The sequence below is a fragment of the Rhizobium acidisoli genome (assembly GCF_002531755.2).
GTDB lineage: Bacteria > Pseudomonadota > Alphaproteobacteria > Rhizobiales > Rhizobiaceae > Rhizobium > Rhizobium acidisoli.
In genome coordinates this window covers 3712501-3825097 of record NZ_CP034998.1, presented here as the reverse complement: position 1 = coordinate 3825097, position 112597 = coordinate 3712501, and the positions used below count along the sequence as shown (strand labels likewise).

Genomic DNA, 112597 nt, shown 5'->3' with positions numbered 1-112597 from the left:
AAGCGAAGGGGCTGGCGAGGTATGCCGGTGCAGGGGACAACCGGTCTCCGGTTATCACTGCCTCTGTACCGGAGACTTATCATCCGTATGCTTCACCCCCATACTGAAGGAACGTGGTTAATTTAACGTATAAAAGCTATTGCTAATAATATGATGTGATACCGATGAAGGCGGCGATTTACCTCAGACGCGCAACAAAAAACCGCCCTGGGCGGGCGGTTTTCAACTCTACGAATTGCTTGATGGCGATCAGGCCGCCAGTTCATCCGTCTCGTTTTCCTTGAACATCTTGGCGAGGTTCAGGAAGCAGATCATGCCATTTTCCGAGGCGATGATGCCTTCGCAATAGGCGCGGTCGAAGGAGGCTGTCACCTCGGGCACCGGCTGGACCTGGCTGGACGAAATGGTGAGAATATCCGAGACGCGGTCGACCAGCATGCCGATGACCATGCTGTGAACTTCGGCGACGACGATGGCGCTGCGTTCGTTGGCGACGGTGCTCTTCATGCCGAGCTTATAGGCAAGATCGATAATCGGGATGACCGAGCCGCGCAGGTTCATGACGCCGATGACATCGGCCGGCGCGTGCGGGATCGGCGTCGACGGCGCCCAGCCGCGGATTTCGCGGATGGTCGTGGTCTTGACGCAGAATTCCTGATCATGCAGGCGGAAGGCAATGATCTCGAGCGTATCGCCGCTGAAGCTAGTGGAATTGATCGTGGTCATAGAATTCTTCCCAACTGTCGTAAGCCAGGGCAGAAGCGGGCGCACCACCATTGGCGCGGACGAGCTTTGCCTTCACACCACGCGATGGCTTTGCGCTCGGCCCAGCATCGTTACGGTTATCGACGACATTAGCGGAAGAGTATTGCCCAAATCTAAATCGGGAACCGGATTTGCGAAGGTTTCGTCCTCGATTGACCTCAGCTTATGGTCTTTTCGATCTGCGAGACCGCCCAATCGACCTGCTCCCTGGTGATGACCAGCGGCGGAGCGAGGCGAATCGTATGGTCATGCGTATCCTTGGCGAGCAGGCCGCGTTCCTTCAGCGCATGACAATATTGCCGCGCGCCGCCGGCTTCGGGTTCCAGTTCGACAGCCATCATCAGGCCGCGGCCGCGCACGTCCCTGACGATGTTCGAGCGGATCGACCTGAGGCCTTCGAGGAAATAGTCGCCCATATCAGCGGCGTTCTCGATCATGCCCTCTTCCGTCAGCACCTTCAGCGCGGCGCGCGCCACTGCGCAGGCGAGCGGATTGCCGCCGAAAGTGGAGCCATGCTGGCCGGGCTTCAGTACCCCCAGTACCGCGGAATTGGAAAGCACCGCCGAGACGGGATAGAAGCCGCCGGACAGCGCCTTGCCGATCAGCGTCACATCGGCCTCGATGCCTTCATGTTCCTCCGCCAAGAGCTTGCCGGTGCGGCCGAGGCCGGTCTGGATCTCGTCGAGGATGAGAGTGACGTTGTTATCGGTGCAGAGCTCGCGGATGCGGGTGAAGTATCCGGCCGGCGGGATGATGACGCCGGCTTCCCCCTGGATCGGCTCGATCAGGGCGGCGACCGTATTGCCGTTGATGGCGGCCTCGAAGGCTTCGGCATCGCCGAAGGGAATGGTGCGGAAGCCCGAGGTGTAGGGGCCGAAGCCGGTGCGGGCGTCGGGATCGGTGGAGAAACTGATGATGCTCAGCGTCCGGCCATGGAAATTATCGGCGCAGACGATGATCTCGGCCTGGCCTTCCGGTACACCTTTGACCTCGTATCCCCATTTGCGCACCGCCTTGATGGCGGTCTCCACCGCTTCGGCGCCTGAGTTCATCGGCAGGATCTTGTGCGATCCGGTCAACGCCGCGAGCTCTTCATAGAGATAAGCGAGCTGATCGTTGCGGAAGGCGCGGGAGGTCAGCGTCAATCTTCCCGCCTGCTCGACCATGGCGGCGAGGATTTTCGGGTGACAATGGCCCTGGTTGACGGCGGAATAGGCCGAGAGGCAATCGAGGTAACGATTGCCGTCGGTATCCCAGACATGAACACCTTCGCCGCGGGTCAGCACCACGTCGAGCGGCTTGTAATTGTGGGCGCCGAGACGCTGTTCGGTGGCGATCAGTTTTTCCGAAGTGTTCATGGTTCTTCCCCCTCTAGATCATGATGCCGATAGGCGGGCGGGCCTACTATGCGGCACGGGTTGGGCGATCGAAGATACGGCGGCCGAAGAGGCTTGCCGTCAGTTCCACCAGGACGCGGGCGCTCTTGCCGCGATCGTCGAGAAACGGATTGAGTTCGACGAGATCGAGCGACGAGACGAGGCCGCTGTCGGACAGCATTTCCATCACCAGATGCGCCTCGCGGAAGGTCGCGCCGCCAGGCACCGTCGTGCCGACGCCGGGGGCAATTTCGGGATCGAGGAAATCGAGGTCGAGGCTGACATGCAGCAGGCCGTTCGCCTTGGCGACTACATCGAGGATCTCACGCATGATGGCGCCGATGCCCTGCTCGTCGATCGCGCGCATATCGAAGACGTTGACGCCGTGTTCGTGGATTTCCTCGCGCTCACGCGCATCGACCGAACGGATGCCGACCTGGAAGACATTCTTCGGGTCGACGAAGGCACGATCGCTCGGCAGGATCTCGGCGAACTCCGCCTCGCCGCAGAAGAAGGCGACGGGCATGCCGTGAATATTGCCGGAAGGCGAAGTGGCCGGAGAGTTGAAATCGGCATGGGCATCGAGCCAGAGCACGAAAAGCGGGCGGCCTTTGCCGGCGGCGTAGCGCGCCATGCCGGATACGCTGCCCATCGAAAGGCTGTGGTCGCCGCCGAGAATGAGCGGGAAGCGGCCGGAGGCGGCGACGTCATGGACGCTGCTTTCGAGCGCCCGCGTGAAGGCGCCGACGATTCTCAGATTATGGGCCTTCGGATGATTCGGTAGATCCATCGCCGGTACGATCCTGAGATCGCCGAGATCGGCGACGTCGTGGCCGAGCTCGATCAACGTCTGATCGATGCCGGCGATGCGCAGGGCCGCCGGGCCCATGGCCGCGCCCCTGCGGCCGGAGCCTTCTTCCAGCGGCGCGCCGATAAGGGTGACAGATTGCGATTGGGCATTCATTCGAGGGCTCCGTGGTGAGGCCGGTTTGGCTGATAGTGGGATAAAGGGCTGACGGCAAAAAGATGGAAAAGTGTCAGAAATGGATTATGATTGCGCAAATTGATAAACCTATTTTGACAAAGTGATCAGCGTGGACGATCTCGATACCGAGCTTCTAAGTGCACTTCGCCACAATGCCCGGATTTCCGTCTCCTCGCTTGCGGCGATGACCGGCGCCTCGCGGGCAACGGTTGCCGCCCGGATCGACCGGCTGGTCGCCGGCGGCACCATCGTCGGCTTCACCATCCGCACCGGTCACGAGACGCGGTCCGCCGGCGTGCGCGCCATCGTCATGATCGAGGTGCTCGGCAAGCTCGCCGACAGGGTGGCCGATCAGCTGCGCGGCCTGCCGCAGGTCCGCGCCCTGCACAGCACCAACGGCAAATGGGATTTCGTCGCCGAGCTCGAGGATCGAGACCTTGCCTCTTTCGACGAGACGCTGCGCCGTATCCGGCTGATCAACGGCATCAATTCGACCGAGAGCAATATTCTGCTGAAGACCAGCAAGACGGGTTTTTAGCGTATTTCACGCGACGCCCTGGCCGGTGAAATCGGCGAGCCCGCCCCTCATCCGCCTGCCGGCACCTTCTCCCCGTAAACGGGGCGAAGGGGAATAGCCGCGACCTCTCCGCCCCTCGCAGGGCACGTCCCCTCTCCCCGTTCTTACGGGGCGAGGGTTAGGGTGAGGGGCAGCCGTCGGTCCGAATCAGACAGCCATCCGCCGTGTACTTGTGAATTAAGCCGGCTCAATATTCCCGTTCGTAGACGACACCGGCTTCGCCGGCACCGTTGCCGCCGGCGGCACCGCGCAACTTGACGCCGCGGCCGACGTCGAGGTTGATGATTGCCTTGGCGCCGGCTGCGCCGCCCTGCTGCAATTCGAAATAGGTGCGGTCGTTGAGATAACGGCCGACGCTGACGCTCGTCTGGCCCTTGGAATCGGTGCTGATGTCGAGATCGTCGACACCGAGCTGATTGCGCAGGCCTTCGAAAAGCGAGGTCGAGCGGTTGCCGGCCAGCTGGCTGACGGCGTCGGCGAGCTGGGCGATCTGCACCGGCGAGAGTTTTGACATCGACTGGCCGAAGATCAGCTGCGCCAGCACCTCATCCTGCGGCAGCTGCGGCGAGGAGGAAAAGGTGATTGCCGGGTCGGTGGCGAGGCCCGCGACGTCGACGGTCAGCGTCGTCGAGCCGGAGGCCGAGGTCGCTTCCATATCAAGGGCCGGCGTCAGGTCGCCGGCAAAGGTGATCCGGCTCTTGTCGGTGAAATCCAGACGGCGGTTGAGAATGGTCAGCCGGCCGCGGCGCATGGTGAATCCGCCGGTCACGATCGGCGCTGCCGCCGTGCCGCGGATCGTCACCTTGCCGCCGAGCTCGGCATCGATGCCGCGGCCGCGCGCGAAGATATGCGAAGGCGCGTCGATTTCGAGATCAAGGGTGATGGTGGAGGATTTCTCGGTCGGTTTCCGTTCGCCATCGTCGCGCAGCTGCGCAAGCACTGCCCGCGGCGCATTCTTGTGGCGGATGTCGATTTCCCTGAGCGAGGTCGGCAATTTTTCCGGGACGGTGATCGAGGTCTTGTCCAGCCGAAGCTTGCCGCTCAGCGTCGAATTCATGATCGGGCCGCGCAGACCGAGTGTGCCGTTGACAGTGGAGACGACGAGCGTTCCATCGACGTAGACCGCTTTGTCGAGTTTGATCGAAATATCGGCGGGAAAGCCGCCGGCCGGCTGGATGCCGATGGTGCCGCTTGCCGAAATCGTGCCGCCGCCCCCGAGGTTGCCGCTGAGGCGCGATATCACCGCCTGGCTGCCGTTGAAGGTGACCGTCGCCGCGAGATTGTTGACGGCGAGATTGCGCCGGACGTCGACGAGCTTGGCGCCATTGGTCGAGACGGTGCCGTTGATGACGGGTGCCGCGGCCGTTCCGCCAACCTGCAGGTTGAGAGTGGCGACGCCGTCGGCAACGAGGCCCTGCTGCGCAAGCGGCGCGCCGAGCACGGCGAAAGGGAGATTGCCGTTGAAGTGCATGTCGAGGGCGCGATTGCCTGTGATCACGACGCTGCCGCCGCCCTTCAGCGACATGCCGGCATCACCGGCAAGGCTGGTGTCGACCGTCAGCCTGTTGCCGGCAAGTTTGCCTGATGCGCCGATGGTGAACGGCGAAAGGCCGGCGCCTTTTGTCTGGCTGGTTGCGGCGTTCTTCCAGTCGACCTTGAAATCGACTGACGGCGCCGATAGCGCGCCGGTGGCTTTTGCGGTTGCCGAGACCGCGCCTTCGGCTGCAAGGCCCGGAACAAAGCCGTTGGCGATCGCAGCCGGAACATTGGCGGCATTCACGGTGGCATCGACCGCGCGGATCGAGGTGCCGGCGAGCGAAAGATTGCCGGCGGCTTTCAGCGCAATGCCGCCGCTGCCGCTGAGATCGGCATCGAAATCGAGCCGGTCACCGGCGTATTTTCCCGTCGCCGCCAGTGCCAGGCGGGAGAGGCCGGCAGCCTTGGTGTGGCTGGTTGCGGCATCCTTCCAGTCCAGCTTGAAATCGACGATCGGTTTTTCAGGCGTTCCCGAGGTGACGGCGTTGGCCGAAACTGTGCCTTCGGCACCGAGGCCGGGAACGAAGGCATTGGCGATATTGGCCGGAAGGGCGGGAATATCGGCATTGATCGAAAGATCGCGGATGGCCGTTCCGGCGATGGTAACGCCGCCGGTCGCCTTGGCCAGCACCCCGTCCTTGCCGGCAAGGTTGGCATCGAAGTCGACCCTGTCATTGGCGTATTTTCCGGATGCCGCCGCGCTCAGGCCGGAAAGGCCGCTGCTCTTGGTCTGAGCGGTTGCGGCGTTCTTCCAGTGGAGCTTGAAATCGACGGCGGGTTTGGGCAGGGCGCCGGAGGCAGATGCCGTTCCAGACACCGTGCCCTCGGCGGCCAGACCGGGGACGAAGCCGTTGGCAAGGGCTGCCGGCAGGTTGGCGAGATCGGCCTTGACGTCAAGGTTGCGAACCGAGGTGCCTGCCGTTGCGACATTGCCCTTGGCTTTCAGCGAGAGGCCGTCCTTGCCGCCGAGATCGGCATCGAAATCGAGCCGGTTGTCGGCGAAATGGCCGGAGGCGGCAAGCGCCAGTCCCGAAAGATGAGCGCTTCTGGTGTGGCTGGTCGCGGCATCGGTCCAGGCGAGCTTGAAGTCGGCATTCGGTGCGGCGGGGGTCCCGGCGGCGGACAGGGTGCCCGATATGGTGCCGCCGGCCGCCAGATCCGGAACGAAGGCATTTGCGAGGCTGGCCGGAATCTTGGCGATCTCGGCGTCGACCTTGATGTTTTCGACCGTCGTGCCGGCGAGGGCGACATTGCCGGTGCTCTTCAGCGAGAGGCCTTCGGCGCCGCTGGCCGCGGCGTTGAAATCAAGCTTGTTGTCGGCGAATTTTCCCGAGGCGGTCAGGCCGAGAGCGGCAAGGCCGGCACGCCTCGTGTGGCTGGTCGCAGCATCCTTCCAATCAAGGTCGAAATTGGCGGTCGGGGCGGCAAGCGAGCCTGCGGCCGAAACCGTTCCGGAGATCGCGCCTTCGGCGGCGAGATCGGCGACGAAGCTGTTTGCGATGCCGGCCGGGATATTTTTAAGCGTTGCATCGAGTTTGACGTTGTCGATCGTCGTGCCGGTTATGGCGACATTGCCGTTTGCCTTCAGCGAGACGCTGTCGGCGCCCGCTATCGCCGTGTCGAAATCAAGCTTGTTGTCGGCGAATTTACCGGATGCCTTCACCGCGAGGTCTGCAAGGCCGGCACGCTTGGTGTGGCTGGTCGCAGCATCCTTCCAATCAAGGTCGAAATTGGCTGTGGGAGCGGCAAGCGAGCCTGCCGCCGAAACCGTTCCGGAGATCGCGCCTTTGGCAGCAAGATCGGCGACGAAGCTGTTTGCGATGCCGGCCGGGATATTTTTGAGCGTTGCATCAACCTTGACGTTGCCGATCGTCGTGCCGGTGACGGCGACATTGCCGGTTGCCTTCAGCGAGAGGCTGTCGGCGCCTGCTATCGCCGTGTCGAAATCGAGCTTGCTGTCGGCGAATTTACCGGATGCCTTCACCGCGAGGTCGCCAAGGCCGGCGCGCTTGGTATGGCTCGTCGCGGCATCTTTCCAATCGAGATCGAAATTGGCGGTCGGCGCGGACAGCGGTCCGGTCGCCGAGATCTTCCCGGTGATCACGCCTGCTGCAGCGAGATCGGGAACGAAACCATTGGCGATGCGGGCCGGCAGGTTGAGAATGTCGGCGTCGATATCAAGCGCCGGCGCCTTCGGGTCGGCGAGTGCGACATTGCCGGCGGCCCTGAGGGACAGGCCGTCACCGCCGCCAATCGTCGTGTCGAAATCAAGCTTGTTGTCGGCGAATTTGCCGCCGGCGGTGATGCCGAGCGGCGCCAACCCGGCTCCCTTGGTCTGGCCGGTCGTCGCATCCTTCCAGTCGAGCTTGAAGTCGGCGACGGGTGCGGCCGGCGTTCCGGTCACGGCAATCTTTCCGGAGATCGTACCCCCGGCCGAAAGGTTCGGCACGAAACCGTTGGCGAGAGCCGCCGGCAGGTCGCGAATGTCGGCATCAAGCTTCAGCGTCTCGCCGGCCGAACCGGTGACGCTCACCGAGCCGGTGCCTGTTTTCAGCGTCAGCCCGGTCAGGCTGGCGGTGCCGCCGACAATTGCGACCTGCGTCGGTGCCGCAAGTTCGACCGGGATATTGCGGGGGCTTGCCGAAAAGCGGTCAAGGTTAAGGTCGATCGCCCCATCCGCCATCTCGATATTGCCGGCGGCCAGCACCGGGTTGCCGTCATAGGCGGCATTAAGATCGAAATCGGTCTGGTTCTGCTGCCTGGTGAAACCGAGCGAAAGGCCGGCGATCTTGTTTGCCCCGGCATTCAGTTCCTCGGCCTTGATCGTGCCGTTTGCCGCAAGGGCGCTGAGATCGCTGACCGTGACATCGATATCCGGCTTGACGATCGCAAGCGTATCACGACGGATCGATGCGCCTGATGCACGCAGCTTGAGCGCGATCTTGCCATTGTCGCTGGCGACGCCAAGCGATCCCTTGAGATCGCCTTCGGCCTTCTGCCCGCCGAGTGCCGCGAGCAGGCTGATATTGGGGAAGTCGAAGGTCAGCGCGCCTGTCGGCTCCAGGGCGGGCGAGAATTCCAGATTACCGGTCAGCCGGTTGCCGCCGATATCGGCGGTCAGCGCCGGAATACGCATCCGGCCGTCCGCGGAGCTGATGTCGCCGTTGATGGCGATCGGCTGGCCGTCGATCGTGCCGGTTGCAGCGATCTTGCCCTGCGGCGCCTTGGGATCGGCAAGACCCGACAGGTCGATATTGAGGTTGCCGAGCGTCCGCTCAGCCATTTTAAGGCTGGGGGACTTGAGATTGGCCGTCACCGAGATGGCTGGCAGCTCGCCGCCCACTCTCAACGCATACCCGGCCCCGCCGCTGGCGCCGGTCATGAGTTTGCCGATGTCGGGCAGCCGGCCGGAAAGATCGGCATTCACCTTCGAGCCGTCGAGCGCGACATTGCCGGCGGCCTCAAGCGTGCCGGAGGTCAGGACGAGGTTGGACAGCGCGAATTTCGACGGGATGGTGCCGGTCAGCTGGCTTTCGAGTGTGATCGGTCCGTCGAACCTGCCCGAGACCGCAACCGGCAGGGCGGCCGGCGCGACGCTGAGCTTGACGTTGCCGGTCAGCGCCTGGTCTGCCAGCCGGTAGGAGCCGTTCAGGCCGCCGTTGATATTGGCGCTTTCGAGGGTGGTGCCGTTAAAGCCGATGCTGCCGGGCGTTATCTGCAGGGGAGAGGCGATCGTCACCGGGCCCTGGACGGCGCGATTGAGGTTCGGCTCCGCAAAGGTCATGTCGCCGGCAACGAGACGCAGCTGGACGCTGCCGGATCGGGCGGCGAGATTGAAGGCGTCGCTCTTTGCCGTCAGTTTGACATTGCCGATAACGGCTTGCGGTAGGGTTGCGGTATCGAGCGAGCCGCTGACATTCAGTCGGGCCGCCTGGGCATCGCCCGTCAGGGCCAGGTTGAGGCCTGAAATCAGGAAGCGCGCTTCGCCTTCGGCGAGCGGCCAGCGGAAATCGACAGGCCCCGATGTGCCGAGCAGGTTGGCGTTCAGGCTGTTGTTGCCGGCCGGATCGAGCGTGCCCGAGGCGGCGATGACGACGCTGCCGGTGGCGATATTGCCGGTCTGGATATCGATCTTGCCGTGGTCGTCGAAGGTTGTGGCCAGATCGATATTGGTCTGGCCTGAAAAAAGCGGCCGGAATGCCGATGGAAGCAGCGAGCTCAGGTCACCGCCGCCCTTGAGGTCGAGGTGATGCAGGCCGTCCGCGCTGATCTGATGCCGGGCCTCGATCGCGGCGCGCTGCTGGCCGTCGAGAGCGGCCTGCACTTTGCCCCTCCAGTCGGATATCGGTCCCTGGCCGTCGAGATCGATGTTGACGGCGGGATTGTCGGGCAGGCCGAGAAAGCCTGCCAGCAGCCCACCCTTCGGTTCGGCAAGCTGCGCTTTCAGCCGCAGCCGGTTTTCCGCCGGCGCATAGGCGATATCGGCGACAAGGTGGGCATCCGGGACGGCATGACGGCGGACATTGACGATTGCCTCGCCGCCATCGCGGTTTGCCGACAGGCTGCCTTCGGCGGCGAGCGCGAAGGCGCGCCCGGCAAAGGGTTCGGCCAGTTTGATGTCGGGCAGCGCGACGCGGTCGATATCGACCTTGATCGGAAGACTGAAACCGCCGGCATTTTCCGCTGCATGCCGCGAGGGCAGGGTGCGCGCCGGCTTGCGCAGCACGTCGATCGCTTCGATCTCGAAGCGTTTGGCATGGAAGGTTCCGGTCAGCAGCGCCAGCGGGTTCCAGTCGATGGCGATGCCGTGAATTTCCGCAAAGACGCCCCTGGTGTCGGAAACGGTGATCTCGGCGGCGCGAAGCCCGCCGGTCAAAAGACCTTGCGGTTCACGCACGGTAATCGTCATATCGCGGTTGGACAGCGTCGAGGCGATCTTTTCGGTAACGATGCGGGCGCCAAAGGCGGTGAAGCCGAAGATCGCCAGTGCCAGGACGGCAAGAATCAAGATGGCGCCCACACCATAAGCGGTGAGCCGCAGGAACCAGTTGACGATTTTTGCCAGCATTTGCATCGGCGCGGACACTACCCCGTTTTCACGATGGTTCACAAATCGATATCGGCCCTTCTAGAAGGATTGGCCGATGCCGGCGTAGATTCCATAATCTGTGCCACCTTCGTACTTGTTCAGCGGCATGGCAAAATCAAGCCGCAGCGGGCCGAAAGGTGTGGCATATCGTATTCCGGCGCCGGCGCCGGCGCGGATATCCGAAAAACCGGGAAAGGTGCTGTCCGATACGGTGCCGACATCGATGAAGGGCACAATGCCGATCGTGTCGGTGATCTTGATGCGGGCTTCCAGCGAACCGGTGACATAGGAGCGGCCGCCTGTCGGATCGCCATTATCGTTATAGGGCGAGATTTCCTGAAAGCTGTATCCGCGCACGGAGCCGCCGCCGCCGGCAAAGAAGCGCTGCGTGGCCGGAATATTCTCGATGCCGCCGCCGCCGATCAGGACGCCGGCGGCGACCTTGCCGGCCAGCACCATGCCATCCTCGGCGCCGAAGGGCAGATAGCCGGAGATCGAGCCCTGGAATGCCGCATAGGGCGTGGCATTGAAGATCTCGTAACCGGGCTTGGCCGAAAATGTTGCGCGATAGCCTTCCGTCGGGTTGAACTTGTCGTCGCGGGCGTCGCGGTCATATTGAAGCGGCAGGGTGAAGGTCAGGTAGTCGTTGGTGCCGAAGGCGTCGTCATCGCGCTCCCAGCTGACCTCGCCGCTTGCCGAGACGGTGTCCCGGTCGGTCAGCTCGTAGGAGAGGCCGAGCGAGGCGGTGACGAGCGTCGCATTATAGGCATCCGGATTCTCGGTCTTGGCGACGATGCCGGCCTTCAGCGTGGCGGCGGGGAAGAAGGCGCCGGGCTTGGTGAAGAGGATGCCGGCGGAATAGTCGAGGCTGCCGACATCGGTGGTTTCGCCGAGCCGCGACACCGATCCCTCGATCCGCAGCGTTTCGGCTTCGCCGAACAGGTTGCGATGGCCCCAATAGCCCTGGACGCCGAAGCCGTCGGTGGTGGAATATTGGGCGCCGACGCCGAAATAGCGCTGCTTGCCTTCGGAAACCTCGATCGTCATCGGCAGCGTACCATCCGGCGCCAGCGCATCGCCTTCGTGGATGGTGACGCTTGAGAAGACGCCAAGGGCGCGAAGCCGCTCGCCGGCTTTTTTCAGCGCTTCCGGGGAATAGGCTTCGCCCTTGTCGAGCCGGGAATAACGCTGGATGAACCCCGGCTTGACGGTTTTTTCGCCGGTGACGCCGACATCGCCGATCGGGGCGACCGGGCCGCCTTCGGCCGCAAGGACGATATCGACGGTGTCACTCCTGTGGTCGGCGACGACCTTGCGTTCGGTGAGCTTGGCGAAGGGCCGGCCTTCGCTCTTTAGCTGCTCGACGATCTTGTCGCCGGCCTTGATGATGGCAAGCGAGCCGGCCTGGGCGCCCGGGGCCAGATCGTAATCGGCGGGATTGTGGTTTGCTGCATCGCCGCCGAACTGCACTTCCCTGACCTTGAAGATCGGGCCCGGCTTTATGTCGACGGTGACCGGGACCGGCCCGGACCGGTCGAATGTCGGATTGGGCGGCAGCTCGTCGATATTCTTGCCGTCGATGGTGATCGTTACCACGCCGCCGTAACGGGCCTTTTCATAAAGAGCTGCGATCAGCCGCTCGCGGTCGTCGCGCGCTTTGACGACGACGCCGAGGTCGCCGGAAACCGGCAGCTTCTGGTCACTGAGGAGGCGGGAGCTGTTTTGCAGCGCTTCTTTCAGGTCGGGATCGGCGGTGTCGGCTTTGAGATCGACGTTATAGCGCACCGGATCGGGCACCTGCTGCGCTTCGTCCTCGTCCTTGCCGAAAATGGTGATGCCGAAAAGCTTGAAGGCGTAAGCGTCGCCGATCAGGACCGGTGAGAACGCAGCTGCTGCTGCGACCACCATCATGGTGCCTGTTCGCCGATACGCAGTACCTGTTTTCGGGCCTGTCCCTCTAATCCGCATACGCTGCTTTTGGTTAGGTCTTCAATGAAGCTTCGTTGCCCAGCCGTGAACAGCTTAGCGGCAAAATCGCGCGGGGTGTACCATTTTAAATTGCCAGCGCACTAATTTAGCACAAAAAATCCCGGAGGTGTGTCCGGGATTTCCTGTGTTTACCGGTTTGCCAGCGGTATCAGCGCGGGCAGGTATCGATATAGCGGCGGCCGTAGCGGTCGCGATAGTAGCACTGGCCGGGCTGTTCGGCGACGCTGCCGATAAGGGCGCCGGACACACCGCCGATCGCGGCGCCAACGGCTGCACCGCGGACGTTGCCAGTGACTGCGCCGCCGATGACCGCACCTGATGCAGCGCCGATGCCGGCGCCCTGTTGAGTCGGCGTGCAGCTTGCGATCGACAGGCCGATCAATGCGAGTATGACAGCTTTTTTCATCTTTTCTCTCCGAGGTTGTTGCCCAGCGGGCAGAGGCCGTCCCTTTTTATTTTTCGTCAGACTAGAGCGAAAACTATGTCGGAAGAAAGGGTTGTCCACTGTTGCGCCGATTTTTTTGCGATGTGGCTATCGTCGTCCTATGCAGGGATCGCAAACCAGGCGGCGTTCCGCGGCATCAATTTCATTGATCACAACTCGCAGATTTTTTATCTGGAATCATTCAAAAAACTGGGCCTTTTGCCGCAGTTGATGTTAAAGCAAAGGGTAAGCATTGACGCGCGGACGTCCGGTCGGCAAGAACGGCCGCGCGATACTGGAGCACCTGCATGGATTTCGAAGCGTTTTTCAAAAACGAACTGGACGGGCTTCATGCCGAGGGCCGTTACCGCGTTTTTGCCGATCTCGAGCGTCACCGCGGCAATTTTCCGCGCGCGACGCGCCATACCGCCGATGGCGAAAAGGAAGTCACGGTCTGGTGCTCCAACGACTATCTCGGCATGGGCCAGAACCCGAAGGTGATCGAGGCGATGAAAAACGCCATCGACCACTGTGGCGCGGGTGCGGGAGGCACCCGGAATATTTCTGGCACCAACCACTATCACGTCATGCTTGAGCTTGAGCTTGCCGATCTGCACGCCAAGGAATCAGCCCTGATCTTCACCTCGGGCTATGTGTCCAACTGGGCAGCGCTCGGCACGCTTGGCGCCAAGATCCCCGGCCTGATCATCTTCTCCGACGCGCTGAACCATGCCTCGATGATCGAGGGCATCCGTCATGCCAAGTGCGACAAGGTGATCTGGAAGCACAATGACGTCGCCGATCTCGAAGCCAAGCTTAAGGCCGCCGATCCGAAGGCGCCGAAGCTGATCGCTTTCGAAAGCGTCTATTCGATGGACGGCGATATCGCCCCGATCAAGGAAATCTGCGACCTCGCCGACAAATACGGCGCGATGACCTATCTCGATGAAGTGCATGCGGTTGGCATGTACGGCCCGCGCGGCGGCGGCATTGCCGAGCGCGAGGGGCTGATGGACCGGCTGACCGTCATCGAGGGCACGCTTGGCAAGGCCTTCGGGGTGATGGGCGGTTATATTGCCGCGTCTTCAGCGCTTTGCGATTTCATCCGTTCCTTTGCCTCCGGCTTCATCTTCACCACAGCGCTGCCGCCGGCGCTTGCCGCCGGTGCGGTCGCCTCGATCCAGCACCTGAAGGTCAGCCAGTTCGAGCGCGCCCGCCATCAGGACCGGGTGCGCAAGCTCCGGATGCTGCTCGACCAGAGCGGCATTCCGCATGTGCCCAATCCGAGCCATATCGTGCCGGTGCTGGTCGGTGATGCCGCCAAGTGCAAGTGGATTTCCGACCTGCTGCTCGACAATTGCGGCGTCTATGTCCAGCCGATCAACTATCCCACCGTGCCGAAGAAGACCGAGCGCCTGCGCATCACCCCGACGCCGCTGCATTCGGATGCCGATATCGCCCATCTGGTCGAGGCGCTGCATTCGCTCTGGTCGCGCTGCGCGCTGGCAAGACACGTCGCCTGATTTTTCGATGACCGCGCCATTCAGGACCTCCCTTGGAGGTCCTGACGGTGATCGGCTGTGCGCCTCTCCGGCCGGCCAACCTTCCCTATCCTGACCCAGATCATCCGTTCGGCGCCGGCTCGATGCCGATGATGCGCCGCAACCGGTCCGCCGATGCGCGTGGCTCCTTCTCTGCGTTTTCCCCTTGCCGCCGACCGCCCCTCCGCCGACTACGCATGCGCAAAATGAGAAAACCTTTTCTCACTTGACATAACGGTTGGTAAAAGCTTTTCTCAAGCCACTTCAGAAGGAGGACGGTCTGAACATATCGGGAGGAAAAAGAGGCAGGATCACCATCCATGAGGTGGCGGCGGCGGCCGCGGTCAGCATCTCGACCGCGTCGAAGGCGCTCAACGACACCGGCCGGATGGGCGCGGAAACCCGCGAGCGGGTGAAGCGCATTGCCGGCGAAATCGGTTATCGGCCGAATGCGCTGGCAAGAGGTCTTCTCAGCAAGCGTAGCTTCACGATCGGGCTGCTGACCAACGACACCTACGGCCGTTTCACGCTGCCCGTGATGGCGGGTATTTCGGACGCGCTCGTCGATCACGGCGTTTCGGTTTTCCTGTGCGCCATCGAAGACGATCCGGCGCTCGCCCAGATCCATGTCGATGCGATGCTGGACAAGCAGGTCGACGGCATCATCGCCACGGGAAAGCGGCTGGACCGGCGCCTGCCGGTCGACCTGTCGAATTTGCATGTGCCTGTCGTCTACGCCTTCACCGAGGGGACGCAGAACAGCGTTACCTTTCGTTCGGACGACGAACAGGGCGCAAGACTGGCGGTGGAATGGCTCGCCAAGATCGGGCGGCGGCGGATTGCCCATATCACCGGGCCGGAGGATTTCTTCTCGGTGCGGGAACGCGCCGGCGCCTATCACGAGGTGGCAGGCCACCGCGAGCCGGTGCTTTACGGCGTCTGGTCGGAAAGCTGGGGCCATGAGGCGGTCGAGAAGCTTTGGAAGAGGCCGGGGGAAAAGCCCGATGCGCTGTTCTGCGGCAACGACCAGATCGCCCGCGGTGCCGCCGATGCGCTGCGCGAGCGCGGCGTCAAGGTGCCGCAGGACGTCTCGCTGATCGGCTTCGACAATTGGGAGATTGTCGCGGCCCAGACGCGGCCGCCGCTGACGACGGTGGATATGGAGTTGAAGGAGCTCGGGCGGCAGGCCGGATTGACGGTGCTGGCGCTTGCGGAAGGACGGCCTGTCGAGCCGGGCGTGAGGAAATTGCCGTGCCGGCTGATCGTCCGGCAGTCATGCGGGGGCAAGACCCCGAATGATTAAGGGAATGAAATCTAGGGAATGAGCAAAAGGCGCAGGGAGATGCGCCATATCGGGAGGAGTGTCATGATCAAGCGTCTTTTGGCGGCGACCAGCATCGCTAGCTTATGCCTGTTTTCGGCTGCGTCGGCGGCTGAAAATGTCGAAATGTGGGTTCGTTCGGGCATCGGCGACGCCTTCAAGAAGGTCGTCGAAGCCTATAATTCCGGCCATGAGAACAAGGTCGTGATGACCGAAGTGCCGTTCTCCGAACTGGTGCAGAAATATGCGACGGCGATCGCCGGCGGACAGGCGCCCGATGCCCTGTCGATGGACCTGATCTATAATCCCGCCTTTGCCGCGGCCGGCCAGCTCGAGGATCTGACAGACTGGGCGAAATCGCTGCCCTATTTCAACTCGCTGTCGCCCTCGCATGTCCGCCTCGGCACCTATCAGGACAAGATCTACGGCCTGCCGCTCTCGGTGGAGACGTCGGTCTTTGCCTGGAACAAGGATCTCTACAAGAAGGCCGGTCTCGACCCGGAAAAGGCGCCTGCCAACTGGGATGAAATCACCGCCAATGCCGAGAAGATCCGGGCCTTGGGTGACGATACCTACGGCTTTTATTTCTCCGGCGGCGGCTGCGGCGGCTGCATGATCTTCACCTTCACGCCGCTCACCTGGGGTGCCGGCGCCGATATCCTGTCGGCCGACAGCAAGACGGCGACGCTTGATACCCCGCAGATGCGCAAGGCCGTCGATATCTACCGCAACATGGTCAAGAAGGACCTGGTGCCGGCGGGTGCGGCCAGCGATACCGGCGCCAACTTCCTGACCTTCACCAACGGCAAGATCGGCCAGCAGAGCCTTGGCGCCTTTGCCATCGGCACGCTGGTGACCGAGCACCCCGACATCAATTTCGGCGTGACGCTTATCCCCGGCGTCGACGGCAAGCCTTCGTCCTTTGCCGGTGGCGACAATTTCGTCATCACCAAGGGCACGAAGAAGATCGATGCGGTGAAGGGCTTCCTCGAATATGTCTATTCGGAAGACGGCCAGAAGATCATGGCGAAATACGGCAGCCTGCCGACACGCGGCGATATTGCCGACAAGGTGCTCGAAGGTCTCGATCCGCGCATGCAGGTCGGTCTCAAGGCGATCAGTGTCGCCAAGACGCCCTATACGCTGCAGTTCAACGACCTGATCAACAGCGCCAACGGCCCGTGGGCAAGCTTCACCAACGCCGCGATCTTCGGCGACGATGTCGACGGCGCGTTTTCCAGCGCCCAGTCGGAAATGCAATCGATCATCGATAGCGGCCAGTAACTCTCCCCCGGCCGCGGCCGGGGAGCGGTGGCAGCTTCCCGGCCAATCCCAACCGACAGATGCGGAGCGTTTCGATGACCGGTTCCGGTTCAGAGATTCTATTGCCTCGGCGCAGGCGACGGCGCCAATCGAACTGGCGCGGCCTTGCCTATATCGCGCCGGCCATGGCGCTGGTCATCGTCTTCTTCATCATGCCGGTTCTGTTCACCGGGTGGATGAGCCTGCACAACTGGCCGCTGATGGGGGCGTCGCGCTGGATCGGCCTCAACAATTATTACCGCATGGTCAACGACACCCGCTTCGTGACGGCGCTGAATTTCACCGCCTATTATACCGTGATCGTCACCATCGCCATCTTCGCCGTCGCCTTTCCGCTCGCCATCTTCGTCGAGAAGGAACGGCAGTTCGTCAGCGCCTATCGCACCATCATCTTCCTGCCCGTCGTCGTCGGGCTTGCCACCGCCTCGCTGCTCTGGGTCTGGCTTGCCAATGTCGATAGCGGCTTCATCGGCCCGGCCCTGAAAGCGCTCGGTCTTTTGGAAAAGAGCCCCAATCTGCTGGCGACCTTCGACACCGCCTTCCTGACCATTGTCGTGATGGTGGTCTGGAAGATCGCCGGCTTCACCATGATCATTCTTCTTACCGGCCTGCAGGCCATTCCGTCCGAACTGACGGAGGCGGCCCGCATCGACGGCGCCGGCCGCTGGCAGCGTTTCCGGCATCTGACGCTGCCGCTGATGCGCAAGACGATCGCGCTGGCGCTGATCGTCTCGGTCACCGGCTCGATCCTCGCCTTCGACCAGTTCTACATCATGACCTCGGGCGGGCCGCAGAACAAGATGATCTCGGTGGTCTACTACATCTTCAACCAGTCCTTCGTGTCGTTCAATCTCGGTTACGGCGCAGCCCTGTCGATCGTGCTTCTCGCCATCCTGGTGGCGATCAGCATCGTGCAGCTCTGGCTGCTGCGCGTCGGGGAGGAGCGTCCATGAGCACCTCGAGGGAACGCCGCGCCCGTAAGGCCATCCGCGTAAAATCCGCCTATCATCTGACCGGCATCGCCATCTCGATCTTCTTCCTGGCGCCGTTTGCGATCACGCTGCTCGCCTCCTTCCGCCAGGGGACCGAAGCCAGCCTGCCGCCGCTGCCGCCATGGCCGACATCGGGCGTCAGCTTCGACGCCTATGCGCTGCTCGATACGTTCGGCGCCGGCATCTGGCGGCACATGATCAATTCGCTGTTCGTCTCGGTCGCCACCGTGGTGCTGACCGTCGCCGTCAGCCTGCTCGCCGGCTACGGCTTCTCGCGGTATCGCTTCCCGATGAAGAATGCACTGTTCGTGCTGATCATCGCCACGCTGATGATCCCGTTCCAGTCGATCCTGACGCCGCTCTTCATCATCCTGGCCAAGCTCGGCCTCAACAATTCGCTCATCGGGCTGACGCTCGTCTATGTGACGCTGCAGCTGCCTTTCTCGGTCTTCATGATGCGCAACGCCTTCGATGCGGTACCGAAGGAGATCGAAGAGGCGGCACGCATCGACGGCGCCCGCGACCTCCGGCTTCTGGCCCGCGTTCTGCTGCCGCTGGTGCTGCCTGGTGTGGCGACGGTGGCGATCTTTGCCTTCCTCAATGCCTGGAACGAGTTTCTCGCCGCGCTGGTGCTGCTCTCCAGCAATGAGAAATACACCTTGCCGGTGCTGATGACGGCGGTTCGCGCCGGGCGGCTCGGCGCCATCAACTGGGGAGCGGTGCAGGCCGGCGTCGTCGTCATGACGATCCCTTGCCTGATCGTCTTCCTGCTCCTGCAACGCTACTACATGCGCGGGCTGATGGCCGGCGCCGTGAAATGATCATAGGGAAAGTCCAGCCATGACCAAATCAAGCAACGACCGCCAGTTTCGTCCCGTCGCCGTTCCCGATGTGGAACTCGGCGGCTTCTGGGGCAAATGGCAGGACGCCGTCTGCAATTCCACCGCCGAAACCCTGCTCGACCGCTGCGTCGAGGCCGGCATGCTGAAGGCGATCGATGTCAACCAGCCGAGCCCCGGCGTCGTCATTCCCATTCAGCCCTGGGGCGGGACCACGCAGATGTTCTGGGATTCCGATCTTGGCAAGTCGATCGAGACCATCGCCTATTCGCTCTATCGCCGGCCGAACCCGAAGCTGGAAGCGCGCGCCGATGAGATCATCGACATGTATGAGAGGCTGCAGGACAAGGACGGTTATCTCAATGCCTGGTTCCAGCGCGTCGAGCCGGCCCGCCGCTGGACCAACCTGCGCGACCATCACGAGCTCTATTGCGCCGGCCATCTGATGGAAGCCGCCGTCGCCTATTATCAGGCGACCGGCAAGCGCAAGCTGCTCGATATCATGTGCCGTTTTGCCGATTACATGATCACCATGTTCGGCCATGGCGAGGGCCAGCTGCCGGGCTATTGCGGCCATGAGGAGGTCGAGCTCGCGCTGGTCAAGCTCGCCCGCGTCACCGGCGAGAAGAAATATCTCGAGCTGTCGAAATTCTTCATCGACGAGCGCGGCACCGAGCCGCATTTCTTCACGGCGGAAGCCGCTCGCGACGGCCGGAGCGCTGCCGACTTCCATCAGAAGACCTATGAGTACGGCCAGGCGCACCAGCCGGTGCGCGAGCAGAAGAAGGTCGTCGGCCATGCGGTGCGCGCCATGTATCTCTATTCCGGCATGGCCGATATCGCCACCGAATATAAGGACGACAGCCTGACGGCGGCGCTGGAAACGCTCTGGGACGACCTCACAACCAAGCAGATGTACATCACCGGCGGCATCGGCCCGGCCGCCTCGAATGAAGGTTTCACCGACTATTACGACCTGCCGAACGCCACGGCCTACGCCGAGACCTGCGCCTCTGTCGGCCTAGTATTCTGGGCCAGCCGCATGCTCGGGCGCGGTCCGGACCGGCGTTACGCCGACATCATGGAGCAGGCGCTTTATAACGGCGCGCTGCCCGGCCTTTCCACCGACGGCAAGACCTTCTTCTACGACAATCCGCTCGAAAGTGCCGGCAAGCATCATCGGTGGAAATGGCACCATTGCCCCTGCTGCCCGCCGAATATCGCCCGGCTGGTGACCTCGATCGGTTCCTACATGTATGCCGTTGCCGACGATGAGATCGCCGTGCATCTCTACGGCGAAAGCACCGCCCGGTTGAAGCTTGCCAACGGCGCCGACGTGGAACTCGCGCAGACCACCAACTATCCGTGGGATGGCGCAGTCGCCTTCACCACCAGGCTCAAGACGCCGGCCAAATTCGCGCTGTCGCTGCGCATTCCCGATTGGGCCGAGGGCGCCACCCTCAGCGTCAATGGGGAGATGCTCGATCTTGCCGCCAATATCCGCGACGGATATGCCAGGATCGATCGTGAGTGGGTCGATGGCGATCGTGTCGCCCTTTCCCTGCCGCTTTCGCTGCGCCCGCAATATGCCAATCCGAAGGTGCGCCAGGATGCCGGCCGTGTCGCATTGATGCGCGGGCCCCTGGTCTATTGCGTCGAGACGACCGACAATGGCGAGGATCTCAACGCCATCGTTCTGCCGCGCGAACTTCCGGCCGCCGAAACCGTCGTGCTGAAGGATCTCAACGATGCCGTCGCCCTCGATCTCAAGGTCGAGCGCGAGGAGACGTCGAACTGGGGAACACCGCTCTACCGCAATGCGCCGGCTCAAAGGCAGGTCGCCACCGCGCGTTTCGTGCCCTATCATCTCTGGGACAACCGCGCGCCCGGAGAGATGCTCGTCTGGGTCCAGTCGGACAAGTAGGTCGTTTGGGGATGACGAACGGTATGGCTAACAAGAGCGTCGTGCTCCAGGACGTGCGCAAAAGCTATGGCAATCTGCAGGTGGTCCACGGGATCGACCTGACGATCGAAGAGGGCGAATTCGTCGTCTTCGTCGGCCCGTCCGGCTGCGGAAAATCGACGCTGCTTCGCATGATCGCCGGCCTCGAGGATGTGACCGACGGCGAGGTCGAGATCAAGGGACGCGTTGTCACCGATCTCGATCCGTCCGAGCGCGGCATCGCCATGGTCTTCCAGTCCTATGCGCTCTATCCGCATATGAGCGTGCGCGACAATCTGGCCTTCGGGCTGAAGATGGCGCGCACCCAAGCTGCCGAGATCGAGACGCGGGTGAAGGCTGCCTCCGCCATCCTGAAGATCGACCATCTTCTCGACCGGCGGCCGGGACAGCTTTCCGGCGGCCAGCGGCAGCGCGTGGCGATCGGCCGGGCGATCGTGCGCAAACCCGATGTCTTCCTGTTCGACGAGCCGCTGTCCAATCTCGATGCGGAGCTGCGCGTCTCGATGCGCATCGAGATCGCCCGCCTCCACCGCGAACTCGGCAATACGATGATCTATGTCACCCACGACCAGACCGAGGCGATGACGCTCGCCGACAAGATCGTCGTGCTGCGCGACGGCCGCGTCGAGCAGGCCGGAACGCCAAGGCAGATCTACGAAGATCCCGCCAATACCTTCGTGGCGGGCTTCATCGGCTCGCCGAGGATGAACCTCTTGAATGCCCGCTGCGGCGAGGGGGGACTGGTCGAAGTTGCCGGCTCCCACATCGAAACCGCCTTGATCAACTCGGGCCGGCCGGCCGGAGGCGCGGTGACGCTCGGTCTGCGGCCGGAGCATCTGAAGGTGGCGGCCGATCGGTCGGGCAAGCTGACGGCCACGGTCGATTTCTCGGAATATCTCGGGGGAACGCAATATCTCTACTGCCAGCTCGCCGACGGCCAGTCGCTGACCGTCGAGCACCGCTCACCGATCAGCATCGCGGCGGGCGAGCAGGTCGGCCTGCTGTTCGAACCGGCGGATTGCCGCTTGTTCGACGAGGCTGGCAACCGGCTGCGGTAAGCTTCAGCCGGCGATCTCCAATTTCATCAGATCCGCCGCCCTTTGCCGGGCCTGCCGGTCGGCGGCGAAGACATCGTCCATGTCTTCAGCCGGCGGCAGGCCGGCCAGATCATCCATGACCCTTTCGGTGATCTCGGCCATGGCGAGGAAGGGCAGCCGCCCTTCGATGAAGGCTTCGAGCGCCACTTCCTTGGCGCCGTTCAGCACAGCACCTTGAACGCCGCCGCGCGTCATCGCCAGGCGCGCCAGCCGCAAGGCCGGAAAGCGCAGCTCGTCCGGCGCCTCGAAATCGAGTCTTGCGAGCTTGGCGAAATCCAGCCGCTCGATCGGCAGGTTCGGCCGGCGCGGAAAGGACAGGGCATAACCGATTGCGGTGCGCATATCGGGGGCGCCGAGTTGGGCCAGCACCGAACCGTCGGTATAGCCGACCATCGAATGGATGATCGATTGCGGATGGATGATGACCTCGATCTGTTCGGGCGTCAGGCCGAACAGATGCCGGGCTTCGATCATCTCAAGCGCCTTGTTGAACATCGAGGCGCTGTCGATCGAGATCTTCAGGCCCATCGACCAGTTCGGGTGGGCGCGCGCGGTCTCCGCCGTCACACCCGCCATCTCCTTCAGCGAGGCGGTGCGGAAGGGGCCGCCCGAAGCCGTCAGCACGACCCGTTCGATGGCATGGCGCTGATTTTCCTCAAGCACCTGGAAAATCGCATTGTGTTCGCTGTCGACGGGAAGCAGCCTGCCGCCGCCCTTGCGGATCGCGCCAATGAACAGATCGCCGGCCGAGACCAGGCATTCCTTGTTGGCAAGGGCGATATCGGCGCCGCGCTTTGCTGCTGCCAGCGTCGGCGCCAGGCCGGCGGTGCCGACGATTGCCGCCATCACCCAGTCGGCTTGCCGGTCGGCCGCTTCCATCAGGCCGGATTTTCCGGATGCGACGGCGATGCCGCTGCCGGAAAGCGCGCTCTTCAGCGCCTCGTAATGCCGGTCGTTTGCCGTCACCGCCATCCGCGCGCCGAAGGTTTTCGCCTGCCGGGCCAGCAATTCGACATTGCCGTTGCCTGTTAGTACGGAGATTTCGAAATTCTCCCGCCCGCCCAGGTGATCGACGACATTGAGGGTGTTCTGGCCGATCGAGCCGGTCGAGCCGAAGATGCTGAGGCGCCGCGGCGCGGTTTTGCCGGTCATTATCTGCAATTTCGCGAAAATTTCTCTCGTAGGCTCAGGCTCTACTAGGCTTTGCAGGGGGCGGCAAGTGTGCGGTGCAGCAGATTTCATCCCTCAAGGGGTTTACAGAGCTGCGGCTGGATGTGATCCTTGTGACGTTGCCGGCGGATTCGAATTCGTCGCGCCGTTCGCGGTCGCAGAGGCAATTCGGGACGCTGCGGCGTCCATCGAGAAAAGGCACTAAGGTGCCGCGGGCCTTTCCGGCCAAACATTAAAACCGAGGATGAAACCGGGATGGGCGGCTTGGCCGCAATCCCCCATCACGTTCGTTGTGCGCGCATCTTTGTGCGCTGCGGCCCCCGTGTCCGTGAAAATGTTGGATTTCATGACGATAGCCAAAGCAGCCTGCATTCTCTTCGCCATCCTCCTCTCGCTCGCCCCTGCGGCGAGGGCGGATGACCTGCTGATCTGGTCGCCGGCCAAACTCTCCGACCGATCCTACAAGGCGACGATGGGCTTTCGCCTCCCGGCCGAATGGGAAACCAGCGCCGGCGCCGATATTGCGCTCGCCTCGACCAAAGGCGGGGCGCCGCTGCCCGATTCCGAACAGGCAATGCTCTGGGGCAGGATCGTCAGGACAAACGTCACGCCATCAGGCCAATCGCAGCGGGGCGCAAGGATCAGCGTCGATACGCTGCGCGGCAGCGGCGCGCTGACGCTTAGCCGCTCGCGCAGCTGGATCCTGTCGGATTCGCTCGATATGCAATCGAGCCGGTCGATCAGCGTGCAATATGATGCGGTCGATATCAAACAGGCCTCGGTGACGGCGTCGCAGGCCCTGAAGCTGATCCATCCCTGGACGGGAACCTCGCTGTCGGCAGGCGCCGGCATCAGCAATGCCAGCGGCGATTTTTCGAGTTCGGTTGCCGTCAACCAGGCGATCCTGCCGAACCTCAATCTCGATGCCTCGGTGAGCAATCCGTTTTCGGAAGATGAGGCCGGCAGCGTCAATCTGCGCTATCGCCTCAACTGGTAGCAACCCTGCAACCAAAACCGGCCGAGGGGCGTTTCCTCAGCAGACTTTAAGGAGGAACGGATCATGGTGTTCAAGGAACAGACATTTCATGGGCTGGAGCCCGAGATGGAAGCGGAAATTGCCAATCGTGCATCGGTGGAAGCGGCCGTCGCCAACGCGCTGGCGATTGCCGGCGGCATCGATGCATCAGATGTCGAAGTGACGATGGAAAACGATCAGATCGTGTTGACCGGTCAGGTCGGTACCGTCGGCGAGATCGAACGGGCAACCGCGGTTGCGAGGGCCGTCGAAGGCGTACATTCGGTGCAAAACCGGATCCTGCTCGGCGGGCCTCCGCTCAATGAGCGGCACTGACGCACCGTTATCTCTCAATCAGCGCTCAGCCGGTCAACCGGCGAAGCGCTCGACCAGGAAGGACGAACCTGCCAGGCGATCCGTCTTCTGCAGGGACACCGGCCCATGCGGCTGATAGGCAATGGCAAGCAGGACGGCGCTGACGGCGACATAGGCGATTGCCAGAAGAGTCATCTTGATACGCATGACGCTTACTCCTTTTGCCGAATAACGCGGCCGATATAGCGAAGTTCCGCATCAACAGATCAAATGAAAAGCCCGGCGGTTCAGCCGGGCTTCGTGCGTGGATCGCCTATCGGCAGACCCTGGTTTCCTTGATGACCGTATGGCCGTGGCGGCGGATTTTTTCCGTCTTGGTAAAGCAGTCGCGGGAAACGTAACGCCGCATATCGTGGCGGTAATAGGGGCTGTGATGGCGGTAATAGGGACGTTCCGAATCACGGTAGTACGGGCGCTCATCACCCGTGGTGATCGTCACACTGGCCGCCTGGGACGGCATTGCGGAAAAGATCGATGCGGCAGCAAGCGTGCAGGCAAGAATAATCTGTTTCATGACAAGCCTCTCTTTCTCAGTTGCTCATTGGAGCAACTCATTGGTCAGGGGAGCAACTCGCTGGAAGCGCTGTCGGTTCAATCACATAGCGTTACCGATTGTGTCGAAGAGAAACCTTTGCGGCCGCGGATCGTTACCGCAGAGAAGCGCCGGAGGCATCGAGAATGGGACCGATTGCAAGGATCATCGCCATCGTCGCCGGGCTTGCCGGCGGCACGGTCTTTTCGCAGGCGCCGGAATTTGCCCAGCAATACCGCCAGCGGATCGGCGGCGCGATCGACGAATTGCGCGTCATCGTCGAGGATTTCAACAGGCAGGCAGCCGACCACCACCTCGATCGCCAACAGGCGCTGAACACCTACGCGCAATCCTCCGACGATTTCCTGCGCGACCGCGGCGTCTCGATGCAGAGCACGATCACGCGCTACGAGACGCTGCTGGCGCAGCAACTGAAACTCGGCACCGCCGCCCCGGTCGCCAAGCCCTTCGTGCTGCTAGGCGAGCCGGACGATGTGGTGTTCGCCAATACTTGGCGCGACTTTGTGCCGGGTGTGCCGGTTAGCTTTTCGGGTCTGGTTTGGGGCGCGATTGGGTTTGTCGGTGGCTGGGTCGTGGCTGCGTTGCTGGGATTGGGAACGCGGCGCGCGGTGAGGACACGGCGCGCCAGTGGTTCCGCAAAGTGATGATAAGGCTAGCCAAGCTTTTGAAGATTTAAGCGCCGACGGCCGCCAGTTTTGGAGAAGATCTGCGGAGGGCGCTATAAGCCGGCCGCCTTTCGCAATGCATCGTTCATCCTTGACTGCCAGCCTTTGCCAGTGGCCTTGTAGAACTGGATGATATCGGCATCGAGACGGATGTTCAGAGGTTGCTTCGGGTTATCAAGCTTGGGTCGACCGCGGGCTGCAATGGCCCTCTCCATCTTTTCAGCGACCTCAGGAAATGCCTCCTTGAAGGGCTTGGCGCTTGCCATTTCTTCCTTGGACAGAGGGGGATTGTCGGAGACGGCATCCCAATCCTCCTTGGAGTAGCCGCGGCCAGGCTGAAACTGGGTTGTTTTCCGGGCTTTGATAATCATCGGATCATACTCCTTTCGTCCTTGCGGGCGGGCCGCATCGAAATGATCGAAAGCGCCTCAGAGCCCTTGGATCGCCCATCTTTGGCGGGAACGACAACGGAAGACAGGAAGAACTCGAAAGTCAGATCGGCGAAATCGAGGCCATGTTTCTCGATATTGGCAATCCGCTTCGGTTCGTCCCACACGATCTCCATTAAATGTATCTACAATAATTCGATGCCGTGGACAACAATTAATGTGGATACAAAAAGGCTTTCGCAGACGTCAAGCGGAGAAGTGCAGCGAGCTCAATTGCTCCGACCTCGCGGTCGCGGCGATGACCTAGTGGTAACGGCATTATGGTGATCCCGACGCGATTCGAACGCGTGACCCCCAGATTAGGAATCTGGTGCTCTATCCTGCTGAGCTACGGGACCACTGAAGCCATGCATACAAAAGGCTTGGCGCGAAGCCAAGCCTTAATTGTTGTCAGAGGCCGAGGCGTTGCTCGGCTAGGCGGACCCAGTAGGAGATGCCGTGGGCGATGGCTTCGTCGTTGAAGTCGTAGGCCGGGTTGTGCAGGCCGGCGCTGTCGCCGTTGCCGATGAAGATGAAGGCGCCGGGGCGGGCGTTCAGCATGTAGGAGAAATCCTCGCCGCCCATCATCGGGTCGATCTCGGCGTTGACGTTACCCTCGCCGGCAATGGCGCTGGCGGTGGCCACCGCATGTTCGGTCTCGTCGGGATGATTGACGGTGACAGGGTAGTTGCGGTGGAAGCTGATCTCGGCCTCGGCGCCGTGGGCGGTGGCGACGCCCTCGACGATCTGCCGGAACCGGGTTTCGGCCAGCGTGCGCACCTCGGGGTCGAGGGTGCGCACCGTGCCGGCGAAGGTCGCATCGTTCGGAATGACGTTATGGGCGAAGCCGGCATTGAACTTGGTCACCGAGACGACGACCGAGCTGATCGGATCGGCGGTGCGAGAGGCGATCATCTGCAGGTTGGCGACGATCTGGGCGCCGATGGCGATCGGGTCGATCGTCCGGTGCGGCTGGGCGGCGTGGCCGCCGCGGCCCTTGATGGTGACGGTGAATTCGTCGGTCGCCGCCATGATCGCCCCCTTGCGGGTGGCGAACTGTCCCACCGGCAGGCCCGGCAGATTGTGCATGCCGTAGACCTCTTCGATGCCGAAGCGCTCCATCATGCCGTCCTTGACCATCAGGTTGCCGCCGCCGCCGCCCTCTTCGGCGGGCTGGAAGATGACGGCGATATTGCCGTTGAAGTTGCGGGTTTCGGCCAGGTATTTCGCAGCGCCGAGCAGCATGGCGGTGTGGCCGTCATGGCCGCAGGCATGCATCTTGCCCGGCGTCTTCGAGGCCCAGGGTTTGCCTGATATTTCGGTCAGCGGCAGGGCGTCCATATCGGCGCGCAGGCCGACGGTGCGGCGGCCTTCGCCCTTGCCCTTGATCAGGCCGACGACACCGGTGCGGCCGATGCCGGTGACGATCTCGTCGACGCCGAATTCCTTGAGCTTTTCAGCAACGAAGGCGGCCGTATTCTCAACCGCGAAGAGGAGCTCGGGCCGGGCGTGGATATGACGGCGCCATTCGGCGACTTCGTCCTGCAATTCGGCGGCTCTGTTCAAAATCGGCATGTTGGCGTTCCTGTTATGAAATCCCGGCAATCGTTCATTGCATCACAAGGGCGTGAGGCGGGGGGTGTGAGGCGGCTGGGGCGTGAGCCTGTGGAAATTACTTAGTCAATGACCTTTGCCATGTCATAGCCATATAGGCTAAATAGGGGAAGGTTTCGAGATTTTCCTGATATCCGAAGGACAAAGCGTGTCGACGAGCCACTTCCGTTTGTTTGCCGCCTTGCGGCCGCTGAGTTTCGCGGTTGCCGCGACGGCTGGTTTTCTTGCCTCGGTTCCGCTCGCCGCGGCCAATCCGCATATTCTCGTCGATGTGCAGACCGGCCGCGTGCTCGAGCATGAAGAAGCTTTCCGCAAATGGTATCCGGCCTCGCTCACAAAGCTGATGACCGTCTATACCGTGTTCGATGCGATCCGGGCCGGGCAGATCAGCCTCGATACACCCGTCGTCATGAGCAAGCGCGCCGCCGCGCAGCCGGCCGCCAAGATGTATTTCAAGCCGGGCCAGAAGCTGACGCTCGACAGTGCGCTGAAGATCCTGATGGTGAAATCGGCCAACGACATTGCCGTTGCGGTCGCCGAAGCCATCGGCGGCACGCAGGAAGGCTTCGTGACGCGGATGAATGGCGAGGCGCTGAAGCTCGGCATGACGGATTCGCATTTCGTCAATCCGAACGGCCTGCCGGGCAAGGGGCAATATACGACGGCGCGCGATCTTGCGGTGCTGACCGTGGCCCTGCGCCGCGATTTTCCGCAATATGCCTCTTATTTCGCGCTTGAGGGTTTCACCAACGGCCAGCAGAACGTGCCGAGCCTCAACATGCTGATTGGCCGCTTCGCCGGCGCCGACGGCATGAAGACCGGCTTCATTTGCGCCTCGGGCTTCAACCAGATCGGTTCGGCGACCCGCAACGGCCGCACCATCGTCTCGGTCGTGCTCGGCACCGACAGTCTCGCGGCGCGCGCCGATGCGACGGCGAACCTGCTGCAGAAGGGTTTCACCACCCAGTTTCCCGGCAATGAAACGCTCGGTTCGCTGCGGCCCTACGGGCAGGGGCAGGACCAGGTGACCGATATCTCCGCCGACATCTGCAGCGCCAAGGGCGCCAAGATACGCAGCGAAACGCGCGACGAAGTCGGCCGCATGCGGGTGCAGTCGCCCTATATCCTGGAAATGGACCACGATCCGCGCTTCGTCTTTGCCGGCCTGATTCCCGGTCAGGACCCGCAGCCGGCGGCACAGCCGGAAAAGGTGGCGACCGGCGATACGGCGGGAGGCATCGCCAACGTGCCGGTGCCGATGCCGCGCCCGACATCCTTCTAAGATCAGCTTTTAAGGTCAAACGACATGAGCGCGCTCAACGACAGGATTCCGGTCACCATCCTGACCGGCTTTCTCGGTGCCGGCAAATCGACGCTGCTCAACCGCATCCTCAAAGATCCGGTGATGAAGGATGCGGCCGTCATCATCAATGAATTCGGCGATGTCGGCATCGATCATCTCCTGGTCGAAAGCTCCGGCGATTCGATCATCGAACTCTCCGACGGCTGCCTCTGCTGCACCGTGCGCGGCGAGCTTGTCGATACGCTGGCAAACCTGATGGACGCCGTGCAGACGGGCCGGGTCAAGCCGGTGAAGCGTGTCGTCATCGAAACGACCGGCCTTGCCGATCCCGCTCCGGTCATGCAGGCGATCATGGGCAATCCCATCATCGCCACGAATTTCGAGCTCGACGGCGTCGTGACCGTCGTCGATGCGGTGAACGGGCTGCAGACGCTCGACAATCACGAGGAAGCACGCAAGCAGGCGGCGGTCGCCGACCGGCTGATCGTCTCGAAAAAAGCGATGGCCGCGGCAACGGACGCGCTGGAACAGCGGCTGCGGGCGCTCAATCCACGCGCCGCGATGATGGATGCCGACAGTGCTGAGGCCGGCAGCGCCGCGGTGCTGGTCAACGGGCTCTATGATCCGGCGACGAAGATCGCCGATGTCGGCCGTTGGCTGCGGGACGAGGATGCGCACGAGGCGCATCACCATCATGCTCACGGCCACGATCATCATCATGATGGGGATCACCACGGCCACCACCATCACGGTCATCACAACCATGATCATGATGGCGATCACGCGCACCAGGACCCGCATGACGTCAACCGTCACGATGCCTCGATCCGCTCCTTCTCGATCATCGAGGAGAAGCCGATCGATCCGATGGCGCTCGACATGTTCATCGATCTGCTGCGCTCCGCCCATGGCGAGAAGCTGCTCAGAATGAAGGCGATCGTTTCCGTCTCCGACCGGCCGGACCGGCCGCTGGTGCTGCATGGAGTGCAAAGCATCTTCCATCCGCCGGTGCGGCTTGCCGCCTGGCCGGATCCCAACGACCGGCGCACGCGCATGGTGCTGATCACCAAGGACCTGCCGGAAGCCTTCGTCAAGGATCTGTTCGACGCCTTTCTCGGCAAGCCGCGCATCGACATGCCGGATCGCGCGGCGCTGTCCGACAATCCGCTCGCCATTCCTGGCTTGAGAATTTAGCCCTTTCTGATCAGGAAGCGGTGGCCGGTTTCGGTCTTTTCGGTTTCGACGAGCTCGTGGCCGTCCTCATTGCAGAAATGCGGCATGTCGATCACCGCCAGCGGATCGGTGGTGTCGACGCGGATGAGCGTGCCGCTTGCCATGGCGGCAAGCTTCTTGCGTGTCTTGATCACGGGGAAGGGGCATTTCAGGCCGCGAAGATCGTAGAGAACGGGGTTCAAGCCGTTCAGTTCCGCGCCCAGAATTTCCAGAACGGCTTCTTTGCCGCGGCTTCTGCGGTTTCCTGCGGTTCGGGCGCCGCAAAGGCCAACGGGTTCTGCGTCGGGATCGGCACGACCGCCGGTGTCGCGGCAGCGACTGCGGTTGCCTGCGGCTGGGCGGAAATTGCCTGCGGTGCGGCAGGCATTGCCGGCGTGGCGCCCGGCGCGGTCTTGGCGGCGAGGCCCTGCGCGGTGCGCTTGGCCATCAGGTCTTCGAGTTCGGCGACCTTGACCATGCGGCCTGCTTCCAGCGAGGTGCCGGTCGGGGCATAAGCGAGTTCGCGGCCCTTGCGGGTCTTGGCGACCACGGCCTTGCGCTCGGCTTCGGACGGATCGTACCAGGCCATGCCGTCGAATTTGCTCATCGCCTTGGCATAGTCGGCATCATAGGTCTTGCCGTAGGAGGCAAGGGCTGCCGTCAGCGCCGGCGGCGTCGACATGGCAGGGCATTTGCCGGCGGCATTGAAGGCGCCGCCATCGGTTGCCTGCTGGTTGAAGACGTATTTCTTCTCGCAGACGGCCACCTCGGGCGGGCGTTTCGTCACTTCGAAATTGTCGTAGCCGACCTTCAGCATCTTCCAGAAGTCGTAGCTCGAGTCGAGCCGATGCTTGACCATGTTTTCCGCCGTCATGCGGAAGGGGAAGGCCTGCAGCTGCACCGTCGCCTGGCCGCCCTTGAAGGCGTCGCGGGCAAAGGCGTAAATTTCAAGCACCTGCTGGTCGGTCATCGAATAGCAGCCGGAGGACGAGCAGGCGCCATGGATCATCAGATCGGAGCCGGTGCGGCCGTTGGCCGCGTCGTAGCGGTTCGGGAAGCCGGTGTTGATCGCCAGATAATATTTGGAATTGGGGTTCAGGTTGGCGCGCGTCAGGTCGTAGAAACCTTCCGGCGCCTGCCGGTCGCCGGTCTTGACCTTCGGGCCGAGACGGCCGGACCAGGCGCAGATCTTGTAGTCGGCGATCTTGTCGAAACGGTTATCGGTCTTCGCCTTCCAGATCTCCATGGCACCTTCTTCCTTGAAGATGCGGATCATGATCGGCGAATTGCGGTCCATGCCCTTGGCGGACATGGCCGTGAGGATATGGGGAGGAAGCGGCTGCTCGACCTTGTTCTTGACCTTGGAGAGATCGACCTGCGCGGTTTCCAACGCGTCATTGCAGCCGGTCAGAGCCAGCGCCATGAGGGAAACATAGGCAAAATAACGTATGCGCATCCAAACTAGCCCATAAAGATAATGCGACCCGGTCCGCCTATGGAGTTCGGGCATTAGACGGAATCATAGGCGGCTTATACTTTATAAATCCTTACCAGCCTATGACGTGCCCTGAACATCCCCGCAAGCGCGAATGCTACAGATAATATCAATGTGGCCAAGATTTGGCCCCAATCACTCAAAGCCGAACTTGTCTCGGACATGATGCCGAAATGTGTCAGTGATTTTCAGCTGTTCCAGAGCATGATGCCGAAAACTGTGCGCGGTTTTCGGACGACATCCTGTTCTAGAGATTGCGGCCCATATTGAGGAATTTCTGGCGGCGCTCGTTGCGCAGCTGTTCGCCGGAACGGGAGGCCATTTCGCCGAGCGCATTGGCGATCACATCGCCGGTTGCGGCGATGACGCTGTCGGGATCGCGATGCGCGCCGCCGAGCGGCTCGGAAATGATGCCGTCGATGACGCCGAGCGATTTCAGGTCTTCCGCGGTGATCTTCATATTGGTCGCCGCTTCGCGGGCGCGGGTGGAGTCGCGCCAGAGAATGGAGGCGGCGCCCTCAGGCGAGATGACGCTGTAGATCGAATGCTCGAGCATATAGACCTTGTTGCCGGTGGCGATGGCAATCGCGCCGCCCGAGCCGCCTTCACCGATCACGACGGAAACGAGCGGAACCTTGACGCCGAGACACATTTCCGTCGAGCGGGCGATCGCCTCGGCCTGGCCGCGCTCTTCGGCGCCGACGCCGGGATAGGCGCCAGCCGTATCCACCAGCGAAATCACCGGCAGGCCGAAACGATCGGCCATTTCCAGGATGCGGATCGCCTTGCGGTAGCCTTCCGGGCGGGGGCTGCCGAAATTGTGCTTCAGGCGGGTCTTGGTGTCGTTGCCCTTTTCCTGGCCGACGACGGCGACGGGCTGGCCGCGGAAACGGGCGAGGCCCGCCTGGATCGCGGCATCCTCGGAAAATTTGCGGTCGCCGGCGAGCGGCGTGAATTCCTGGAACAGCGTCTTCGCGTAGTCGACGAAATGCGGGCGCTGCGGATGGCGGGCGACCTGGGTCTTCTGCCAGGGATTGAGCTTGGAATAGATTTCGACGATCGCCTCGCGGACGCGAACCTCCAGCCTGCCGATCTCATCGGTGGTGTCGATGCTCTCGTCTTCCGTTGCGAGCTTCTTCAGCTCGATGATCTTGCCTTCGAGGTCGGAGATCGGCTTTTCGAAGTCGAGATAATTGTGCATGAGGTGCGTTTCCGTTCCTTGTGCCCGGGGCGTTTTCCTGGCTCCGCCCCTTGTCGCCGGTCCTATTCGTGCTTTTTCGCCTGTTTGGCAAGGGGGTGATGCGTCTGGACGAGCTGCTGCAGCCTCTCTTCGAGGACATGCGTGTAAATCTGTGTGGTCGAAATGTCCGAATGGCCGAGGAGTTCCTGCACGACGCGCAGGTCGGCGCCATTGGCAAGCAGGTGGCTGGCAAAGGCGTGGCGCATCACATGCGGCGAGATCATCGACGGCGTCAGGCCGGCGCGGATCGCCAGGTTCTTCAGGTCGCGGGCAAAAACCTGGCGCGGCAGATAACCCTCCTTCGAGGCGGCGGGAAACAGCCAAGGGCTTTCCTGCGGATCCTTGGCCGCGGCATTTTCCGCCGCCAGCAGGCGCCCGTAGGATTTCAACGCCGCTATCGCCGATTGCGACAGGGGCACCAGCCGCTCCTTGTTGCCCTTGCCGCGGATCATCAGGAAACGCCCTTCCTGATCGAGCACGCGGGCGGGAAGCGAAACCAGTTCGCTGACACGCATGCCGGTGGCATAGAGCAGCTCCAGCAGCGCCAGCATGCGCAGGCGCTGCAGCTGGCCAGGCGCTGCATCGCCTGCCTCGGCCTCGGCCTGTGAAAGCAACTTGCCGACCTCCTCGACGCCCATCGTCTTCGGCAGCGGGCGGCCTTTCTTCGGCGCGTCGAGAATGCCGGTGGGGTCGTCGGTCCTCAGCCCCTCGGCGTAGAGGAATTTGTAGAACTGCCGCATGGCGGCAAGCCGGCGCGCCTGCGAAGAGGCTTTGAAGCCCTTTCGGGCGAGCGAGGCGAGATAGGCGGCCAGATCGGCGGAAGCGGCTTCGGTCAGCCGCACGCTGCGGCCGGTCAGGAACGAATGGACGTCGTCGAGGTCGCGCTCATAGGATTGCAGCGTGTTGACGGCCGCACCGCGCTCGGCGCTCATCATTTCCAGGAAGGATTCCACATGGACGCGGCTCAGATCCACCATGCCGGTCACTTCCTGGTCGTGTTGATCGTGCCCGTCGCCGGCGGATTGACCCGCTCGGACGGAATACGGATGGTCACGTCGCGCGGCTCGGGCTCGACGAAGGTCACAAGCGCCCACATCGCTCCGTAGACCGTCCCGGCGAGGATCGCGCAGACGAACAGAAAACGGAACAGGGTCGGCATCCGGCAACTCCTTCATGCTCTGCTTCTGTTATAAGAAGCGTATCTGCAAGTGCAAGAAGCGGTATTCAAGCCATGATTCCCTTGTCCGCGACTTGACGCTCCAGCTGCATTTGTCGATACGGTTTGCAAACAAAGTGTGAATGGACCGATGAGTGAACCACTGCTGACCGTTGCTGACAGCTTGAAAGACAGAGCTCGCGCCGCGCTCGGTTCACGCAATCTGATCCTCGTTGGCTTGATGGGTGCGGGAAAATCCGCCGTCGGCCGCATCGTCGCCAGCCAGCTCGGCATTCCCTTCATCGACAGCGACCACGAAATAGAGCGCGTGTCGCGCATGACGATCCCCGAACTTTTCGCGGCCTATGGCGAGGACGAATTCCGGGCGCTGGAAACACGGGTGATGAAGCGGCTGTTAAAGGGCGGGCCGCGGGTCGTCTCCACCGGCGGCGGCGCCTTCATCAACGAGCGAACGCGCAGGCATATCATCAAGGGCGGCGTCTCCGTCTGGCTGAAGGCAGATCTCGACGTGCTCTGGGAGCGGGTCAACAAACGCGACAACCGGCCCCTGCTCAAGACCGAAAACCCCAAGCAGACGCTCGAAGGCCTGATGAATGCGCGCTACCCGATCTATGCGCAGGCCGACCTCACCGTGCTCTCGCGCGACGTGCGCAAGGAAATCATGGCCGACGAGGTGCTGAAGGCGGTGATCGAAGCTCAGAAGGAAAAAGCAGCGTCATGAATGCGATACCCTCCGCCTCATCAGTCCAGACGGTGCACGTGCCGCTCGGCGAGCGCGCCTACGATATCCTGATCGGGCCGGGGCTGATCGCGCGGGCCGGCGCCGAAATCGCTTCCCGCCTCAAGGGCCGCAAGGCGGCTGTCATCACCGACGAAAACGTCGCGCCGCTCTATCTCGAGGCGCTTGTCGCAAGTCTTGAAGAAGCAGGCATCGCCTCGGCTGCGGTCGTGCTGCCGGCGGGCGAGAAGACCAAAAGCTTCGAGCATCTGATAACCGCCTGTGACAAGGTGCTCGAAGCCCGCGTCGAGCGTAACGATTATGTCATCGCGCTCGGCGGCGGCGTCATCGGCGATCTCTCCGGCTTTGCGGCCGGCATTGTGCGCCGCGGCGTGCGCTTCGTGCAGGTGCCGACTTCGCTGCTGTCACAGGTCGATTCCTCCGTCGGCGGCAAGACCGGCATCAATTCCCGCCACGGCAAGAACCTCATCGGCGTCTTCCATCAGCCGGATCTGGTTCTGGCCGATACCGATGTGCTGAATACGCTGAGCGAGCGCGAATTCCGCGCCGGTTACGCCGAGGTCGCCAAATACGGGCTGATCGACAAGCCGGATTTCTTCGCCTGGCTGGAAGCCAACTGGAAGGCGGTTTTCGCAGGCGGTTCCGCCCGCATCGAAGCGATTGCCGCCAGCTGCCAGGCGAAGGCCGATGTCGTCGTTGCCGACGAGCGCGAGAACGGCCAGCGGGCGCTGCTCAATCTCGGCCATACGTTCGGCCATGCGCTTGAGGCGGCGACCGCCTATGACAGCTCCCGCCTCGTGCATGGCGAGGGCGTTTCGATCGGCATGGTGCTGGCGCACGAATTTTCCGCGCGGATGAACCTTGCAAGCCCCGATGATGCGCGGCGCGTCGAGCGGCATCTGCAGGAGGTCGGCCTTCCGACCCGGATGTCCGACATTCCGGGCGCGCTGCCGCCGGCCGAAACGCTGATGGATGCGATCGCCCAGGACAAGAAGGTCAAGAGCGGCAAGCTCACCTTCATCCTGACGCGCGGCATCGGTCAGTCCTTCGTCGCCGACGACGTTCCTGCCTCCGAGGTGATCAGCTTTCTCAGGGAAAAACACCCCTAATGACCGTCGAAGGCGCTCTGGCATTTCTTGCGACATATTGGCCGGAGATCCTTTCGATCACGGCGCTCGTGCTGATGTCTGCCTTCTTTTCCGGCTCGGAAACCGCGCTGACCGCCGTGTCGCGCAGCCGCATCCATACGCTTGAGGTCAACGGCGACGAACGCGCCGGCCTCGTCCGGCAGCTGATCGAGCGGCGCGACCGGTTGATCGGCGCGCTGCTGATCGGCAACAATCTCGCCAACATCCTGTCCTCCTCGATCGCCACCAGCCTGTTCCTCGGGCTGTTCGGCAATTCCGGCGTGGCGCTGGCGACGCTGGCGATGACCGTCATCCTGGTCATCTTCGCCGAAGTGCTGCCGAAGAGCTGGGCGATTTCGACGCCCGACCGTTTCGCGCTTGCGATCGCGGTTCCCGCCAGGCTCTTCGTTCTCGTCGTCGGCCCGATTTCCTCCTTCGTCAATGCGATCGTCCGACAGATCCTGGCGCTGTTCGGCATCAATCTCTCGCGCGAGGTATCGATGCTGACGGCGCATGAGGAGCTGCGCGGCGCCGTCGACCTGCTGCACCGCGAGGGATCGGTGGTGAAAGCCGATCGCGACCGGCTCGGCGGCGTGCTCGATCTCGGCGAGCTCGAACTCTCCGACATCATGGTCCACCGCACGGCGATGCGGGCGATCAATGCCGACGATCCGCCTGAGGCGGTGGTGCGCGCCATTCTCGAAAGTCCCTATACACGCATGCCCTTGTGGCGCGGCACGATCGACAACATCATCGGCGTCGTTCACGCCAAGGATCTGCTGCGGGCGCTGGCCGAACCGAACATGGAGCCGCAGAACCTCGATATCGTGAAGATCGCGCAGAAGCCGTGGTTCGTGCCCGACAGCACCAACCTAGAAGACCAGCTCAACGCCTTCCTGCGCCGCAAGCAGCATTTCGCCGTTGTGGTCGACGAATATGGCGAGGTGCAGGGCATTGTCACGCTGGAGGATATTCTCGAGGAAATCGTCGGCGATATTTCCGACGAGCACGATATCGAGATCCAGGGCGTGCGCCAGGAGGCCGACGGTTCGGTCGTGGTCGACGGCGGCGTGCCGATCCGCGACTTGAACCGCGCGCTCGACTGGAACCTGCCCGACGAGGAAGCGACGACCATTGCCGGCCTGGTCATCCATGAATCGATGACCATTCCGGAAGAGCGCCAGGCCTTCACCTTTTATGGCAAGCGCTTCATCGTCATGAAGCGAGAGAAGAACCGCATCACCAAGCTGCGCATTCGCCCCGCCGGGGAAGACGGCGCAAAACCGGCCTGACCCGGCTTGGATTGCGGGCGGGTAGTCTCCATATAGGCTTTGCTACCAGCGGGTCGGCTCATCCGGTGCTGCCGGTTCGACGGCCAGCGCATGCAGGCCGGCATCGAGTTCCGGTTTCAACAGGTCGGTGATCGCCCGGTGGCGCGCCAGCCGCGACATGCCGGAAAATTTGGCCGAGACGATCCTCACCCGCATATGGGTTTCGCCGGTGCCTGTGATATCGGGCTGATGGCCGGCATGCAGATGGCTTTCGTCGACGACGCTCAGGCGCTCCGGCGCGAAGGCTTCGACTAGTTTTTCTTCGATGCGGGTTCGCAGGGTCATCGTCCGGTCTTGCTTCGCGAAAAAGGTTCCCACCAAGCCAGCAACAAACCCGTTTGTCAATTCTTGTTGTCGCCTCGCGACGGCCTCATAATTAGCACCGCCATGAGACTTGATTCCAAATATTTCGATCGCATCCGAACACGCCGCAAACGCGAGCAGGAGACAGAGCAGGCGCCGCCTACCTGTCAATGGGACGGCTGCGACAAGAAGGGCTCGCATCGCGCTCCTGTCGGACGCAATGCGGAAGGCCAGTTCTTTTTGTTCTGCTTCGAGCACGTCAAGGACTACAACAAGGGCTACAATTATTTCTCCGGTCTGTCGGACGGCGAGATCGCCCGCTACCAGAAAGAGGCGATCACCGGCCACCGGCCGACCTGGACCGTGGGCGTCAACAAGTCGGCGAAGGACAGCCCGCTGCATTCGGAGGTCCGCTCCGGCGCCTATAGCCGCGTTCGCGATCCCTTCGGCTTCGTCAAGGAAGGCGGCAAGGGCAGCGGGCCGCGTTTTCCCCAGGCGCGCAAGCTGAAATCGCTGGAAAGCAAGGCCTTCGATACGATGGGCCTCGACGCCAATGCGACCTCGGCGGAGATCAAGAGCCGCTACAAGGAACTGGTCAAGAAGCACCACCCGGATGCCAATGGCGGCGACCGCGGCTCGGAGGAGCGTTTCCGCGCCGTCATCCAGGCCTATCAATTGTTGAAGCAGAACGGTTTTTGTTAGTTCCCGTCCTTGCTCTTGGGCTTCAATCGGGTATGGTCCAAATCGGCTGAGGCCGCAGGCAAACGCGGCTCATATTTGTGCGTTTTCCCGACATCGCCTCCGCCGACCTTCCGGACGCGGCGTTTCTTGTCCGGGACTCTTTCAAGAATGCTCGCACGCGGTCATTATCCCGCCGAGGTTTCGTTTCAGTCCCGGAGAAGCATCGCCGACGTTCCGACCTGGACGGGCGCGGAATAAAATCGCGGCGTCACGGTTGCGACATGGCCTGAGACAGTATGGCCGGGTGGCATCACCCGCCTTGGAGACATGATGAGCAAGATCGACCTCGATATTTCTGAACTGCCCGATACCACCGTTTCGGTCCGCGAGGCCTTCGGCATCGATTCCGACATCCGCGTTCCCGCCTACAGCAAGGGCGACGCCTATGTGCCGGACCTCGACACCGATTACCTTTTCGACCGCGACACGACGCTCGCCATTCTTGCAGGCTTCGCCCATAACCGCCGCGTGATGATCTCCGGCTATCACGGCACCGGCAAGTCCTCGCATATCGAGCAGGTCGCGGCGCGCCTCAACTGGCCCTGCGTGCGCATCAACCTCGACAGCCATGTCAGCCGTATCGATCTCGTCGGCAAGGATGCGATCGTCGTCAAGGACGGGCTGCAGGTCACCGAATTCAAGGACGGCATCCTGCCCTGGGCCTATCAGCACAATGTCGCGCTGGTCTTCGACGAATATGATGCCGGCCGCCCCGATGTGATGTTCGTCATCCAGCGCGTGCTGGAATCCTCCGGCCGCCTGACGCTGCTCGATCAGAGCCGCGTCATCCGGCCGCACCCGGCCTTCCGCCTGTTTGCGACCGCCAATACGATCGGTCTCGGCGACACCACCGGCCTCTATCACGGCACGCAGCAGATCAACCAGGCGCAGATGGACCGCTGGTCGATCGTCACGACGCTGAACTATCTGCCGCATGATCACGAAGTGAATATCGTCGCCGCCAAGGTGAAGAGCTTCGGCAAGGACAGGGAAGGGCGCGACACCGTTTCGAAGATGGTTCGTGTCGCCGATCTGACGCGCGCCGCCTTCATGAATGGTGATCTCTCCACCGTCATGAGCCCGCGTACCGTCATCACCTGGGCCGAGAATGCCGAGATCTTCGGCGATCTCGCCTTCGCCTTCCGCGTCACCTTCCTCAACAAGTGCGACGAGCTGGAGCGTCCTCTGGTCGCCGAGCACTATCAGCGCGCCTTCGGCGTCGAGCTGAAGGAAAGTGCCGCCAATATCGTTCTCGGAGCCTGAGACCGACCGATCATGGCAGCTCGCGGTGACAATTCGAAAGCAAAGCCCGGCGCGCCCGTCGACGTCGAGCCATTGCGCCGGGCGATATCCGGCTGCGTGCGCTCGGTCGCCGGCGACGGCGATGTCGAGGTGACCTTCGCCAATGAACGGCCTGGCATGACCGGCGAGCGCATCCGCCTGCCGGAGCTTTCCAAGCGGCCGACGGCGCATGAGCTGGCGGTCACCCGCGGGCTCGGCGATTCCATGGCGCTGCGCCTTGCCTGCCATGACGAGAAGATGCATGCGACGATGGCGCCGCAGGGTTCGGATGCCCGGGCGATCTTCGATGTCGTCGAGCAGGCGCGCGTCGAATCGATTGGCGCGCTGCGCATGGAGGGCATGGCGACCAACCTGCGCTCCATGACCGAAGAGAAATATTCCAAGGCGAATTTCACCGGCATCGAGCGTCAGGAAGACGCACCGGTCGGCGAAGCCGTCGCGATGATGGTGCGCGAGAAGCTGACCGGCCAGCGCCCGCCTGAAACCGCCGGCAAGGTGCTCGACCTCTGGCGCGGCTTCATCGAGGAAAAGGCGGGGGCCGAACTCGACAATCTGTCGGGCGCGATCAACGACCAGCAGGCCTTCGCCAAGGTCATCCGCAACATGCTGTCGGCCATGGAAATGGCCGAGGAATACGGCGACGACGACAGCGACGCCGACAATGACGATCAGTCGGATCAGGAAGACCAGCCGAGCGGCGACGAGCAGGATCAGGACGAGGTCGACGAGGATGCCGGCACCGATGCCGCCCCGGTCGAGGACAGTGAAGTCGCCGACGAGCAGATGGAGGACGGCGAGACCGAAGGCGCCGAAATCTCCGACGACGACATGATGGAAGAGGGCGAGGACGATTCGGAAACGCCGGGCGAGACCCGCCGTCCGAACACGCCTTTCTCAGATTTCAACGAGAAGGTCGATTATCACGTCTTTACCGAAGAGTTCGACGAGATCATCACCGCTGAGGAACTCTGCGACGCTGCCGAGCTGGAGCGCCTGCGCGCCTTCCTCGACAAGCAGCTGGCGCATCTGCAGGGCGCGGTCGGCCGTCTCGCCAACCGGCTGCAGCGCCGCCTGATGGCGCAGCAGAACCGCTCCTGGGATTTCGACCTGGAAGAGGGTTATCTCGATCCGGCCCGGCTGCAGCGCATCATCATCGATCCGATGCAGGCGCTGTCCTTCAAGATGGAGCGCGACACGCAGTTCCGCGACACGGTCGTCACCTTGCTGATCGACAATTCCGGCTCGATGCGCGGCCGGCCGATCACGGTTGCCGCCACCTGCGCCGATATTCTCGCCCGCACGCTGGAGCGCTGCGGCGTCAAGGTCGAGATCCTCGGCTTCACCACCAAGGCCTGGAAGGGCGGGCAGGCACGCGAAAGCTGGCTTGCCGGCGGCAAACCGCAGACGCCCGGACGCCTCAACGACCTGCGCCATATCATCTACAAATCGGCCGACGCGCCGTGGCGTCGGGCACGCGCCAATCTCGGGCTGATGATGCGCGAGGGCCTGCTCAAGGAAAATATCGACGGCGAGGCGCTGATCTGGGCGCATAACCGCCTGCTCGCACGCCGCGAGCAGCGCCGCATCCTGATGATGATCTCGGACGGCGCGCCAGTCGACGATTCGACGCTGTCGGTCAATCCGGGCAATTATCTCGAGCGGCACCTGCGCGCCGTCATCGAACAGATCGAGACACGCTCGCCGGTGGAATTGCTGGCAATCGGCATCGGTCACGACGTGACGCGCTACTATCGCCGCGCCGTGACGATCGTCGATGCCGACGAACTTGCCGGCGCGATGACCGAGCAGCTCGCCTCGCTGTTCGAAGACCAATCCACCCAGCCGCGTGGCGGCCGGCTCCGCCGTGCCGGCTGACGCCGCTGGAAGGAATCGCCCGGAATGACCGTCAGGCGCCTCTGCCGCCTGGCGGCGATCGTCCTCAGCATCGCCGCCGCAGGCGCTTCCCCGTCACGGGCCGGCGGCGAAGTTCCGGTCATTAGCCGGCAAATCTCCGACTTCAGGATCGGCTCTTCCGAGACGCGCTTCGGTTCGCTGGAATTTCTCGGCGGGCTGGAGATGGTGTCCAGCAGGGCGCTGTTCGGCTCGCTTTCCTCCATCCGCTTCCGGCCGGACCAGAAACATTTCGTCGTGGTCCTCGATACCGGCCAATGGCTGACCGGCAGCATCGAGCGCGACATCAAGGGCAGGCTTTCCGGCCTTTCCGATGTCGAGATCACCGCGATGAAAAACAGCGCCGGGCGCAGCTTCGAGGGCAAGGGGCATATGGATGCCGAGGGCCTGGCGTTTGATGGCGACAGGGTCCTGGTCTCCTTCGAGCAGGATCACCGCGTCGATGTCTATCCCGATCCGGGCTTTGCCGAATCTCGCGCCATCGCCACTTTGCCGATCCTCATCCCACGCAAGATGCTGAGCGACAACCGCGGCATCGAGACCATCACGGTGGCGCCGGCATCGAGCCCGCTCAAGGGCGGCGTGGTCATCGTCTCCGAACGCGGTCTCGACAGCGACGGCAACCGGCTGGCGGCCATTCTGAGCGGGCCGCTGAAGGGGCGGTTTGCGGTTGCGCGCGACGGCAGCTTCGACGTCACCGATGGCGCCTTTCTGCCGAACGGCGACCTGCTGCTGCTGGAACGCCGCTTCAATATGGCCGAAGGCATCGGCATGCGCCTTCGGCGCGTCAAGGGCGCCGATATCAGGCCCGGGGCCATCGTCGACGGCGAACTTTTGCTCGAAGGCAATTTCAACTCGCAGATCGACAATATGGAAGGGCTCGACGCCTTCCAGGCCGCCGACGGCACGACCCATATCATCCTGGTGTCGGACGACAATCATTCGATCCTGCAGCGCAATCTGATGCTGGAGTTCCGGCTTTCCGAACCGGCCGAACATAAAGCGTCAAACTGATGTCATAGGTTCGGCTATCTCGCCCGCGGCATCGGTGGCTAGAACAGGATGATTTTAGGATCGGCCTAAAATCTGAATCCTGTTCTAAATTAAAGAGTTAGAGCATGATGTCGTCCGAAAACCGCTGACACTTTTCGGCATCATGCTCTGCCTTGCGGAGGAAATCATGGTGCATATTCACGTCTTGGGCGCGTCCGGTTCCGGCACGACATCGCTCGGCCTTATGCTCGCCGAGAAGCTCGATATCACCCATCTCGACACCGACGATTTCTTCTGGCTGCCGACCGACCCGCCGTTCACGACGCCGCGGGATGCGGATGAGCGCATCCGGCTGCTACTCGAGGAGACGACCCGGCCGGGTGGCTGGGTGCTTTCCGGATCGGCGCTGAAATGGGGCATGCCGCTCGAGCCGCTCTACGATCTGATCGTCTTCCTCAGGATCGAGCCGGAGCTTCGGATGGCGCGGATTCGCGCCCGTGAGGTCGCCCGATACGGAGACAGGATCGGGCCGGGCGGCGACATGGAGGTGAAAAGCGGGCAGTTCCTCGAATGGGCGGCGAGTTACGACACGGCCGGGCCCGAACGCCGCAGCCTTTCTGCGCATGAGCAATGGCTGGAAACGCAGACGGCGCCGGTTCTGCGGCTCGATTCATCGCATGAGATCGACGACCTGGCGGCGCAGGTGCTTCTGCATCCTGCCATCGCCGCCGGAGCGGTCCGGCGGCGTCGGTGAGTTGAATCAGCTGGCGCGGGCAGCCTGCATCGGCCGCAGCACGTTCATCAGCGCGCCATAGGGCAGGAGCATGACGAGGCCGACGATCATCTTGACGGCGAAATCGCCGATCGCCCAGGAGATCCAGCGCGGCGCCTCGGTGGCGAAGACGCCGAGGATGGGGGCTGCCTCAAGCGCGAAGGGTTCGTTCGGGCCGAGGAAGACGAAAAACGCGGCGAAGGACAGCGAGAAGAACATCACCGTATCGAGCGCCGAGCCGATCAGCGATCCCACGAGCGGCGCGCGCCACCAGGCCTGGCGGCGGAGGCGGTTGAAGACGGCGATATCGAGCAGCTGGCCGGCGAGATAGGCCGAGCCGGAGGCAATGGCGATGCGCGGCACCGAGGTGAAGAAAGACAGCGTCACGCCGACGACGAATCCGGCAAAGACGACCTTGCGGGCTGCCTGCGGGCCGAACTGGCGGTTGGTCAGATCGGTGATCAGGAAGGCGACCGGATAGGAAAAGGCGCCCCAGGTCAGGATGTCGGCAAGGTTGATGCCGGCGACTTCGGCGTTCAGCGGAAACTGGACGAGGAAGTTGGAGGCGACGACGACAAGCGTCATCAGCGCGACATAGGCGATGGTATAGCGGGTCTTCAGCATTTTTTTATCCTGGGTGATGCCACCAGTTGGAGTGCTCAGGCAAAACAAAAGGCTTGACCGGAGGTTATCCGTGCAAGCCTTTCGAAGCCGTATGAAAGAAGGCGGAAGCTTAGGCAGCAACAGCCGCTTCGGCGGTCTTCTTGACGATCTGGCGGCGCAGCAGGCGTGCGCGCATCGACAGTTCGGTTTCGCTGGCCTTCAGCAGGAAGGCATCAAGGCCGCCGCGATGCTCGACCGAGCGAAGGGCAGCAGCCGAAACGCGAAGACGGTAACGCTGGTTGAGAGCGTCGGAAATCAGCGTGACCTGGCACAGGTTCGGCAGGAACCGGCGCTTGGTCTTGTTGTTGGCATGGCTGACATTGTTACCAGTCAGGACGGCCTTGCCGGTCAATTCGCACACGCGGGACATGGAACACCTATTCTTGTTTTTCTCGGGCCATCGAATTGCCATTCCCGGCAAAACCGGGCGCGCAATCCAACGGGCATGATTGGAAAGTTGCGGTTCTATAGTCAGACAGGCTGGCCGCGTCAAGCCAAACCTTGGGCTTTCCCGCAATTCTGTCAAAAAGCTGCTGTTTTCTTCCCATCACGGCAGGAGTATAGAGCGCTCTAGCAAAGGCTGCCGGCGCGCGGCAAGACAAGGCTTGATTCATGGCTCATTCGGGCAGACGGATTTTCATTTCGGCCATCGCAGCGCTGCTTGCCATACCGGCATCGGCGGCCGAAATCCAGCATCGGACGGAATACCGGGTGACGCTTGCCGGCCTGCCGATCGCGCGCGCCGCGTTTCTGACGAAGATCGAGGACGATCACAGCTATAACATCGCCGGCAGCATCAGCTCGGCCGGTCTTGCCGACCTGGTGACGACGATTTCGGCCAAAACCAGCGTCACCGGCGTCGTGCGCGATGACCGGCTGCAGGCGCAGAATTATTCGCTCTACTACAAGAGTGGCAAGAAGGCCCGCGTCTACGAGGTCAGCTACCGCAACGGCAACATCGTCTCGGCGACGACGACACCGCCGCCGAAGCGCCCGAAAAACTGGATCGACGTGACGCCGCGCGACATGCGCTCGGTGCTCGATCCGATCTCCGGCCTGGTCTTCACCGGCGACACCAAGGTCTGCTCGCAGACGCTGCCGATCTTCGACGGCGAGACGCGCATGGATCTGGTGCTGTCGCCGAAGGGCGACGAGGATTTTTCGACCAACGGCTTCAAGGGCAAGGCCACCGTCTGCGGCGTGCGCTTCGTGCCGCGCTCGGGCTACAAGAAGGGCCGCAAGGACATCGTCTATCTCAGCAAGAGCGACCGGATGGAAATCTGGTTTGCCAAGTCGGACGCGGCAAATGTATACGCTCCGGTCTATGTGCGCATTCCCACCGAATATGGGATGGTGACGATCACTGCCGTCAAATACGGCAGCAGCTGACGGAGTTCATGCCTCCGTCAAAGGGGGACGGGTGAAACTTCGCGCGACATTGATCGGTTTTACCGCGATCCTGATGTGGTCGTTCCTGGCGCTGTTCACGGCCGCCTCCGGCAAGATGCCGCCGTTCCAGCTTTCGGCGGTCTGCTTTGCGATCGGCAGCCTGCCCGGCCTCGCCGTACTTGCCCTCAACCCGTCGCGGCTGGCGCTGCTGAAGCAGCCGGCCAAGGTCTGGATCACCGGCATCTCAGGGTTGTTCGGCTATCATTTCCTCTATTTCACCGCGCTCAGGAACGCGCCGGCCGTCGAGGCAGGGCTGATCGCCTATCTCTGGCCGCTGCTGATCGTCGTCGGCTCGGCGCTGCTGCCGGGCGAGCGGCTGCGCTGGTATCATTTGGCCGGCGCCCTTGCCGGGCTTTGCGGCACCTTCCTGATCGTCGGCCGCAACGGCATTGATTTCAACGGCGCCTATGCCGTCGGCTACGGCGCCGCTTTCCTCTGCGCCTTCACCTGGTCCGGTTATTCGCTGCTGACCCGGCGCTTCGACGCCGTCTCCACCGATGTCGTCACCGGCTTCTGCCTGGCGACGTCGATCCTGTCGCTCTTCTGCCATCTCGGCCTGGAGACGACCGTCTGGCCGGCGACGGGCTTCGAATGGCTCGCCGTCGCCGCGCTCGGGCTTCTGCCGGTGGGCGCTGCCTTCTACGCCTGGGACCACGGCGTCAAGAACGGCGACATCCAGATCCTCGGCGCGGCCAGTTATGCCGCACCGCTGCTGTCGACGCTGATTCTGACGCTGTTCGGCTTTGCCGAGCCGAGCTGGCGCATCGCGCTTGCCTGCCTGCTCGTCACCGGCGGGGCGGTACTCGCCGCCCGCGACATGTTCCGTCGCAAGATCCAGCCGGCCGTTGCGGCGGAATGATCTCAGCCGCCGGGCGTCCAGCCTGCAGGCGCCATCTCGAAGCTCGAAAATTCGAAGCCGGGTGAGACGGTGCATCCGACAAGGGTGAACTCGCCGAGGCTTTCGGCCGCTTGCCACCAGTTGGCGGGAACGATCGCCTGCGGCCGTTCGCCGGCCGACAGGTTGGTTCCGAGCGTCAGCGTTTCGCTTGTCGTTCCGTCTTCAGAGCGGTGCAGCGAGAGTGGCGCGCCGGCGTAATGATGCCAGACCTCCACCGCATCGTGGACGCGATGCCAGTGCGAGCGCTGCCCTTTGGTCAGGAGGTAATAGATCGCCGTCGAATGGCCGCGTTCTCCGCCTGCCGTGTCGCGGAATGTCTCGGCGTACCAGCCGCCTTCCGGATGCGGCTGCATGGCGAGTTCGCGGATGATGTCCCCAGGCGACATCAGAAATTATCCTTGCGCTTGCGGATCTCGGCAAAGACTTCCTCATTGGTCTTGCCTTCCATCAGCAGATTTCGGCGGATCGCCGGATCGGCGGCGCGCAGGAACGGGTTGGTTTCCTTTTCCAGCCCCAGCGTCGTCGGAATGGTGAACTTGCCGTCGGCGCGCATGGCCTCGATCTCGGCGGCACGGCCCTTCAGCCGTTCATTGCCGGGATCGACCGTCAGTGCGAAACGGGCGTTGGAGAGCGTATATTCGTGACCGAAATAGATGGCGGTCTCATCGGGCAGCACGGCAAGTTTCTGCAACGAATGCCACATGTCGGCGGCGGGACGTTCGAACAGGCGGCCGCAGCCGAGGGCAAACAGCGTGTCGGCGGCAAAGAGCAGCTTGTCGTCGACGAAGTGATAGCAGATGTGGCCGGCAGTGTGGCCCGGCGTTTCGATGACGTTGATCGTGTGATCGCCGAACAGGAAGCTGTCGCCATCGGCCATCGTTCGGTCGAGGCCGGGAATGGCGATGGCCTCGTTGATCGGGCCGATGATCTCGCAGCCGAACTGCTCCTTCAGCGCCAGATTGGCGGCGACATGGTCGGTGTGGTGATGGGTGGTAAAGATATGGGTGATCTTCCAGCCGCGGCGGGTCGCCGCTTCCAGGATCGGCGCCTCCTCCGGCGCGTCGATCGCCGCGGTAAATCCTGTTTCCGGGTCGTGGACGAGAACGCCGAAATTGTCGGTGCGGCAGAGAAAAACGTCCAATTCCAAAGGTTTCATCGTGCAATAGTCCCTTGTCATGCGAGTCTCGCGGAAATGTAGAGGGTCCGGCCTTGAAGTCCAACCGCCCGCTGATAACATTTGTCGCAATGCACGCCGATATCGTCGACCTACGCCAGTTCTACCACTCCGAGCTCGGGCGTCTTGCCGAGCAGTCGATCGCCATGGCGTTGTCGTCGCTCTGGGTGCGGCTGCCGCAGGAGCGGCTGGTCGGCCTCGGTTATGCCGTGCCCTTCCTCGACCGCTTCCAGGCCGACACCGAGCGCACCTTCGCCTTCATGCCGGCCGGGCAGGGCGCGGTGAACTGGCCGATGGGCTCGCTGTCGTCGACGACACTGGTCTTCGACGAGGAATTGCCGCTGCCGGATTCCTCGATCGACCGGGTGCTGATGGTCCATTCGCTGGAATTTGCCGAAAGCCCGCGCGAAACGCTGAAGGAGCTCTGGCGGGTGCTGGCGCCGGGCGGACGGCTTGTCATCGTCGTGCCGAACCGGCGCGGCGTCTGGGCGCGGATGGAACATACACCCTTCGGCTCGGGCCGGCCCTATTCCCGCGGGCAGCTGACGGCCCTGCTGCGCGAGACGAATTTCACGCCGGGCGCGACGGCCGAAGCGCTGTTCTTCCCACCCTCGAAGCTCAGGACCATTCTGCGGCTTCGCCGCGCCTTCGAACGGATCGGGCGGACGCTGTGGCCGGCCTTTTCGGGCGTCATCATCGTCGAGGCGCAGAAGCGGCTCTATCAGGGGCTGCCGGTCGCGGCCCGCGCCTCCCGCCGCGTCTTCGTGCCGGTTCTGGCACCCCACGGCGTGCCGACCACACGCAACCGCTGACGCCCTCCCGGCTCTCGACAAGAACGGCATTCCGCTTTAATGCCACGTGGTCATTTCCGGCAATTCCAAGGTCGACCCATGAGCGTTGAGATGAGCAAGCCCGTTCCGCGTCCCGGTATTCTCGATATCGCATCCTATGTGCCGGGCAAGGAACATGCGCCGGGGGTTGCCCGCGTCTACAAGCTTTCGTCCAACGAAACGCCGCTTGGCGCCAGCCCGAAGGCGATCGAAGCCTGCAAGGCGGCTGCCGACCATCTGGGACGTTATCCCGACGGGCAGGCGGTGGAATTGCGCGAGGCGATCGCCGCGGTGCACGGCCTCAACCCGGCAAACATCCTCTGCGGCAACGGTTCCGACGAGTTGCTCGGCCTGCTCTGCCATGTCTATCTCGGCGCCGGCGACGAGGGCATCATCACCGAGCACGGTTTCCTGGTCTACAAGATCCAGATCCAGGGTGCCGGCGCCACGCCCGTCGTCGTCAGGGAAAAGGATCATACCGTCGACGTCGATGCGATCCTTGCGGCGGTGACGGAGAAGACGAAGATCGTCTTCATCGCCAATCCCGGCAATCCGACAGGGACCTATGTTCCGGTCAGCGAGATCCGCCGCCTGCAGACCGGGCTGCCGAAACATGTCGTCCTGGTGCTCGATGCCGCCTATGCCGAATATGTGCGCCGCAACGATTATGAAGCCGGCATCGAGGTCGTGTCCTCCAATGCCAATGTGGTGATGACCCGCACCTTCTCGAAGGCCTACGGACTGGCGGCGCTGCGCGTCGGCTGGATGTATGCGCCCGCCGAGATCGTCGACGCGGTGAACCGCGTGCGCGGGCCCTTCAATCTGAACGCGCCGGCAATCGCCGCCGGGGCCGCGGCCATCCGCGACCAGGCCTTCGTCCAGCAGGCCGTCTCGTTCAATCAGATGTGGGTGGAGACGCTCACCCAGGCACTCGAAGCGATCGGCCTGAAGGTGACGCCGTCGGTCGCCAATTTCGTCCTCATCCATTTCCCCGAGATCGACGGCAAGCGCGCCGCCGATGCCGACGATCTGCTGACGAGCCGGGGCTTCATCCTGCGCGCGGTGCGCAGCTACGGCTTTTCCAATGCGCTGCGCATGAGCATCGGCCCTGAAGAGGCCAATCGCGGCGTCATCGCCGCCCTCACTGAATTCATGGGACATAAGGCATGAACGTGCAGTTCGATCGTATCGCGCTGATCGGCATCGGTCTGATCGGCTCTTCGCTTGCCCACGACATCCGGCGGCTCGGCCTTGCAAGAGAGATCGTCGTTGCCACACGCAGCGCCGATACGCTGAAGCGTGCCGAAGAGCTCGGCCTCGGTGACCGCTACACGACCTCTTCGGCGAATGCGGTCGAGGGTGCCGATCTGGTGATCGTCTCGGTACCGGTCGGCGCTTCGGAAAGTGTGGCGAAAGAGATCGCGGCAAGCCTGAAGCCCGGGGCCATCGTCACCGATGTCGGCTCCACCAAGGCTTCGGTGATCGCGCAGATGCAGCCGCATATTCCAGCCGGTGTGCATTTCATCCCCGGCCATCCACTGGCCGGCACCGAAAAATCCGGCCCGGATGCCGGCTTTCCCGGTCTTTTCGAAAGCCGCTGGTGTATCTTCACGCCGGTCGCAGGCACCGACGAGACGGCGCTGAAACGGCTGCGCAGCTTCTGGGAAGCGCTCGGCTCGAAGGTCGATGAAATGGATGCGCAGCATCACGACAAGGTGCTGGCGATCGTCTCTCATCTGCCGCATCTCATCGCCTACAATATTGTCGGCACCGCCGACGATCTGGAGACCGTGACGGAATCGGAAGTCATCAAGTATTCCGCCTCCGGATTTCGCGATTTCACCCGCCTTGCGGCATCGGACCCGACCATGTGGCGCGATGTCTGCCTGCACAATCGCGATGCGATCCTGGAAATGCTGGCGCGTTTCTCGGAAGATCTCGCCTATTTGCAGCGCGCGATCCGCTGGGGCGAAGGCGACAAGATTTTCGAGCTTTTCACCCGCACCCGCGCCATCCGCCGCTCGATCGTTCAGGCAGGCCAGGATGTGGATGCACCCGATTTCGGCCGGCCGCATCCACTGGAAAAGAAATAGCGATGGTGGAAATCGCGAAGCCCGGCCTGACGGACAAGGACTGGCTGTTTCGCGAGGACGATCATGTGGGCAAACAGTGGGTCTTGCGCTGTATCGATCTCGGCGAATACTTCATCGCCCGCGAACAAGGTGAGATTGTCGGCTTCCTGCGGTTTTCCCGCTTCTGGGGCAGGATTCCTTATCTGGAAATGATCCGTGTGCAGGAAGGCCATCGCCGGTCCGGTGTCGGTACGGCGCTTTATCGTGCCTGGGAAGGTGAGATGCGTGAGAGCGGTGCGCGTCTGCTGATGACATCGAGCGAATGCGACGAAAGCCGTCCACAGGACTGGCATCGCCGCAACGGTTTTTCCGAAACCGGATCGATCGAGCTGCCCGGCATCCAGACGGTGCCGGAGATCTTCTTCCTTAAGAAACTTGACTAAAGCGCGTCGCATCAAATTTGATTCATGCGACGCGCTTTAGCCTTTTGTTTTGCATGTCGTTGTCCCGGAACCGCTGCACACTTCCGGGCGACATGCATTAGATCGGTGGGATCCTGCCGAGCGGGATGAAGCCGCTGACGGTGGCGTTGCCGCGATCGACGACGAGATCGACCGAGACCTTGTCCTTGCCGCCGGCCAGCGACTGCAGCAGCTTCGTTGCCGTCTTGACGGTCGGGGCGATATCCGGGAAAGCCTGTTTCAGGCTGTCGCCCCAGGGGCCGAGCTGTTCGATCTCCAGCTTGAAGTTTCCCGAGAGGAGACCGTGCTCGTCGAAGGAGAAGGGACCGGTGAGGGTCATCACCTTGCCGTCGCCGATGTCGGCGACGATGCGGCGCAGTTCGCCGGCGGCACCATTGAGGCCGCTCGGGTCGCTGCCGTCGATCAGTCCGGCCTTGCCGGCCAAGGTCAGATCGATGCTGGCAGAGAATTTCGGGAAGATCTGCGGCCAATCCTTGATCGCCGTATTCGCATCCTGCACGGAGATAGCGCCGTCCAGATCGGCGCCGTTCTGGCGCAGATGGATCTCGGTGCGGGCCGCATCGAAGCTGATGGTCTGGCCGGTATAGGAGGAAACCGCCGTCGCCTTCAGGCCCTCGATGACGGTCGAGCTGCGATTGATGCCCTGCAGTTTGGTCGCCAGACTTGCCTGCAGGTTTGCCCATTGGGCCGAGATCGAAAGGCCGTTGCTGGTGCGGATTTCAGCCGGCGAATCGAGTTCCCAGACGATATTGCCGGGCGCATAGACCTGGGCTGCCGAACGCAAGGCGCCGAAGGTGGCCGAGACGCCGTTGGCAGTGTCGTCGACATCGATCTTCGAGCAGAACAGGCCGATACGGAAAGGATAGCCGCGGAATTCGATATCGGAGCATTCGCCGCTGACGCCTGCCTGATCGCGCGGCGCGATCGCTTTCAGCACTGTGGTCTTCAACGCCGAGGCGGCATAGAACCAGCCGCCGGTATAAAGCGCGATCACCAGGAGGATGCCGCCGCCCAGCAGCCAGAATTTCTTACCGCTGCCGGATTGGCTGCTACCGGATTGGCTTGACGCTGCCATGATGTTCTCCAATGGTGAATCGCAAATGTGATTCCGGTCTGGCGTGCGATATGGACGAATTTTGGGTATTTGGCTACGGCTCGCTGATGTGGAATCCGGGCTTCGAGTTCATGGAGCGGGCAGAGGCTCTGATCTACGGCTACAGGCGCTCGCTCTGCGTCCGTTCCTTCGTCCATCGCGGCACGCGCGACAATCCCGGCCTGGTTCTCGGACTCGACAGGGGCGGGGCCTGCCGCGGCATGGCTTTCCGCATTTCCCCGGAAAAATGGGATGAGGTGATCGATTATCTCCGCGCCCGCGAGCTGGTGACCAATGTCTATCTGGAGCGCCGGGTGCGGCTCCAATTTGCGGGAGGCCGTAGGGTGGAGGCGGTTACCTACATTGCCGATCGCGACCATGAGCAATATGCCGGTACGCTTGATGCACTAGAGGCGGCGCGCGTGGTGAACGAGGCCCAGGGCCAGTCGGGCCCGAATGATGCCTATGTCTTCAACACGGCAATGCATCTGAAGCAGATGGGCATTCGCGACCATTGGCTTGAGCAGGTCGTCGACGAAGTGGAGCGGCTGCGCGCCGCGTGACGTCAGGCGGTCGCCGCCTTCAGCTTACGAAGCTCCGCCAGTCTTTCGACCGCCGTCGGCGGCAGTGGCACATGCGGATTGCGTTCCACGGTTTCGAGCAGAAGCTCGTCGCTTGCCCGCTCCGATACTTCGATCAGATGGGCGAAAAACGCGTCCGGGTCCATTCCCGGCATGATCGGCGGCAGGATTCTCACCTTGAAATGGCCGGGATAACGACGAATGCTCCGGCGCGGCCAGAACAGGCCGGGATGCATGACGATCGGCACCACGGGAATGGCGAGATCGCGGTACATGCGGGCGATGCCGTATTTATAGACCGGCTCGGCGCCCGGTGGACGGCGGGTGCCCTCGGGATAGATGATCAGCTGGCGGCCGGTCGAAAGCTCTTCCTTCGTGCGCTTCAACACCTCCACCATCACCTTGCCGCGGGCGCCGCGATCGACGGGGATCACCCGCTGCTTCTTGGCATACCAGCCGAACAGCGGAATCCACATCAGCTCGCGCTTCAGAATGTAGACCGGGTCTTTCAGCCAGGGCAGCAGGGCATAGGTATCCCAGAAGGACTGGTGCTTCGGCGCCAGGATGTAGCTGCCGTCAGGCAGGTTCTCCAGACCCTCGATCTCGAAGGTGGTGCCGACGATCACCCGCATCAGCCAGTGGTTGGAGCGCGCCCAGTTCTTCGGGATCGCATAGGCGGTCAGGCGCGGCGCCAGGAAATAATATGGCGAGAGCACGATCATCCGGATGATGAGGTTGGCGTAGAAGATCGTGTTGAAGAGGACGGAACGCAGGGCGATCATGAAACTTTCCCGAGGCATGCTCACGCGAACGGCCTACACGATATTGCCCGCCATAAAAAGCGTTTGATGATGGGTTAATGCAAAAGCTCAGTCTGCGGCGGACACGCTTGCCGAGCGCAGCCCGGTGTGGCGACCGAAGCCGGTGATGTTGCGGGCGCCGGCCAGCAGCACTTTCACATATTCGGCGAGCATGACACGCATCGCGTTCGGATCGGTGAACCAGTTGCGGGTCTTCAGATCCGAGTTGACGACGGGATAGGGAATGAACTCGATATCCGGATCGACATAGGAGAGCTCGGCGAGGCTTCGCGGCATGTGGTAGTTGTTGGTGACGACGATGACGCTCCTGTAGCCGTTGGCATGGATCCAGTTGGAGGCTTCCTCGGCATTGCCGATGGTGTCTATGGCGTCGTGACCGATATCGACGCAGCAGGAGAAGAGATCGGCCGAACCCTGGGTCATCCTGCGGATTTGCCTCGGCGTCGTGGTCGGATGGACGCCGGAGATCAGCAGCCGTTTGCCAGCACCCTTCTGCAGCAGCTCGACGGCCTGGTCGATGCGCTGGTAGCCCCCCGTCAGCACGACGATCGCATCGGCCTTCGGCTCGGCCGGGGGCTTCAGCGTCGTGACGGAATCGGCAAAACGCAGGAAACCGCCGAACACCAGCGCGATCGCCAACACGCAGGCAAAACCGCCCCAGCGCAACAGGCGGCGGATCAGCCCGCGCCGCGGCGGCAAAACCACCGGGCGGTCAAGCCCCGGGTCCTGATGAATCGGGTTGGGTGTCGTATCTCCCATCGTCATGAATCGTGACTATACGCTGATTGCGGCGCGGAACAGACGCTTTCATCACAAAACGGCATGGTCACGATCAACTCGCAATGCCGTCGGTGCGTGTCGGGTCCGAGCGCAATGTATCGATTTCATAGATCGTCCGCATGACGGTCAGGCGCGCCGTGAAGGTGGTCAGAAGCGCGATGACGATCATCGTTGCGAAGATGCCGGCATAACCAAGCACGCCGACGGAGAAGGTGCCGAACAGCGCGGTCGCCTGATCCGTTTCGGGGGTGGCCAGCGTGCGGCTCTGCCAGAAGCCGGCGGTGGCGAAGAACAGAGCGGCAAGGGCGCTGCCGATCGCCGAGCCCTTGAGGCTGATCTTCAGGAAATGCTTCTGGAATTCGGTGGCGACGAAGGAGCTTTCGGCGCCGACGAAGTGCAGCACTTCGACGATGTGGCGGTTGCCCGACAGCGCGCCGCGCGTGGCGAAGACAACGGTCAGCACCATCGCCGAGAAGACCAGGAGCAGGATGCCGGTGCCGATCATGACGGTCGTATGCGCCATGGACACCAGCCGATCGACCCAGGTCCGGTGATCGTCGAGGGTGGCCTGCGGGATACTGTCTTTCAGCAGCGCCCGCATGGAATCGAAATCCGGCGGATTGCTCTCGTCGATGGTGATGATGACGAGGCGGGGAACGGGCAGATCCTTGAGATCGAGACCGGGGCCGAGCCAGGGTTCTAGCAGGCGGGCGGTCGCCGCCTCGTCGACGATCTGGCCGCTCTTGGTGCCGACGAAGGTCAGCGCCAGGTCGCGCGCCTGGGTCAGCGCCTTTTCCATGTCGAGATTGTCGTCCGGCTTGATCTGGATGGTGATCTCGCGGGAGATCTGGCTCTCCCAGCTTGCCGCCGTCGAGCGCACCATGCTGACGCCGCCAAGCGTCAGGCAGGCAAGAAAGGCCATGATCGAAATCACCACCATCAAGGCGCTGCCCTGGATGTTGGACGGCGGCAGGATCGGCGCGGTCGGACGCACGCGCATTTCCGGCCGCTTCTGCTCATTCTTGGCCGGCGCCTTGTCCGGGTTTCTGGATGGGGGCTCAGTCATAGATATCGAGATGCCCCCCCGAGAGGATCATGCGGCGGGCTTCCACCTGTTCCATCAGCGCCAGGTCATGCGTGGCGATCACAACGGCGGTGCCGAGGCGGTTCAGTTCGAGGAAAAGATTGAGCAGGCGCTTGGCCATCGGCGGGTCGACATTGCCGGTGGGTTCGTCGGCAAGCAGCACTTCCGGCCGGTCCATCAGCGCCCGGGCGATCGCGGCGCGCTGCTTCTCACCGCCGGAGAGCACCGGCGGCAGCACATTGATGCGTTCGCCGAGGCCGACCCATTTCAACAATTCCAGGACGTCGGTCTTGTAGGAGCTCTCATCCTTGCCGCGCACACGTAAGGGCAAGGCGACATTCTCATAGGTGGTCAGGTGATCGAGCAGACGGAAATCCTGGAAGACGATGCCGACGCGGCGGCGCAGCAGCGGCAGTTCGGGGCGGGGGATTTCGGAAATGTCGCGCCCGAACATGCGGATCAGGCCGCGCGTCGGCTGCAGCGACATGAAGAGCAGCCGCAGCAACGACGTCTTGCCGGCGCCCGATGGGCCCGTCAGGAACTGAAAGGATTTCTTCGGAATGTCGAAGGTCAGGTCCCGGAGGATTTCCGGGCCCATGCCATAGCGCAAACCGACATTCTCGAAGTGGATCAACGGGCAGCTCAGTCTGTTGTGGGTTTCACCGCGTGACTTGTTAACCAACACCGTTAACAGCCGGTAAATTTTGCCGGAAAGACGCCCGTTTGATGGCGATCTTTGCGAAGCATTAACCATTAAAATTTACGACTGAGCAGGATTCGTTTCAATGCCAAGATTGCCCCTGGCAGCGAAACCATGTGGACATCTGCGAGGCAGCCACCATGGAAGCATCCTTCTTCAGCCGCTGGACGCCGGGCCAGGCCTATGATTTCCTGCCGCCGGAACCTGCAGCCCGCCAGTACCGGGCCGCGCGTCCCGCCGATATTTCCGACGCCGAATTCGTTACGCTCGGCAAAGTCCGACCGAAGGAATTTACCGCAAGGACCTACAACGACAACCGCAAGCGCGCGGCGCAAGCACGGGCAGCGCAGCCGCCGCAGAAACCGGCGATGGCAACTGTTCTGCGCGAGGTGGAAACTTTCCTGCAGCGGGCGTCGATGCGGAGCTTCGCAGGCCTGGTGCTGGCCCTCGCCGTGCTCGTCTTCGGGCTTGCGGGCGGCTTTTCCGGCTTTTTCGCCGAGCCGGCCTATTCCGGAGCGCCGCTGCATTTCACCCATGTGACGGTAGCGCCGCGCGACGCGAACGGCATGCGGGTGCTCGTCATCAACGGCATCATCGAAAACGACAGCGGCACGACGCAGACGGTGCATCCGATCCGCGCCGATCTGGTGACCGACGAGCGACTGACTGCAAGCATCGTCATCAATCCGCCCTCCGATGTCATCTATGGCGGCCAGAGCCGCGGCTTCTCGGCACGAGTCCAGCATGCCGGTGGAAAACTGCCGGAAGTCAGGCTGTCCTTCCTGCCGTAGAGCGCACTGGAAGCTGGACGAAATTGAAATTCGAACCAGATCAACGGCTTCGATCCTGATGACGTTGGCCAACTGCCCCGTGTATGGCCTAAGCCGGCCTCCCCTGTCCGCTGATCTGCGGACCTACGGAATCGTGCCGGCACCTGATCGAGCGCGATGACGCTCTACGGACAGAAAAATTTCTTAACCATCTTGACAGCGGTGACCGACCAATTATTGTCCGCCCTATTGAAGCAGAGTCACACTTTGACTCGTCACGACACTGACGAACACCCGATGGATCAAAACATCGGCCGTCGGCCTTATCCTAACGATCTGGTCGGGGTCAGGATAGGAGTGGCTTCATGGTCTACTATCTTCGGTGTTGCTCCGCTTAGTACAACTGGTAGCATGGACGTACTCACAATCTAGTTCACCCGGCCACCGTCCGTGCCACTTTAAGCGAGATCGATACCTTCAACAGTCACCGAGCCATAGGCTCGAGCAGGAGTTTCCAATGGAACTTGGTTCCGCCGGAGGCTCGTGGACGTTGTTGGAGGTGTTCGGTTTTGTGATCGCACCTCTCCTCATCATCTGCGGGACTTTGCTCTTACTGACTTGGCGCGTCAGGATCTCTGAGCTTCGATTCAGGGGAAGTATTAATCGTGTGGGGAGCGTGGATCTTGTTCTCAAGACAGAAAAAGCCCCGAAGCGGGGCCTAATTCCTATCAAACGATTGAAGGGTTTCTTTCGTCTCCTTCACGATCCGACGCAGATCTGATCCGGGATAGCGTTCCCGATAGGCTTCCGCTTCCGAAACCGCAGCGTCGTCGGATTTCGCAGTCATCTTCGACCGACCATGCTCCGTGATGAGGTAATAGCTGACGTCCATCACGTCCCCTTACGAGTACCGGCCGACGGCCTCGTAAGCCATCCGCCAATTCTCGATGCTTCGGCCGGGTCTTTCCGGTTGCGATCGAGTTGCTCATTCCATAGTTAAAACTCATTTGCCGGTCGCCGTGTGCCACTCCTACTGTTCGGTTTCTCCAACGTATCCAGCGATAATGTCGGACAAGATGTCGCCGTTCAGAACGTTTTCATCTCCGAAGAAACGGGAAATTTCCACGTGATCGTCCTCGAAAACTGATATCTCAATTCGCTCGCCGACCAGTGTTGCGTGAATATCGATTGTCTCGGCGCGATACCTGCTGATGAGGTATTTTATCCCAGCCTCATCAAGTAGCTTTAAAATGTTGAAGACCGGTGAGGTCATTTGATTCCTCCTTTGTGCAGCATTTTATCCAGAATGACTTCACGTAGTCTCACCAGAGTTTGTTTGTCCGTATCCGGGAGGAGAGTTGGCACCGCGGCCATTTGTTGGTCAATCTGTTGACCGGTCGGGAGCGCCAGCTTCTCAACGGTCTGGCTGACTGAAACCGGTCTCGAAAGTCTTCAGAATGAGGTCAACCGATGTGGTTGGTTCGGATCGCTCGTAAGCCGGCGTGCGTTCGTCGATGGGATGGCTCTCGTAATGGCCGGGAAGGAATAGCAACGTGTCCTTCTCTGCCTGCGTCAGCTTCGTGTTGTCGGTGCTCCTGCTCGCCAAACGGTATCGACGATCCAGCCCTATCAGGGTCGCGTGATTGTCGGCCGGAAGTGGTTCTATAGAAGTAATGGCACCTCGATATCCCGCATCGCTCCCCGAGATCTCTCCTGTCCTGCGGTCAAAAGTCAGGTTTTCCTGCGTCGTTAATCTGCGTGCGAAAATCGTATCGTCATCCAGCCCGACCACGATACAGGTCAATGGAATGCACCGTTCGTCGTCGTCGGCATGAAATATGTCACCGGGAAGCAGGACGGAAAGTCGCTGCTCCCGGCTGCGGTCTTCAGTAAATTCCGGATGCGTGCAATTCGCCACAACTGGTTCCTGTCCCGAGCTGATTCAACTTCCGCGTTTGACGATAGTGCCTTCTCAGCAGGTTGCAATTGCTTCCAAGGATCTAGAGCTGGCAAAGTGATGCTTGTCGGATCACACGGAGCCTACGATGTTGGCGCAATCGCGTCGTTCGCGTTTAATAGGGCCTTACCGGTGCAAGAAGCCGGATCGATCATCTCCGCGATTGGTCGAAAGCGGGATTGGCGGCATTTGACGCCAATTCCACGTTAATTTCATAACGTGCGAGGCTGTTTCAAGCGCGCATATGTGCTAACGGCTTACCCTTCTTTTCATGGAGCAAGCCCTTATGCCTGTCGTGCGCGGAAAAAATATCGAGCCGCTCTTCACTGCCGAGCAGATCGCCGAGCGCAATCATTCGATGGCGCGGGAGATCGCCAACGGGCCGACCAAGGACCTGCTCGTCATCGCCGTGCTCAAGGGCTCGTTCATCTTCGCCGCCGACCTGATCCGCGCCCTGCATGATAGCGGGCTTGCCCCGGAGGTCGAGTTCATCACGCTGTCGAGCTATGGCATCGGCACGGTCTCGCAGGGCGTGCGCATCGTCAAGGATATCGACAGCGACGTCCATGGCCGCGACGTGCTGCTGATCGACGATATCCTCGAATCCGGCCGCACCCTGCTCTTTGCCAAGGAACTGCTGTTCGAGCGCGGCGCGCGCAACGTCACCATCGCTGTGCTGCTCGACAAGCGCGTCAAGCGCAAGGAAAAGCTGGAGGCCGATTATGTCGGCTTCGAATGCCCCGACTATTTCGTCGTCGGCTACGGCATGGATGTGGCTTACGCCTTTCGCGAACTGCCCTTCGTCGGTGTGGTCACCGGCGACGCCTGAGCTGCTGCACAATTCCTTAAATGGAAAAATTGTGCAGCAATTCAAAGTGTTACAGCGTCCTTTGTGCGTCTTGTCAGACGCACGGCGCTGTAATGCTGTCGAGACGGGTTGTTAACCATTCCGTCCATCGCTTCGGCATCTTTACCGATCGAAAAGGAAAGTCTGGTGATTTCCGTCGTGGGCTGAAGACGGAGCAATGCACATATGGCAAGAATTCTGATTACGGAAGACGAGGACTCCCTACGGTCTTTCGTAGCCCGGGCGCTCAGGCTCGACGGTCACGAGACCGATGAAGCGGCTGATGGCGCCGAGGGGCTGGAGAAGCTGAAGGACGGGGCCTACGATCTGCTGCTTTCGGATATCCGCATGCCCGTAATGGACGGCATCGAACTCGCTCACCAGGCAAAAGACGCCTTTCCCGGCCTGAAGATCCTGCTGATGACCGGCTATGCCGAACAGCGCGAACGGGCCGACGATCTTGCCGAAAAGATCATCGACGTTGTCGCCAAACCTTTCGCACTTCCCGATATTCGCAAGGCGGTCGCCAGAGCGCTCGTCGCTTGAAGCATGACGAGGAAACGCCTGAGCCTGTCTCGGGCGACGTCATGCACAGTTTTGCGTGACACTGGCTTAGCGCGCCGCCGCTCGATTAGAACAGGATTCAGATTTTAGGCCCGGTTGGCCTAAAATCTGAATCCTGTTCTAAATTAAAGAGTTGGAGCATGATGTCGCCCGAAAACCGCTCACACTTTTCGGCATCATGCTCTAGACGGCGGCGTAAGACCTACTGAATATCCAGCAACCGTTCGAGATAGCGCCGTTCCATTTCCTGCGGCGGATTGTTGCCGAGCTTTTCGCGGATCGCGTCGAGGATTTCCCGGGCGCGCTGAACGTCGATCTCGTCGGGCACCTTCACATCGTCGCCGAAATCCGGCCCCTGGACGCGGCGCGGCCGGCCGAGCGGGTCGCGGCCGTTCTGATCCCCCTGACCGACCTGGCCGTTCGGACCCTGGCCTTGCTGGCCCTGCTGGGCCTGCATCATCTGGTTCATCATGTCGCGGGCGCCCTGGCGAAGCGCTTCGAGCGCGCGGCCCTGGCCCTCGATGGCCGGCTGGCCGCGGCCCTGGCCGAGCTCGCGGCCCGCACCTTCCATCTCGCGTTGCGCCTGGCCGAAGCCGGGGCCGGGCTTCATGCCCAACTCGCCGAGGCTCTTTTGCAATTCGCCGAGCTGCTTGCCGAGCGCATCCTGCTGGGCGCGCAGCTGTTTCAACGCCTCGCGCAGCTGCTCGGCGGTCATCTGGTCGGAGGGCTGCTGGCCATCCTTGCCTTGCTGGCCCTGCTGCTGATCCTGCGGCTCGCCGTTCTCGCCAGGGTTCATCTCGTCGAGCAGCGGATCGTTTTCGCCCATGTCGGGTTCGCCGCGCTGCATGCGGTCCCGGAGCTGCTGATCGAGACGGAAGGTCTGTTCCATCAGCTTCTGCTGGTCGCGCAGGATCTCGCCGAGCTTGTCGATCTGTTTGCGGGCTTCGCTGTTTTCCTGGCTCTGCTGGCCGCGCTGCGGCCTGCCGGCCTGCAGGTTGTTCATCATGCGCTGCAATTCCGACAGCATCTGCTGGGCTGCGTCGCGATTGCCGGAGCGGGCGAGATTTTCGATCTGGTCCATCATCCGTTCCAGATCCTGCTGGCGCAGGATGTTCTGGGCGTTCTGATTCGGCTGCATCGGCGCGTTCTGCATGCGTTGGGCAAGCTCGGTCATATAGTCCTGCATTGCCTTGCGCAGCTCATCCATCAGCTTCTTGATCTCCTCGTCCGGCGCGTTGCGGTCCAATGCGTCGGCAAGTTTCTGCTGGGCCTCGCGCAGCTTGCGCTCGGCAAGCGAAAGATCGCCGTCCTCCATGCCGAGTGCGATCTCCCAGAGATACTGGGCCGTGTCCTTCAGTGCCTCGTCACCCTTTGCAAGCTTCATGCGCGTCAAGGCGGATTCGAGCAGCAGATAATTGGTGAGCTTGGGAATGGTCTCCTCAGGCCGGATGGTCAGCGCCTCGTTCAGCGCGATCGCCTGCGGCATCTTGCGGGTGTCGAGCGCGAAAACCTGCCGCTCCTCGGCGACGGCCGCAGCAAGCGGCTCGTTGAAGGGCCGCGACGGCAGGATCATTTCATGCGGCGGGCTGCGGCCGGTCTGGCCGGCGCCATCCTTGGCGACGAGTGTCACGCGCACGCGCTTGCCGGCAAGCGGATGTTCGGTCAGGTTGCGGCTGGTCACGCCCTTGGCGTCGCGGGCGTTGCGGCGGGGAATATCCAGCCGGTATTCCGGCAGCGGATAGAGCGGCGTCGCCGTCGGATCGTTTTCCAGAGGAACGATCTCCGCATGGGCTTCCTGGACGCCGTAATCGTCCTTGACGGTAAAGCCGATTTCAAGCGCGCCGTTGACGCTGGGCTTCGGCAAACCGTCGAAGGCGATCTCCGGCGCCTTGTCGGGGAGGACATCGAAGCTCCAGCGGCGGCCGTTGACTTCGAGGGCGCCATTTTCTTCGAGCTTCATCACATGCGTCTGCGCCACAAGTGCCTGGTTGGTGGCGGCCTGGTCAGCGGGAGCTTGGCCGGTGGATGCCTGGCTGGTCGGGGCCGTCTTCGGCTGTTCGCTGCCTGACGCCGCCTGCTGCGGCTTGGTATCCGCCTGCACGGCGATATCCTGCGCCTGGCCGTTCGCCTTGCGGAACACGACCTTTTCGGCGGTCTTTCCGCCGCTGACACGAACGGTGAGGCCCGAAAACTGCGGAATGCCGATCGGCGCCTGCTCGCTGCCGTCAGCGGTCAAGTAGACCGGGGCGCGGCCGGTATAGGAGGGCGGCGTCACCCAGGCGTCGATGCGCACCGCCGGATCGACGACCACCTGCTCGGGCGCTGACTGAAACGCGTCACCGAGCGAGCCGCCGTTGATCGACAGCGAATAGGCAAAGGCGGTGACCAGCAGCAGCGCCGGCACGGCGCGCAGCGCAAAACGGTCATGCGCGGCGATATCCGGCCGCGGCAGTCCTGCATCGAGGGCTGCGATCTTTTCGGCCATGCGGGTCTGGTGCTCGCGCCAGAGCGCCCGGGCGAAGGGCGTATCGAAAGCCGGCTCGTCTTCCTGGACGGTCACCGGCTGGTGCGGCAGGCCGTTGCGCTCTTCCAGCATGCGGTCGGCTTCGGCGACGCCGGGCCAGCGCAGATTGCGCAAGGGCAGCAGCGAGACGAGAAAAGCGGCGACAAAGGCGATCAGCAGCAGGATGCGCAGCCAGTCCGGCACACTGCGGAAGAGGCCGAACCAGGAGGCTGCGAAATAAAAGGCGATGACCGCCAGAACCGGCATCAAGGGCGGAAGCAACTGCTCGAAAAACAGCACCACGCGCGCCAGCAGGCGTTTTGTCGTCACCAGCCGGGCAAGCGAGGGGCGGAGCGCAAACGCACCTTTCCTCTGCCTTGAGGGGCTTGTCATCGGTCCGGTCTCCGCGATCTGGCGTTCTGGAACAGAGGGCGCTTCCGGCGATTGCAGGGCAATACGCTCATGACTGACAAGGATAACACTCTTTGTGGCGAAGGCGAGGGCGAGCGGCCGGCAATACCGGCTTTTCACGTTTATTCGCCAAAAAGTGATGGCTGCTTAAAGCGCCTCGCGATCGTTCAGATTGTTGCTGGCGCTTCAAGTCCTTGTTCTACGCAGGTGGTGATCGCAAATGGCTGCACCGTTTTGCGCCACGTACTTTTAATCGAGCCAGGCGGGAACGGAGTCGAGGCCGATCAGTTCGGCATAGGTTCTGCGCGGGCGAATCGTATGGAAATCGCTGCCTTTGACCAGAACCTCGGGCACCAGCAGCCGGCTGTTATAGGTGCCGGCCTGCACCGCGCCATAGGCGCCGGCCGTGCTGACGGCGATCAGGTCGCCGGGCTTCGGCATCGCCATCTCGCGGTCGAGCGCCAGGTAATCGCCGGTCTCGCAGACCGGCCCGACCACGTCGGCGCGGATGCGCGGGGCGTTCGCCGCCGAAATCGTTACCGGGCGGATCTCGTGATAGGCCTCGTAAAGGGTCGGGCGGATCAGATCGTTCATCGCGCCGTCGACGATGACGAAGGTCTTCTCGCCGCCGTCCTTCACATAGAGGACTTCGGTGACCAGGATGCCGGCATTGCCGACGATCAGGCGGCCGGGCTCGGTGATGATCTTGCAGTTGAGGCCGCGCAGCTGGTTCTTGACGATCGCCGCATAGGCGTCCGGCAGCGGCGGCGGATTGTTGTCGTCCTTATAGGGAATACCGAGGCCGCCGCCGATATCGACGTGATCGATCGTGTGGCCGTCGGCGCGCAGCGTCGCGACAAGATCGTGCAGCAGTTTGAAGGCGTCGTCGAAGGGCTGCAATTCGGTGATCTGGCTGCCGATATGCATGTCGATGCCGGTGACCTCGATGCCCGGCAGCCTGGCGGCATGGGCATAGATGGCGCGGGCACGCTCCCAGGAGATGCCGAACTTGTTTTCCTTCTTGCCGGTCGAAATCTTCGAATGGGTTTTCGCATCGACATCGGGGTTGATGCGGAAGGAGACCGGGGCTTTCGTTCCGGCCTTGACGGCGCGCTGGTTGAGGATTTCGAGCTCGGGCTCGGATTCGACGTTGAAGCAGTAGATGCCGGCCTCGAGAGCGAAATCCATTTCCTGCGGCGTCTTGCCGACACCTGAAAACATGATGCGGCTGGCCGGGATGCCGGCGGCGAGCGCGCGGCGCAGCTCGCCTTCGGAGACGACGTCGATGCCGGCGCCGAGGCGGCCGAGCGTCTTCAGCACGGCCTGGTTCGAATTCGCCTTCATTGCGTAGCAGACCATGGAGTCCATATCGGCGAAGGCTTCGGAGAAGACCCGGTAATGGCGCTCCAGCGTTGCGGTGGAATAGACGTAGAAGGGCGTGCCGACCGCCTTGGCGATCTCGGGAACGGGGACGTTTTCGGCATGCAGGACGCCGTCGCGGTACTCGAAATGGTTCACGGGCTTATGCCTTAAAGAAGGGGATCGAGGAGGAAGGGCTTGTCGACGGTTCCCGGCTGTTTCGTCGGCTTGGAAACGTCACCTTCCTTGGTTGCCGCAGCACTCGGCGGATCGAGGTCGCCCTTGCGCCCGCATCCGGCAACGGCAATGCCGATGACGGCGAGAACCGCCGTCAGGCGGATGAGATGCGGCAAGCTCTTCTGCATGGATATCCTCTTGGGCGGCATTTGATGGACATTGTCATAGCGAAGTTTATTCGCCTTGTGCACCCTGATTGTTGGGCGGCTTTCCGCCTGTGCGGCGAGGCCGAGGCGGCTTGCGCCGCCTGACATCCTTCAGTTGCGGGCGCGCCAGAAGGCGATCTGCCTGCGGACTTCGGAGGGTGCGGTGCCGCCGAAGCTCTTGCGGCTGGCGACCGAGGCTTCGACGGTCAGCACGTCATAAACCTTGTCGGTGATCGAGGCATGGATCGCCTGCAGGTCGGCGAGCGGCAGTTCGGCCAGATCGCAGCCTTTGCCTTCGGCAAGCGCCACGGCCCGACCGGTGACGTGATGGGCATCGCGGAAGGGCAGGCCCGCTTCGCGCACCAGCCAGTCGGCAAGGTCGGTTGCCGTCGAGAAGCCGGAGCCGGCCGCAGCCTTCATGCGCGCGGTGTTGACGGTCATGTCGCGTACCATGCCGGTCATGGCGGCGATTGCCAGTTCCAGGCTCTCGGCCGCGTCAAAGACCTGTTCCTTGTCTTCCTGCATGTCCTTTGAATAGGCGAGCGGCAGGCCCTTCATGATCGTCAGCAGCGCCACCAGCGAGCCGTTGATGCGGCCGGTCTTGGCGCGCACCAGTTCGGCGGCATCCGGGTTCTTCTTCTGCGGCATGATCGAGGAACCGGTCGAGAAGGCGTCGGAGAGACGGACGAAACCGAATTGCGGGGTCGACCAGATGACGATCTCTTCGGCCAGACGCGACAGGTGCATGCCGGTGATCGCGGCGATCGACAGGAACTCGATGGCGAAGTCGCGGTCGGAGACGGTGTCGATGGAGTTGCGGGTCGGCTCGCGGAAACCCAGCGCCTTGGCGGTCATATGGCGGTCGATCGGATAACCGGTGCCGGCAAGGGCGGCCGCGCCGATCGGACTTTCGTCCAGATGCTCGATGGCGTGGCGCACGCGCGAGCGGTCGCGGCCGAACATTTCGACATAGGCCATGCAGTGATGGCCGAAGGTCACGGGCTGGGCGGTCTGCAGATGGGTGAAGCCCGGCATGACGCTTTCGGCATGCTCGTCGGCGCGGTCGAGGAAGGCGGCGATCAGACCGGTCAGCATCTTCTCGGTCTTTTCGAGCTCTTCCTTGACCCAGAGGCGGAAATCGAGCGCGACCTGGTCGTTGCGCGAGCGGGCGGTGTGCAGCCGGCCGGCGGCCGGTCCGATCAGCGTCGCCAGGCGCGCTTCGATATTCATATGGATGTCTTCGAGCCGGCGCGAAAATTCGAAATTGCCGCTTTCGATTTCTGACAGGATCGTGTTTAGCCCGTGAACGATCTTGTCCTTATCCTCGGCCGATATGATGCCCTGATGGGCGAGCATGGTCGCGTGGGCGATCGAACCGCGGATATCCTGCGCGAAAAGCTTCTTGTCGAAACCGATCGAGGCATTTATCTCCTCCATGATCGCGTCCGGGCCGGAGGCGAAGCGCCCGCCCCACATCTGGTTTGAAGATTTGGTATCCGTGGTGTCGGCCATGAAGGTGCCCCGCCTTGAATGCATGTCCTGGAGAATGAAATGACGACAAAGAAATCCCTTGGGCTGCCATCCGTGAAATGGATCGCGATAGCCGCCGTTGCGGGCGTCGTTGCCGGTGCGGCAGCGGTATACGTGAAGGAGACGGGGATTGGCAATGGCGGCGGTGAAACGGCGTCAGTCGAATGCAAGCTGGCCCGGGATCGCATCGCCAGCGTCACACCGCTGATGAAGGGGCAGGTGGCCGCCATGGTCGCCGCCTATGAGCCACGCAAGCTGACGGCGGTCTCCTTCAACGGGCCGGACGGCAAGCCGCTGACGCTCGATCATTTTGCCGGCAAGACCGTGCTCCTTAATCTCTGGGCGACATGGTGCGTGCCCTGCCGCGAGGAGATGCCGGCGCTGAACGCGCTCGAAAAGGAAATGGGCAGCGACAAGTTCCAGGTGGTGCCCGTCAATATCGACAGCGGCGACGACGACAAGCCGAAGACCTTCCTGGCCGAGACCGGCGTCGATGCGCTGCAGCTCTATCGCGACAATACAATTGCAGTGTTCAACAGCTTGAAGAAGGAGGGTCTCGCCATGGGGCTGCCGGTGACGCTGTTAATCGACGACAAGGGATGCCTGATTTCAGCAATGAACGGGCCGGCTGCCTGGGACAGCGCCGATGCCAAGGCCCTGATCAAGGGTGTGGTCGGTTCCTGATCCTGCTTCTCCCGTGGGAAGAAGAAATTACCGCGTCGGAACCGGCACTTCGCCGCGATAGTCGTAGAAGCCGCGGCCGGACTTGCGCCCGAGCCAGCCGGCCTCGACATACTTCACCAGCAGCGGGCAGGGGCGGTATTTCGAGTCCGCCAGGCCGTCATGCAGCACCTGCATGATCGAAAGGCAGGTGTCGAGGCCGATGAAATCGGCAAGCTGCAGCGGTCCCATCGGATGGTTGGCGCCGAGTTTCATCGCCGTGTCGATGGCGTCGACCGTGCCGACGCCTTCATAGAGCGTGTAGATCGCCTCGTTGATCATCGGCAGAAGGATGCGGTTGACGATGAAGGCCGGGAAATCCTCGGCGACGGTGATGGTCTTTTCCAGCGTGCCGACGAATTCCTTGGCGGCCGAGAAGGTCTTCTCATCGGTCGCGATGCCGCGCACCAGTTCGACCAGCTTCATCACCGGCACCGGGTTCATGAAATGAATGCCCATGAAGCGTTCGGGGCGGTCGGTGGCGGCAGCAAGCCGGGTGATGGAAAGGGAAGAGGTGTTGGTGGCAAGCAGCGCTTCCGGCTTCAGGACCGGACAAACCTGCGCATAGATCTTGCGCTTGACCGTTTCATCTTCGGTGGCGGCCTCGATGACGAGATCGGAGGGGGCGAGATCATTGACATCGGACGAGCCTGTGATGAGCGACAAGGTCGACTTGCGCTCCTCTTCGGTCATCTTGCTGTTCGTCACCAGACGAGCCAGGTTGCCGTTGATCGTGGCAAGGCCGGACTCGATGCGATCCTGTGAGAGATCGTAGATGTGAACCCTGTAACCTGCGGCGGCCGAAACATGCGCGATGCCGCAGCCCATCTGGCCGGCACCGATAATACCAATATTCTTCAACACCGCATTCATCTCCAAACCCCCGCACGGCATCTGCCCCCGCGCTGCCGCATTTTTTAGCAATGCTGCCGGACGAAGGATCGCCCGGCAGCAGTAGTAGCCCGATAAAAGATAATTTTCCAGTCATTCGCAAGTGCGAAAGAAAAGCATTTGAGGCGTTTGAAGCGCGCCGTGATCTTTCGGATTCGCTTCTCGCGCTTTCGGTCTTTGCGCGACCTGTTTTAAAGCGCCTTTTCCAATTCCGGCAGGGCTTCGAACAGATCGGCGACGAGGCCATAGTCGGCAACCTGGAAGATCGGCGCCTCCTCGTCCTTGTTGATCGCGACGATCACCTTGCTATCCTTCATGCCGGCCAGATGCTGGATGGCACCCGAGATGCCGGCAGCGATATAAAGCTGCGGAGCGACGACCTTGCCGGTCTGGCCGACCTGCCAGTCGTTCGGCGCATAACCGGCATCGACGGCCGCGCGGCTTGCACCGACGGCAGCACCGAGCTTGTCGGCAAGCGGCAGGATGACTTCCTTGAATTTTTCCGCCGAACCGAGTGCCCGGCCGCCGGAGAGGATGATCTTCGCCGAGGTCAGTTCCGGCCGGTCGGAGGCCGACAGCGCGTCCTTGACGAAACGCGACAGGCCGGGATCGGAGACCGCCGGGATTGCCTCGACAGAGGCGGAGCCACCTTCGGCTGCCGAAGCGAAGGAGGCGGTGCGCACGGTGATCACCTTCTTGGCATCACTGGCCTGTACCGTCTGGATGGCATTGCCGGCATAGATCGGCCGCTTGAAGGTATCGGGGCTGACGACCTCGATGATCTCGGAGACCTGGGCGACATCGAGCAGGGCAGCCACCCGCGGCAGCACGTTCTTGCCGACCGAGGTGGCGGCCGAGACGATGGTGTCATAAGAGCCGGCCAGCGAGACGATCAGGTCGGCAAGCGGTTCGGCCAGATTGTTGGCAAGCGCGTCGCTTTCGGCCAGCAATACCTTGGAGACGCCGGAGAGTTTGGCAGCCGCATCGGCCGCAGCCTTGGCGCCCTTGCCGGCAACCAGCACATGGATATCGGAGCCGATCTGGCTTGCTGCCGTCAGCGCCTTGGCGGTCTGGTCGGAGAGGCTGACATTGTCGTGGTCGGCCAGAAGAAGAATGGTCATGATGGTGTTCTCTCTTTCCTGGCTTAAAGCACGCCGGCTTCGTTCTTCAGTTTGTCGATCAGTTCGGCGACCGATTTGACCTTGACGCCGGCCTTGCGGCCACTGGGCTCCTCGGTCTTCAGCACCTTCAGCCGCGGCGTGGTGGACACACCGAAGTCAGCCGGGCTCTTCTTGTCGAGCGGCTTCTTCTTCGCCTTCATGATGTTCGGCAGCGAGGCATAACGCGGTTCGTTCAGTCTGAGATCCGATGTGACCACCGCCGGCAGCTTGATCTCGATCGTCTGCAGGCCGCCATCGACCTCGCGGGTCACCTGAGCTTTGCCATCCCCGATCTCGATCTTCGAGGCGAAGGTTGCCTGGGCCGACCCCAAGAGCGCCGCCAGCATCTGGCCGGTCTGGTTCGAATCGTCGTCGATCGCCTGCTTGCCGACGATGACCAGACCCGGCTGTTCGGCATCGGCCACGCCCTTGAGGATCTTGGCAACGGCCAGCGGCTCGACCTGATCGTCGGTCTCGACCAGGATCGCCCGGTCGGCGCCCATGGCAAGCGCCGTCCTCAGCGTCTCCTCGGCCTTGGCAGGGCCGATCGAGACCACCACCACTTCCTCACACCTGCCGGCCTCCTTCAGCCGCAGCGCCTCTTCCACCGAGATCTCGTCGAACGGGTTCATCGACATCTTCACATTGGCAAGCTCGACACCGGAACCATCCGGTTTCACCCGGATCTTCACGTTGTAGTCGACAACCCGTTTGACTGGGACGAGAATCTTCATGGTGTCCTTCCTTCAGGGGAAATTGGCTTCAACGAAAATGCGCGCTCGCGCGCCATTTCGATTGTCGAATGGCGACATGGATACGCGCTTTTCCTCCAATTACAACGCTTCCATGCCAGCGGGGGGCGATTTGCCGGGCAATATATGGACGTTTACGTTCACGTCAATATTCTTGTCGGCGCCGCCCCCAGGCAAGGCGTTGAACCTTGCGCCCGGCTGCGTCGACGGCGATGGCCGGACCGGCGCCGGGATCGCTTCGCACAGCCCGGGGTGTGACGATTTCCCGGTCGAAGAGCGGCACACCCGGCCGGCGCAACACCAAGATCAGAAGCGCTCCGGCAAGAATGCCGCCGACATGCGCGCCCCAGGAAACGTCGCCGTCGGGTGCGACCGCCAGCATGAAGAATTGCTGGCCGATCCACAAAAGCAGCGGCACGAAGGCCGGCAGCGGCAGCGGCACGCGGAAGAAGACCAGAACCCAGACCTTGACGCGCGGATGCAGCAAGACATAGGCGGCAATCACACCGGAAATCGCCCCCGAGGCGCCGACCAGCGGCGCTTGCGACGTCATGGTCAGCAGGCCGTGGCAGAGCGCGCCGGCAGCCGCGCACAGGAGATAGAAAATCAGGAAACGCAGATGTCCCATGGCATCCTCGACATTGTCGCCGAAGACCCAGAGGAAGATCATGTTGGAGGCCAGATGCCAGAAGCCGGAATGGACGAAGGCATAGGTGAGGTAAGTCAGCGGCTCCGGCACGATTTCCAGCCCCTGCGCCAGCACCGCATCGCCAAAGGCGATCGCCGGGATATAGCCGAGCCCGACGGTCGTTGCCTGGGCTGCCTGCTCGCTCTCCAGGCTGGTAAAAAGCCAGACCGCGATATTCAGCGCGATCAGTGAGAGCGTCACCCACTGCACCTTGATATGTTTCAGCGTATTGGCGTCATGAAAAGGTATGAACATCAAGCCCCCCGGCAATCGTGATCGCGGCAAGCCTATCTGTTTTTTCCCGGAACCCAAAGCACATCCGCATGGCCTCGATCATTTGCATGACGCGCGGCGACGAAGAGGAAATCGGAGAGCCGGTTGACATATTTCCTCGCCGGTTCGCTGACGATTTCGCCGTCGGTGCGGGCAAGCGCTACCATCAAACGCTCGGCGCGCCGCGCAATAGTGCGGGCCAGATGCAGCTGCGCGGCGGCCGGGCTGCCGCCCGGCAGGACGAAGGACGTCAGCGGCTGCAGGCCAGCGTTCAGCTGGTCGATATCGCGCTCGACGCGGTCGACCTGCTTCTCGACGATCCGCAGCGGTTCATAGGCCGGCGGCTCGCCGGTATCGGGGGTGGCGAGATCGGCGCCGAGATCGAAGAGATCGTTCTGGATCGACATCAGCATGGCGTCGAGTTCGGGCAGGCCTGATGTGTGCAGCCGCGCCAGGCCGATGGCGGAATTGGCCTCGTCGATCGTGCCATAGGCCTCGACGCGCAGATCGTCCTTTGCCCGGCGCGGGCCGGACACCAGCCCGGTCGTGCCGTCGTCGCCGGTTTTGGTGTAGATCTTGTTGAGTTTTACCATGCTGCACCGCCTGATAGGGGGAGGGCTGAACCACCCCACCCTCCGTCATGCTCGGGCTTGACCCGAGCATCGACGCCGCATCCGGCAGCGGTCGTGGCATGGATCCTCGGCTCAAGGCCGAGGATGACGGAAGGTGGGGTTGGCCTTTTCGCCAAATTTGCCCGTGCGTGGAGAGCAACCGCGTCGGGCGGCGTCTCACCACGCCCCTCATCCGGCTGCCGCCACCTTCTCCCCGCAAAACGGGGAGAAGGGGACACGCCGCAGCCTCTCCGTCCCTCGCCAACGTCTCGCAGGGCAGGTCCCCTCTCCCCGCGAGCGGGGAGAGGGTTAGGGTGAGGGGCAGCCGTTCGTGCGAATCGGACAGCCGCGGGCCTGACCCGAGCATCCACACCGCATCCGTCAGCGGCTACGGGGATGGATCCTCGGGTCAAGCCCGAGGATGACGGAGGGTGGGGTTGGCCTTTTCGCCAAACTCGCCCCGGCATACTGACGCACACCGCGTCGAGGTGCTTCCTCAAGCCGGCGCTCACCTCTCCTCCTTCATTTCTGTCCGTCATCAAAAATACCCCTCCCATGGCTTTCTCACGTCGGCCGGCCTCCGCCGGTGATCCAGAGTGTCAGCATGATCAGGAAGATGGCGATTGCCTGTAACAGGACGCGCAGCTGCATCAGCTTGTTGGAGCGATTGGCGTCGCCGCCCTTCATCATGTTGAAGAGGCCGCGGATCAGGACCAGGGCGACGCAGCCCATGACGATGATCGCGAGGATATAGGTGACCGTGGACATGGCATTCAGCTTTCTCAGTCCGTCCAGCGCATCAGGCGGTAGAAGAGGTCTGCCGGAAGCAGCCGCTTCAGGAACATGCCCTGCTTGGCCGGTGTCGTTACAGGATAATGTGGCCTCGGATTTTTCGAGTTCAATGCGTGTTTCAAGACGGAATAGACCGCCTCCGGGCCAAGCTTGTGGCGGTTGACCGGGCCCGATCCGTCGAGTCTTGCCAGTTGCCTGACATAGTCGGCCGCGTGCGGTGAATTCTCGACGTCGATATGCTCGCGGATCTTGGCGAGTGCGTTGGTGGTGAAACGCGTCGCGATCGGTCCGGGCTCGATCAGGCTCACATGGATGCCGCTGCCCTGCAGCTCCATGCGCAGGGTGATGCTGAGGCCTTCGAGCGCGAACTTGGAGGCGGTATAGGCGCCGCGATAGCGATAGGGCACGACGCCGAGAATGGACGAGCATTGCACGATCCGTCCCCGGCCGTATGTGCGCATTGCCGGGATCACCTGCCGCGTCAATTCGTGCCAGCCGAAGAAATTCGCCTCGAACTGGGCGCGCAGCGTTGCCGTCGAAAGATCCTCGACGGCGCCCGGCTGGCCGTAGGCGCCATTGTTGAAGAGCGCGTCGATGCGGCTGCCGCTGCGTTGCAAGACGGTGTCGACCAGCGCGGAAATCGTCTCGGGCCTGGCATAATCCATCAGGAAGGCTTCGATGCCGTCGGCTTCCAGCGCCGGCAAATCTTCCGGTTTGCGCACCGTTGCGAAGACGCGCCATCCATCGGCTTTCAGCGCCCGCGCGCAATGCGCACCGATACCGGACGAGCATCCGGTCACGACGATGCTGCGCTCTGCCGCCATGGAATGATTCCTGTACAAAATGGGACTCGTTTCCCATATTCGGCCAGAGGATACAATCTGGAAAGCCGGGAACGGAATGCCGAAGGCGCTGCGCACGATCTATGACGTGGTCTATGACGCGATCTGTCACATGGTCGAGGATGACGGCTTCGCCATGGCGAGCCACGTGGCGCTGTCGAGCCTGCTTGCGGTTTTCCCCTTCCTGATCTTCGGTACAGCGCTGGCAAGCTTCCTCGGCGCCGATCAATTTTCCTCGACCGCCATCCATCTGATCTTCGACACCTGGCCCGAGGCGATCGCCAAGCCGCTCGCCGACCAGGTGCTGCAGGTGCTGACCATTCCGCGCGGCGGGCTGCTGACGATCTCGGTGCTGGCGGCCGCCTATTTCGCCTCGAACGGCGTCGAGGCGCTGCGCATCTCGCTCAACCGCGCCTACCGGGTGCAGGAGACGCGGCCGTGGTATTTCACCCGTCTCGCCAGCCTCGGCTATGTGCTGATCGCGGTGATCATCTTTGCGGCGATCAGCATTCTGCTGGTCGCCGTGCCGCTGGCGCTCGACTATGCCAGGAACTGGTTTCCGCTGTTTGCCGATACGCTCGAGATCGTCTTCAGCTGGCGCATCTACGGCACGCTCGTCGTGCTGACCGTCGGGCTGCTGGTCATGCATCTCTGGCTGCCGGCTGGCAAGCGGCGGGTCTTCGACGTCATTCCGGGCGTGCTGCTGACCCTGCTGCTCTGGCTCGCCGGGGCGCTGATCTTTGCCTATTATCTCGCGACCTTCGCCAACTACACCGCCACCTATGCCGGTCTCGCCTCGGTCATGATCGTACTGATCTTCCTCTATATGGTCGGCGTCATCTTCATCATCGGCGCCGAGATCAATGCGGCGCTGATCAAGTTCCGCGTCTTCCGGATGTTTTCCCACACGCTTTCGATCGTCGGCAGGCAGCGTGTCGAAAGGCCATCAGAGCCCGACAAGGCGGCGAATATCGGCCCCTGACGTGCCGCGGGCCCGCAATTCGCCAATGCCGCTGTCGCCCTGGCTTTTCGAAAGCTTGCGGCCGGCATCGTCGAGAATGAGACGATGGTGGTGATAGAGAGGCTGCGGCAAGCCGAGCAGGACTTGCAGCAGCCGGTGCACCGAGGTGGCGGGGAAGAGGTCGAGCCCGCGCACCACATGGGTGACACCCTGGAGCGCATCGTCGACCACCACCGAAAGATGATAGCTCGACGGGGCGTCCGAGCGCGACAGGATGACATCGCCCCAGACGTCCGGCTCGGCGGCGATCTCGCCCGATCTGCCGTCGCCGGTTTCCGTCCAGAACAGCAGCTCGCCGATCAGGTCGAGCGCCTTGCGCATATCGAGGCGCCAGGCATGTTTCTTCCCCGCGGCCAGCATCTCCCGCCATTCGTCTTCCGGGCGCTCGCGATCGCTCGCGGGGTAATGCGGCGTACCATCGGGATCGCGCGGCCAGGACCTGCCGGCCGCCTCATAGGCCGTAACGCGCATCTTCACCTCGCCGCGTGTCAGGAAGGCCGGATAGACCAGGCCGCGTTCGATCAGCGCGTGCAGCGCTGCCTGATATTCGGGGAAATGTTCCGACTGGCGCCGCGCTGGGCTTTCCCAGCCAATCCCCAGCCAGTCGAGATCCCTGAGGATGCCAGCCTCGAACTCGGGCGTGCAGCGCGTTTGGTCGATATCCTCGATGCGCAGCAGCAGGCGGCCATGCTCGGCCTCCGCCATGTCGCGGTTCAAGAGGGCCGAGAGGGCATGACCGAGATGCAGCTGCCCGTTGGGGCTCGGCGCAAAACGAAAGACAGGTTTTTGACGCTCGCTCGTGGTCATGCTTTCTTCTGCCATGGATTTAGGTTTCGAACCACTGCGAGGCGATGTGCAGATCATCCGCAACGAAGACGACGTCAGCCAAGGGCTCGAAGCGCTGCTTCGCCTCGATCCGCGGCTTGTGCCGATCGCCGCAGATGCCGGGCCTGTGCCGCTGCGGCTGCGTGAACCGGGTTTTGCCGGGCTTGCCCATATCATCGTCTCGCAAATGGTGTCGCGCGCCAGCGCCGAGGCGATCTGGCGGCGCATGCTGCCGGCGGACGGTCTCCTGACCGCCGAAGGCTACACGCTGCTTCACGCCGAAGCCTGGCGCGAATTCGGCCTGTCGCGCGCCAAGGCCGAGACCCTGTCGCGGATCGCCGAAGCCGTCGCCTCCGGCCGCCTCGATCTTTCCGGGCTCTGCCTGAAGCCGCCTGGTGAAGCGCTTGGCGAACTCACGGCGCTGAAGGGCGTCGGTCCGTGGACGGCGGAGGTCTATCTGATGTTCTGCGGCGGCCATGCCGATGTGTTTCCGGCCGGTGATGTCGCGCTGCAAAATGCCGTCGGTGCGGCATTCGGTCTCGCGGCGCGGCCTCAGGCAAAGGCGCTGACGGCGCTGGCGGAAGCCTGGTCGCCGTGGCGCTCGGTGGCGGCACGGCTTTTCTGGGCCTATTATGCCACGAGAACGCGCCGCGACATGGTGCCGACCGGCTGATCGGCAACACTCTTCAAATTGCCTTTATCCTCTGAATTTATTGGACTTCACAATCCTGTAACAACCGGCCTAATATACAGGTGCAGATGCCGAATCGATCAGGAGAGTCCCTTGACGATTGCAGTCTCCCCCCAGGCCCTGCCAGCGCTCGTTCTGAACGCTGACTACCGGCCACTGAGTTATTACCCCTTGTCGCTGTGGTCCTGGCAGGACGCGATCAAGGCGGTATTTCTCGACCGTGTGAACATCATCGCAGAATATGAGCATTCGGTTTCCTCGCCGAGTTTTTCGATGCGGCTTCCGAGTGTCGTGTGCCTCAAGACCTATGTTCAGCCGTCCCGCAATCCCGCCTTCACCCGGTTCAACGTCTTCCTGCGCGACCGGTTCGAGTGCCAGTATTGCGGCGCCCATGACGATCTGACTTTCGATCACGTCATCCCGCGCGCGCATGGCGGCGAGACGACCTGGGAGAATGTCGTGGCCGCCTGTTCGCCCTGCAATCTGCGCAAGGGCAGCAAGTTGCCGAAGCAGGCCAGCATGTTCCCGGCGCAGAAGCCCTATCAGCCGACGGTGCAGGATCTGCACAATAACGGCCGGCTGTTCCCGCCGAACTATCTGCACGACAGCTGGCTCGACTATCTCTACTGGGATACCGAACTGCAGCCCTGATCAAACCGCCTTAGGCCGCCTTAGGCCGCCTTGCGAACGCCGACGAAAGCGAAGGCGGCAAGCAGGATTCCGGCAATCACGTTCCAGCCCGCAAAAGACAGGCCGAGCACCCGGAGCGCCGCATCGGTGCAAGACGGCCCCTTGATCGTGTTGAGCTCGCCGAGCAGATCGCCGGCATTGGTGGTCATGCTGCTTGCCGTCGTCGAGCAGGTGGCCGGGCCGGGCCAGAAATGCCATTCGACGCCGGCGTGATAGACGCCCATGCCGGCGGTGACCAGCATCAACATGCCGGCGGCGAGAATGAGCGCGCGGGTGATCCAGTTCGGCAGGCCGACCAGTTCCGAAACCGCGGCGAGGATGGCGATCGGGATGGCGTAATAATAGGGCTGGCGCTGCAGCAGGCAGAGCGCGCAGGGAATATAGCCGCCGATATATTGGAAACCAAGCGCCGTGCCGACCGCGGCCGCCATGCCGATGGCGAGCAATATGGAATAGACGAAGCCGGGGCGGGCGAGCGGCGAGGAGGTGGCAGTCATGGCGGAACTCCGCGAGATTTAGTGAGCGAATAATTTGTAGGCGATTGCCAGCGAAATGAGGGCGGCGGCACCGATGCCGACGATCTGGCCAAGGCGCTTTTCGACAAAATGGCGGATCGGTTCGCCATATCGACGAAGTAGCCAAGCCAAAAGCAGAAACCGAGCGCCGCGGGCCACGATGGCGGAAATAATGAAGACCCCCAAATTCATGTTAATGACGCCAGCCAGAATAGTTACGACCTTGATCGGCGGCAGGTGCGCTAAACCGGAAGTCACCAGCAACAGCAACAGGATTTCCCATTCGCCGTGAATGGTATTTCGCCATTGCTCGAAATCCTCGAATTTGCCGTAGAATTCGAGAACCGGCCGCGCCACCGTCTCATAGGCGTAATAGCCGAGCGCCCAGCCGGCGATGCCCCCGAGCACGGAAGCGATGGTTGCGATCACCGCGTAGCGATAGGAGCGTTCCGGCTTGGAAAGCGCCATCGGCAGGAACAGTACATCGGCGGGGACGAGAAAGACGGAGCTTTCGACGAAGGCGATGACGGCGAGCCAGACTTCGGCCGATTTGCGCGCGGCCAGAGACATGGTCCAGTCGTAAAGTCTGCGGAGCATTCCGTTCCCTTCCTGTTGCGGTGCAAAAAAGCTTTAGGGGCCGTGCGCGGCGCTGTAAATGCTTGCCCGTGTCCTTCGTGCCACCCGCCGCCTAAAAATTTCGTGATGCAGGCCCCGCCGCCCCTCCCAAGATTTCACGTGATGGCGAATCGGCCATTCTGCGGCAAGCTGTCTCAAAGCGTGATGCCGAAAACTGTGGGCGGTTTTTAGACGACATCATGCTCCAGCTGAATTGGGGCGACGTGCAGGGTGGCATGAGAATGTTCAAAGTGATCGAAGGCGGCCGCGGGCAGGCCGTGCAGATGGCCGACCGGTTCGAAGAGGTAGGCCTAGCAGGGAGGATGTGCGCCGGGAGGCCGCACGGCGGCTGAGCGAAAGCGGCTATCATCCGTCGCGCATCCGGGAATTTGCGACCGGCGTGCCGATGCTGGCCTCGCTTAAATATTTGTCGCTGCAGATCGATTTTGCAGCCGAGACATTGTCGCGGCTCGACCCGATCCCGGAGGATTTCCGCGCCGACGGCTATTGGCCGGCTGGCTGAGGCAATCGCAATCGCAATTCGCAGACATGCGTCGGAGTTGCCTCAGGAGAGGTCCATCGACTTTTCCCATTGCTGACGCAGGTCGTTCATCTCCGTGCGTTTCTGCGCCATTTCGCTGACGGCGGCGCGCAGATTGGGATGGCGCGACATGAACATGTTGAAGTCGCGCCGTTCGAGCACTTCGAATTGGCAGAAGTCGACGGCGATGACGTCGGCGGTGCGCCGTCCACCGGTCAGAAGCGCCATTTCGCCGAAGAAGGCGCCGGGCTCCAGGCGGATCGCGCCGCTGGCGAGCCGGACTTCCACCGCCCCCGAAGAAATGAAATACATGCCGTCGCCGCGGTCGCCGCGGCGGATAACGCGTTCGCCTGGTGGAGCGGATTTTGCCTTGAAGAGCAGCAGCAGTTCCTCCTGCGCGTCTTCGTTGACCTCGGAGAACAAGGGAAAAGTCTCGATCAGCTGCTGCATTTTCAGCTGATGCTCGCGTTCGCGCTCCTCGCCGAGCGCCCTGATCTTTTCCAGTTCCTTGCTGAGCGTCTTCTGCCTCGTCCTGCCGTAGCTTTCCCACAGGGAGGGCCATCTCGAATGGACGAATTTCTTCAAACCGTCGGTCGCCAGGATCACGATCGGGTTGAGCGTGATCGACAGGATTGCGGCGGCAAGGATCAGATCCTGGCCCTCATGCGGCAGCAGCCCGAGTGAGACGCCGAGGCCGGCGAGGATGAAGGAGAATTCGCCGATCTGGGCAAGGCCGCCGGCCAATGTCAGCCCCAGGCCGATCGGATATCGCAGCAGTATGACGATAAGGAACGTGATGATGGCCTTGCCGAGGATGACGAGCGCCAGCGCGCCGATCACCGCCAGCGGCTGGCTGACCAGGATCGATGGGTCGAAGAGCATGCCGACGGAGACGAAAAACAGCACGGAGAAGGCGTTCTGCAGCGGCAGCGAGTCGGCGGCCGCCCTGTGGCTGAGCTGGGATTCGCTCATGACGACGCCAGCAAAAAAGGCGCCGAGCGCAAAGGAGACGCCGAAGATCGCCGCCGAGCCGAAGGCGATGCCCAGCGCGATCGCCAGGACCGTCAGCGTGAAGAGTTCACGCGAACCGGTGCGGGCGATCATCGTCAGCAGCCAGGGCACGATGCGCGGGCCGAGGAAGATCGCCATGGCGGCGAAGCCCGCCACCTTCAAGAGTGTCAGGCCGATCGTCAGCGCCAGGGAAAGCTCGCCAAGGCCGTGATTGTTCGTCGCGGCGGCGTTGCCGCCGAGAAGCTCTGCGAGCGCCGGCAGCAACACCAGCGCCAGCACCATCACCAGATCCTCGACGATCAGCCAGCCGACGGCGACACGCCCGCTTGGCGCGTTGACGAGATTGCGCTCCTCCAGCGCCTTCAGCAGCACGACGGTGCTTGCCACCGACAGGCTGAGGCCCAAGACGATGCCGGCGCCGAGGCTCCAGCCCCAGAGTTTACAAAGGCCGATGCCCAACAGGGTGGCGAGGATGATGCGTCCGATCGCGCCCGGCACGGCGATCCCCCGGACGGCGAGCAGGTCGGAGGCGGAAAAATGCAGGCCGACGCCAAACATCAGCAGGATGACGCCCATTTCGGCGAGCTGGCCGGCAAGGGCGGTATCGGCGACGAAACCCGGCGTGAACGGACCCATCAGAATGCCGGCGAGGAGATAGCCGACGAGCGGCGGCAGCCGCAGCCGGTCGGCGCCATAACCCAGGATCGCTGCGAAAACGAAACTGACGGCAACCGTTGCGATAAGCCCTACTTCCTGATGCACGTCCGACCCTTCCTGTGATGGCGGCGGCCACTCTGTACGAAGTACAAGCAAAATTAAACAGTTGATTTGGCGGGTGGCGGACCTTGTTCTCAATCCTTGCGATCAGGCATAGAACTGGTCTTCTGTCGTCTGGGGCGGGCCCGGGCTGTCGGCGATGTTGGAACCAGTTGCGTCTTGTCTCGTTGCCCTTTCATCCAGAAAGGAGAAACGACATGCGGAAGATCATCCTGAATTGTACTGTAGCGGCCCTTGCCGCCTGCTCGTTTGCAGCGCCTGTTCTCGCCGATAGCGTCTATGTGAGGGAACGTACCTATGATGACGGTTATCGTCATGAACGGGTCCGACCCGGCATCACCATCAGCGAGCGTGGTGTCACTTTCGGTGCGGTGCGCGAACGTGACCACCGCCGCTATCGCGACAACGGCTGCGAAACCAGGAGTGTCACCCGTCAAACCGACGAAGGCGAAGTGACCAAAACCGTCCGGCGTTGCAATTAACCGGAAATACGCGACAATGACGAAGCCCGGTTCAAAGAGCCGGGTTTTCGCCTTTCCTGGCGCGCATACTCTCAATGCAGTGGTGAAACCCGTCCGTCGGTGTTATGAGCACGCCTTTGGTACAAGCGCACTCCCAGCGCAAACAACTCCTGCACAGGATCTTTTAGTATGATTGAGCTTACGCCGTCCCAGATCGCCGCACTGAAACTGGCCAGGGATGGAGACCTTTACCCTCAGCCTGCCAACAAATGGACGCATCAGAACGCGACGGTAACCTACGCGAAAAATGACCGTTGGAAAGAGCGCCCTCAGAAAATCAAATCGGTCACAGCCAAGACGCTGGGCGAGCTGAAGGAACCGGGTTTCCTCGAGCGGCGGCACCTGGATGACGATGTCTCGAAAGACGTCTACGGCATCACCATGGCCGGCAAGATGTGGCTGCTGAAGAACAAGTAGTTTTTTCGGATACGAATTCTGCTTCCGCGTCAGCTCTTTGAAGCTAGGGCTACGCGGCGGCGTTCGAGATGATGGTGCTGCTATAATCGAACCAGTCCGCCTTCGTTCCTGACGGAACTGCGGCGCGACACCCTCCGCTCTGTCAGCTTCGAGCTCGCCGAGCCGAAGCTCACAGAGCGGAGGCTGGTGCCCCATGCCGGGGTCGAACCAGCACTTCTTTCGAAACTCGATTTTGAGTCGAGCGCGTCTACCAATTCCGCCAATGGGGCAACGGAGTGAACGGGCGGCTGTCTAACATGTGAGCGCCCGCACGCGCAAGACGCGTGAGTGAAGTTATCAGACTGATCCGGTAGAGAGTTCCGGCCTCGTTTCGAGGCCGGAGCCATATATCTATTCTCAATGGGCAGCGGCGGGTGCCGGGCTGGTCAGGCCGGACTTCTTCAGCGTGATCGCCAGGATCGAGGCCAGCAGGCAGAAGGCGCCGGCGACGAAGAAGGCGGGCAGGTAGCTCGAAAGCTCCGTGCGCGACAGGCCGGCGCCATAGGCGGCGGTGGCCGCACCCAGCTGATGGCCGGCAAAGACCCAGCCGAAGACGAGGCCTGCCTTTTCGCGGCCGAAGCGGTCGGCGGCGATCTTGACGGTCGGCGGCACGGTGGCAATCCAGTCGAGGCCGTAGAAGACGGCAAAGATGGAGAGGCCGTAAAAGCTGAAATCGCTGAAGGGCAGATAGAGCAGCGAGAGGCCGCGAAAGCCGTAATAGAAGAACAATAGCCAGCGATTGTCGAAGCGGTCGGACAGCCAGCCGGAGCCGATCGTGCCGAAGAAATCGAAGATGCCCATGACCGCCAGCACGCTGGCGGCGGCCACCGGCACGATGCCGAAATCGCCGCAAAGGGTGACGAAATGGGTCTGGATCAGGCCATTGGTGCTGAGCCCGCAGATGAAGAAGGTAGCAAACAGGATCCAGAAGGTCGAGGTCTTGGAGATTTCCCTCAGCACGGTGATCGGCGTCATCAGCGCGACGCCGAGCGAGGTGCCCGCCGGCGGCGGTGTCACCTGCGTTTCTCCGACGGACGGCAGGTTCAGGTCGGCTGGCCGGTCGCGCATGAAGGCAAGCACGGCCAGAGCTGCGACCATGATCATGGCGCAGACGAAAAACACCGTCGATCGCCAGCCGTAGCGCTCCGTCAGCTCCGCCATCAGCGGCAGAAAGACGAGCTGGCCGGTGGCTGAGCTCGCCGAAAGCATGCCGACAACCAAGCCGCGATGCTTGGTGAACCAGCGGGTTGAGACCGTGGCCGCGAGCACCATGGCCGTCAGACCTGTGCCGAAGCCGACGACGATGCCCCAGAGCGCCAATAGATGCCAGAGCTTGGTCATGAACAGCGAGCCGATAAAACCGGCGCCGATCAGGGCCAGGGCGAAAACGATGACCTTGCGGACGCCGAAATAATTCATGAAGGCGGCGGCGAACGGACCCATGAAACCGAAAAGGATCAGGCGGATCGCAAGGGCTGAGGAAATCTGCGAGGTCTCCCAGCCGAACTCGTCCTGCAGCGGCTTGATGAGGACGCCCGGCGCGCCCATGGCGCCGGCTGTGACCAGCATGGTGAGGAAGGTCGCGGCAACGACGACCCAGCCGTAGTGGATGTTGCGCCGGGCAAGGGTGGAGGCAAGGGCTGTGGAAACCATGGGCGAGATTCCGTTCGGATTCAGCTTCGGGAAGATACGAGAATGATTTACATGATGGCCATCATATTTCTTGCCTATTGATGATGGACGTCATATATTTTGTCAAGCGACTATTTCTGGAGTTTAAAAATGCGGGTCAGCCGCGAGAAATTTGCCGAAAACCGAGAGAGGATCCTGGGCGTTGCCGGCGTGCTCTTCCGCGAGAACGGTTTCGACGGCGTCGGCGTCGCCGACATCATGAAGGCGGCGGGGCTGACGCATGGCGGTTTCTACGGTCATTTCGCGTCGAAGGACGACTTGGCGCTGGAGGTCAGCCGCAAGCTGATCGACAGAGTGGAAACGCGCTGGAAGGAGCATATCGCCGATTCTCCGGACCGGCCGCTGGAATCGCTTCTCGACCATTATATCCACTGGCGAACGGTCGACGATCCGGGCGGCAGCTGTGTCTTCGCGACGCTGATCCAGGAGGTCAGCCGCAGCCGCGGCGCGGTGCGCGCCGTCTTCAGCGACGGGCTCGCCGTGCTGGTCGACACGCTCGCCGATATCGTCCCCGGCGAGAGCGAAGAGGAGCGCCGCGCCAATGCCGCCACCACGCTGTCATCGATGATGGGCGCCGTCATTCTCGCCCGCGCGGTCGAGGACCGGGCGCTTGCCGAGCAGTTTCTGGTGACGATGCGCCGGCAGCTCGATCCCGGCAGCCGGTCATAGTCTCAGTCGCGGAAGGCGATGAGCGCGTTGCTCTCGACGATCTCGGTGAATTTTCCATCCGGCGCCAGGGCGGCCAGCTCGCTTCGCAGCGTCCGCTCGAATTCCATCGTCCGGTCGCCGAGCGCCTGCGGCGAAGTGACGGACATGGAGAAGGCACGGCCGACGATCTCATCGGCGTCGATGACCCTCTCTGTGACGATGCCGATGCGTTCGAGATTGCGGAAGGCGGAGCGCAGCAGAAATTCCTCGTGCTTTCCAAAGCCCGCGGCGGAGCTGCCGCTCGGCCCGCATTTCTTCCGGCGACAGGCGTTCGGACACGCTCTCCATGGTCTCGCGCCAGGCCGGCGAGGCGGAGATGTGGCGATCGCCGAAAAGGACGACCGTTCCGCCCGGCTCGGTCAGCTTGTCCAGCATCGCCAGCGTCGCGTCGCGATCCATCCAGTGGAACGAGCGGCCCATGGCAGTCATCTTCAGCGGCGCGAAGGCCGGGCCGAGATCATAGGAGGAGCCGAGGACCAATTCGGCGCGGACCCCGGCTGCCGCGGCATTGTCGCGCGCGGCCTCCAGCATTTCCGGTTCCGGATCGAGGCCGGTGACGTCGGCGCCGGCGAGGCGTGCGAAGGCGATGCCGATCTGACACGGCCCGCAGCCGAGATCGAGCAAACGGTCGCCGGGCCGAAGGCCGGTTCTGGCGGTCACGCGCTCGATCAGCGCATCCGGATAGGGAACGCGGAAACGGCTGTAATAGGCGGCGGTGGTGCGGAAGCGGCGGGGTTCGAAAGGAACGGTGGTCATGGCGAGCGATTCCTCGATGGCTCGGCATTCGCTAAGGCCGAACTGTGACTGTCTTGTGATGTCCGGCGGGCCTGGCCGATGGAAGGACGCCGCAACGAAAGCGATCTCCCTCTCCGCGAACGGGGAGAGGCCTTGTCGTGATGGTTGAAAGCCGAAGCGGATCGGCGGCTATTTGAAACCGGCGACGGCGTGCGGGATGTAGGGTGCTTCCAATGCGGCGATTTCCTCAGTGGTGAGCTTGACCGAGAGCGCGGCAACGGCGTCGGTCAGGTGGTTCGGTTTGGAAGCGCCGATGATCGGGGCGGTCACGGCACTTTTCTGCAGGATCCAGGCGGTTGCGACCTGGGCGCGGGAAATGCCGCGAGCCTTGGCGATCTCGGCCACCGCCTCGACTATTCTGCGGTCGGCATCGATGGACTGCGTGTAAAGCGTCTTGCCGAATTCGTCGGTTTCGCTGCGCGCCGTCGCCTCGTCCCAGTCGCGTGTCAGGCGGCCGCGGGCAAGCGGGCTCCAGGGGATGACGGCGATCTTCTGGTCCTCGCAGAGCGGCAGCATTTCGCGCTCTTCCTCGCGGTACAGCAGGTTCAGATGGTCCTGCATGCTGACGAATTCGCTCCAGCCGTTCAGCCTGGAGACGTAGAGCGCTTTGGCAAATTGCCAAGCATACATGGAGGAGGCGCCGATATAACGCGCCTTGCCCGATTTGACGACGTCGTGCAGCGCCTCAAGCGTTTCCTCGATCGGCGTCGTATAGTCGAAGCGGTGGATCTGGTAGAGGTCGACATAGTCGGTGCCGAGGCGGCGCAGGCTGTTGTCGATTTCGTCGAAGATCGCCTTGCGCGACAGGCCGGCGCCATTCGGGCCCGGCCGCATGCGGTTGAACACTTTCGTCGCCAGCACGATGTCCTCGCGCTTGGTGAAATCTTTGATGGCGCGGCCGACGATCTCCTCCGAGGAGCCGTTGGAATAGGTGTTGGCGGTGTCGAGGAAATTGATGCCGAGGTCGATCGCCTGCCGGATCATCGCCCGGCTTTCTTCTTCCCGCAGGCTCCAGGCATGATTGCCGCGGCCGGGATCGCCGAAGGTCATGCAGCCCAGGCAGATTTTCGAGACTTCGAGGCCGGTCTTCCCAAATTTTGTATATTCCATGAAATAACTCCGTGATGAATTTGCTGATCCAAATCCGATGCCCCTCGACCGCCTTCCATGATCTAGTGCGGAAACCGGCAAAGTCGCAGGGCGCCCGGCGAAGAATCCGTCCGGCGATGCGCACAACAATGCGTGATGGGGTCTGAAGTCGGGCCGGTCATCGCCGTCCGGACCGGTCGCTTGCGCATTTGCAGCATAAGGTGTTAGCTGGTGCAGCATTCACTGGATTTCGCCTATGATACTGCCGTTCCACAATCGCTACGATGATCTCTATCGCGATTTCTCGTGGCGGATTCCCGAGGATTTCAATATTGGCCGCGCCGTCAGCGACGACTGGGCGGCGAGGGCGCCCGAGCAGGTCTGCCTCGAACATTTCAGCCCGGATGGTGATCACCGCAGTCTGACCTATCGCGCGCTTGCCGACCGTTCCTCGGCCTTTGCAAATGCGCTGGTTTCGCTTGGCATAACACGTGGCGATCGCGTCGCGCTGCTCCTGCCGCAATCCTTCGAGACGGTGATCGCGCATGTGGCGATCTACAAGACCGGCGCGATCGCGCTGCCGCTGGCGCTGCTCTTCGGCGTCGAGGCGCTGGAGTACCGGCTGAAGGCGGCAGGCGTGGTGGCCGTCGTCACCAATGGCTTCGGTCTCGAGCGCATCCGGCAGATCCGCGAGCATCTGCCGATGCTGAAACATATTGTCAGCATCGACAAGGCGAGTGCCGACGCGGCCGCCTTCGGCGAACTGGTGGATGGCCATTCCCCCGTCTTCGATGTCGCCAAGACCGGTCCGGACGATCCGGCGTTGATGATTTTCACCTCGGGAACGACGGGGCCGCCGAAGGGCGCACTGCATGGCCACCGTGTCCTGCCCGGCCATATTCCCGGCATGCAGTTTGCCCATGAGGATTTTCCGAAAGCGGGCGACAAGGTCTGGACGCCGTCCGACTGGGCCTGGGCCGGCGGGCTGCTCAACGCGCTGCTGCCGAGCCTGCTGCTCGGCGTTCCCGTCGTCTCGTCGCCGGCGCAGAAATTCGACGCCGACATGGCCTACCGGATCATGGCCGAGATGGGGGTGCGCAACGCCTTCATTCCGCCGACGGCATTGAGGCTAATGCGATCCGTTGCCGATCCGCGCTCGAAATACGATCTGGTGCTGCGCACCATCGGCTCGGCCGGAGAGGCGCTCGGCCGCGAGACCTATGAATGGGCACAGCGCACGCTCGGCATCACCGTCAACGAATTCTACGGCCAGACGGAGTGCAATTTCGTGCTCTCGTCGAGCGCTGCCTTTGGGGTGACCAGGGCCGGCGCCATCGGCCGAGCAGTGCCCGGGCACCGCGTCGCAATCGTCAGCGAAGCGGGCGACGAATTGCCGGCGGGCGAACCGGGTCAGATCGCCATCGCCAGTCCCGATCCCGTGATGTTCCTCGGCTATTGGGACGATGCGGCGGCGACGGCGCGAAAATTCGCCAAAGGCTGGCTGCTCACCGGCGATATCGGCCGGCAGGATGCCGATGGCTACGTCACCTTCGAGGGCCGCGACGACGATGTCATTACCTCGTCCGGATATCGCATCGGCCCGGCCGAAATCGAGGATTGCCTGATCGGCCACCCCGCCGTGCAGCTTGCCGCCGCCGTCGGCAAACCCGATGCGGTGCGCACCGAGATCGTCAAGGCCTATATCGTTCTGTCGCCGGGCCATCAGCCAAGCGAGGCGCTGGCCGCCGATATCAGGGAATGGGTGAAGACGCGGCTTTCAATGCATGAATATCCGCGCGAGGTGGAATTCATCGATGCTTTGCCGCTGACGACCACCGGCAAGGTGATCCGCCGGCTGCTGCGCGAGAAGGCGGCAGCCGAAGCTTAAAGACCAAGGGCTTCAGCCCCGGCCGGCGAGCGACAAGATCTTCTCGCGCAGCATCTTCGCCATGTTGCGGGTGCTGCGGTACATGTGGAGCTGGGCTGAGACCTGGCGCATGTCGCGGTCGCTGTTCTGTGTCAGGCCGATCACTAGCGTTCCCATCTCCTCGCGTTCCTGCCAGAAGCGGCTCATGATCGGATGATCCGAGACGGCGCAGGAATCGGAGCGGACGATATTGGCGTCGTCGAGATGCCATTCGGTGAGTTCGCTCATCAGCAGCTTGCCCGGCGAATAGCGGGCATAGTTCTCGTCATAGGCCGTCTTCCAGGTATAGGCCTCGCCACCCATCATCAGCACGACGATAGCGGCGATCGCCTTGCCGTTGAGATCGATCGTGTGAATACGCACGGCATCGACGGCGGCAAGGTTCGACACCGCCTCGCGGGCAAAGGCGGTATGATAGCGATCGGTGACCAGCGCGCTTCGCCGCTTGCCTTTCCAGCCGCCGGCTTCCATCGCCAGGAATTCCTCGAAGCGGATGTGAATTTCGCGGGGCTGGCGGGCGACGGCATAAATCGCCGTTCCCTGTTCCTCCAGCAGACGCCACTGACGGCGCATCTCGCGTATGTGCGAAGAAGAGATGGTGCGGCCGAGATAGGCCGGCGCCTCTTCGTCGCTCTGCAGCATCGGCCGCAAATAGGGATTGGTGACGGTGACGGGGAGATTGCGGCTGAGCGCCACGGCCTTGATCATGCGCACGAAGATACCGTTCAGCCTGAGATCCGGCAGGACGACGATTCCGGGCAGATTGAGGTCACGCGCGGTCAGTCCCTCAAAAAGATTGTCGAGGGTCTCGGCCGCATCCTCGCTGTCGACCAGCGGCGTGCCGAGCGGGCCGAAGCTGTTCGACCAGCCGCGGATGATCGACGGGCCGACTGCAAAGCCCGGCTTGTCGACCGAAAACGGCATCAGAAAGCGCATGCGGCTGCGGCCGGCATTGTGGTCGCGGATCAGGGCGAAATTCACCTGCCGGTCTTCGAGCCGCGGCATGGCGGGCGCGAGGAAGCGGCCGGAGAAGAAGACGTTCGGTTCCATCGCCCGGTTGGAGAGAAAGTCGAGCTCTTCCTGAAGTTCATAGCCGAGCTTGCCGGGATAGAGGCAGAGTTCGCGCCCCGGCCGGCCGATCTCGGCGCGCGCCTCGGCCCGCGGCGCTTCGAAATGGAGCGCGGCCAGATCATGCACCATGCGGTTGGCAATGCTGTCGGTGCTTTCGGTAACGGGAGGAATACGCACCATCTATCGAACTCTCATTTCTGGCGTTGCGGCGGAGGGGCTGGCGAAGGCGAAAAGGACTATGCCGAGCGTGCTGCGCACGGCAAGATGCAGCAGGATTGCCTCGACCGCCATGGCCGAAGCCGTGGCGATCGCAGTGCCTTCTATGCCGTAATGCGGGATCAAAGCGAGGTTCAGACCGACATTGGCGGTCAGTGCGCCGGCGTAGAGCGCGACGCAGAGATTCTGCTTGCCGGCCATCATCAGCAGCGTTTCGGCCGGGCCGACCAACGACTTGGCGAGGATACCGGCAAGCAGGATCGCCATGACCAGATAACCGGATGTGAAGGCGCCGCCGAAGAGCGACAGCAGAAGATGGCCGGCGGCAAGCACCACAAGGCCGACGCCGAGTGCCGGCCAGAAGGTCCAGCGGGCGGCGTCGATGGCGGCGGTCGCCAGCTGTGCGTGGTCGCCTTCAGCGATGATCGAGGAAAAGCGCGGGCCAGAGGCTGCCTTGACCGAGAAATTGATGAAATGCACCAGCGCCATCGTCTTGGCGGCGGCGAAGTAGATGGCGACGTCGTGCGGCTCGAGGAAGATGCCGACGACGACGACATCGGAATTGGTGAGCAGGAAGCTCACGCCCTCGATCAGGAAAATCGGAAAGGCGACGCTGAACCAGGCGAGGAAATCGATTTTGCGCGGGCCTTCGTCATAATGCCGGCGAAGGCGATAGAGCGTTGCGGCATACTGGCCGAGCGCGGTGACGAAGGTCGCGACGAGCGCTGCCTGCATCGCGGTGACGGCCGTATGCTCGGCGCCAAGGGCAATGGCGATCAGCATGAAGGCGATGATGAGGATGGGGCGGACGATATAGACCGGGCTGAGCGCCATGACCGGCCAGTGGTTTGCCCGCGACGTGCCCTCCAGAATATCGCCGAGCGCGATCATCGGCATGGCAAGCAGGCCGAGGAAGATCGGGACGAGATAATAGACCTGGATCATATGGCCGAAGAAATGCAGCCCGAGCATGCCGGCAGCGAGCACCGCGGTGCCCGAAAGCAGCGCGAAGATGCGCGCCGTGCCGGTGAGGCCGCGGATTTCCTCGAAGGCGCCGGCTGCTCTGTATTGCGGCAGGAAGCGGATGATCGCAGTGTGGAAACCAAGGCATGACAGATCGCCGAAGACGACGACCAGCACCCAGACGAAAACGAAGATGCCGTATTCATATTCGCCCATCAGCCGGGCAAGCACGATCTGGGAGATGAAGGCGAGGGCTGCACTGAGAATGCGGATCGAAAAGGCCGTCAGCGCCATGCGCTGAGCGGCCGCCTTCTCACCACGTTCGGTGAGCACGGCCGCAAGCATGCGCAACATGCGGCCGCCGATCGGGCGCAGGCCCGCGGGCAGCATCTTTTCCGCTGTTTCTATGACCGCCATGATGAACACGCAAAACTCTGAAAGTCAGGCAAATCGTCCCGAAGTCTTGACAGAACAGGGTTAAGAAACGGTTCCGGATCGCGCCTGTCGACCGACGCTGAAATTGCGGTTTTCGGGTGCTGCCGCGGAAAAGAAAATGCCGCCCGAAGGCGGCATTTTCAGGATCTCTTCGGCTTGCCTCAGACCTGTTCGAAGGCGCCGTGGCAATGCTTGTATTTCTTGCCGGAACCGCAGGGGCAGGTCTCGTTGCGGCCGACCTTGCCCCAGGTGGCCGGGTCGTCCGGATTGCGGTTCTCCGGCGAAACGATGACTTCCGATGCCTGGTAGATCGCTGGGGCGAAATCGTCCTCGCCGGTGGTCGGATCGAGGTGATGGGCCTGCATCAGCGGCGGCTCGGGTTCGGCAGGGGCCTGCTGCACCAGCTCGACGCGCATCAGCTGGGCGGTCACGGCCTCGCGCAGATTGTTGAGGAGGCTGGTGAACAGCTCGAAGGCTTCCGACTTGTATTCCTGCAGCGGATCGCGCTGGGCATAGCCGCGGAAGCCGATGACGGAGCGCAGATGGTCGAGATTGACGATGTGCTCGCGCCAGAGATGATCGAGCGTCTGCATGACGATCGAGCGTTCGACATAATGCATGATGTCGTCGCCGAAACGCTCGGCCTTTTCGGTGAAGGCGGCGTTGGTGGCTTGCGTCAGGCGCTCGCGGATATCGTCTTCGCCGATGCCTTCTACCTTCACCCAATCCTCGATCGGCAGGTCGAGATTGAGGATGTTCAAAGCACCGGTCTTCAGGCCGGCAGCATCCCATTGCTCGGCGTAGGCGCGCTCGGGGATGTGCTTGTCGACCAGATCCTCGATCACCTCACGGCGCATGTCGGAAACGGTTTCGGAAATATTGGTCGATTCCATCAGTTCGAGGCGCTGCTCGAAGATCACCTTGCGCTGATCGTTGAGAACGTCGTCATACTTCAAGAGGTTCTTGCGGATATCGAAGTTGCGGGCTTCGACCTTCTTCTGGGCGCGCTCCAGGGCCTTGTTGATCCAAGGATGGACGATCGCCTCGCCCTCCTTCAGGCCGAGCTTGGTCAGCATGCTGTCCATGCGGTCGGAGCCGAAGATGCGCATCAGGTCGTCCTGAAGCGAGAGGTAGAATTTGGAGCGGCCGGGGTCGCCCTGACGGCCGGAGCGGCCGCGCAGCTGGTTGTCGATGCGGCGGCTTTCATGGCGTTCGGTGGCGATGACGTAAAGACCGCCGGCGGCAAGCGCCTTCTGCTTGAGTTCCTTGATCTCCTCGACGATCGCCTGGATCCGGGCTTCCCGCTCAGGACCGGCTTCGACTTCACCGAGTTCGCGCTCGATGCGCATGTCGAGGTTGCCGCCGAGCTGGATGTCGGTACCGCGGCCGGCCATATTGGTGGCGATCGTGATGGCGCCGGGCACACCGGCCTGGGCGACGATATAGGCTTCCTGCTCGTGGTAGCGGGCGTTCAGCACCTGGAAGTCGTCGAAGCCCTGCTTGCGCAGGCGCTCGGCGAGCAGTTCCGATTTTTCGATCGAGGTGGTGCCGACCAGCACCGGCTGGCCGCGCTTATGGGCGTCGAGGATCTCCTCGATGATCGCCTTGAACTTCTCGTCGAAGGTCCGGTAAACCTCGTCGTCCTCGTCGATACGTTTGATCGGCAGGTTGGTCGGGACCTCGATGACATCGAGATTGTAGATGTTGGCGAATTCTTCCGCTTCGGTCTGCGCCGTGCCGGTCATGCCGGCGAGCTTGGCGTACATGCGGAAATAATTCTGGAAGGTGATCGAGGCCAGCGTCTGGTTTTCCGGCTGGATCTGCACCCTTTCCTTGGCTTCGAGTGCCTGGTGCTGACCTTCGGAATAACGGCGGCCCGGCATCATGCGGCCGGTGAACTCGTCGATGATGACCACTTCGTCGTTGCGGACGATATAGTCCTTGTCGCGCTGGAAGAGCTTGTGAGCCTTGAGCGCGTTGTTGACGTGGTGGACGATCGCGACGTTCTCGATGTCGTAGAGCGCGTTGCCCTTCAAGAGGCCGGCCTGGCGGAGCAGGTTTTCCAGCTTCTCGGTGCCCTCTTCGGAGAAGTTGGCCGAACGCTGCTTCTCGTCGATCTCGTAATCGCTGGGTACGAGCAACGGAATGAAGGCGTCGATCGTATTGTAGAGTTCGGAGCGGTCGTCGAGCGGACCGGAGATGATCAGCGGCGTGCGCGCCTCGTCGACGAGGATCGAGTCCACTTCGTCGACGATCGCGAAGTTGTGGCCGCGCTGGACCATCTGGTTCTTCTCGTACTTCATGTTATCGCGCAGATAATCGAAGCCGAGTTCGTTGTTGGTGGCGTAGGTGATGTCGCAGGCATAGGCCGCGTGGCGTTCCTCGTCCGACAGGCCGTGGACGATGACGCCGGTGGTCATGCCGAGAAAGCCGTAGACGCGGCCCATGGTCGCGGCATCGCGCTGGGCGAGGTAATCGTTGACGGTAACGACGTGCACGCCCTTGCCGGACAGCGCGTTCAGATAGACCGGCAGGGTGGCGACCAGGGTCTTGCCTTCGCCGGTCTTCATCTCGGCGATCGCATTCGAATGCAGGATCATGCCGCCGACCAGCTGTACGTCAAAAGGCCGCAGGCCGAGAACGCGGCGAGAGGCTTCGCGCACGACGGCAAAGGCCGGAATCAGAATGTCGTCGAGCGTCTTTCCCTCGGCGAGCAGGGCTCGAAACTCCACGGTCTTTGCCGCGAGCTGCTCGTCCGTCAGGGCCTTGGTCTTCTCTTCGATAGAGTTGATGGCAGCGACGTTCGGCTGGAAAGACCGCACGCGGCGGTCATTGGAGGACCCAAATAACTTGCGGGCTATACCGCCAAAGCTGACCATATGACTGGTCCTTTCTCAATATTCATCCCCGACGTTTGTTGTTCGCGGCCCAGCCGAAAATCAGGCGCGCGCCTTAAAACGCCCGGAAACTGTTCTGGACGCGAGGTTGCGTGACAGATAAGAGGGGGGTCGAATGATGTCAACGGATTTGGCGGATACAGAAAGGCCACAATCCGGTGTTGATGGCTATTTTGGGCCGATTCAGGCGATGCTGAAACCGGCGATGTAACTGTGAAGGGTATTTCATGTTGAGCACCAACAAACTTGCCGTTCTGGCGTTCGCAACTTTTGTTGCGCTCCAGGCCCCGGCCTACGCCGATGACGCGGTCATCGCCAAGGTCGGCAATCTGGAGATTCACCAGTCGGAACTCGACCTTGCCGTCGCCAATCTCGATCCGCAGCTGGCACAGCTGCCCGACGACCAGAAGAAGGTCGCAGCCCTTTCCGCCGCCATCGACGTGAAGCTGCTCGCCGCCGACGCTGCGGCCGAGAAGCTCGATCAGACCGACGAATTCAAGAAGCGCATGCAGTACCTCACCGACCGCGAGCTGCACAACGCCTACTTCAAGAAGCATGTCGTCGACATCGTGACGCCCGAAGAAGTCAAGGCCCGCTACGACAAGGAAGTCGCCGCCCTGCCGAAGCAGGAGGAAGTCCACGCCCGTCATATCCTCGTCAAGACCGAGGACGAAGCCAAGGACATCATCAAGCAGCTCGATGCCGGCAAGGATTTCGCCGAACTCGCCAAGGAAAAGTCCACCGATCCGAACAAGTCGGAAGGCGGCGACCTCGGCTATTTCTCGCGCGGCCGCATGGTCAAGGAATTCGAGGACGCAGCCTTTGCGCTTGAAAAGGGCACCTATTCCAAGACGCCTGTTAAAACCGATTTCGGCTATCATGTCATCAAGGTCGAGGATAAGCGCGACGCCCCGCCGCCGCCCTTCGAACAGGTGCAGGATCAGGTTCGTCAGCTCGTCATGCGCGACAAGTATCTTGAGCTTCTGAACAAGGCGAAGGCCTCGGCCAAGATCGAAATCAGCGACGAGACGCTGCGCAAGGGTTACGACCAGGCCAACAAGCAGCCGGAGCCGGGCAGTGAGCCCGTCGCACCGGCGCCGAAGCAGTAATAGTCGCATCAGGGCCCGGTTTTTCCGGGCCCTTTACTGCATAATTCCTTAAACCGGAATCGATTTAAGGGCAAAATTATGCAGCAATTTTAAAGTGTTACAGCGTCCTTTGCGCGAAAAGACGCGCGGCGCTGTAATATCGTTGTTGTTGTCGCATTTCCGGACGGCGAACCGCTGCCGATTTCGCCTGGAAATGCCCATTGGCAGGTTTCATCATGTCCGGTTCCGTCTCTCCGCTCGCTCCGAAATCCTTTGTCTCGATGCCGCCGCTGCGCGGCGTGCGCATGGCTACGGCGTCCGCCGGCATCAAGTACAAGAACCGCACCGACGTGCTGATGATGGTGTTCGACAAGCCGGCTGCCGTTGCGGGCGTCTTCACCCGCTCGAAATGCCCGTCGGCGCCGGTCGATTTCTGCCGTGCCAACCTGCCGCATGGCAGCGCCCGTGCGGTTGTCGTCAACTCAGGCAATGCCAATGCCTTCACCGGCCTGAAGGGCCGCCAGGCGACCGAGCTGACGGCGAAGTCGGCAGCATCAGCTGTCGGCTGCGGCGAAAACGAGGTGTACCTCGCCTCGACCGGCGTCATCGGCGAGCCGCTCGATGCCACCAAATTCGCCGGCGTCCTCAACCGGATGCAGACCGAAGCCACCGGCGATTTCTGGTTCGAGGCCGCCAAGGCGATCATGACGACCGATACCTATCCGAAGGTTTCGACCCGCAGCGCCGAGATCGGCGGCGTTGAAGTGACGATCAACGGCATTGCCAAGGGCGCCGGCATGATCGCGCCCGACATGGCGACCATGCTCTCCTTCGTCGTCACCGATGCCGATATTGCGCCGGCCGCGCTGCAGGTGCTTTTGTCCGATGGCGTCGGCCCAACCTTCAATTCCATGACCGTCGACAGCGACACCTCCACATCTGATACGCTGATGCTGTTTGCGACGGGAGCTGCGGCCGAGGACGGGCAGGCCCGTATCGAACGCGCCGACGATCCGCGCCTTGCCGGCTTCCGCGCCGCGCTCAACGAGGTGCTGAAAGATCTGTCGCTGCAGGTGGTGCGTGACGGCGAGGGCGCCACCAAGATGCTCGAAATTACCGTGACGGGCGCCGAGAGCGATGCCGCCGCCAAGCGCATCGGGCTGTCGATCGCCAATTCGCCGCTGGTCAAGACGGCGGCGGCCGGCGAAGACGCCAATTGGGGCCGTATCGTCATGGCGGTCGGCAAATCCGGCGAGATGGCCGACCGCGACCGGCTCGCCATCTGGTTCGGCGACATCAGGGTCGCCGTCAATGGCGAGCGTGACCCGGATTATTCGGAGGCAGCGGCCACGAATGTCATGAAAGCGCAGGATATCCCCGTCAAAGTCGATATCGGCCTCGGCACCGGCACGGCAACCGTCTGGACCTGCGATCTCACTAAGGAATATGTTGCGATCAATGGCGACTATCGGAGCTGATCGTTCATTGGTGCAGGCATCCATTTCCTCACACAATCTGCCGCTGGTGCGCAGGCTGGAGGCCGTCGGCTTCCGCGCCTGGCCGGCGGCGTCCGTGCAATATGACGGCAGCTGGCAGGTGCGGCTGACGGCCGGCCACCCGTCCAATCGGCTGAATTCGATCGTGCCGCTCGACCCCTCGGATTATCGCGACGTCGAAATCCGCCTGGAAAAGGCAAGCCGGAAATTCGAGGCCTATGGCCGCGCCGCCGTGGTCCGCCAGACGCCGCTTGCCTCGCCGGTGCTGATCGATCTTCTGCGCGCGCAGAACTGGAAGCAATTCGACGAGACGGTGGTGATGACCTGCGACCTGGCCGAGGCGGAGCTGCCGGATACGCTCGATCACCTGCCGACCCATGATGTCGGCCGTTTCGTCGACGCCAATCTTGCCGTCGACCGGGCGCCGCTGAGTCTGAAGCCGGCGCTTGCCGAAATCATTTCGGCGATCAAGCCGCCGTCGGGCCTGTTCATGATCGAGAATGCGGCGGACGGGCCGCTGGCGACCGTGCTCTGCGTCCAGGACAACGACCTTGCCGGCATCATGTCGCTTTCGGTCTCCGAGACGCGTCGACGCGAGGGGCTCGGCACCGAGATCCTGACCTCGGCGCTGCGCTGGGCGCGCATGCGCAGCGCCCGTTCGGCCTGGCTGCAGGTAAAACTGTCCAACCGCCCGGCCATCGCACTCTATGAACGGCTGGGTTTTCGCGACGCCTATCATTATTGCTATTGGCAGCAGGAGCCGCGATGAGCGAGCCTCTCATACAGTGCAATGGCCGGAAGATATTGCTGGTCGCCGCCTGTGCGCTGATCGACGCCGATGGGCGTATCCTCTTGGCACAGCGTCCCGAGGGAAAGTCGCTGGCAGGGCTCTGGGAATTTCCCGGCGGCAAGGTCGAACCCGGCGAGACGCCGGAGGAAACGCTGGTGCGCGAGCTCGAGGAAGAACTCGGCATCAAGACCAAGATCGCCTGCCTCGCACCGCTGACCTTCGCCAGCCATTCCTACGAGACCTTCCACCTTTTGATGCCGCTTTATATCTGCCGGCGCTATGAGCGCATTCCGCAGGGCCGCGAGGGCCAGGCGCTGAAATGGGTGCGTCCGCAGGCGCTGCGAGATTATCCAATGCCGCCGGCCGACGAGCCGCTGATCCCGATGCTGCAGGATTTGCTTTAAACCGCGTCTCTTTGAACTTGATTCGTGCGACGCGCTTCAAATTTTAATTGCATGCCATGTCGTTATCCTGGAGCCACGGCCCACTTCCAGGCGATATGTATTAGCGTTACCTGATTATTATCACGCCACGGCGTTTTCGGCTGTGGATATTAATGGATCGTTTAACACCTTCTGCCAAAGATCGGCCTCAATCAAGCATCTGGCGTGCGTGTATTAAAAGGCTTGACGTCATGGACGATGATTTCTGGAAAGCTGTCCGGGAAAAGGAACGGGTTTCGTCTGCCTCGCGCAGGACGGGTGCGCTCAATATCGCCCTTCTGTTCGGCACGGCGGTGGTCGCCCTGACGCTTATCCTGACACCGATGCTTGCGGATTCCTCGAAGAAGAGCGTTTTTGCCAGCGCGCCGGCGGAATTCGATACGATGACGACGGGATCGATCCCGAAGAGCGAAAGCGGCAAGCGTTATACGATCCGCCGCAGCGTCCTCCAGGATACACCCGGCTCGGTCTGTGTCGTTCAGGGCTACGGCGTTGGCGCCGGTTGCTGAAATGCCGGCCATCGCCTGATGGCCGTGGGATGCTCGTTTGCTGTCAGTTTGCGCTAAGGGTTGGGGTAATGCGTATTTTTAAAGCATTTCTTGCGGACGACGCAGGTGCGACGGCGGTCGAATACGGTTTGATCGCCGCCATCATTTGCACCGCGCTCGTCTCCGGTCTCGGTTTCTTCACCGGCGCCCTGCAGAACGTCTTCAACGTGATCAACAACAATATGACCGTCAACTGAAGCAGCAGTTGGCTCAACTGTTGCAGCGTGATGTTGTCCGAAAACCGCTCCCAGTTTTCGGCGTCTGTTCTATTGCCTGAGCTTGTGCTCGTCCACGTTCAGCGCATCGGCAAGGCGTGCCTTGGCCGAACCCGGCTGAAGTGGCTTCTGCTGGCTCTCGTGGGGAGCCCAGCCGGAGACATAGATAATCGAAAAGGTCGCGCGAATGCGTCCGTCGGGATCTGAATAGCGCTCGGCATAGATCTCTGCCGCGCGCAGGAAGAAGGCGCGCGTCAGCGGCATGCGGCTGCGGGCTGCAAGCGGATTGCTCATGCCCATGGCTCGGAGATCCCGCATCAGCGGAAAGAGCGAATCATAGCGTACCGTGTAGTTTTCCGCGTCGATCACCGGCAGCGTGAAGCCGGCGCGCTGCATGAGGCTGCCGATATCGCGCACATCGGCGAAGGGAATGACGCGCGGGCTTGCGCCGCCCGTCATCTCGACCTCGGCGGCGAGCAGCACGTCGCGCAGTTCCTGCAGCGTGCCGGCGCCGGGGATCGCAGCCAGGAACAGGCCGTCCGGCTTCAGGGCGCGGCGGATCTGGATGAAAACACCAGGCGTGTCGTTGGTCAGGTGCAGGCTGAGCGGCGCAAGGATGAGATTGGCCGATTGCGGCTCGAGCGGCACGTCTTCGAGCGGCGCCGCGATCAAGGTTTCGCCTTGGGCCGCATAGGCCGTCTCGCTTTCGACACGCATCATTGTGCCGATCTTGCCGGTCGCCAGAGCGGCACGGGCGGCGGCCCCCGTTGCGCCATGCAGTTCGACGGCGGTCTCGAACGTCCGCTCGACTACGGCAAGCCTCTCGGCCATTTCCTCAGCGGCGATGTCGAGCAGGAAGGCGGCTTTCGGATCGTTATTGGCAAGCGCGCGATGACGATGCGCGGCGATCAGGGTTTTGTCGAAGATCGTTTCCATGACGATGTCCTTAGTCCCGCTCCGTAGCAGCAGCAAGGCGATTTTCCTTTGGAGGAGAACAGGCTAGTCTCGACGGCATGAGACCGATTGATTTCGAAAGACCGGCGGAGTTCTTGCGGGCGCAGCTCTTGCGGCCGTTTTCGGCGCTTGCCGATTTCCTTTATCCGCCAGCCTGTTCCGTCTGCGGCATTTCCACCGGCGGCCATCGCGGCGTCTGCGCGAAATGCTGGTCCGGCATCCGTTTCATCGAACGGCCCTATTGCGAAGTGCTCGGCATTCCCTTCTCGCACGATCTCGGCGCCGGCATCCTCAGTGCCGAGGCGATCGCCAACCCGCCGCCTTTCGACCGGCTGCGCTCGGCTGCAACCCACGACCATGCGGTGCGTGATCTCGTGCACGGATTGAAATATCGCGATCGCACCGATCTGGCGCCGATGATGGCCGCCTGGATGCTGCGCGCTTCCGACGGGACGGTCGAAAGCTGCGATGCGCTGATCCCGGTGCCGCTGCACCGCACCCGGATGCTGGCGCGCAAATTCAACCAGGCGGCCGAGCTCGCCCGCCACATGGCAAGGCTCTCGGGCAAGCCGCTGCTTGCCGCCACGCTTATTCGCGTCAAGCGCACCAGCCAGCAGGTCGGCCTCGGCGCCAAGGCGCGCGAGGACAATGTCAGGGGCGCTTTCGCGATTGCCAAGGGTTGCGAAAACGACATTTTCGGCAAGCGCATCGTCCTTATCGACGACGTCTATACGACTGGAGCGACGGTTTCCGCGGCAAGCCGGACGCTGCGTAAGGCGGGCGCCGCCGAGATCACGGTTTTGACCTTTGCAAGGGCTCTCTCCGAGCCTATATGACAGAAATACCCGGCATCCGTCTGGAGAGATTATGGTACCCGTCACTATTTATACGCGGCAATTCTGCGGCTATTGCACCCGCGCTAAGTCCCTTCTCGAAGAAAAGGGCGTCGATTACGTTGAGCACGATGCGACATATTCACCGGACCTTCGCCAGGAAATGATCGGCAAGTCGAACGGCCGCACCACCTTTCCGCAGATCTTCATCGGCGCCGATCATGTCGGCGGCTGCGACGATCTCTTTGCGCTCGATCGGGCCGGCAAGCTCGATCCGATGCTGGCGGCCTGAGGACGAACCGATGAGCTTCAAGGCCGCAGCCGTCCAGATGTGCTCCGGGGTCGATCCGGAGAAGAATGCCGCCGCCATGGCGCGGCTGGTGCGCGAGGCGGCCGCCCAGGGCGCGACCTATGTGCAGACGCCTGAGATGACCGGCATGCTGCAGCGCGACCGTGCGGCGGCGCGTGCGGTGCTCGCAGACGAGACGCATGACATCATCGTCAAGACCGGCTCCGAGCTCGCCCGGGAACTCGGCATCCACATGCATGTCGGCTCGACGGCGATTGCGCTCGCGGACGGCAAGATTGCCAATCGCGGTTTCCTGTTCGGCCCCGACGGCCGGATCGTCAATCGCTACGACAAGATCCACATGTTCGACGTCGACCTCGACAATGGCGAAAGCTGGCGTGAAAGTGCGGCCTATACGGCCGGCTCGGAGGCGCGCGTCCTGTCGCTGCCCTTTGCCGAAATGGGCTTTGCGATCTGCTACGACGTGCGTTTTCCGGCGCTCTTCCGCGCCCAGGCGGTTGCCGGTGCCGAAGTGATGACGGTTCCGGCCGCCTTCACCAAGCAGACCGGCGAGGCGCATTGGGAGATATTGCTCAGGGCACGCGCGATCGAGAACGGTGTCTTCGTCATTGCCGCGGCGCAGGCCGGCCGGCACGAGGACGGGCGCGAGACCTTCGGCCATTCGATGATCATCGATCCCTGGGGCACGGTGCTGGCCTCGGCCGGCGCCACCGGCGAGGCTGTTATTGTCGCCGAGATCGATCCCGCCGCAGTCAAGGCTGCGCATGACAAGATCCCGAACCTCAGGAACGGCCGGGAATTCTCGGTCGAGAAGATTGCGGGGGCAGTCGCAGGAGGCGTCGCCGCTTGATCCGCTATTCCCTCACTTGCGACAATGCCCATGAATTCGAGGGCTGGTTTTCCGAAAGCGCCGATTTCGATCGTCAGATTGCGACCGGTTTCCTGACCTGCCCGGTCTGCCATTCCGCCGCCGTCTCCAAGCTCTTGATGGCACCTTCGGTGTCGACCGCACGCAAGAAGGACGAGAGGCAGACGCTGGCGATGGATGCCATGCGTCAGGAGGCGCTGCAGAAGCTCAAAGAGGCGGTCGCGGCAGTCAAGGCCAATTCCGAGGATGTCGGCACGCAATTTCCCGAGGAAGCCCGCAAGATCCATTATGGCGAGGCGGATGCCCGCGGCATCATCGGCCAGGCGACGGTCGACGAGGCGCAGGCGCTGCTCGAAGAGGGCATCGAGATCGCCGCCATTCCGGTTCTGCCCGAGGACGTGAACTGAATGCCGTCCGCGCGTCTGGCCTTCTACAATTTCGGCCTGCACGTCGCGCCTGCCGAAAGTAAAACGGTCGAAGGCTTCGTTCTCCGCGAGCCGTTGAATTTCGAAGCCGCGGCCCGTGCCTGCGGCTTCATCGGACGCTCGGGCTATGCCGGTTATCCGGGAGCAAGAAGCTGGGGCGTTCAGGTCTTTCCCCGTTATATCGAAGGCAGCGGCTTTACGTCCGCGCCGTCCTCCCTTTCGCTCTGGGCTGACATCGAGAGCCTGATGGCCTTTACCTATAACGGCATGCATGCAGAGGCGCTGAAACATGCGCGCAACTGGAATGTCAAACAGACATGGCCGCCGCTGGTTCTGTGGTGGGTGCCCGGCCATCACAGGCCGGATTGGCAGGAGGGTGTCGAACGCCTCGAATATCTCGCCGATCACGGGCCAAGCCCCAGCGCTTTCACCTTCAAGCAGCCTTACGGGCCTGACGGAGCGGAGACGGCAATCGATCGCGACCGGGTGAAGGAACTTGCCGTTCGCAACGCAGAAACCCAAAGGGATCTGCTTGCACACGTTCAAACCCTGAAAGTGTAGCCGGCTTATTATCGGTCGAGCTATGCAGACCGCTTGGCCAGCAGCATATAATTCACGTCCATATCCTTGGACAGGTTCCATTGGTTCGACAGCGGATTGAAGAAGACGCCGGTGCGGTCGGTGATCTCGAGGCCGCTTGCCGTCAATGGCTTTTCCAGCTCTTCCGGGCGCACCAGTTTCTCATATTGGTGGGTGCCGCGCGGCAGCCAGCGCAGGATGTTTTCGGCGGCGAAGATGGCAAGGGCGGCTGCCTTCATCGTGCGGTTGATGGTGGCAACGAAGATCAGGCCGCCGGGGCGGACCATTTTTGCGCAGGTCGTCATGAAAAACTCGACATCGGCGACGTGTTCGACCACTTCCATGTTCAGGACGATGTCGAAGGTTTCGCCGGCGTCCGCCAGTTCCTCGGCGGTGACGGCGCGGTAGTCGACCGAAACGCCGGAGGCCTTGGCATGGGTCGAGGCGATGCCGATATTCTTTTCGGAAGGATCGGCGCCGGTGACGGTGGCGCCCATGCGGGCGACAGGTTCGGACAACAGTCCGCCGCCGCAGCCGATATCGAGCACGCGCAGGCCTTCCAGCGGACGCGCGCTCTTCGGGTCTCGGCCGAAATTCTCGCAGGCCTTGTCTCTTATATAGGCGAGGCGGACGGGATTGAATTTGTGCAGCGGCCGGAACTTGCCGGTCGGGCTCCACCATTCCGCCGCCATCGCCGAGAAGCGGTCCACTTCGCCCTGGTCGATCGTGCTTCTGGCGCCTTCCGTCATCGTCCACTCCTTGCGTTCGTGACACGTGAAGTCGGACGATCGGGGGCATAAGTCAAGGGGCGCGGAGCAGAGGACCGGTGAGCGTGGAGCCGCTCGCCAACCGCATTTATCGCGCGCGCTTGCCTCCCCCCGCCAAACTCGCTAAGAGACGCCGCAACTTGGGGCCTTGGGGACCCGGGCTTTTAGAGCGGTTCCAGAAGTCGGGAGCCAGCTCTTTGGCCAAGCGGCCCGCCCCAGAGCTTTCGTGATGCCGGGTCCGGTTTTCCGCTTTCCCGGCGCCAGTCGTGGTAGAGGCATATGGCACGCATCGTAATGAAATTCGGCGGCACGTCCGTCGCTGACCTGGACCGCATCAAGAACGTCGCCCGCCATGTCAAACGCGAAGTCGACGCCGGCCACGAGGTGGCGGTGGTGGTGTCGGCCATGTCCGGCAAGACCAATGAGCTGGTCGGCTGGGTGCAAGGCATGCCGAAGGTGATCGGCGCCAATTCGCCGTTTTACGATGCGCGGGAATATGATGCGGTGGTCGCCTCCGGCGAGCAGGTAACCTCCGGGCTGCTGGCGATCGCTTTGCAGGCGATGGATATCAATGCGCGGTCCTGGCAGGGATGGCAGATCCCGATCCGCACCGATAATGCGCATGGCGCGGCGCGGATTATGGAGATCGACGGCTCCGACATCGTCAAGCGGATGGGCGAGGGGCAGGTTGCCGTCATCGCCGGCTTCCAGGGACTGGGACCCGACAACCGCCTCGCGACGCTTGGCCGCGGCGGGTCGGACACCTCGGCTGTCGCGATCGCAGCCGCTGTCAAGGCGGATCGCTGCGATATCTATACTGATGTCGACGGCGTCTACACGACCGACCCGCGCATCGTGCCGAAGGCGCGCAGGCTGAAGAAGATCGCCTTCGAGGAAATGCTGGAAATGGCCTCGCTCGGCGCCAAGGTGCTGCAGGTGCGCTCGGTCGAGCTTGCCATGGTGCACAAGGTGCGCACCTTCGTGCGCTCGTCATTCGAAGATCCCGATGCTCCGGGCATGGGCGATCTTCTAAACCCGCCCGGAACGCTGATTTGTGACGAGGATGAAATCGTGGAACAGGAAGTAGTCACCGGCATCGCCTATGCCAAGGATGAGGCTCAGATCTCGCTTCGCCGTCTTGCCGACCGGCCGGGCGTCTCCGCGGCGATCTTCGGGCCGCTCGCCGAATCCCATATCAATGTCGACATGATCGTCCAGAATATCTCTGAGGACGGGTCGAAGACCGACATGACCTTCACCGTGCCGTCTGGCGACGTCGAGAAGGCGATCAAGGTGCTTAGCGACCATAAGGAGAAGATCGGCTACGATGTCGTGCAGAACGAATCGGGGCTGGTGAAAGTCTCGGTCATCGGCATCGGCATGCGCAGCCACGCCGGCGTTGCCGCTACCGCATTTCGTGCACTTGCCGAAAAAGGCATCAACATCAAGGCGATCACCACCTCCGAGATCAAGATTTCCATCCTGATCGACGGTCCTTATGCGGAACTCGCTGTCAGGACTTTGCATTCCTGCTACGGTCTGGATAAGAATTGATTCCCAGTGGGCGGCCTGCCCCTTCAGGTTGAGGAGACGAGGGCCGGCCCGCCGGGACTGAGTGCTTTGTTTCGGGAGCTTGAGACGCCATGAGAGACCTTTCCGGCGGTCCGCGCGTGCTGCTCAGGCGGCTGCGCGAGTTGATGGCGGAGCCGCTGGAGCCGCAGGATCGTCTTGACCGGATCGTCCGCCAGATCGCCGGCAACATGGTGGCTGAGGTCTGCTCGGTTTACGTGCTGCGCGCCGATGGCGTGCTCGAACTCTATGCCACCGAAGGCCTCAACCGCGAAGCCGTGCACCTGGCGCAATTGAAGATGGGGCAGGGCCTGGTCGGCACGATCGCGGCCTCGGCCCAGCCGCTCAACCTTTCCGACGCACAGTCGCATCCTGCTTTCCGCTACCTGCCGGAGACCGGCGAAGAGATCTACCATTCCTTCCTCGGTGTGCCGATCCTCAGGACCGGGCGCTCGCTCGGCGTTCTCGTCGTGCAGAACAAGGCAAGCCGCAACTATCGCGAGGAGGAGCTCGAAGCGCTCGAGACGACGGCGATGGTGCTGGCCGAGATGATCGCCACCGGCGAGCTGAAGAAGATCACCAAGCCGGGCCTCGAACTCGACCTGACGCGCTCGGTGACCGTCGACGGCGACACCTATAATGACGGCATCGGCCTCGGTTACGTCGTGCTGCACGAGCCGCGCATCGTCGTCACCAACCTGCTCAACGAAGATGCCGAGAAGGAAATCCGGCGGCTGGCCGAAGCCATGGGCTCGCTCAGGATCTCGATCGACGACATGCTGTCGCGCCGCGACGTGTCAATGGAAGGCGAGCACCGCGAGGTGCTCGAAACCTATCGCATGTTCGCGCATGACCAGGGCTGGGTGCGCAAGCTCGAGGAGGCGATCCGCAACGGCCTGACGGCGGAAGCGGCGGTCGAAAAGGTGCAGAGCGACACCAAGGCGCGGATGATGCGGTTGACCGACCCCTATCTGCGCGAACGCATGCATGATTTCGAGGATCTGGCGAACCGGCTGCTCAGGCAATTGACGGGTTATACCGGGCGGACGACCGCCGAGGGCTTCCCCAACGATGCGGTCATCCTGGCGCGCGCCATGGGGGCGGCCGAGCTGCTCGATTATCCCCGCGCCAATGTGCGCGGGCTGGTGCTGGAAGAAGGCGCGGTGACCAGCCATGTGGTGATCGTCGCGCGCGCCATGGGTATTCCGGTCATCGGCCAGGCAGCGGGTGTGGTGGCGCTTGCCGAGAACGGCGATGCCGTGATCATCGACGCCGACGAAGGACACGTGCATCTGCGGCCGATGGCCGATCACCGGCGCTCCTACGAGGAAAAGGTTCGCTTCCGCGCCAGACGGCAGGAACAGTTCCGAGCACTGCGCGCCGTCGAGCCGGTGACAAAGGATGGGCAGCGGATCGCGCTGATGATGAATGCGGGGCTGCTGGTCGACCTGCCGCAGCTTTCGGAATCGGGTGCCGAGGGCATTGGCCTCTTCCGCACCGAACTGCAGTTCATGATCGCCTCCACCATGCCGAAGGCGGACGAGCAGGAGCAGTTCTACCGCAATGTGATAAAACAGGCGGCGGGCCGCCCCGTCACCTTCCGTACGCTCGATATCGGCGGCGACAAGGTCGTGCCGTATTTCCGCGGCCATGAGGAAGAAAATCCAGCACTCGGCTGGCGCGCCATCCGGCTGTCGCTCGACCGGCCGGGACTGTTGCGCACCCAGTTGCGCGCCCTGTTGAAGGCATCGGCCGATACCGAGCTGAAGCTGATGGTGCCGATGGTAACCGAGGTTTCCGAGCTGAAGGTGGTGCGCGAGCTGCTGCAGAAGGAAGTGCAGCATCTCTCACGCTTCGGCCATGGTCTGCCGCGCAAGCTGCAGTTCGGAGCGATGCTGGAGGTGCCAGCACTGCTTTGGCAGCTCGATGAGCTGATGGAGGCGGTGGATTTCGTCTCGGTCGGTTCGAACGACCTCTTCCAGTTTTCGATGGCGGTCGATCGCGGCAATGCGCGGGTCTCGGACCGGTTCGACCCGCTCGGCAAACCGTTTTTGCGCATTCTGCGCGATATCGTGCGCGGCGCGGACCGGAACAAGACGCCGGTAACGCTCTGCGGCGAACTCGCCAGCAAGCCGATCTCGGCGATGGCGCTGCTCGGTATCGGTTTCCGTTCGATCTCGATGTCGCCGGCCTCGATCGGACCGGTGAAGGCGATGCTGCTCGGGCTCGATGTCGGGGCGCTGGCAACGGCGATGAACGAGGTGCTGGACGATGTCCACGCCATGACGCCGATGCGAGAGGTGCTTGCCCGCTTCGCCGAGAGCCACAATATTCCCCTTTAGCTAGACGTTAAGAAGAATCGGAGTGAAGGGTGGCGAAGCTTCCCGTTGAAAAGATGCGCGAGCTGGAACGCCGTTTCGGCGAGATCGAAGCGCGCATGTCGGCCGGCCCGGCTGCCGATGTCTATGTGAAGCTCGCATCCGAATATTCCGAGCTGCAGCCGGTCGTGACGAAGATCCGCGCCTATGAAAAGGCGATTGCCGAGCTTGCCGATCTCGAAACGCTCCTCGAGGACAAGTCGGTCGATCGCGAAATGCGCGACCTCGCCGAGCTGGAGCTGCCCGAGGTGAAAGAGCAGATCGAGGCGCTCGAGCAGGAGATGCAGATTCTGCTTCTGCCGAAGGACGCAGCGGACGAAAAAAGCGCGATCCTCGAAATCCGCGCCGGCACGGGCGGATCGGAAGCGGCCCTTTTTGCCGGCGATCTCTTTCGTATGTATGAGCGTTTTTCGGCGGAAAAAGGCTGGAAGGTGGAGGTTCTCTCAGCAAGCGAAGGCGAAGCCGGCGGTTACAAGGAAATCATCGCGACGATCACCGGCAGAGGCGTCTTCGCCAAGCTGAAATTCGAATCCGGCGTGCATCGCGTGCAGCGTGTGCCTGAGACCGAGGCGGGCGGGCGCATCCATACGTCGGCCGCAACGGTTGCAGTGCTGCCGGAGGCCGAGGAGATCGACATCGAGATCCGGCCGGAAGATATCCGCATCGACACGATGCGCTCTTCGGGCGCGGGCGGCCAGCACGTCAATACGACGGACTCGGCGGTGCGCATCACCCATCTGCCGAGCGGCATCGTTGTCACCAGCTCGGAAAAATCGCAGCACCAGAACCGCGCCAAGGCGATGCAAGTGCTGCGCTCCAGGCTCTACGACGCCGAGCGGCAGAGGGCCGACAGCGAGCGCTCGGCCGACCGCAAGAGCCAGGTCGGTTCCGGCGACCGCTCCGAACGCATTCGCACCTATAATTTCCCGCAGGGGCGCATAACCGATCATCGCATCAATCTGACGCTCTATAAGCTCGACCGGATGATGGAAGGTGAGATCGAGGAAGTCGTCGATGCGCTGATGGCCGACTACCAGGCAAGCCAGCTGGCGCAGCTCGGCGAGCAGCAATGAGTTCGACGGTCGCCGATACGCTCGCCGAAGCGCGCCGCCGCTTCACGGAGGCGGGTATCGCCGACCCGGCGACCGATGCGCGCTTGCTCGTCGCCGGCCTTCTGAAACTATCGCCGACCGAGCTTTTGACGCGATCGGCCGAGAGGCTTTCGCCTGAGCAGGCGGAGGTGATGTCCAAGGCGGTCGAGCGGCGCCTCGGCCATGAGCCGGTGCACCGCATTCTCGGCGAGCGGGAATTCTACGGCCTGCCGCTTACCCTCTCGGTGGAAACGCTGGAGCCGCGGCCGGATACCGAAATCCTGGTCGATACGGTGCTTGCCTATCTCAAGGACCTTGCAAAGGTACAAGACCGCCTCCATATTCTTGACATGGGAACTGGGACAGGGGCGATATGCCTTGCGCTTTTGAGCGAATGTCCTGATGCGTCGGGTGTCGGAAGCGACATATCGGCGGATGCACTTCACACGGCAAGATCGAATGCAGAAAGAAACGGGTTGCAGGATCGTTTTCAGGCGGTGCAGTCGAAATGGTTCGAGAGCATCCAGGGTTCGTTTCACGCGATTGTCTCAAATCCGCCCTATATTGCTTCCAATGTCATTCACGATCTCGCTCCCGAAGTGACGAAATTTGATCCGGTCGCAGCACTGGATGGCGGCCCGGATGGGCTTGACGCCTACCACGCCATCGCCAAGGATGCGGCAAGGTTCATGAGGCCCGATGGGGTCGTCGGGCTGGAAATCGGTTACGATCAGCGCAACGATGTGACGGCGATCTTTGAAGCGAAAGGCTTCAAGTGCCTCAAATCCGTAAAAGATTATGGTCAGAACGATAGGGTGCTCGTGTTCGCGCTCGCGTGACAGGCGATAATTGCTGCATTGAACGGGACATTATTGTTATTGCGAAGAAAAGGCTTGGATTTCCCAGGGAAGCAATATAGGTTGCGGTCACGTGTTGGGCAGATAGGAATGAACGAGATTCGTTCGGTACTTGGTTTGCCTCGGGGGTCCGCTCTTTTAAACGAGAGTTTCAACGGTTGAACACGACCCAACGCGTGAATCAGTCAAACTGACTTGAGAACCAAGCGGCAGGTCGGCGCAAAGGCGCAGTATGCTCGCGGCACAAAGGTCCTGACCCGGTTTTCCGGTCATGGCGGTTGGTGCCATGTATCCATCACAAACAGAGAATTCAGGTGAACGATCTATGAGGCCAGGACAGCAGAACAAGCGCGGTCGAGGGCGTGGTAACAACAATAATAACAACGGCGGCGGTGGAAATAACAATAACAACAATTTCAACCGCAAGGGCGGCAATCCGCTGACCCGGACCTATGACAGCTCCGGCCCCGATGTGAAGATTCGCGGGACTGCCCAGCATATCGCCGAAAAATACGCGCAGCTTGCCCGCGATGCTCAAAGCTCCGGCGACCGCGTGATTGCCGAGAACTATCTCCAGCACGCCGAGCATTACAATCGTATCATCGCCAGCGCCCAGGCGCAGATGCAGGAACGCTTCCAGCGCGACGATCGCGGCGAGTATGATCGCGATGGTGCAGACCGCGACGGTTCGGATCGCGACGGCGACGATATGGATAACAACGACAATGACGGTGACGATGTCGTTATCGTCCAGCCGCCGCAGAACAGGCAGCAGCACCGGCCGCAGGCACAGCCGCAACCGGCGCCTGCTCCGGCAGCTGCACCGGCACCCCAGCCCGAGGTGATCGACGGAACCGGCCCACAGCCGGAGATCGAAGGCATTCCGGCCGAGGTCGCCATGGATGAAGAAGGCTCCGCCGGCCAGCCGCGCCAGCCCCGCCGCCGCAGCACCGGCAGCCGTCCCCGTCGCCCGCGTCGCGGCGCTGAAGGCGAAGCCGCCGCCGAGGGCGAGGGTGCCTCCGGCGAGGCGCCGGTACTGGCTGACGCCGCATCGGAATGAGGACTTCGCTTCCCCTTGGGGGAGGCGTGAGAATCATGCCACCTGGCAGAATTGCAACGAAAATCCCCGGCCTCGCGTCGGGGATTTTCGTTTTGTCGGCTCTTTAAACTCGCAGAACAGGTACCATATTTCCCTCGACTGCTTCGCCCAAATCACAGAAGGGCGGCCTGCCTTTTCAGGGGGCCGATCTCAATCATCGTTCTGCGCCTCATCAGGGCAGGGCGATCCATGGAGGTAGAATATGAATATCGAGAAATATTCCGAGCGCGTGCGCGGCTTCATCCAGTCGGCGCAAACTTATGCGTTGGCGCAGGGTCACCAGCAATTTTCGCCCGAACATGTGCTGAAAGTCCTGCTTGACGACGATCAAGGCATGGCGGCGTCATTGATCGAGCGCGCCGGCGGCGATGCCAAGGCTGCGCGCCTTGCCAATGACGCGGCGCTGGCCAAACTGCCGAAAATTTCCGGCGGCAACGGCAACATCTATCTGGCCCAGCCGCTCGCCAAAGTGCTTTCGACCGCCGAAGAGGCGGCAAAGAAGGCTGGCGACAGCTTCGTCACCGTCGAGCGTCTGCTGCAGGCGCTGGCAATCGAATCCTCGGCCTCGACTTTTTCGACCCTGAAGAATGCAGGCGTGACGGCCCAGGGTCTGAACCAGGTCATCAACGACATCCGCAAGGGCCGGACGGCGGATTCTTCCAATGCCGAGCAGGGTTTCGATTCGCTGAAGAAGTTCGCACGCGATCTCACCGCCGAAGCCCGCGACGGCAAGCTCGACCCGGTGATCGGGCGCGACGACGAAATCCGCCGCACCATCCAGGTGCTTTCGCGCCGCACCAAGAACAATCCGGTGCTGATCGGCGAGCCCGGTGTCGGCAAGACGGCGATCGTCGAGGGGCTGGCGCTGCGCATCGTAAACGGTGACGTGCCGGAATCGCTCAAGGACAAGAAGCTCATGGCGCTCGACATGGGCGCGCTGATTGCCGGTGCGAAATACCGCGGCGAATTCGAGGAGCGGCTGAAGGCCGTGCTCAATGAGGTCCAGGCCGAAAACGGCGAGATCATCCTGTTCATCGATGAGATGCACACGCTGGTCGGCGCCGGCAAGGCCGATGGGGCGATGGACGCCTCCAACCTCCTGAAGCCCGCCCTTGCCCGCGGCGAGCTGCATTGCGTCGGCGCGACCACGCTCGACGAATATCGCAAACATGTCGAGAAGGATCCGGCCCTTGCCCGCCGCTTCCAGCCTGTCGTTGTCGACGAGCCGACGGTCGAAGACACGATCTCGATCCTGCGCGGCCTCAAGGAAAAATACGAGCAGCATCACAAGGTGCGCATCGCCGATGCGGCGCTGGTGGCGGCGGCGACGCTTTCCAACCGCTATATCACCGACCGTTTCCTGCCCGACAAGGCGATCGACCTGATGGATGAGGCGGCGGCGCGGCTGCGCATGCAGGTGGATTCCAAACCGGAAGAACTCGACGAACTCGATCGCCGCATCATTCAGCTGAAGATCGAGCGCGAGGCGCTGAAGAAGGAAACCGACGTCGCCTCGGCCGACCGGCTGAAGCGGCTGGACACCGAATTGACCGGCCTCGAAGAGGAGGCCGATGCGCTGACGGCCCGCTGGCAGGCGGAAAAGCAGAAGCTCGGCCTTGCCGCCGATCTCAAGAAGCAGCTCGACGATGCCCGCAACGAACTGGCGATCGCCCAGCGCAAGGGTGAATTCCAGCGCGCCGGTGAGCTGACCTATGGTGTCATTCCCGATCTGGAAAAGCAGCTGGTCGACGCCGAAAAGCAGGATGGCGAACGCGGCGCGATGGTGCAGGAGGTTGTGATCCCCGACAACATCGCTCATGTCGTTTCCCGCTGGACCGGCATTCCGGTCGACAGGATGCTGGAAGGCGAACGCGACAAGCTGCTTCGGATGGAAGACGAGCTGGCGAAATCGGTGATCGGTCAGGGCGATGCGGTTCAGGCCGTGTCGCGGGCGGTGAGGCGCGCGCGCGCCGGCCTGCAGGATCCGAACCGGCCGATCGGCTCGTTCATTTTCCTCGGCCCGACCGGCGTCGGCAAGACGGAGCTTACCAAGGCGCTCGCCCGCTTCCTCTTCGACGATGAAACGGCGATGGTGCGCATGGACATGTCGGAATATATGGAGAAACACTCCGTGGCCCGGCTGATCGGTGCGCCTCCCGGTTATGTCGGTTACGACGAAGGTGGAGCGCTGACGGAAGCCGTGCGCCGCAGGCCTTATCAGGTCGTGCTGTTCGACGAGATCGAAAAGGCCCACCCCGATGTCTTCAACATCCTGCTGCAGGTGCTGGACGACGGACGCCTGACGGATGGCCAGGGCCGGACGGTGGATTTCCGCAACACGATGATCATCATGACCTCGAACCTCGGCGCCGAATATCTGACGCAGCTTGCCGACGGTGACGACAGCGATACGGTTCGCGAGCAGGTGATGGAGGTCGTGCGCGGCCATTTCCGGCCGGAATTTCTGAACCGCATCGACGAGATCATCCTCTTCCATCGCCTGAAGCGCGAGGAAATGGGCGCGATCGTCGATATCCAGCTGAAGCGGCTGGTGGCGCTGCTCTCCGAGCGCAAGATCGTCATCGATCTCGACGAGGAAGCCCGCCACTGGCTGGCGAACAAGGGTTTCGATCCGGTCTATGGCGCAAGGCCGCTGAAGCGGGTGATCCAGAAATTCGTGCAGGATCCGCTCGCCGAGCAGATCCTGTCCGGCCAGGTGCCGGATGGATCGACGGTCAAGGTGACGAGCGGTTCCGACCGGCTGCAGTTCAGGACACGCCTGACGGTGAGCGAAGCGGCATAGGCCGACTTTGCCGGATGAATGAGAAATGGCGGCCTCGGCCGCCATTTTTGTCTGGCGGGTGTGAACGCCTCAACGGTTCATCAGCTTGCCGGCTACGGCGCCGACTACTTGCTCGCCACCTGGTCGGACGCCTGGTTGTTCAGCAGCGTATCGATGCGCTTGCGCTCGTCCTCGAATTTCGCCAGCGCCTCGCCTTGCAGCGATTTGCCGCCCGGCAGGCGGATGCGCAGGGGATCGACCTTGGTGCCGTTGACGATCAGCTCGTAATGCAGGTGCGGCCCGGTGGACTCGCCCGTCGTGCCGACCCAGCCGATCACCTGGCCCTGGCGGATCTTGGCCCCGGGGGTAACGCCTTTGGCGATGGCGCTCTGGTGATTGTAGGAGGATTCATAGCCGTTGGCGTGCCGGATAATCGTCTGGTTGCCGTAACCGCCGGAATCCCAGCCGGCTTTTTCCACAGTGCCGTTGCCGGCAGCGATGATTGCGGTGCCGCGGGGGGCCGCCCAATCGACGCCGGTGTGCATGCGGGCGAAACCGAGGATCGGGTGACGGCGCATGCCGAAGCCCGACTTGAAGATGCCGTTCGGGACCGGGTTGCGCAGCAGGAACTGGCGGATGCTTTTACCGTTCTCGTCGAAATAATCGACCGTGCCGTCCTCCGGATCCTGGAAGCGGTAGAAGCGCGTCTGCGTATCGCCGAAACGGGCGTTGACGTAGAGCAGCTCGGAATCCTCGGTCGCCTGGCCGGCGCTGTCGGCGACGGAGAAGAAGGCTTCGAGACTGTCGGTCGGCCTCAACTGCGCCTGGAAATCGACATTGCTGGCGAGCAGCTTGATGATCAGCGCCGTCATGTCCTTGGTCATGCCGTAGGAAAGGGCAGCGCGATAGATGCCGTCATAGACGCGCGGCAGGTTCTGGCCGGGCGGCGGCGCGAAGGAATTGTCATCGAAGGCGGTGGCGATGGCATCCAGCATCGGCGGCTCGCTGCCGGGCACGTATCTGCCCTTGTCGTCGACGGCGACGGTGACGAGATGGCGGGTCCCGCGATAGACGCTGGCCCGGATG

Annotated in this window: 110 protein-coding genes, 2 tRNA genes and 2 pseudogenes (1 of these 114 cut by a window edge); 57 read left to right on the top strand and 57 right to left on the bottom strand. The window is 62.2% G+C overall.

The annotated features are described in order from the left end of the window. Positions 1 to 249: 249 nt before the first annotated feature. The 3 genes from CO657_RS18650 to rocF all read right to left on the bottom strand — a co-directional run bounded on the left by CO657_RS18650 (position 250) and on the right by rocF (position 3105). On the bottom strand, positions 250 to 726 hold the full coding sequence (locus CO657_RS18650; protein ID WP_003567163.1) for a chemotaxis protein CheW: 477 nt from the start codon (positions 724 to 726) through the stop codon (positions 250 to 252). A 197-nt stretch (positions 727 to 923) separates the two neighbouring features. Next, on the bottom strand, positions 924 to 2123 hold the full coding sequence (gene rocD, locus CO657_RS18640; RefSeq protein WP_012559172.1) for an ornithine--oxo-acid transaminase: 1200 nt from the start codon (positions 2121 to 2123) through the stop codon (positions 924 to 926). 46 nt (positions 2124 to 2169) lie between these two features. Continuing rightward, on the bottom strand, positions 2170 to 3105 hold the full coding sequence (gene rocF, locus CO657_RS18635) for an arginase (protein ID WP_054182458.1): 936 nt from the start codon (positions 3103 to 3105) through the stop codon (positions 2170 to 2172). 121 nt (positions 3106 to 3226) lie between these two features. Here rocF and CO657_RS18630 point away from each other — a divergent pair, with 121 nt between their 5' ends. Further along, a complete protein-coding gene (locus CO657_RS18630; protein WP_012559170.1) occupies positions 3227 to 3664 on the top strand; it encodes an Lrp/AsnC family transcriptional regulator in 438 nt (145 codons plus the stop codon). A 226-nt stretch (positions 3665 to 3890) separates the two neighbouring features. On the opposite strand, the gene CO657_RS18625 is transcribed toward CO657_RS18630, so the two are convergent. The 3 genes from CO657_RS18625 to CO657_RS18615 form a co-directional block, all read right to left on the bottom strand. After that, positions 3891 to 10313, bottom strand: a complete 6423-nt coding sequence (locus tag CO657_RS18625) for a translocation/assembly module TamB domain-containing protein (RefSeq protein WP_054182459.1) — start codon at positions 10311 to 10313, stop codon at positions 3891 to 3893. A 54-nt stretch (positions 10314 to 10367) separates the two neighbouring features. Beyond that, the gene (locus CO657_RS18620; protein ID WP_197283874.1) at positions 10368 to 12296 is read right to left on the bottom strand and encodes an autotransporter assembly complex protein TamA; all 1929 of its coding nucleotides are present in this window, start codon (positions 12294 to 12296) and stop codon (positions 10368 to 10370) included. 169 nt (positions 12297 to 12465) lie between these two features. Then, positions 12466 to 12723 carry a YMGG-like glycine zipper-containing protein gene (locus CO657_RS18615; protein WP_003582726.1) on the bottom strand — a complete coding sequence of 86 codons (258 nt, stop codon included), beginning with the start codon at positions 12721 to 12723 and terminating at the stop codon, positions 12466 to 12468. Between the two features lie 326 nt (positions 12724 to 13049). On the opposite strand from CO657_RS18615, the gene hemA reads away from it, so the two are divergent. The 7 genes from hemA (at position 13050) to CO657_RS18580 (ending at position 21778) form a co-directional block, all read left to right on the top strand. After that, positions 13050 to 14264, top strand: a complete 1215-nt coding sequence (hemA, locus tag CO657_RS18610) for a 5-aminolevulinate synthase (RefSeq protein ID WP_054182461.1) — start codon at positions 13050 to 13052, stop codon at positions 14262 to 14264. Between the two features lie 343 nt (positions 14265 to 14607). After that, the gene (locus CO657_RS18605; protein ID WP_054182462.1) at positions 14608 to 15585 is read left to right on the top strand and encodes a LacI family DNA-binding transcriptional regulator; all 978 of its coding nucleotides are present in this window, start codon (positions 14608 to 14610) and stop codon (positions 15583 to 15585) included. 63 nt (positions 15586 to 15648) lie between these two features. Continuing rightward, positions 15649 to 16887, top strand: coding sequence for an ABC transporter substrate-binding protein (locus CO657_RS18600; protein WP_054182463.1), 1239 nt, complete (start codon positions 15649 to 15651; stop codon positions 16885 to 16887). Between the two features lie 74 nt (positions 16888 to 16961). Then, positions 16962 to 17879 carry a carbohydrate ABC transporter permease gene (locus CO657_RS18595; RefSeq protein WP_003589886.1) on the top strand — a complete coding sequence of 306 codons (918 nt, stop codon included), beginning with the start codon at positions 16962 to 16964 and terminating at the stop codon, positions 17877 to 17879. Then, entirely contained in the window at positions 17876 to 18739 is an 864-nt protein-coding gene (locus tag CO657_RS18590; RefSeq protein ID WP_054182464.1) for a carbohydrate ABC transporter permease, read from the top strand. Before CO657_RS18595 ends, CO657_RS18590 begins: the two co-directional genes overlap by 4 nt. A gap of 19 nt (positions 18740 to 18758) precedes the next feature. Beyond that, positions 18759 to 20681, top strand: coding sequence for a glycoside hydrolase family 127 protein (locus CO657_RS18585; protein ID WP_054182465.1), 1923 nt, complete (start codon positions 18759 to 18761; stop codon positions 20679 to 20681). An 11-nt stretch (positions 20682 to 20692) separates the two neighbouring features. Further along, the gene (locus CO657_RS18580) at positions 20693 to 21778 is read left to right on the top strand and encodes an ABC transporter ATP-binding protein (protein ID WP_054182466.1); all 1086 of its coding nucleotides are present in this window, start codon (positions 20693 to 20695) and stop codon (positions 21776 to 21778) included. Between the two features lie 3 nt (positions 21779 to 21781). On the opposite strand, the gene dxr is transcribed toward CO657_RS18580, so the two are convergent. Next, positions 21782 to 22972: a 1-deoxy-D-xylulose-5-phosphate reductoisomerase gene (dxr, locus tag CO657_RS18575; RefSeq protein WP_054182526.1), complete on the bottom strand. Its 1191-nt coding sequence runs from the start codon at positions 22970 to 22972 to the stop codon at positions 21782 to 21784. Between the two features lie 361 nt (positions 22973 to 23333). Here dxr and CO657_RS18570 point away from each other — a divergent pair, with 361 nt between their 5' ends. Continuing rightward, a complete protein-coding gene (locus CO657_RS18570; protein WP_054182527.1) occupies positions 23334 to 23984 on the top strand; it encodes a hypothetical protein in 651 nt (216 codons plus the stop codon). A 63-nt stretch (positions 23985 to 24047) separates the two neighbouring features. Further along, complete coding sequence (locus tag CO657_RS18565; protein WP_012559159.1) at positions 24048 to 24338, top strand: BON domain-containing protein; 291 nt, start codon at positions 24048 to 24050, stop codon at positions 24336 to 24338. A gap of 33 nt (positions 24339 to 24371) precedes the next feature. Here the strand turns inward: CO657_RS18565 and CO657_RS36805 are convergent, their stop codons facing one another. Together CO657_RS36805 and CO657_RS18560 are read right to left on the bottom strand one after the other, a co-directional pair. Next, positions 24372 to 24524 (bottom strand): hypothetical protein, encoded by a 153-nt coding sequence (locus tag CO657_RS36805; RefSeq protein ID WP_003589895.1) that lies wholly within the window; start codon positions 24522 to 24524, stop codon positions 24372 to 24374. A 106-nt stretch (positions 24525 to 24630) separates the two neighbouring features. Continuing rightward, entirely contained in the window at positions 24631 to 24891 is a 261-nt protein-coding gene (locus CO657_RS18560; protein WP_003589897.1) for a hypothetical protein, read from the bottom strand. Positions 24892 to 25055: 164 nt separating this feature from the next. On the opposite strand from CO657_RS18560, the gene CO657_RS18555 reads away from it, so the two are divergent. Beyond that, on the top strand, positions 25056 to 25574 hold the full coding sequence (locus CO657_RS18555) for a DUF2937 family protein (RefSeq protein ID WP_054182467.1): 519 nt from the start codon (positions 25056 to 25058) through the stop codon (positions 25572 to 25574). A 74-nt stretch (positions 25575 to 25648) separates the two neighbouring features. On the opposite strand, the gene CO657_RS18550 is transcribed toward CO657_RS18555, so the two are convergent. The 4 genes from CO657_RS18550 to CO657_RS18535 form a co-directional block, all read right to left on the bottom strand. Further along, on the bottom strand, positions 25649 to 25861 hold the full coding sequence (locus CO657_RS18550; RefSeq protein WP_239620445.1) for a BrnA antitoxin family protein: 213 nt from the start codon (positions 25859 to 25861) through the stop codon (positions 25649 to 25651). 101 nt (positions 25862 to 25962) lie between these two features. Continuing rightward, entirely contained in the window at positions 25963 to 26160 is a 198-nt protein-coding gene (locus tag CO657_RS18545) for a BrnT family toxin (protein ID WP_054182469.1), read from the bottom strand. Positions 26161 to 26305: 145 nt separating this feature from the next. Next, positions 26306 to 26382 (bottom strand) — tRNA-Arg (locus CO657_RS18540). 52 nt (positions 26383 to 26434) lie between these two features. Continuing rightward, positions 26435 to 27598, bottom strand: coding sequence for a M20 aminoacylase family protein (locus tag CO657_RS18535; RefSeq protein ID WP_054182470.1), 1164 nt, complete (start codon positions 27596 to 27598; stop codon positions 26435 to 26437). Between the two features lie 187 nt (positions 27599 to 27785). On the opposite strand from CO657_RS18535, the gene CO657_RS18530 reads away from it, so the two are divergent. Then, entirely contained in the window at positions 27786 to 28919 is a 1134-nt protein-coding gene (locus CO657_RS18530) for a D-alanyl-D-alanine carboxypeptidase family protein (protein ID WP_003589909.1), read from the top strand. A 24-nt stretch (positions 28920 to 28943) separates the two neighbouring features. Next, positions 28944 to 30134 (top strand): CobW family GTP-binding protein, encoded by a 1191-nt coding sequence (locus CO657_RS18525; protein WP_054182471.1) that lies wholly within the window; start codon positions 28944 to 28946, stop codon positions 30132 to 30134. Here the strand turns inward: CO657_RS18525 and CO657_RS18520 are convergent. The 5 genes from CO657_RS18520 to CO657_RS36800 all read right to left on the bottom strand — a co-directional run bounded on the left by CO657_RS18520 (position 30131) and on the right by CO657_RS36800 (position 34046). Further along, entirely contained in the window at positions 30131 to 30355 is a 225-nt protein-coding gene (locus CO657_RS18520; RefSeq protein WP_003589912.1) for a sulfurtransferase TusA family protein, read from the bottom strand. The genes CO657_RS18525 and CO657_RS18520 overlap by 4 nt on opposite strands. 5 nt (positions 30356 to 30360) lie before the next feature. Then, positions 30361 to 31608, bottom strand: coding sequence for a L,D-transpeptidase family protein (locus CO657_RS18515; protein ID WP_054182472.1), 1248 nt, complete (start codon positions 31606 to 31608; stop codon positions 30361 to 30363). Positions 31609 to 31894: 286 nt separating this feature from the next. Further along, positions 31895 to 32848 (bottom strand): acetyl-CoA carboxylase carboxyltransferase subunit alpha, encoded by a 954-nt coding sequence (locus tag CO657_RS18510; protein WP_003589922.1) that lies wholly within the window; start codon positions 32846 to 32848, stop codon positions 31895 to 31897. 62 nt (positions 32849 to 32910) lie between these two features. Then, positions 32911 to 33864 (bottom strand): site-specific tyrosine recombinase XerD, encoded by a 954-nt coding sequence (gene xerD / locus CO657_RS18505; protein WP_054182473.1) that lies wholly within the window; start codon positions 33862 to 33864, stop codon positions 32911 to 32913. Between the two features lie 5 nt (positions 33865 to 33869). Continuing rightward, the gene (locus CO657_RS36800) at positions 33870 to 34046 is read right to left on the bottom strand and encodes a hypothetical protein (protein ID WP_003589926.1); all 177 of its coding nucleotides are present in this window, start codon (positions 34044 to 34046) and stop codon (positions 33870 to 33872) included. 148 nt (positions 34047 to 34194) lie between these two features. Between CO657_RS36800 and CO657_RS18500 the strand changes: the two genes are divergently transcribed. The 3 genes from CO657_RS18500 to CO657_RS18490 are packed head-to-tail and all read left to right on the top strand — an operon-like array spanning position 34195 to position 37222. Then, complete coding sequence (locus tag CO657_RS18500; protein WP_054182474.1) at positions 34195 to 34785, top strand: shikimate kinase; 591 nt, start codon at positions 34195 to 34197, stop codon at positions 34783 to 34785. Then, positions 34782 to 35912 carry a 3-dehydroquinate synthase gene (gene aroB / locus CO657_RS18495; RefSeq protein ID WP_054182475.1) on the top strand — a complete coding sequence of 377 codons (1131 nt, stop codon included), beginning with the start codon at positions 34782 to 34784 and terminating at the stop codon, positions 35910 to 35912. The genes CO657_RS18500 and aroB overlap by 4 nt, the downstream gene beginning before the upstream one ends. Then, positions 35912 to 37222, top strand: coding sequence for an HlyC/CorC family transporter (locus CO657_RS18490; RefSeq protein ID WP_054182476.1), 1311 nt, complete (start codon positions 35912 to 35914; stop codon positions 37220 to 37222). The genes aroB and CO657_RS18490 overlap by 1 nt, the downstream gene beginning before the upstream one ends. A 42-nt stretch (positions 37223 to 37264) precedes the next feature. Here CO657_RS18490 and CO657_RS18485 read toward each other — a convergent pair whose 3' ends face one another. Next, positions 37265 to 37546 carry a BolA family protein gene (locus CO657_RS18485; protein WP_012559142.1) on the bottom strand — a complete coding sequence of 94 codons (282 nt, stop codon included), beginning with the start codon at positions 37544 to 37546 and terminating at the stop codon, positions 37265 to 37267. 102 nt (positions 37547 to 37648) lie between these two features. Between CO657_RS18485 and CO657_RS18480 the strand changes: the two genes are divergently transcribed. The 5 genes from CO657_RS18480 to CO657_RS18460 all read left to right on the top strand — a co-directional run bounded on the left by CO657_RS18480 (position 37649) and on the right by CO657_RS18460 (position 43265). Then, positions 37649 to 38266: a J domain-containing protein gene (locus CO657_RS18480; RefSeq protein ID WP_003589932.1), complete on the top strand. Its 618-nt coding sequence runs from the start codon at positions 37649 to 37651 to the stop codon at positions 38264 to 38266. A 309-nt stretch (positions 38267 to 38575) separates the two neighbouring features. Further along, positions 38576 to 39568: a cobaltochelatase subunit CobS gene (cobS, locus tag CO657_RS18475; RefSeq protein ID WP_003589933.1), complete on the top strand. Its 993-nt coding sequence runs from the start codon at positions 38576 to 38578 to the stop codon at positions 39566 to 39568. A 12-nt stretch (positions 39569 to 39580) separates the two neighbouring features. Then, the gene (gene cobT, locus CO657_RS18470; RefSeq protein WP_054182477.1) at positions 39581 to 41482 is read left to right on the top strand and encodes a cobaltochelatase subunit CobT; all 1902 of its coding nucleotides are present in this window, start codon (positions 39581 to 39583) and stop codon (positions 41480 to 41482) included. Positions 41483 to 41506: 24 nt separating this feature from the next. Further along, complete coding sequence (locus tag CO657_RS18465; protein WP_054182478.1) at positions 41507 to 42532, top strand: esterase-like activity of phytase family protein; 1026 nt, start codon at positions 41507 to 41509, stop codon at positions 42530 to 42532. Between the two features lie 166 nt (positions 42533 to 42698). Beyond that, positions 42699 to 43265, top strand: coding sequence for an ATP-binding protein (locus CO657_RS18460; RefSeq protein ID WP_054182528.1), 567 nt, complete (start codon positions 42699 to 42701; stop codon positions 43263 to 43265). A gap of 6 nt (positions 43266 to 43271) precedes the next feature. Here CO657_RS18460 and CO657_RS18455 read toward each other — a convergent pair whose 3' ends face one another. Together CO657_RS18455 and rpmB are read right to left on the bottom strand one after the other, a co-directional pair. Then, positions 43272 to 43907: a VUT family protein gene (locus CO657_RS18455; protein ID WP_054182479.1), complete on the bottom strand. Its 636-nt coding sequence runs from the start codon at positions 43905 to 43907 to the stop codon at positions 43272 to 43274. 109 nt (positions 43908 to 44016) lie between these two features. Next, positions 44017 to 44316: a 50S ribosomal protein L28 gene (gene rpmB, locus CO657_RS18450; protein WP_003589938.1), complete on the bottom strand. Its 300-nt coding sequence runs from the start codon at positions 44314 to 44316 to the stop codon at positions 44017 to 44019. Positions 44317 to 44558: 242 nt separating this feature from the next. Here rpmB and CO657_RS18445 point away from each other — a divergent pair, with 242 nt between their 5' ends. Next, the gene (locus CO657_RS18445) at positions 44559 to 45335 is read left to right on the top strand and encodes a DUF3108 domain-containing protein (RefSeq protein WP_054182480.1); all 777 of its coding nucleotides are present in this window, start codon (positions 44559 to 44561) and stop codon (positions 45333 to 45335) included. A 31-nt stretch (positions 45336 to 45366) separates the two neighbouring features. After that, complete coding sequence (gene yddG, locus CO657_RS18440) at positions 45367 to 46254, top strand: aromatic amino acid exporter YddG (RefSeq protein ID WP_054182481.1); 888 nt, start codon at positions 45367 to 45369, stop codon at positions 46252 to 46254. Between the two features lie 2 nt (positions 46255 to 46256). Here the strand turns inward: yddG and CO657_RS18435 are convergent, their stop codons facing one another. After that, positions 46257 to 46679, bottom strand: a complete 423-nt coding sequence (locus tag CO657_RS18435; RefSeq protein WP_054182482.1) for a cupin domain-containing protein — start codon at positions 46677 to 46679, stop codon at positions 46257 to 46259. Then, the gene (gloB, locus tag CO657_RS18430; protein ID WP_054182529.1) at positions 46679 to 47449 is read right to left on the bottom strand and encodes a hydroxyacylglutathione hydrolase; all 771 of its coding nucleotides are present in this window, start codon (positions 47447 to 47449) and stop codon (positions 46679 to 46681) included. Before gloB ends, CO657_RS18435 begins: the two co-directional genes overlap by 1 nt. Positions 47450 to 47502: 53 nt before the next feature. Here gloB and CO657_RS18425 point away from each other — a divergent pair, with 53 nt between their 5' ends. From CO657_RS18425 to CO657_RS18410, 4 genes are all read left to right on the top strand, one after another. Further along, a complete protein-coding gene (locus CO657_RS18425) occupies positions 47503 to 48279 on the top strand; it encodes a class I SAM-dependent methyltransferase (protein ID WP_003589943.1) in 777 nt (258 codons plus the stop codon). A 90-nt stretch (positions 48280 to 48369) separates the two neighbouring features. Further along, a complete protein-coding gene (gene hisC, locus CO657_RS18420) occupies positions 48370 to 49467 on the top strand; it encodes a histidinol-phosphate transaminase (RefSeq protein ID WP_197283875.1) in 1098 nt (365 codons plus the stop codon). After that, positions 49464 to 50390, top strand: coding sequence for a prephenate/arogenate dehydrogenase family protein (locus CO657_RS18415; protein ID WP_054182484.1), 927 nt, complete (start codon positions 49464 to 49466; stop codon positions 50388 to 50390). Before hisC ends, CO657_RS18415 begins: the two co-directional genes overlap by 4 nt. A 2-nt stretch (positions 50391 to 50392) precedes the next feature. Then, a complete protein-coding gene (locus tag CO657_RS18410) occupies positions 50393 to 50812 on the top strand; it encodes a GNAT family N-acetyltransferase (RefSeq protein WP_054182485.1) in 420 nt (139 codons plus the stop codon). 97 nt (positions 50813 to 50909) lie between these two features. Here the strand turns inward: CO657_RS18410 and CO657_RS18405 are convergent, their stop codons facing one another. Then, positions 50910 to 51926: a DUF2125 domain-containing protein gene (locus tag CO657_RS18405; RefSeq protein ID WP_054182486.1), complete on the bottom strand. Its 1017-nt coding sequence runs from the start codon at positions 51924 to 51926 to the stop codon at positions 50910 to 50912. Between the two features lie 50 nt (positions 51927 to 51976). On the opposite strand from CO657_RS18405, the gene CO657_RS18400 reads away from it, so the two are divergent. Next, positions 51977 to 52507, top strand: a complete 531-nt coding sequence (locus tag CO657_RS18400; protein WP_012559129.1) for a gamma-glutamylcyclotransferase — start codon at positions 51977 to 51979, stop codon at positions 52505 to 52507. A gap of 2 nt (positions 52508 to 52509) precedes the next feature. Here the strand turns inward: CO657_RS18400 and CO657_RS18395 are convergent, their stop codons facing one another. The 4 genes from CO657_RS18395 to ftsE all read right to left on the bottom strand — a co-directional run bounded on the left by CO657_RS18395 (position 52510) and on the right by ftsE (position 55844). Beyond that, positions 52510 to 53307 carry a lysophospholipid acyltransferase family protein gene (locus CO657_RS18395; protein ID WP_003589952.1) on the bottom strand — a complete coding sequence of 266 codons (798 nt, stop codon included), beginning with the start codon at positions 53305 to 53307 and terminating at the stop codon, positions 52510 to 52512. An 87-nt stretch (positions 53308 to 53394) separates the two neighbouring features. Continuing rightward, positions 53395 to 54111, bottom strand: a complete 717-nt coding sequence (locus CO657_RS18390; protein WP_197283876.1) for a YdcF family protein — start codon at positions 54109 to 54111, stop codon at positions 53395 to 53397. A gap of 67 nt (positions 54112 to 54178) precedes the next feature. Next, a complete protein-coding gene (locus tag CO657_RS18385; RefSeq protein ID WP_054182487.1) occupies positions 54179 to 55192 on the bottom strand; it encodes a cell division protein FtsX in 1014 nt (337 codons plus the stop codon). Beyond that, entirely contained in the window at positions 55185 to 55844 is a 660-nt protein-coding gene (gene ftsE / locus CO657_RS18380) for a cell division ATP-binding protein FtsE (RefSeq protein ID WP_003567051.1), read from the bottom strand. Before ftsE ends, CO657_RS18385 begins: the two co-directional genes overlap by 8 nt. A gap of 206 nt (positions 55845 to 56050) precedes the next feature. Between ftsE and CO657_RS18375 the strand changes: the two genes are divergently transcribed. Continuing rightward, positions 56051 to 56701 carry a hypothetical protein gene (locus CO657_RS18375; RefSeq protein ID WP_054182531.1) on the top strand — a complete coding sequence of 217 codons (651 nt, stop codon included), beginning with the start codon at positions 56051 to 56053 and terminating at the stop codon, positions 56699 to 56701. Positions 56702 to 57398: 697 nt separating this feature from the next. Here the strand turns inward: CO657_RS18375 and CO657_RS36795 are convergent. The 3 genes from CO657_RS36795 to CO657_RS18365 all read right to left on the bottom strand — a co-directional run bounded on the left by CO657_RS36795 (position 57399) and on the right by CO657_RS18365 (position 58598). Further along, positions 57399 to 57572, bottom strand: a complete 174-nt coding sequence (locus CO657_RS36795) for a hypothetical protein (RefSeq protein ID WP_156339778.1) — start codon at positions 57570 to 57572, stop codon at positions 57399 to 57401. Between the two features lie 138 nt (positions 57573 to 57710). Continuing rightward, positions 57711 to 57953, bottom strand: a complete 243-nt coding sequence (locus CO657_RS18370; RefSeq protein ID WP_054182488.1) for a hypothetical protein — start codon at positions 57951 to 57953, stop codon at positions 57711 to 57713. 141 nt (positions 57954 to 58094) lie between these two features. Beyond that, positions 58095 to 58598, bottom strand: a complete 504-nt coding sequence (locus CO657_RS18365) for a hypothetical protein (RefSeq protein WP_054182489.1) — start codon at positions 58596 to 58598, stop codon at positions 58095 to 58097. A gap of 325 nt (positions 58599 to 58923) precedes the next feature. Between CO657_RS18365 and hpt the strand changes: the two genes are divergently transcribed. Together hpt and CO657_RS18355 are read left to right on the top strand one after the other, a co-directional pair. Then, positions 58924 to 59466 carry a hypoxanthine phosphoribosyltransferase gene (gene hpt / locus CO657_RS18360; protein WP_003567049.1) on the top strand — a complete coding sequence of 181 codons (543 nt, stop codon included), beginning with the start codon at positions 58924 to 58926 and terminating at the stop codon, positions 59464 to 59466. Positions 59467 to 59670: 204 nt separating this feature from the next. Next, positions 59671 to 60030 carry a response regulator gene (locus CO657_RS18355; protein ID WP_054182490.1) on the top strand — a complete coding sequence of 120 codons (360 nt, stop codon included), beginning with the start codon at positions 59671 to 59673 and terminating at the stop codon, positions 60028 to 60030. Between the two features lie 220 nt (positions 60031 to 60250). Here CO657_RS18355 and CO657_RS18350 read toward each other — a convergent pair whose 3' ends face one another. The 4 genes from CO657_RS18350 to argH form a co-directional block, all read right to left on the bottom strand. Next, the gene (locus CO657_RS18350; protein WP_054182491.1) at positions 60251 to 62944 is read right to left on the bottom strand and encodes a TIGR02302 family protein; all 2694 of its coding nucleotides are present in this window, start codon (positions 62942 to 62944) and stop codon (positions 60251 to 60253) included. A gap of 267 nt (positions 62945 to 63211) precedes the next feature. Beyond that, on the bottom strand, positions 63212 to 64480 hold the full coding sequence (gene lysA / locus CO657_RS18345; protein WP_003589959.1) for a diaminopimelate decarboxylase: 1269 nt from the start codon (positions 64478 to 64480) through the stop codon (positions 63212 to 63214). Positions 64481 to 64491: 11 nt separating this feature from the next. Beyond that, positions 64492 to 64686, bottom strand: a complete 195-nt coding sequence (gene lptM, locus CO657_RS18340) for an LPS translocon maturation chaperone LptM (protein ID WP_003589960.1) — start codon at positions 64684 to 64686, stop codon at positions 64492 to 64494. 129 nt (positions 64687 to 64815) lie between these two features. Next, positions 64816 to 66216 carry an argininosuccinate lyase gene (gene argH / locus CO657_RS18335; protein ID WP_003589962.1) on the bottom strand — a complete coding sequence of 467 codons (1401 nt, stop codon included), beginning with the start codon at positions 66214 to 66216 and terminating at the stop codon, positions 64816 to 64818. A 39-nt stretch (positions 66217 to 66255) separates the two neighbouring features. On the opposite strand from argH, the gene tlpA reads away from it, so the two are divergent. Further along, a complete protein-coding gene (gene tlpA, locus CO657_RS18330; RefSeq protein WP_054182492.1) occupies positions 66256 to 66918 on the top strand; it encodes a thiol:disulfide interchange protein TlpA in 663 nt (220 codons plus the stop codon). Positions 66919 to 66945: 27 nt separating this feature from the next. Here the strand turns inward: tlpA and CO657_RS18325 are convergent, their stop codons facing one another. The 7 genes from CO657_RS18325 to CO657_RS18290 form a co-directional block, all read right to left on the bottom strand. Beyond that, complete coding sequence (locus CO657_RS18325; protein ID WP_003589968.1) at positions 66946 to 67827, bottom strand: 3-hydroxybutyryl-CoA dehydrogenase; 882 nt, start codon at positions 67825 to 67827, stop codon at positions 66946 to 66948. Positions 67828 to 68036: 209 nt separating this feature from the next. Continuing rightward, entirely contained in the window at positions 68037 to 68966 is a 930-nt protein-coding gene (locus CO657_RS18320; RefSeq protein ID WP_054182493.1) for an electron transfer flavoprotein subunit alpha/FixB family protein, read from the bottom strand. Between the two features lie 23 nt (positions 68967 to 68989). Further along, entirely contained in the window at positions 68990 to 69739 is a 750-nt protein-coding gene (locus CO657_RS18315; protein ID WP_054182494.1) for an electron transfer flavoprotein subunit beta/FixA family protein, read from the bottom strand. Between the two features lie 163 nt (positions 69740 to 69902). After that, complete coding sequence (locus CO657_RS18310; protein WP_054182532.1) at positions 69903 to 70700, bottom strand: rhomboid family intramembrane serine protease; 798 nt, start codon at positions 70698 to 70700, stop codon at positions 69903 to 69905. Positions 70701 to 70732: 32 nt separating this feature from the next. Continuing rightward, on the bottom strand, positions 70733 to 71311 hold the full coding sequence (locus CO657_RS18305; protein ID WP_054182495.1) for a cob(I)yrinic acid a,c-diamide adenosyltransferase: 579 nt from the start codon (positions 71309 to 71311) through the stop codon (positions 70733 to 70735). 582 nt (positions 71312 to 71893) lie between these two features. Then, entirely contained in the window at positions 71894 to 72097 is a 204-nt protein-coding gene (locus tag CO657_RS18295; protein ID WP_003589977.1) for a twin transmembrane helix small protein, read from the bottom strand. 14 nt (positions 72098 to 72111) lie between these two features. After that, positions 72112 to 72945: an SDR family oxidoreductase gene (locus CO657_RS18290; protein WP_054182496.1), complete on the bottom strand. Its 834-nt coding sequence runs from the start codon at positions 72943 to 72945 to the stop codon at positions 72112 to 72114. Between the two features lie 76 nt (positions 72946 to 73021). Between CO657_RS18290 and CO657_RS18285 the strand changes: the two genes are divergently transcribed. Further along, positions 73022 to 73945, top strand: a complete 924-nt coding sequence (locus CO657_RS18285; protein WP_054182497.1) for a YihY/virulence factor BrkB family protein — start codon at positions 73022 to 73024, stop codon at positions 73943 to 73945. Here the strand turns inward: CO657_RS18285 and gluQRS are convergent. Next, positions 73910 to 74791 carry a tRNA glutamyl-Q(34) synthetase GluQRS gene (gene gluQRS / locus CO657_RS18280; protein ID WP_054182498.1) on the bottom strand — a complete coding sequence of 294 codons (882 nt, stop codon included), beginning with the start codon at positions 74789 to 74791 and terminating at the stop codon, positions 73910 to 73912. The genes CO657_RS18285 and gluQRS overlap by 36 nt on opposite strands. Here gluQRS and CO657_RS18275 point away from each other — a divergent pair. Then, a complete protein-coding gene (locus CO657_RS18275) occupies positions 74790 to 75482 on the top strand; it encodes a DNA-3-methyladenine glycosylase family protein (protein WP_054182499.1) in 693 nt (230 codons plus the stop codon). The two genes, gluQRS and CO657_RS18275, sit on opposite strands and share 2 nt — an antisense overlap. A 111-nt stretch (positions 75483 to 75593) precedes the next feature. After that, positions 75594 to 76151, top strand: coding sequence for an HNH endonuclease (locus CO657_RS18270; RefSeq protein WP_003567029.1), 558 nt, complete (start codon positions 75594 to 75596; stop codon positions 76149 to 76151). Between the two features lie 20 nt (positions 76152 to 76171). On the opposite strand, the gene CO657_RS18265 is transcribed toward CO657_RS18270, so the two are convergent. Together CO657_RS18265 and CO657_RS18260 are read right to left on the bottom strand one after the other, a co-directional pair. Then, on the bottom strand, positions 76172 to 76687 hold the full coding sequence (locus CO657_RS18265; RefSeq protein WP_003589986.1) for a disulfide bond formation protein B: 516 nt from the start codon (positions 76685 to 76687) through the stop codon (positions 76172 to 76174). An 18-nt stretch (positions 76688 to 76705) separates the two neighbouring features. Beyond that, positions 76706 to 77302: a YqaA family protein gene (locus tag CO657_RS18260; RefSeq protein ID WP_012559114.1), complete on the bottom strand. Its 597-nt coding sequence runs from the start codon at positions 77300 to 77302 to the stop codon at positions 76706 to 76708. A gap of 254 nt (positions 77303 to 77556) precedes the next feature. On the opposite strand from CO657_RS18260, the pseudogene CO657_RS18255 reads away from it, so the two are divergent. After that, positions 77557 to 77843, top strand: a pseudogene (locus CO657_RS18255) (hypothetical protein). 42 nt (positions 77844 to 77885) lie between these two features. Here CO657_RS18255 and CO657_RS18250 read toward each other — a convergent pair. Continuing rightward, positions 77886 to 79634, bottom strand: a complete 1749-nt coding sequence (locus CO657_RS18250) for a cation:proton antiporter domain-containing protein (RefSeq protein ID WP_012559112.1) — start codon at positions 79632 to 79634, stop codon at positions 77886 to 77888. Between the two features lie 212 nt (positions 79635 to 79846). Here CO657_RS18250 and CO657_RS18245 point away from each other — a divergent pair, with 212 nt between their 5' ends. Next, positions 79847 to 80131, top strand: coding sequence for a hypothetical protein (locus CO657_RS18245; protein WP_012559111.1), 285 nt, complete (start codon positions 79847 to 79849; stop codon positions 80129 to 80131). Between the two features lie 168 nt (positions 80132 to 80299). Further along, entirely contained in the window at positions 80300 to 80587 is a 288-nt protein-coding gene (locus tag CO657_RS18240) for a hypothetical protein (RefSeq protein ID WP_003589997.1), read from the top strand. 184 nt (positions 80588 to 80771) lie between these two features. Here CO657_RS18240 and CO657_RS18235 read toward each other — a convergent pair. Further along, a tRNA-Leu gene (locus tag CO657_RS18235) sits at positions 80772 to 80856 on the bottom strand. A 127-nt stretch (positions 80857 to 80983) separates the two neighbouring features. After that, positions 80984 to 82279, bottom strand: a complete 1296-nt coding sequence (locus CO657_RS18230; RefSeq protein ID WP_054182500.1) for an MFS transporter — start codon at positions 82277 to 82279, stop codon at positions 80984 to 80986. 129 nt (positions 82280 to 82408) lie between these two features. Here CO657_RS18230 and CO657_RS18225 point away from each other — a divergent pair, with 129 nt between their 5' ends. Then, positions 82409 to 82987 (top strand): TetR/AcrR family transcriptional regulator, encoded by a 579-nt coding sequence (locus tag CO657_RS18225; RefSeq protein WP_054182501.1) that lies wholly within the window; start codon positions 82409 to 82411, stop codon positions 82985 to 82987. A 2-nt stretch (positions 82988 to 82989) separates the two neighbouring features. Here the strand turns inward: CO657_RS18225 and CO657_RS18220 are convergent. Further along, a pseudogene (locus CO657_RS18220) lies at positions 82990 to 83782 on the bottom strand (class I SAM-dependent methyltransferase). Positions 83783 to 83950: 168 nt separating this feature from the next. Beyond that, positions 83951 to 84931, bottom strand: a complete 981-nt coding sequence (locus CO657_RS18215; protein WP_054182502.1) for an aldo/keto reductase — start codon at positions 84929 to 84931, stop codon at positions 83951 to 83953. Positions 84932 to 85166: 235 nt separating this feature from the next. Here CO657_RS18215 and CO657_RS18210 point away from each other — a divergent pair, with 235 nt between their 5' ends. Continuing rightward, positions 85167 to 86798 (top strand): AMP-binding protein, encoded by a 1632-nt coding sequence (locus CO657_RS18210; protein ID WP_054182503.1) that lies wholly within the window; start codon positions 85167 to 85169, stop codon positions 86796 to 86798. Positions 86799 to 86810: 12 nt separating this feature from the next. Here CO657_RS18210 and CO657_RS18205 read toward each other — a convergent pair whose 3' ends face one another. The 3 genes from CO657_RS18205 to secA form a co-directional block, all read right to left on the bottom strand. Next, complete coding sequence (locus CO657_RS18205; protein ID WP_054182504.1) at positions 86811 to 88088, bottom strand: GNAT family N-acetyltransferase; 1278 nt, start codon at positions 88086 to 88088, stop codon at positions 86811 to 86813. Next, positions 88089 to 89504 (bottom strand): oligosaccharide flippase family protein, encoded by a 1416-nt coding sequence (locus CO657_RS18200; RefSeq protein ID WP_054182533.1) that lies wholly within the window; start codon positions 89502 to 89504, stop codon positions 88089 to 88091. A 179-nt stretch (positions 89505 to 89683) separates the two neighbouring features. Next, positions 89684 to 92401: a preprotein translocase subunit SecA gene (gene secA / locus CO657_RS18195; protein ID WP_054182505.1), complete on the bottom strand. Its 2718-nt coding sequence runs from the start codon at positions 92399 to 92401 to the stop codon at positions 89684 to 89686. A gap of 245 nt (positions 92402 to 92646) precedes the next feature. Between secA and CO657_RS18190 the strand changes: the two genes are divergently transcribed. Beyond that, a complete protein-coding gene (locus CO657_RS18190; protein WP_012559103.1) occupies positions 92647 to 93528 on the top strand; it encodes a peptidylprolyl isomerase in 882 nt (293 codons plus the stop codon). A gap of 97 nt (positions 93529 to 93625) precedes the next feature. Here the strand turns inward: CO657_RS18190 and CO657_RS36790 are convergent, their stop codons facing one another. Beyond that, positions 93626 to 93814 carry a hypothetical protein gene (locus CO657_RS36790; protein WP_164918663.1) on the bottom strand — a complete coding sequence of 63 codons (189 nt, stop codon included), beginning with the start codon at positions 93812 to 93814 and terminating at the stop codon, positions 93626 to 93628. On the opposite strand from CO657_RS36790, the gene argJ reads away from it, so the two are divergent. The 5 genes from argJ (at position 93744) to CO657_RS18165 (ending at position 96981) form a co-directional block, all read left to right on the top strand. Next, positions 93744 to 94985: a bifunctional glutamate N-acetyltransferase/amino-acid acetyltransferase ArgJ gene (gene argJ, locus CO657_RS18185; RefSeq protein WP_054182534.1), complete on the top strand. Its 1242-nt coding sequence runs from the start codon at positions 93744 to 93746 to the stop codon at positions 94983 to 94985. The genes CO657_RS36790 and argJ overlap by 71 nt on opposite strands. Beyond that, positions 94966 to 95772, top strand: coding sequence for a GNAT family N-acetyltransferase (locus tag CO657_RS18180; protein ID WP_054182506.1), 807 nt, complete (start codon positions 94966 to 94968; stop codon positions 95770 to 95772). Before argJ ends, CO657_RS18180 begins: the two co-directional genes overlap by 20 nt. Then, positions 95769 to 96197 carry an 8-oxo-dGTP diphosphatase MutT gene (gene mutT / locus CO657_RS18175; RefSeq protein WP_054182507.1) on the top strand — a complete coding sequence of 143 codons (429 nt, stop codon included), beginning with the start codon at positions 95769 to 95771 and terminating at the stop codon, positions 96195 to 96197. Before CO657_RS18180 ends, mutT begins: the two co-directional genes overlap by 4 nt. A gap of 230 nt (positions 96198 to 96427) precedes the next feature. Further along, complete coding sequence (locus tag CO657_RS18170; RefSeq protein WP_003582564.1) at positions 96428 to 96745, top strand: hypothetical protein; 318 nt, start codon at positions 96428 to 96430, stop codon at positions 96743 to 96745. A 68-nt stretch (positions 96746 to 96813) separates the two neighbouring features. Then, positions 96814 to 96981 carry a Flp family type IVb pilin gene (locus CO657_RS18165; protein WP_003590018.1) on the top strand — a complete coding sequence of 56 codons (168 nt, stop codon included), beginning with the start codon at positions 96814 to 96816 and terminating at the stop codon, positions 96979 to 96981. A gap of 69 nt (positions 96982 to 97050) precedes the next feature. Here the strand turns inward: CO657_RS18165 and CO657_RS18160 are convergent, their stop codons facing one another. After that, on the bottom strand, positions 97051 to 97935 hold the full coding sequence (locus CO657_RS18160) for a methyltransferase domain-containing protein (protein ID WP_054182535.1): 885 nt from the start codon (positions 97933 to 97935) through the stop codon (positions 97051 to 97053). Positions 97936 to 98012: 77 nt separating this feature from the next. Between CO657_RS18160 and CO657_RS18155 the strand changes: the two genes are divergently transcribed. Genes CO657_RS18155 through CO657_RS18135 form a run of 5 tightly spaced genes read left to right on the top strand, consistent with a single transcriptional unit; the run spans position 98013 to position 100950 of the window. After that, positions 98013 to 98789: a ComF family protein gene (locus CO657_RS18155; protein WP_054182508.1), complete on the top strand. Its 777-nt coding sequence runs from the start codon at positions 98013 to 98015 to the stop codon at positions 98787 to 98789. A 31-nt stretch (positions 98790 to 98820) separates the two neighbouring features. Then, the gene (grxC, locus tag CO657_RS18150; RefSeq protein ID WP_003590021.1) at positions 98821 to 99078 is read left to right on the top strand and encodes a glutaredoxin 3; all 258 of its coding nucleotides are present in this window, start codon (positions 98821 to 98823) and stop codon (positions 99076 to 99078) included. 10 nt (positions 99079 to 99088) lie between these two features. Then, on the top strand, positions 99089 to 99946 hold the full coding sequence (locus CO657_RS18145) for a carbon-nitrogen hydrolase family protein (RefSeq protein WP_054182509.1): 858 nt from the start codon (positions 99089 to 99091) through the stop codon (positions 99944 to 99946). Beyond that, the gene (locus CO657_RS18140; protein ID WP_054182510.1) at positions 99943 to 100371 is read left to right on the top strand and encodes a DUF1178 family protein; all 429 of its coding nucleotides are present in this window, start codon (positions 99943 to 99945) and stop codon (positions 100369 to 100371) included. Before CO657_RS18145 ends, CO657_RS18140 begins: the two co-directional genes overlap by 4 nt. Continuing rightward, entirely contained in the window at positions 100372 to 100950 is a 579-nt protein-coding gene (locus CO657_RS18135) for a DUF3291 domain-containing protein (RefSeq protein WP_054182511.1), read from the top strand. It begins immediately after the preceding gene. Between the two features lie 20 nt (positions 100951 to 100970). Here the strand turns inward: CO657_RS18135 and ubiG are convergent, their stop codons facing one another. Further along, entirely contained in the window at positions 100971 to 101717 is a 747-nt protein-coding gene (ubiG, locus tag CO657_RS18130; protein WP_054182512.1) for a bifunctional 2-polyprenyl-6-hydroxyphenol methylase/3-demethylubiquinol 3-O-methyltransferase UbiG, read from the bottom strand. Between the two features lie 297 nt (positions 101718 to 102014). Here ubiG and CO657_RS18125 point away from each other — a divergent pair, with 297 nt between their 5' ends. The 6 genes from CO657_RS18125 (at position 102015) to clpB (ending at position 111532) form a co-directional block, all read left to right on the top strand. Further along, entirely contained in the window at positions 102015 to 103289 is a 1275-nt protein-coding gene (locus CO657_RS18125) for an aspartate kinase (RefSeq protein WP_012559094.1), read from the top strand. Between the two features lie 89 nt (positions 103290 to 103378). After that, positions 103379 to 105646, top strand: a complete 2268-nt coding sequence (ptsP, locus tag CO657_RS18120; RefSeq protein WP_003590030.1) for a phosphoenolpyruvate--protein phosphotransferase — start codon at positions 103379 to 103381, stop codon at positions 105644 to 105646. 29 nt (positions 105647 to 105675) lie between these two features. Then, positions 105676 to 106755 (top strand): peptide chain release factor 1, encoded by a 1080-nt coding sequence (prfA, locus tag CO657_RS18115; protein ID WP_012559093.1) that lies wholly within the window; start codon positions 105676 to 105678, stop codon positions 106753 to 106755. Beyond that, a complete protein-coding gene (gene prmC, locus CO657_RS18110; protein ID WP_054182513.1) occupies positions 106752 to 107612 on the top strand; it encodes a peptide chain release factor N(5)-glutamine methyltransferase in 861 nt (286 codons plus the stop codon). Before prfA ends, prmC begins: the two co-directional genes overlap by 4 nt. Before the next feature lie 343 nt (positions 107613 to 107955). After that, on the top strand, positions 107956 to 108690 hold the full coding sequence (locus CO657_RS18105) for a DUF4167 domain-containing protein (RefSeq protein WP_054182514.1): 735 nt from the start codon (positions 107956 to 107958) through the stop codon (positions 108688 to 108690). Positions 108691 to 108931: 241 nt separating this feature from the next. After that, positions 108932 to 111532: an ATP-dependent chaperone ClpB gene (clpB, locus tag CO657_RS18100; RefSeq protein ID WP_054182515.1), complete on the top strand. Its 2601-nt coding sequence runs from the start codon at positions 108932 to 108934 to the stop codon at positions 111530 to 111532. A gap of 104 nt (positions 111533 to 111636) precedes the next feature. On the opposite strand, the gene CO657_RS18095 is transcribed toward clpB, so the two are convergent. Beyond that, positions 111637 to 112597 carry the final stretch of a M23 family metallopeptidase gene (locus tag CO657_RS18095; protein ID WP_054182516.1) on the bottom strand. Its footprint extends 980 nt past the window's final position, so 961 of the gene's 1941 nt are visible here — the last part of the coding sequence; the start codon falls outside the window, past its right edge; its stop codon occupies positions 111637 to 111639.

Coding starts and splice junctions, on each gene's coding strand:
- CO657_RS18445 (WP_054182480.1), top strand. CDS start 44,559: ATGGCTCATTCGGGCAGACGGATTTTCATTTCGGCCATCGCAGCGCTG.
- CO657_RS18600 (WP_054182463.1), top strand. CDS start 15,649: ATGATCAAGCGTCTTTTGGCGGCGACCAGCATCGCTAGCTTATGCCTG.
- cobS (WP_003589933.1), top strand. CDS start 38,576: ATGAGCAAGATCGACCTCGATATTTCTGAACTGCCCGATACCACCGTT.
- grxC (WP_003590021.1), top strand. CDS start 98,821: ATGGTACCCGTCACTATTTATACGCGGCAATTCTGCGGCTATTGCACC.
- CO657_RS18490 (WP_054182476.1), top strand. CDS start 35,912: ATGACCGTCGAAGGCGCTCTGGCATTTCTTGCGACATATTGGCCGGAG.
- CO657_RS18560 (WP_003589897.1), bottom strand. CDS start 24,891: ATGAAACAGATTATTCTTGCCTGCACGCTTGCTGCCGCATCGATCTTT.
- CO657_RS18465 (WP_054182478.1), top strand. CDS start 41,507: ATGACCGTCAGGCGCCTCTGCCGCCTGGCGGCGATCGTCCTCAGCATC.
- CO657_RS18275 (WP_054182499.1), top strand. CDS start 74,790: ATGCTTTCTTCTGCCATGGATTTAGGTTTCGAACCACTGCGAGGCGAT.
- CO657_RS36795 (WP_156339778.1), bottom strand. CDS start 57,572: ATGGACGTCAGCTATTACCTCATCACGGAGCATGGTCGGTCGAAGATG.
- CO657_RS18650 (WP_003567163.1), bottom strand. CDS start 726: ATGACCACGATCAATTCCACTAGCTTCAGCGGCGATACGCTCGAGATC.
- CO657_RS18625 (WP_054182459.1), bottom strand. CDS start 10,313: ATGCAAATGCTGGCAAAAATCGTCAACTGGTTCCTGCGGCTCACCGCT.
- aroB (WP_054182475.1), top strand. CDS start 34,782: ATGAATGCGATACCCTCCGCCTCATCAGTCCAGACGGTGCACGTGCCG.
- CO657_RS18160 (WP_054182535.1), bottom strand. CDS start 97,935: ATGGAAACGATCTTCGACAAAACCCTGATCGCCGCGCATCGTCATCGC.
- CO657_RS18200 (WP_054182533.1), bottom strand. CDS start 89,504: ATGGCGGTCATAGAAACAGCGGAAAAGATGCTGCCCGCGGGCCTGCGC.
- CO657_RS18265 (WP_003589986.1), bottom strand. CDS start 76,687: ATGACTGCCACCTCCTCGCCGCTCGCCCGCCCCGGCTTCGTCTATTCC.
- lptM (WP_003589960.1), bottom strand. CDS start 64,686: ATGCAGAAGAGCTTGCCGCATCTCATCCGCCTGACGGCGGTTCTCGCC.
- CO657_RS18315 (WP_054182494.1), bottom strand. CDS start 69,739: ATGAAGATTCTCGTCCCAGTCAAACGGGTTGTCGACTACAACGTGAAG.
- CO657_RS18480 (WP_003589932.1), top strand. CDS start 37,649: ATGAGACTTGATTCCAAATATTTCGATCGCATCCGAACACGCCGCAAA.
- CO657_RS18500 (WP_054182474.1), top strand. CDS start 34,195: ATGAGTGAACCACTGCTGACCGTTGCTGACAGCTTGAAAGACAGAGCT.
- CO657_RS18205 (WP_054182504.1), bottom strand. CDS start 88,088: ATGGTGCGTATTCCTCCCGTTACCGAAAGCACCGACAGCATTGCCAAC.
- CO657_RS18555 (WP_054182467.1), top strand. CDS start 25,056: ATGGGACCGATTGCAAGGATCATCGCCATCGTCGCCGGGCTTGCCGGC.
- CO657_RS18105 (WP_054182514.1), top strand. CDS start 107,956: ATGAGGCCAGGACAGCAGAACAAGCGCGGTCGAGGGCGTGGTAACAAC.
- hemA (WP_054182461.1), top strand. CDS start 13,050: ATGGATTTCGAAGCGTTTTTCAAAAACGAACTGGACGGGCTTCATGCC.
- CO657_RS18620 (WP_197283874.1), bottom strand. CDS start 12,296: ATGCGGATTAGAGGGACAGGCCCGAAAACAGGTACTGCGTATCGGCGA.
- cobT (WP_054182477.1), top strand. CDS start 39,581: ATGGCAGCTCGCGGTGACAATTCGAAAGCAAAGCCCGGCGCGCCCGTC.
- CO657_RS18550 (WP_239620445.1), bottom strand. CDS start 25,861: ATGGCAAGCGCCAAGCCCTTCAAGGAGGCATTTCCTGAGGTCGCTGAA.
- CO657_RS18390 (WP_197283876.1), bottom strand. CDS start 54,111: ATGACGATGGGAGATACGACACCCAACCCGATTCATCAGGACCCGGGG.
- CO657_RS18305 (WP_054182495.1), bottom strand. CDS start 71,311: ATGGTAAAACTCAACAAGATCTACACCAAAACCGGCGACGACGGCACG.
- CO657_RS18455 (WP_054182479.1), bottom strand. CDS start 43,907: ATGCTGAAGACCCGCTATACCATCGCCTATGTCGCGCTGATGACGCTT.
- CO657_RS18400 (WP_012559129.1), top strand. CDS start 51,977: ATGGACGAATTTTGGGTATTTGGCTACGGCTCGCTGATGTGGAATCCG.
- argJ (WP_054182534.1), top strand. CDS start 93,744: ATGTCCGGTTCCGTCTCTCCGCTCGCTCCGAAATCCTTTGTCTCGATG.
- CO657_RS36800 (WP_003589926.1), bottom strand. CDS start 34,046: ATGCCGACCCTGTTCCGTTTTCTGTTCGTCTGCGCGATCCTCGCCGGG.
- CO657_RS18170 (WP_003582564.1), top strand. CDS start 96,428: ATGGACGATGATTTCTGGAAAGCTGTCCGGGAAAAGGAACGGGTTTCG.
- hisC (WP_197283875.1), top strand. CDS start 48,370: ATGAGCAAGCCCGTTCCGCGTCCCGGTATTCTCGATATCGCATCCTAT.
- CO657_RS18350 (WP_054182491.1), bottom strand. CDS start 62,944: ATGACAAGCCCCTCAAGGCAGAGGAAAGGTGCGTTTGCGCTCCGCCCC.
- CO657_RS18595 (WP_003589886.1), top strand. CDS start 16,962: ATGACCGGTTCCGGTTCAGAGATTCTATTGCCTCGGCGCAGGCGACGG.
- CO657_RS18545 (WP_054182469.1), bottom strand. CDS start 26,160: ATGGAGATCGTGTGGGACGAACCGAAGCGGATTGCCAATATCGAGAAA.
- CO657_RS18590 (WP_054182464.1), top strand. CDS start 17,876: ATGAGCACCTCGAGGGAACGCCGCGCCCGTAAGGCCATCCGCGTAAAA.
- mutT (WP_054182507.1), top strand. CDS start 95,769: ATGAGCGAGCCTCTCATACAGTGCAATGGCCGGAAGATATTGCTGGTC.
- CO657_RS18410 (WP_054182485.1), top strand. CDS start 50,393: ATGGTGGAAATCGCGAAGCCCGGCCTGACGGACAAGGACTGGCTGTTT.
- CO657_RS18260 (WP_012559114.1), bottom strand. CDS start 77,302: ATGCTCCGCAGACTTTACGACTGGACCATGTCTCTGGCCGCGCGCAAA.
- CO657_RS18510 (WP_003589922.1), bottom strand. CDS start 32,848: ATGCACAATTATCTCGACTTCGAAAAGCCGATCTCCGACCTCGAAGGC.
- CO657_RS18395 (WP_003589952.1), bottom strand. CDS start 53,307: ATGATCGCCCTGCGTTCCGTCCTCTTCAACACGATCTTCTACGCCAAC.
- clpB (WP_054182515.1), top strand. CDS start 108,932: ATGAATATCGAGAAATATTCCGAGCGCGTGCGCGGCTTCATCCAGTCG.
- gloB (WP_054182529.1), bottom strand. CDS start 47,449: ATGAAACCTTTGGAATTGGACGTTTTTCTCTGCCGCACCGACAATTTC.
- CO657_RS18355 (WP_054182490.1), top strand. CDS start 59,671: ATGGCAAGAATTCTGATTACGGAAGACGAGGACTCCCTACGGTCTTTC.
- CO657_RS18135 (WP_054182511.1), top strand. CDS start 100,372: ATGCCGTCCGCGCGTCTGGCCTTCTACAATTTCGGCCTGCACGTCGCG.
- CO657_RS18525 (WP_054182471.1), top strand. CDS start 28,944: ATGAGCGCGCTCAACGACAGGATTCCGGTCACCATCCTGACCGGCTTT.
- CO657_RS18435 (WP_054182482.1), bottom strand. CDS start 46,679: ATGTCGCCTGGGGACATCATCCGCGAACTCGCCATGCAGCCGCATCCG.
- rpmB (WP_003589938.1), bottom strand. CDS start 44,316: ATGTCCCGCGTGTGCGAATTGACCGGCAAGGCCGTCCTGACTGGTAAC.
- CO657_RS18215 (WP_054182502.1), bottom strand. CDS start 84,931: ATGGAATATACAAAATTTGGGAAGACCGGCCTCGAAGTCTCGAAAATC.
- CO657_RS18375 (WP_054182531.1), top strand. CDS start 56,051: ATGGAAGCATCCTTCTTCAGCCGCTGGACGCCGGGCCAGGCCTATGAT.
- ptsP (WP_003590030.1), top strand. CDS start 103,379: ATGAGAGACCTTTCCGGCGGTCCGCGCGTGCTGCTCAGGCGGCTGCGC.
- CO657_RS18325 (WP_003589968.1), bottom strand. CDS start 67,827: ATGAATGCGGTGTTGAAGAATATTGGTATTATCGGTGCCGGCCAGATG.
- CO657_RS18570 (WP_054182527.1), top strand. CDS start 23,334: ATGACGATAGCCAAAGCAGCCTGCATTCTCTTCGCCATCCTCCTCTCG.
- ubiG (WP_054182512.1), bottom strand. CDS start 101,717: ATGACGGAAGGCGCCAGAAGCACGATCGACCAGGGCGAAGTGGACCGC.
- prmC (WP_054182513.1), top strand. CDS start 106,752: ATGAGTTCGACGGTCGCCGATACGCTCGCCGAAGCGCGCCGCCGCTTC.
- CO657_RS18585 (WP_054182465.1), top strand. CDS start 18,759: ATGACCAAATCAAGCAACGACCGCCAGTTTCGTCCCGTCGCCGTTCCC.
- CO657_RS18165 (WP_003590018.1), top strand. CDS start 96,814: ATGCGTATTTTTAAAGCATTTCTTGCGGACGACGCAGGTGCGACGGCG.
- CO657_RS18310 (WP_054182532.1), bottom strand. CDS start 70,700: ATGTTCATACCTTTTCATGACGCCAATACGCTGAAACATATCAAGGTG.
- CO657_RS18615 (WP_003582726.1), bottom strand. CDS start 12,723: ATGAAAAAAGCTGTCATACTCGCATTGATCGGCCTGTCGATCGCAAGC.
- CO657_RS18145 (WP_054182509.1), top strand. CDS start 99,089: ATGAGCTTCAAGGCCGCAGCCGTCCAGATGTGCTCCGGGGTCGATCCG.
- CO657_RS18460 (WP_054182528.1), top strand. CDS start 42,699: ATGGTGCATATTCACGTCTTGGGCGCGTCCGGTTCCGGCACGACATCG.
- CO657_RS18190 (WP_012559103.1), top strand. CDS start 92,647: ATGTTGAGCACCAACAAACTTGCCGTTCTGGCGTTCGCAACTTTTGTT.
- CO657_RS18230 (WP_054182500.1), bottom strand. CDS start 82,279: ATGGTTTCCACAGCCCTTGCCTCCACCCTTGCCCGGCGCAACATCCAC.
- CO657_RS18180 (WP_054182506.1), top strand. CDS start 94,966: ATGGCGACTATCGGAGCTGATCGTTCATTGGTGCAGGCATCCATTTCC.
- secA (WP_054182505.1), bottom strand. CDS start 92,401: ATGGTCAGCTTTGGCGGTATAGCCCGCAAGTTATTTGGGTCCTCCAAT.
- CO657_RS18485 (WP_012559142.1), bottom strand. CDS start 37,546: ATGACCCTGCGAACCCGCATCGAAGAAAAACTAGTCGAAGCCTTCGCG.
- CO657_RS18295 (WP_003589977.1), bottom strand. CDS start 72,097: ATGTCCACGGTCACCTATATCCTCGCGATCATCGTCATGGGCTGCGTC.
- CO657_RS18385 (WP_054182487.1), bottom strand. CDS start 55,192: ATGACTGAGCCCCCATCCAGAAACCCGGACAAGGCGCCGGCCAAGAAT.
- CO657_RS18245 (WP_012559111.1), top strand. CDS start 79,847: ATGCGGAAGATCATCCTGAATTGTACTGTAGCGGCCCTTGCCGCCTGC.
- CO657_RS18565 (WP_012559159.1), top strand. CDS start 24,048: ATGGTGTTCAAGGAACAGACATTTCATGGGCTGGAGCCCGAGATGGAA.
- CO657_RS36805 (WP_003589895.1), bottom strand. CDS start 24,524: ATGCGTATCAAGATGACTCTTCTGGCAATCGCCTATGTCGCCGTCAGC.
- CO657_RS18125 (WP_012559094.1), top strand. CDS start 102,015: ATGGCACGCATCGTAATGAAATTCGGCGGCACGTCCGTCGCTGACCTG.
- CO657_RS18225 (WP_054182501.1), top strand. CDS start 82,409: ATGCGGGTCAGCCGCGAGAAATTTGCCGAAAACCGAGAGAGGATCCTG.
- gluQRS (WP_054182498.1), bottom strand. CDS start 74,791: ATGACCACGAGCGAGCGTCAAAAACCTGTCTTTCGTTTTGCGCCGAGC.
- CO657_RS18240 (WP_003589997.1), top strand. CDS start 80,300: ATGATTGAGCTTACGCCGTCCCAGATCGCCGCACTGAAACTGGCCAGG.
- xerD (WP_054182473.1), bottom strand. CDS start 33,864: ATGGTGGATCTGAGCCGCGTCCATGTGGAATCCTTCCTGGAAATGATG.
- argH (WP_003589962.1), bottom strand. CDS start 66,216: ATGGCCGACACCACGGATACCAAATCTTCAAACCAGATGTGGGGCGGG.
- CO657_RS18290 (WP_054182496.1), bottom strand. CDS start 72,945: ATGGCGGCAGAGCGCAGCATCGTCGTGACCGGATGCTCGTCCGGTATC.
- CO657_RS18370 (WP_054182488.1), bottom strand. CDS start 57,953: ATGACCTCACCGGTCTTCAACATTTTAAAGCTACTTGATGAGGCTGGG.
- hpt (WP_003567049.1), top strand. CDS start 58,924: ATGCCTGTCGTGCGCGGAAAAAATATCGAGCCGCTCTTCACTGCCGAG.
- CO657_RS18210 (WP_054182503.1), top strand. CDS start 85,167: ATGATACTGCCGTTCCACAATCGCTACGATGATCTCTATCGCGATTTC.
- CO657_RS18415 (WP_054182484.1), top strand. CDS start 49,464: ATGAACGTGCAGTTCGATCGTATCGCGCTGATCGGCATCGGTCTGATC.
- rocF (WP_054182458.1), bottom strand. CDS start 3,105: ATGAATGCCCAATCGCAATCTGTCACCCTTATCGGCGCGCCGCTGGAA.
- CO657_RS18320 (WP_054182493.1), bottom strand. CDS start 68,966: ATGACCATTCTTCTTCTGGCCGACCACGACAATGTCAGCCTCTCCGAC.
- tlpA (WP_054182492.1), top strand. CDS start 66,256: ATGACGACAAAGAAATCCCTTGGGCTGCCATCCGTGAAATGGATCGCG.
- CO657_RS18535 (WP_054182470.1), bottom strand. CDS start 27,598: ATGCCGATTTTGAACAGAGCCGCCGAATTGCAGGACGAAGTCGCCGAA.
- CO657_RS36790 (WP_164918663.1), bottom strand. CDS start 93,814: ATGCGCACGCCGCGCAGCGGCGGCATCGAGACAAAGGATTTCGGAGCG.
- CO657_RS18515 (WP_054182472.1), bottom strand. CDS start 31,608: ATGCGCATACGTTATTTTGCCTATGTTTCCCTCATGGCGCTGGCTCTG.
- CO657_RS18285 (WP_054182497.1), top strand. CDS start 73,022: ATGCCGAAGGCGCTGCGCACGATCTATGACGTGGTCTATGACGCGATC.
- CO657_RS18580 (WP_054182466.1), top strand. CDS start 20,693: ATGACGAACGGTATGGCTAACAAGAGCGTCGTGCTCCAGGACGTGCGC.
- rocD (WP_012559172.1), bottom strand. CDS start 2,123: ATGAACACTTCGGAAAAACTGATCGCCACCGAACAGCGTCTCGGCGCC.
- CO657_RS18155 (WP_054182508.1), top strand. CDS start 98,013: ATGAGACCGATTGATTTCGAAAGACCGGCGGAGTTCTTGCGGGCGCAG.
- CO657_RS18405 (WP_054182486.1), bottom strand. CDS start 51,926: ATGGCAGCGTCAAGCCAATCCGGTAGCAGCCAATCCGGCAGCGGTAAG.